Raw genomic sequence first — 85,402 nt, forward strand, 5'->3', positions numbered from 1 at the left:
CGGTACATTAACATCCGCTGGTACAGTGACTAACCTGTTAGACGGTACGATTACTAGCGTGCTTGGTGCGACTATCACTGCCGGTACATTAACATCCGCTGGTACAGTGACTAACCTGTTAGACGGTACGATTACTAGCGTGCTTGGTGCAACGATCACTGCCGGTACATTAACTTCGGCTGGTACAGTGACTAACCTGCTAGACGGTACGATTACTAGCGTGCTTGGTGCAACGATCACTGCCGGTACATTAACTTCGGCTGGTACAGTGACTAACATCCTCGGCGGTACGATTACTAGCGTGCTTGGCGCGACGATCACTGCTGGTACACTGAGCAGCGTAACCTCCATTTCCCAGCGCAGCTTCGTTGAACTGCCTACAACGGCAATTGCCACTTCGGATACCTATACGCCGCTGCCTGCCAACAACACCAGTATCCTTGGCACCTATTCCTACTTCATTGTGAATACCGGAGCCAATCCGGTGAATACTCGGGTCGAGATCAGTGCAGACGGAACCAACTATTTCGTCGATACGACCGGAGACAACCCGCTGGCAGCAGGTTCTGTAGACGTAATTGTGCCTGCCCGCTTCCTGAAATACACCCGCCTCTCTTATCAATCCGCCACGTCGGGTGCAGCTTCTACGCTTAATGTTATTTTTGATGCACAAGGAACGTAAGCCTAGTTTCCGTCATACGATGCAGAAGAGAGGAGTGCATGGGTACCCATGTACTCTTTCCTGTGCGGTATTCCGCATCTACATAAGACGGCAGCGCTTATACATGCTTATTTTTGCAGAATACCCGGAGGAACTAAGGCCCGCGAAGGAGGAACAATCTTGAATCTATCTGCCAAACCTACACTCGGAGTGCAGCTCATTGTCAACAATGAAGCCGAGCTGCTCCCCCGTTGTCTAGCCAGCCTGCAGGGCGCCGATGAAATCATCGTTGTCGATACCGGCTCAACCGACTCGTCCGTGGAGATCGCCCGCAAGTACGGGGCAACGGTTGTTGAAACCAAGTGGAACCACCATTTCTCAGAGGCACGCAATACCGGTCTCTACCATGCGGCCAGCAGCTGGATACTGGTCCTGGATGCGGATGAAATCCTTCAGACTTCTATAGCGTCAATTAAGGAGATTCTCAGGGGCAGCACAGCCGAAGCCTATACGGTACGCATAGAGAACCTGCTGGGAAGCAGGCCCGAGGAGCGTCTGTATCACCATCCGGTGCGGCTGTTCCGGGGTGGGCAGGGCTATCTTTTCAGCGGAAGAATTCATGAAAGTGTTGAGTCCTCTATTCTCACACAACATGGGTCCGCCGCCATCGGGGCCAGTCCAATAGAGATTCTTCACTTCGGCTACCTGCCCCCGGTCATGAGCGCCAAGCATAAAATCATCCGCAATGGGCACCTGCTGCGTCTTGCGCTTGCGGAAGAGCCTGACGATGTGTTCACCCGTTATAATCTGGCGGTCAACTGCTGTCAGGACGGACGGCTGGAGGAAGCCGGAGAACTGCTGCGCCAGAGTCTTACCCTTGCTCCGCTTCAGGCCTCTTACCGTCCCTCGATCGTTCGCGATCTGTGTACAATTGATCTGAACAACGGTCATGTAAAAGCGGTCGACAGCCTGCTAACCCGCGAGCTGACACGTTATGGAGATTATCCCGACCTGCATTACATGCAGGGCCAGTCCTGGGAGAGCCAAGGATTCTATGAACGCGCCGTCCAGTCTTACCAGCATGCCATAGATACCTCGTCTGCCCCGGCTCCGCACAGAGCATACGTCACTGAACAGGGCATAGACAGCTTCCGCCCGCTGCACCGGATGGGGGCCATTTTCCAGCAGCTCGGGAAGCAGAAGGAAGCCGCGCAGCTGTACCATCGTGCGCTACAGCAGCACTCCCTGTATCTTCCCGCGCTGGAGGGGATCGCGTCTGCTTTTCAGGAGCTGGAGGTGACGGATGGAGAGATTGCCGCACTCTTGATACAGCTAACCGGTACAGCGCAGCGTGCTGCTAGAACCGCAATTATCGGAACATTGTACCGGCTGGATGCTTATACGGCGATTGCAGAGCTGCCGCCCGCCGTCTGTCCGCTGGAAGAGGACACCTTGCTGTTCGTGCTGTCTTCCTGGATCATTACCGGAAAATATCATGCGTTCAGAAAAACTGCCGCCAAGCTGCGGGCTAACCCCACCCAGCTGTCACCCGAAGGCCTAAATGCGGAAACTGTACGGCAGCTATGCCTGCTTGAGGCTGTCTTAACCTGGGAGCTGAGAGGGAAGCTGCAGGAGGAGCTGTGGCTGCAATCACCTGCGGAATTGCGTTCCGCGATGCTTGAGATCGACACGGAATTGTCTCTTGATTCCGCTGAGCCGCAGGCAAAATCCGCTCCCTCCGGGGACTCCCCGCTGCTTGCCGTGGTGATAAGGCTCGCTGTGAAGCACCAGTTCATCACGCTGGGCAAGCGGCTGGTTGAACGGTTCCCGGCATATACAAGCACTTTGGCAGAGGCGCTGTATGAGGAAGGCTGGCGGGCAGAGGCGGGGGAACTATTCATCAGCCTTGCAGACAGTAAGGACGCTTCAGGCGCAACCCTGCGGTATCTCGGAGAACTGCTCATAGATAAAGGGCATTATGCGGAGGCTGCCGGCTGGTACCGCCTTGCCCTGGGGGAATCGCCTGCAGACGATGCGGTCAGCACCGGACTGGCGCTCTGTTATCTGTATCTGGCGGAGCAGCGGCTCGCAGAAGCTGTTGAACGTCTTCAGGGGGTGGGACAGCCGGCTCAGGGTCCGCTTCAGGAGGATAGAGCAGCGGTTGCCCAATCCATCGCGGTGCTGCGCTGCACCCCCTGGCATACGAAGTGGAATTACACCCAGCGGCAGAGAGGAGCGGATCTGGGCTTATGACCACGAAACCACAACAACCGCTGATTTCCTTGTGCATGATCGTCAAAAATGAAGCCGACAACCTGGCCCGCTGTCTCCGGAGTGTGCGCGGGACTGTGGATGAAATCATCATTGTGGACACCGGCTCCACCGACGCAACCCGCTCCATTGCCCGCAGCTTCGGTGCCCGGATTATCGGGTTCCCGTGGAACGGGGATTTTGCCGCCGCACGCAATGCCGGTCTGGCCCTGGCGCGCGGCACCTGGATTCTGGTGCTGGATGCAGACGAGGAGCTGGAGCAGGGGAGCCGGGAGGAGCTGCTGGTGTGCGCGAAGCATACGGAGTATGAGGCTTTTTTTGTGCGGATTCATAATCATCAGGGGACGGAGCGTGCTTCGCAGACGCTTACGGTCAACCCGATCCTCCGGATGTTCAGGAACCGTCCTGGCTATCGCTTCAGCGGCATTATTCATGAGCAGATTGCGGCTGTCATTGTGCAGGAGACCCCGGCTGCCGCGATGCATATGAGCACCGTCGTTGTCCATCACTACGGCTATGCCGCCGGGGTCGTGGAGCGGAAAGACAAAATCAGCCGTAATCTCGGATTGCTGAAGCAGCAGCTGGAGGAGAGTCCCGGAGATGCTTTTCAGCATTTCAATCTGGCGGTTGAATATATGCGGCTTGGCGATTACAGGCAGGCGCTGAAACATATCGGCACCTCGCTGAACCTGGCCGAGCCGGGTACCAGCTATATTCACCTGCTCTATAAATACAAGGTCCGCTGCCTGGCAGTAACCGGTGATTACCCGGGTGCATTGGAGGCCTGCGGGCAAGGAAGCTTGCTCTTCCCGGACTATCCCGATCTTCACCATCTCAAGGGTGCGCTATTGTTACAGGTATCAGCCTTAGCCGAAGCTAAGACCGCACTGTGCCGGGCACTGGAGATTGGAGCCTCCCCTCCCCTCTACCATACGGAATCAGGGTTAGGCACATTTCTCACCCACACACTACTGGGGCAGGTCTGCCAGCAGATCGGCGAAGCGCAAGAGGCGGCAGCCTGCTTCACCAGGGCAGCCCAGCTCCAGCCGGACCCCTGGCCGCTGATCCCCCGGCTCACGCGCCTGTTCAAATGCACGGGCCGCGAGCCCGAGCTTCACGGCTGGCTGGCCGGGCAGCTGCCCGGCATCCTGGCGGAGCAGCGCCAGAAGCTACTGCGCCTGCTGGTACGGGATGGTTGTTACACAGCGGCGGTTGATATGCTTGGGGACGGTGCAGGGGCTGGTGTGGCGGCGGGTAAGATGGGCGGTACGGCGCAGAGTGCGGGAGTGATGGAAGCGGCGGTGCGGGATGCGGGTGAGATGGACGGTATGGCGCAGAGTGCGGGAGTGATGGAAGCGGCGGCGCGGGATGCGGGCGAGATAGATGGTAAGGCGCAGAGTGCGGGAGTGATGGAAGCGGTGGTGCGGGATGCGGGTGAGATAGATGGTAAGGCGCGAGATGCGGGAGCCGTAGATGATGTAGGGCCGGAGGTGCCGCCTACTGCTGATTTGTTAGAGCTGTTGCAGCGGGCGAAAGCAGCTTCCGCAGCGGAGCTGAGCTACGATGATATTACTGAGATGCTTAGTCATCCTGCAGTTGTCCCGGCAGACCGGAACACCTCACTCCCCATACCTGCTATTGTTGCGGCTGTGCAGCCCTGGATTCTTTTGGCTGACAAGGTTCTGGCTGCGCTCGTAACTTCGGCCATGTATTCACCGGCGGCTGCGGCAGCCCGTCTCACTCTTCCGCTTCCCAGATCAGCTGATTAGTATGTCATCAGAGACCGTAGCTGCGATAGGCCTAATTGTATTTGGTACAATTAAAACGCCAGATTGCTCGCCAATATCCCATTTAGTTGTACTTCGTACATTTAAACATCAGCCGATTCTTCCTTCTCCCCTTTTTAGGCAGGATTTAGTTGTACAGACTACAGCTATCCAATGAAAGTATGCTTTATCGCTCGTTTTAGGTGTACGTTCTGCAACTATCCTGCATAGCCGGCTTTTTATCTGGAGAGTGCCGGTGTGACTGGTCGCCCGCGGACTGAGGATCGTTTATTTTGGAGAAAACGCATGATTGGGAAGAGTTACGGACTCCAGTGCGCTTAAAGGCGGAGATGCTGCCCAAAATCATCGGTTAGAGAGACAATAGGGTCCTCTCCGTCCGCCACTCGGTAAAAAGTGCTGTTTTGAGGGAAATAACGGCTCTCCAGTCCGTCAGGAATATATCCGCTCCGCTTGCTTTGCACTCCCGCTTTTTCAATCAGATACTGTCAGAAAGGAGCTTACAGACCATGGATACTCCCGGGATCTCGCTCTGCATGATCGTCAGGAATGAGGCGCAGCATCTGGAGCAATGCCTGCTGTCTGTTCAGGGTATGGTCTCGGAGATCATCATCGCAGATACCGGATCAGAGGATAACAGTATGGCTATCGCCCGCAGGTTCGGTGCCCGGGTGATCCGGCTGCCCTGGGAGCATGATTTCTCCAAAGCCCGTAATCATACCCTACAGCTGGCCTCCTATGGCTGGATTCTGGTGCTGGATGCAGATGAAGCCCTTGCGGACTGGAAGCGGGAGGAGTTAGAGTATCTGCTAGAATCGGAGTGTGCGGACGGGTATTTCCTGCCTTTTATTCATTATGTGGGTGAGGCCTCAGGGCGGGAATACGTGACAGACAATGTGTGCCGGCTGTTTCGTAATGATTCACGTATCTGTTTTCGCGGGAGCATTCATGAGGAGGTGGCCTCCAGCATCTGGAGACTCCCCGGAGGACATATCGCTTATGCCCGTCTGCCTGTCCATCACTACGGATATCTGGATGATGAGCTTCAGCGCAAAAACAAAGCCAGCCGCAATCTGCAGCTGATTCTCGCTGCTCTGCGGCTTGAACCAGACAGCGTTCCTCTGCGGTACGCACTGGGCACGGAATATTACCAGCAGGGACAATATCAGGCGGCGGCAGATCTTCTCTTGCCTCTGCTAGAGGAAGCTCCACCAGACTCCGGGTATACCGCTGACCTGTATCTCAAGACAGCCTTTGCCCTCCAAGGGGGCGGGCGGCCTGCGGACGCGAAGTCTGTCTATCAGGCCGGGATTGGGCTGTATGCAGATTTCACCGATCTGCTGGAGAGCTATGCCGGGCTGCTGCTGGAGCAAGGGCAGGTATGGCGGGCGTACCCTCTACTTCAGCGGGCACTGGACAGCGGGGATACCGCACATAAATACCCTTCCTCCTCCGGCAGCGGAACCTGCCGCACCCGCCTATTCGCCGGACGGGTCTGCGAGCGGCTGTTCCTCTACGAGGAAGCCATGGAGCATTACAGGCAGGCGATACTCTACTCGCCTGACGATCTTGCCGCTTGGGAGCAGCTGGCCACGCTGTGCCTGCTGTCCGGGCAAGCGGAGCAGCTGGCGGTGTTCACCCGTCAGCTGCTCCCTGCCCTGCCCCGGCGAGTGCTGAGCAGGCTGGTGCCTGCCGCACTCAATGCCCGCGCCGCCCCGTGGCTGGCGGCGCTTCTCGCAGCACCGCATCTGCCGGAGGATATCCGGCAGGTGCTTCAGGTGCTGCTAGGGACGCTGTTCCGGGACCCGGAACAGCCCGGGGCCGCATCCGCCGGGCTTGCGCGGATGCGGGAGGATGCGCCGGATAACCCGTGGATATCCGGCTATCTGTGGGCCTTGTCCTGCCGCAGCAGCGGAATCGCCGCGGCAGGACAAGGCCTGAGGCGGCTGGCGGAGCTGCCGCCCGGACTTGCAGCCGCGCATCGCCGGCTCGCGGGGCTGCAGGCAGGCCCGGCGGAGCATGGGGCCGATGAGCATTCAATAATTTTGTTTCCGGCAGAAGGTACCTTCCCGGCTCCTGACACGGACAGCGCTGCCCGTTCGGAGCACCATACCGACACACCGCTAACCTTCGCAGATTATTCTTACGCAGCACAACTGCTCCTTCAGGCAGGCGCTTGGGATACATTACTCCTGCTGGGCAGGCCCACTAGCGCTGCACGCTTTCTCTGGAGCAGACTTCCCCTGCCGCTGCTGCGAGGACTACTGGATGCACCTGTTTCATTTAAAATGCAATGGTGTGCAGATTACACCCGGCAATCACAACACTATAGCCTTCCTGGTGATGCTGCGGAATGGCTGCTCTATGCAGCCATTGCCCAGTCATGCGGGCAGGTCCCGCAGCTTACGCCCGCCGATGAACAGACGCTTCGCCAATCCGGCAGCACTGCCGCAATCACTGGCCTCAGCTACCACATGCTGCTTCTTGCGGCGGAGGTTCGCCCACAGGGCAACATCTCCGCTACAGGCAGCATTCCGTGGCTGCTGCTTGTGAAGTCTGCGCTTCAGAGCGGGGATGACAGAGATAACAATATCTAAGGTTACGCTTGGCTTTCCCCCCTCACTCAATCTTTGAAATATTAGCTTTACAAATCCTCTTGAAACACTCATATGGAAAACGAAAGACCCTGAGGGATAGCTCCCTCAGGGTCCACTTTTAAACTTTCTGCTTAGTTACAAATACTGTATTCCTTAGCAATTACCCATCCATTAAGACCATATGAAGCTGAAATGACATAACAGTTATACTGTTCATTTATTAGATATTCAAGCAAGTCCTCTATCTTTTCATAATACATCGGCCAGGCGGAATCCTTTTGTTCTTCTAACAATTCCTTATTACTTTTGACAAACCGACTGATTTCAAATTTGCTAATATCAAGGATAATGCTCCCCCGCAACTGCGTTTCAAACCTATGCATCAGAACATTAACAAACTCAATAGTGACAGGAACCAGATTTCCTTTGCCGCCCAGTGTGTGCAATGTAATTTTGGCATTTTGTAAATCAATGTTATAGGAGACAATTTCATTATCATGAATACTTTGCACCGAATCCAGCCTCCATACAATCCATATTATGCTCATTTTGGGGAGCCGCTGCTCCAATCCCAAGTATGAATATACATGAAAATAAGGCTATTATCTACGTCAATCCCCCCACTCCACCAACCGGGGGTGCTCATCCAGAATGGAGCGGTAGTGCTCCAGGCTTCCCCATTTGCCCTCAGGGTCGAGCTCCATATAGCGGTCGTACTTGCGGCGCAGCGCGTCAGGCTCCAAGGCCCAGCCGTAGTGCTTCACCCGCAGCTCGGCCAGGAAGCCTGGCAGCACCGCATACGATAGCGGCAGCCGGGGAACGTGATGATCCATCTGCGGGGTGAAATAATAGAAGCCGGGCAGATAACGCACCAGTGTGCGCGTATGCCTCGTATGGAGATTCCAGAGCTCATCTTCCCGGTAATGGGTCGTGCCGCCCCAGAAGTCATACATCCGAAAGGCCACCCAATCGTAGACATCCTGGTTGATCAGATGCCGCATTTCCTGCTTGGCCCGCTCTTCGTAGAACTCATCAGCATCTACCGACACAAGCCAGTCCGGCCGCGTGGATACGGCCAGATCCCAGAGCGTCTGGCGCAGCTCCCATTCCCGCCTGAAGAGGGAGTGCTCCAGCGTCACCACCTTGCTCACCTTGGCAAAAGAGCGGCACACACGCACCGTATCATCCGTGCTGCCGTCATCCACAATGACGATCTCATCGACGAATTCGCTCAGCTCCCGCAGAACCTGCTCCAGATACCGGCCGCTTTCATTGCGCACCTGCATCATCGCCGTCAGGCGGTTGCCGGAAGCCTTGCGCAGCGGTTCATTCCTGTGGTCACCCACCCGTAGCCCCTCCTCTTAACTTCTGCACCGCTTCTTCCAGATCTGCCATTTCAGCAAAAAGCTGCCGCGCCCCCTGATCCGCACCCGCGCAGCGCAGGAAGCTGCGGATAGCCTCATGGCGCCTGCCGTACAAGAGATGCAGGGTCCCTTCAATCACAGACAGTTGCCCGGCATTCCGTTCTGCCAGCTCATCCGCAGGAGAAATCTCTTTTACCGGGCTTGCTCCCTGCCTGCTTCCCTCATCCCCATCCGTGCCTGCCCCCTGGATACTCCCCGTCTTCCCTTCCGTACTTTCCGCGCTGCTGCTTCCCGCATTCCCTACCTTCCCCGCATCCTGCAGGCTCCCCGCCAGCCCCAGCAGTCCCGCACTTCCCGCTTCCGCCACCGTTCCTTCGGCCGCCAGCTCCTGATGAAGCTGCAGCGCCTTCTCCCACTGGAAGGTCGCGATATAATTGTGCAGTAGCCGCTGCTGGGCCTCCGGCTCAGGCAACTGGCCCAGCAATTCAATGGCTGCCGCGTAGTCTTCATTCACCGTCATAAGCTCTGCACAGAGCAGCCCCTGCTGGGCCTCACCCCCGTGCAGCCATTGCTTCATCTGCATACCCCTTGCCCGCTCCTCGTCTGTAAACGCCGTAATCTCATACTGCCGGACTGCAAGCGCAAGATTCCCTTGCTTCGCTTCAATCGCTGAGAAGAACCGGTAATGTGAATGCAGACAATCCGTATAATTATGCAGCAGCATCAGCTCAAAGGATTGGGCCAGAAGCTGCGCAGCTGTCTCATCTCCTTGCAGATATAAGTAAGAAGCCGCTAAATAATGCACCGAAGGCTCACCGGGCAACTTGGCGCACATCGAGAGATAGAAACGGGTACGGAGCCTGCGCTGGATATCCAGATACGTCTCCCCGCTGTTCACCGCATCAGGCGGATGCCATAGTTCCGTCAATGCCCTGTTCCAGACCGCCTCAGCATCCGTGAGAAAATACAGCCGCTCCCCCCGGCGGAGAAGTCCGTAGGACACCGGCTCATCTCCATTCAGATAGACCACTTGGCCCCGGCGCAGATTCTGCTCCAGATAGATCCGTTCCGAGGAGGTTCCGGCAAGATCAGAGAGCGCTCCAAGAGACGAACTGTATTTATCCCACAGCACAGCATCTTCCCCATCCGGGCAAGGCTCCAGCAGAGCCACAGTATAAGCAGGCTGTAGAGCCAGCACATCTGGCAGCCAGTAGGGCGATGAGACCAGCAGCGTATACTCTCCGGTATCCAGTTTGTACACTTCCGGCAGAGTTACAGACCTGACCTGGCTGCTCCGCTGCTGGACCGGGGTCATCGCTCCGGCGAAGCAGACCTCCCCGCGCTCCGGAAGGAGCTCCAGCATTCTTTTATACTCATAATCCTCCCAAGCCGTGCGGCTGAGCACAATATAGTTCATAAGCGGCCCTCCCCCGGCAAGGCTTCATCAAGGCTGCCCGGTCCCGCACCCGTTGCTGCTGTCTCTCCTGCATAATCTATAGACAACTCCGGGTCCGGCACAAGCTCCAGACTGCGGAGATGGCCCTCCCGCTTCACAATCCTCCCCGGTGTTCTTCCGCTTCGGTGTGCAATGCGTTCAAGCGGAAGAACCTGCGGAATCCCTTCGCTTGTGCATGGTAGCCCGGATTCTGCGGCATGATCGTCTGAACTGACAATCAGATCCGCCCGGCTATACCGGAGAACCCGGACCATTCTCTCCACATAGCGGTTATCATACGACGCACAAGCCGACAAGTAGACTATGATCTCACTGCCGTAGAGTGCCGAGATATTCTCCAGCGCATGGAGCCATGCCTTCTCGCCGTGAACGGTAATCACAGCGTCCCGCTCATGCACCGGAAATTCCGGAAAAGACTGGCTCCAGCTGTCCCTCACCCACACCCAGCGGATATTCCCGTAGCTCTGGCTCTCCTGAAGCATCTGCTGCCGTTCGCGGGAATCCGCCGCCGTCCAGTTCTCTTCGAAATACACGACCGTTGTAACCAGCAGAGCGGCAACCGTATCCCGGCTAAGCGGAATGACCGGCTGCGGAGGGCAGGCTGTGAGATCACGGGGAATCTGGAGCGTACCCGCAGGGGAGAGGGTGCTGTTCAGATTCCATTTTTGCAGATAAGCCTGTTCGCCCTTCCCCCGGACTTCAATGCCGCCCGCCTTCACACTCTCCGCTTCCAGCCTATGCAGCACATGAACATAGCCCGAGTCACTGCGCGCAAGCTCCGCTCCCAGCATCCGGGCCCGCAGACACCAGTCCGCGATGATCAGGCGGCGTTCGCCCAGAGAAGCATCGAACCCGCCTACCCTCAGCAGCAATTCTGTGGCTATGAGCAGGCAGGAACCGGTTAGTACCTCCGTATAATTCCATTCCCCTTGCTGTTTCTCCAGCGTATGGGCGGTGTACGCAGCCAGCTCAGCATATCCGGCAAAATGCAGCTGCCGCTGCCCGTCTCCCCACTCCGTGGAGGAGCAAGGAGCGACAACTAACACCGCAGGATCATCAATCGGCGGCCATAGCAGATTCCCGAGCCAGCCCGGAGCCACCATGACACAGTCCTCCAGCAGCACGGCAAAAGAGGTCTCGGCATAAGCCAAGGCCTCATTCACCCTATACTCACCCTCGCTATAAGGAAGGAACCGCATTCCTGCTTCCCCGGAGAACTGCTCCGACAACGCTTGCAGCGGAAAATCAGTGGTCATGGCAACCGCAGTCACCCGCACCGCTGGCCCGGAATGCTGAAGCAGCAGCCTCAGACACTCCGCTGACCACGGCGCATGACGCAGTTCCACCACCAGCGTAATCCCTCCCTGCACCGGCAGGGGCAGCAGGCCCTCCCGTTCCAGATAGCTGTACCTTGCAGCCAGCCGCTCCGTACGGTCCGCTTTTGCAGCATCCCAACCCTTCCCCGCACTCCTATCCTCCATCGCTCCATAAGACACCCAACATCACGCTCCATTAGTCAAACTATGCTGTCTATAATGTATGAGTGTGTCGGGGTATATATCCCTATAATTACCATTGCTATTCGCTGCCACCGCCCTCATTCCCACCCCCGGCATTCACACCGGGCACAGAGCTGCCGCTTCCGGCGGGCGCCTCAGTCTCTCCGCTGCCCGCATGTCCGCCTGATCCGCTGGAGCCTGAGCTGCTGTTATCGCTGCCTGCTGGTGTGCTGTCCTCGCCGGCGCTGCTCTTCCCGGTACTCAGCGAAGGGGCCGGAATAGCGATGCCCGGGGCGCTGCTGCCGTTCTCGCCGACAGGCTTGCCCTGATTATCATAGTAGTACATCGGAACGTCACCGACTACCATCAGGTAGGAGACGGGGATCTCTGTATCCACCACCTGCGGCTCCATATCAAATGGAATGACGACGGCTACCTCGGTAACAATATGAATAAAGACTTCAACGAGAATCATATTGATTCCGGCATTCTGCTGCCGTGTGTTCAGCTCCACCTTCACTGCCCCCTGAGGCTCTACCTTAATCGGAATATCCGGACCATAGGAGGCAATCAGCGGGCTGCCGAGCGCCTGCCCGAGCGGAATATATTCCGTACGGTTATGCAGCTCCTGTAGTGTGGACTGGATGACTTCAGCGGCCTGCGAGGTAATCCGCATATGCTCCTTGTAGTTGAGCATGAAGCCGGAGATTTTGCCGTTCTTGTCGGTCTTCCAGTCAATCAGCGCCTCGGCATTCCCCCCGTCTGCTACCTGGGACGTAATCGCCTTGTTAATCGATTCCGTGGCGATCTGCTTCACCCGGATCTGGGCCAGATGGAGAATCGGCGGCTTCAGATGCTGCTCCACATAACGCAGCCCCTGCAGCACTGCCAGAAGCAGCAGCAGGCTCAGAACGATCCAGAATCTGCCCTGTCTGCGCGGCTTCTGCCCCTTGCCCCCGGCAGCTTCCTGCCACTTCCCTTCCCTCCTGCGGAACAGACGGAAGCCGCCGCGCCCGGCTTTGCGCCAGACCCGCTGGTCCGGAGCGCCTGCTGCTCCCCCGGAAGGCTTGGCTGACCCGTAGCCTGCTTCGCTCCCGTCCAGCCGGACGCCGGATCTGGAGGGCTTCGCCACGAAGCCCCCGCTCCGTCCCCAGCTCCGGCCAGGCAGACCCGCGCCGGGTCTTGACGGCTTCGCTTCGAACCTTGCTCCCGAACCCGAGTGCGGCGGCTGGATTCCCGCTCTGGACGGTTTGGCCTTGAAGGCCTGGCGGCGCCCGACCGTCCCCCTCAGTCCGCTTCCGTTGAAGTCCGGCAGCCGCAGACGCCCGAAGAGCGGTACGCCTGCGCTCCGTTTCCCCCATTTTCTGATTCTGCCCATGCCCTGCAGTCCCTCCCGACATTCCTGCGGTCAAGCCGCTCCCTGTACTAATAGGCTATTCAGCACACACGCAAAATAACCCCACAATGTGGGGTTAGCCTTGAAGTGGAGTGTCTTTTATCCAGCATATCGAGCATCTTCCTGAACCTAATGCCCCGTCCGCTTGCGCTTATCCTCCTGGAGATGCCCCCAATGCAGCCGGACAAAGATAGCGAGCAGAATCAGCATAAACACGCCGTACCACAACAGAAAACCGTTCCAGTCCTCACGCGGGACAATTAACGAGGAGCTGAGCGTACCGAACAGCCAGATGAAAGACAGATTGCCGAGCACCGTCCCCCAGACAAAAGCTGCCGGCTTCATCGGCGACACGGCCGACATCAGGTTGATGATATTACTGGGCACAATCGGAATCGTACGCAGCAGCACCAGGGTCCAGATGCCGTAACGGTCCAGATAGGTCTGCCATTTCTCATACTTCTTGAGCTTGTAGCCCCATTTGCGGTCGAACCAGTCGAAGAGATACCGCCGGAAGAGAAAATAGACGAATACCGCGCCCAGGTTGCAGGCCAGCCAGCTGACAGCCATCCCGCCGATCACTTCGAATACAGAGACATGGAGCACAATCAGAATCGCCAGGGGGAAAAATCCGAACAAGCTTTGCAGCACGGCGAGCGGAAAGGTAGCGAATACAATATACGGGCCGCTAAGTCCAAGACTCTGCAGCAGCCAGTCAATCCAGGCATTGATCATCTCGGTCATGGAGCGCTCTTCCTTTCCTGACTCCTTGCAGCATGTAAAGGAACCGCTCATTAATGAAAGATTAATTGTTGAAGAAAAACACCCCTTGCGGGGTGTTTATTGACCATAAATTGATATATTCTACTTGATGAGCCGCTAAATCAGGACTAGTAAAAGGACAAAGGTTAGCGGTACAAGTTACAGAATTGTTGCTTATTTTCTCTCATCATAGCACACATCGGTCATCGCCGCCAGATCACTGAACCCTCCAGTTTTCACCTATGCAGAGATGCCAGCCGTCCACTCATTCACCTTGGCTTCATTGCTCTCTACCCATTCCTTGGCTGCTTCTTCAGGCGACTGTCCGCCTTGAATCTTGACCATAACCTGCTCCATATCCTCTGCGGTCCACTTGAATTGGCTCAGGAACTTGTGCACATCCGGCATATCCTCATTCAGGCCTTTACGGACCATAGTGTGAATCTGCTCGGCTCCGCCGTAGACATTCTTCGGATCGTCCAGGTACTTGAGGTCCATGTTGGCGAACATCCAGTGCGGAGTCCAGCCGGTGACTACAATCGGTTCATTCTTGTCAAAAGCCTTCTGCAGCTCCTGCGCCATCGCCGCCGATGAGCTCTCCAGCAGCGTATAATCGCTCAAGCCGTAGGCTTCGAGCGCTTTTTCCGTAGCCGTCATAATTCCGGCTCCCGGCTCAATCCCGATAATCCGCTTATCCAGCGTTGCCGCTATTTCCGCATTGTTCAGATCCTCAATAGAGTTGATCTCCATATAGGCGGGAACGGCAAGCCCGGTCTTCGTTCCATCCAGATTCACACCGGCATCCTCAATGTCCTTGCCGTATTTCTCCAGATAAGAGGCATGCGTGCTTGGCAGCCAGGCGGCTACCATGGCGTCTGCGCTTCCGTCAGCAATCCCTGCCCACATCGGTCCGGCATCGACCTGCAGCATCTCCACCTTCATGCCGAGCTTCGTCTCCAGCACTTCCTTGACTACGTTTGTACTGGCGATCTCGGAATCCCAGGCCACATAGGCCAGCTTCACCGTACTGTTATTATTAGACGAACAACCAGCTACCAGAATTACTGCCATCAGCAGCATGATCATCATTAACGGTCTGCGTTTCATCGAATGAGTTCTCTTCATATTAATTATACACTCCTATCCTTGTTGTTTGGGTTTGAACAGCTTCTGGGTCAGACGATCCAGCAGTATCGCGATAATGACAATGGCAATCCCCGCCTCGAAGCCCGCACCAGTCTTGGCCTGTGATACCGCACGGTATACATAAGCCCCGACCCCCTGGGCGCCGATCATGGACGAGATGACCACCATGGACAGCGACAGCATAATCGTCTGGTTAATACCGGCCATAATGGTCGGCATGGCGATCGGCAGCTGAAGCTTGAACAGCTTCTGCCCTGCCGTAGAACCGAAGGCATCCGCCGCCTCCACTAGCTCGGGCGAGACCTGACGGATACCCAGGTTAGTGAGCCGGATGGTTGGCGGAATCGCGAATATAATAGAAGCAATGACACCGGGAACGACCCCCAGCGAGAAGAATGACACGGCCGGAAGCAAGTACACGAACGCCGGCATCGTCTGCATGAAGTCGAGAATAGGAGTAGCAATGTTCTGGAAGGTCTTGCTCTGCGCACAGAATACCCCCAGTGGAACCCCGATAACTACAGCCAAGATGGAAGCGGTCAGCACAAGGGCCAGCGACTGCATCGAGGGACCCCATAATCCAAGATTATCGATCAGCAAGAGTCCGACCACTGCGAACAGCGCCATCCGCCATTTGCCGATCCAGTAGGCCAGAGCGGCAATCAGAAGGGTCAGTACGATTGCGGGCAGGAAATTCAGCGCCGCATCAATCCCGCTCACCATTCCGCCGATCACAGCATGAATGAAGTCAAATATCGGTCCGAAGTAGGTGGTGAGCCAATCTTCGATCCATTCTACGCCCTTTCCGAGCGGTATTTTGGGTAAATTCATCAGACTAATCCTCCTTCCGGAACCGCGTTACCGGCCAGGGCAGACAACACAGCCCCTTTGATTACAATGCCTTTCAGTTTCTCGCCTTCCCCTACTACAGCAACGGGCAGATGCGTCTCCGACATCAGCTCGAACAGATCATTCAGCAGGGTATCTGGCTGAACACGGGGAATATCACGCAGCATCACATCGAGTATGCTGCGGTTCTCCTTCAAGGCCTGTGAGGCATTATCCGCAGTCAGCAGACCTTGCAGCCGCATCTCGTTATCCGCCACATAGAGGCTTGATACGCCGCTGTCCCGCATGAGCTGCAGAGCGACCCGGGGTCCGCGTTCCGGGCGGATCATCTCCGGCTGACGCATCACGTGGGAAGCTGTCAGCACCTTGGACAGATCCACATCCTCGACGAAGCGCTCCACATATTTGTTCGCAGGCTGAATCAGAATTTCTTCCGGCGATCCGATCTGGACAATGACCCCGTCCTTCATCAGGGCAATACGGTCCCCGATCCGCAGCGCTTCATCCAGATCATGCGTGATGAAGACAATCGTCTTCTTCACTCTGGATTGCAGCTCCAGTAGTTCCTGCTGCATATCCTTGCGGATCAGCGGATCAAGCGCACTGAAGGCTTCATCCATCAGCAGAATGTCAGGATCATTGGCCAGACCGCGCGCCAGGCCGACACGCTGCTGCATGCCTCCGCTGAGCTGATCCGGACGGTGATTCTCCCAGCCCTTCAGCCCTACAAGCTCAAGAGCCTCCATGGCCAGCCGTGTTCGTTTGCTTTTCTCCACACCCTGGACTTCCAGTCCGTATTCTGCGTTAGCCAGCACACTGCGGTGCGGGAACAGCGCGAACTTTTGAAAGACCATGCCGATATTCTTCCGCCGGAATTCCCGAAGCTGCTCCGGATTCATCTTGACAACATCCTTACCCTTGAACAGCACCTGTCCTCCGGTCGGCTCAATCAGCCGGTTCAATAGACGGACGAGCGTGGACTTCCCACTGCCCGACAATCCCATAATGACGAATATTTCTCCCTCTTCAATGCTGAATTCGGCTTTATTCACACCGACTGTCAGCTTGGCTTCCTTGGCGATTCTTTCTTTGGACCAGCCTTGTTCTAATAATGGAAGCGCCCGTGCTGCATCATGACCGAATACTTTGGTTAACTGTTTCACCTCTATAATTGCCATGTTGACCTCCTTCTCTATCTCTGTTTATCGCGCCTGCTGCTACTGACCTAGTGTAACGGACTTACGAAAAGAGAAGCAAAGCTCATATTCGCTAAAAATTTAGTGTACAGTTTTAACTTTACGTACTTTACGTATAGAATACTCTGTTTAACGCCAAATTCCGTTCCGCATGAATTCTTTACTTCTGGATGGGGATTTGATTACAATACAGTAGGAGAGGCATGTAGCCTGTCAGCCTAATCCTCAGGAGGGACATCATGAACGATTTAGAGGGGCTTCTGCCCGAGCAAATAGAGAAAATCAGCAAGGCCCGTGAACGGGTAATCGATTCTATCGGTAAAAATATGGATTTATACGGCATCACCTTGTCCATCGGGCATTTATACGGTTATATGTACTTTAATGAGGGCCCGGTTACACTGGATGAGCTAAGCCGCACCATGGGCATGAGCAAGACCTCCATGAGTACTGGAGTCCGTACACTGCTTGATTTGAAGATGATCGATAAAGTCTGGGGCAAAGGTACCCGCAAGGATCTGTTCGAGGTGGTTCCCGACTGGCATCAGAACTTCAGCGATTACTTCTCTATTAAATGGAGAAAAGCAGTGGAAGGGAATATGACCGCCCTGAACAAATCGCTCGCCGAAATCCGGCAGATGCAAACCGATTATGCGGACGAGCCGGACCTCTCTCGCCTGCTCCACACCGACGAGATCAAGATTGAGGAAGCCATTAAATATTACCGCTGGCTGCTGAAGCTGATCGAGTCGCTTGAAACCGGCAAGATCTTTGAATTAATCCCTAAAGAATAATATCAGCTATAGGCGTTCAAACTATTCTGCTCAAGCTGAAAAGGCTGTCACCAAAAGCCATGAAGTGGCGCTTGGGACAGCTTTTTATTTGGTGCGGGATCAACGTGGACACTTGGGTGGACGCTGCGTGAACGGACCGTTGTTCCGATCGCTGTTTAAGCGGGAAATGGAACCTACCTATTCTGGACACCTGTACGCTGCCAATGTATGCTGTTTTCCACATACATTGGGGCCATCGCCTGCGTTTGAGCACAATGTATGCTGTTTTCCGCATACATTCGGGCCATCGCCTACGTTTGAGCACAATGTATGCTGTTTTCCGTATACATTCGGGCCATCACCTTCGTGCCAGCCCAATGTATACTGTTTTTCACATACATTGGGCCCATATGATGCTCTACTAGGAAACTATATTTTCCATACAAGTATCAAAACGGCCGCGATCCTTGAATTCAAGGATTACGGCCGTTTACGCATGCTGACGTGCTGTCACCGGCTCTTATACCACCGCTAAGTCACGCCATATCTCGTTACCTTACGGGTTCTCCACCAGACTCACATCATCAATATAGATATGATTGCCTGCCTCGATAGCGGCATTCGTCTCTGCACTGTTGCCGGGATTCAGCCCCAGCAAAAAGACCAGATGAACACCTGCATCCGTTCCGCCGTTCATGGTAAAGGTGTAGCTGAAGCGCTGTATTTCGCCAGTCAAGGCGGCAGCGGTTATCTGCAAATATTTCGTGTAATCCCCTCCGAAATGCTCGACTGCTACTTCAATCTGCCGGTTGATATCCGAACGTGCGCTGAAGTTCAAGGTATAACTTTTACCCTGAGTAAGCTTCAGATCCCTGTAGTCTACCTGGGCGGCGTAGTTAGCAGATCCAGTGAAGGCCAGTGACACCTCAAGCTCCCCATTCTGGACTGCGGTATTTCCGGCACCTTCGAAGTACTGGGTCCAGCCCTTAAGAGCCGGCTGCGCATCGAATGTGCCGTTATCCAGTGTGCCGCTGGCAGGCTCTGTGTCCGGTCCGCCCGTTACCTTCCTAAGCACGATATCATCAAAAGAAATCGTATGCGCCGTATGGTTCGCCGTCTTATCCTCACCCTGCGTCGCGCCGATCAGATAATTCAGCTTCAGCGGATTGTCGTTCGTCACACTGAACTGTGTGCTGTAAGTCGCCCATGTGGCTGTAATGTCGAACTTCGCCTGAGCCGCCTGGGCAGAGGTTCCGCTGTACTCTACGACAATCTGCCGCGGAACCGTAGATTTCGCCTTGAAGCTCAGCTCATAAGTCTTGCCTGCCTCAAGCGGAATCTTCTCCTGATAGAGCTGGGTATGCCAGGCTTGTGACCCGGCCGCTGTAATCTGCACCTCGGCTATCCCGTCTGCCACCTGAAAGGACGAAGCTCCGCCCTCACCGGACCACGTGGACCAGCCTGAGCTGCCGCTGGTGAATGATCCGTTGACAACCAGATTGTTATCATTCGCCAGTATCGTCTGAACCACACTAGCGTTGACATACCCTTCGGCTTCCACGGTAATGATATAGCTTCCCTCTGCCGGGAAAGCAGCAGACTGAATTATGATTGCTCCCGGTTGTACATGATACAGCTCTGCTGGAATCGTGACGCCGTTCACTTTAACGGACTTAATGCTGCCGGACCACTCTGCTTTCTGGATGAAGGTCAGCTCAATCGGCTGTGATACCCGGTTGGCCGTGGAATCTGCGAGCAGCTCCTGCGGCTTCGCCGGGGCGTCCTTGATCTCAAATTTCACATTATCGATCACAATATCATGACTCTGTGGAACGCTCACACCGCCTACCTTGCCAAGCAGGAATTTTAATGACAGCGTATCATTCGTACCCTGCCGGAATTCGAACCGGTAATGCTTCATCTCTGGTGTCAGCTCCACCGGCTTATCAATGGAAGGGGAATAACTCGCATTCTCTGCCTTCACATTGATCTGCCGCGCCACGCTGGCGCTGGCATCGAATTCAACCACATAATCCAAGCCCGCCGCAGCCTTGAGGTTATTCTGGAAAAGCATCACCGAATACGCCTGGTTGCCGGTGTTCGTAATGCTGAATTTCGCTGCCCCGTCCACCGCTGCCGCAGTGCTCTGGCCGCCGTCTTCTGTCAGCAGCCGCTCCCAGCTCGTAAGCCCGAAGCTGAAATCCCCGTTCATGAGCGGGTAATAGGTCAGATCAGGGTCATAATAGGAGCTGGTGCGTACCAGTACGAACTGGTCCAGCAGCACCGTTCCGGTACCACCGCTGAGGCTTAGGACGAATTGTCCAAGGCGGTCGCTGGCTCCAGGGAAGTTCTTGAAGACCGCCTCTGCCTGCTGATGGCCTGCCTTAAGCTCGACCGGTTGCGAAGCATGTAAGGTTCCGTCATGACCTAGTAGTTCAATGGTGGCCGTCCTTGCAGAGGAGCTATCCGCCTCGAAGGCCAGCTTGTAATCCTGGCCCTGCACCAGGAAGATCCCCTTCTGTTGCAGCGTAACCCCGCTGCCGTCAGTGTCCGCGCCTGTAATGTCCAGCTTCAGGCGGCCGTCAGCATCAACCCGCGGAGTAACCTCCGCACCTACTGAAGCATCGATATGCCAATAGCTCATCCGGTCCGGTTCGCCCAGATCGAAGCTGCCGTTGTAGAGGTGGTTGCCGCTGCCGAGCGGCGCCTTGGCGCTGTCATGATCAAAGGGAATGCTATCGATTTCTTCAAGCCGTGCATTGCCAAGCCAGACCGGGGAAGCATTGGTCCCCAGATTGAACTCAATCCGCGCGGCATTGTCCGAGCTCTCCTTCATCTGGAACATCGTCTCGTAATGCTGAAGCTGCGGGGTCAGCACCGCCTTGAATGCCGGGGAATAGGACGGAAAGCCCAGCGGTGCGCCACCGGTCAGCCGGGCTGTGAACTCCCTCGCCGTATCCGTTCTGGCGTCGAAGCTTAGCTTGTAATATCTGCCCTTTGCCAGCGAAACAAAGGCTTGCGGCTGAATCGAATAGGCGTTGCTGCCTGGCTTCAAGATGTTTACCTTGAGCAGATTCACGCCGCCTGTCTGCTCCAGGGACAGCGCTGCATCCGCGCCTTCATCTTTGTAGAGTACCCAGTGGGCTGTATTCGGGATGCCCATCCCGGGATCTCCCTCCACCTGCTGCGTGAATCCGCTGTTATAAATGAAGTTCCCATCTGCCAGGGGCGGCTTCGCTCTTTCCAGATAAGGCTCCTTCACCAGCTCCACCGGTACCGGCTGCCGGTATTCGCGTCCGGTCAGCTCATAGATTCTGACATAGTCAATCTCCATGGAACTCGGGAATACGGTCTCCTCTGTAGGGTTGCCGTCGAAGTTGCCGCCGACCGCCAGATTCATCAGCAGGTGGAACTTCTGGTTGAAAGGTGCCGGATAAGCATTCATCGCGGGCTGTCCGCTGCTCTTGCTGTACCAGTCATTTTTGGTGGAGTACAGCACCCCGTCCACATACCAGCGGATCTCTCCCGGCTCCCATTCTATGGAGTAGGTATGGAACTCTTCAATGGTGGAATCGCCCGGCAGCACATATTCCTTGCCAGAATAGACATTATCCGGCCACTGGGAACCATAGTGGATGGTTCCGGCGACCACATTCGGACGGCTGCCCCAGCCTTCCATAATATCCAGCTCCCCGGAGGCCGCCCAATTGCCGTACACATAATTCTCCGGCAGCATCCAGATCGCCGGCCACAGCCCCTTACCTGCCGGTGCTTTCGCCCGGATCTCGAATTTGCCGTACATTTTGCTGTACAAGCCATTGGTCTTAATTCTGCTGGAAGTGTAAGGCTTGCCGCCCATTGCCTCCTTGCGAGCGGTAATGATGAGCTTGCCGTCCTGTTCCTTCACATTCCTCGGATCATTGGTGTAATACTCCAGCTCATTATTGCCCCAGCCCGGATTCCCGACAACGGTGCCATCGCCGAGATCATAGGTCCACTTCGCAGGATCAATGATATTGTCATCGAATTCATCATTCCACACCAGACTCCACGGATCACTGGTCGGCGCTGGGGTCGGCGTTGGCTCCGGCGTAACCACCGGTGTTGGCGTTGGCGTTGACTCCGGTGTAACCACTGGTGTTGGCGTTGCTGTCGGCTCCGGCGTAACTACTGGTGTTGGCGTTGCCGTTGACTCCGGTGTAACCACTGGTGTTGGCGTCGCTGTCGGCTCCGGTGTAACCACCGTTGTTGGCGTCGCTGTCGGCTCCGGCGTAACCACTGGTGTTGGCGTTGCCGTCGGCTCCGGTGTAGCCGTCGCAATCTCTCCGCCCCCCGCAGCAACAGGCGGCGGGCTGGCCTGCGGCGAGGCCAGATTCAGATTGCTGCGGCTGCCCGGCTTGAGAACGATGCCCCCGGCCGTCACAGCCTCGGCCTGATTCAGCACGGTGCCGAAGCTGCCACTGCCCATAATCGTAGTGCCCCGGGCACCGGCTGTAAGTAGCAGCTCAGCCACCTGCGCTTGATTCATCAGCACCAGCTTGCCGGGAGTGCTCCAGATTAGCTTGGATAGCTTGCCTGACAAGCTCAGCGTGAGGTTGCCTCCGGCCGCATCAGCGGTGGATACCACCCCATAATTGCCAATAAGAGTGACCGTCTGCTCCCCTGGCGGGAGTACAACACTAGCGAACCCCTCGCCCGTAAGCGCAGCTTCTTCAAGGATAGCACCGGAATCAAGGTGTACTTTTCCAACGGTTGTCGTCCCGCTGGCAACGATGCGGACGCTGCCCTTCGGCTTCGCCACCTGAACAGGCCCAAGAGTACTGTTCACCAGGCTCACGCTATGCTCACCGCCGCCGCGGATATAGGTGGTGCCCTTCACCTGCACTCCCTCCAGCCGGAGATCTCCTTCCCCGATTCCCTCAGTAAGATAGAGATTTCCTTCAATGATACTGTCCTTCATTGTGATATCCTCATGGCTCAGCACCACATTGCCCTTCACCTTGCCCAGCTTCACTTCCCCGGCTGCGGAGCGCAGCTCCGCCACCAGTGTATCCGCCAGCTTTGCCAGCTCGGCACGGGTGATCCTCCCGTCCGGCTTGAAGAAGCCTCCGGGATAACCCTGCATATAACCGGCTGCCGTAAAAGCATCTGCCGCAGCGCTTACTGCACTGTCGGCTCCCGCCAGGTCGCTATACATGCCCTTCGCTTGACGCTCTGTCTCCAGCCTCAGTATCCGCTGAAGCGCAAGGACCGCCTCCCCGCGCTTCAGCGGAGCCGCAGGTCCGATACTCTGATCTGCGTCTGCAATCAGATACCCAGCTGCTACAGCTTTGGCGATATCATCCTTATACCAGGCCGCCGCCGGGACATCTGCCGGAAGCACAGCCGCCAAGTCCTTATAGCCGAAAATACGGTTGACGATTGCCGAGAATTCTGCCCGGGTCACCTGCTGCTCCGGCCGGAAGCTGCCGTCCCCGTAGCCGGAGATCACCCCGCTGCGGCTCCAGCGCATCACAGCATGAGCCGCCCAATTGCCCTCTCCCACATCGGTAAACGCTTTCAAATCATTAACAACCAAGCTTCCATTCTGCAAGGCGGCCGTTGTCTCCGCAGGCGCTGTCAGCCTGCTCTGAGCAGACTTCGCCATAGCCCCGCCGCTGCCCAGCGGCGATAGAAGTCCGGTAATGATTACAGCGGCTGCTAACAACGAAGGTATATTCTTTTTCATTCAGTGTATGCCTCCTCTGAATTAGAGTCTCAACTTAGCGCAATGACATCGTCCCGTTACTCTTCAGGTATCTTAAAGCTCCGGACCGAAATCGGTTTCGATTATCTCCATGCCATTCCTCTGAATGCAATTAACCTTTGACTTGTTTCGGCAAGTTGAATAGACTCTAGAAAGGACTGCTGTTTGACAGCAGAGAGTGTCCAAGTGAACGGTCAGTAGCCTTGAGAAACCCTGGCATACCCGTCTTTTGGCCCTGTTATAACTATGAAGCGGGGGTGAGCATAGCCATGCAAATGAATATCAAAAAAATTGCCGAAATGGCCGGGGTCTCTGTATCGACTGTGTCCAAAATCATGAACAATTACAGCGATGTTTCCGAAAAAACGAAACGAAGAGTGCTCGAAATCATCGAACAAACCGGATATACCCCCTCAAGCTCCGCTAAAACGCTGGCTACCAAGAAGTCGAATCTGATCGGGGTTATTTTTGCCGGTGAGCTGAATGTGGAATTTACCCATCCTTTTTTTGTTGAGGTGCTGAATTCGTTCAAAAAGCAGATGGGGGTGCTGGGGTATGACCTGATTTTCTTCTCGAATGAGAAGTTCATTAACAGCGGCGATTACTACTCACGTTGCCTGCATTTCCATGTGGATGGCTGTGTTATTATCTCTGGAGAAAAGATGGAGCCAGCCATACAGGAGCTGGACCGGAGCCATATTCCCTGCATCGGCGTTGACCTGGAGCTGACCGGCAAGAAATCCGGCTATGTCATGTCAGACAATTACCAGATTGCTTCCAAGGTAGTGGAGCACTTCTATCTGCTCGGGCACCGGGAGCTTGGCTTCATAGGCAGTACAGCGGATTCGGATATCTCCAACCGGCGCGAAGCAGGGTATGTCAGAGCCATTGCCGGCTTCGGCCTGGCCATGAATCCGGGGTGGTTCGTACATGGTGATGATTTCTTCGAGCCCAGCGGTTATGCGGCAATGAATTCGTTAATTGCATCGGGAAATTTGCCGCAAGCGGTCTTCGCCGCCTCCGATCTCCTCGCCCTCGGTGCAGTCCGCGCCTTGAAGGAGAAGGGGCTGCGTGTTCCCGAGGATGTGGCCATCATCGGCTGTGACGATATCGAGGCCTGCCAGTATACCAGTCCTACGCTGACTACCATCCGCCAGAACAAAGAACGCCTCGGTGTGCTCGCCGCCCATATGTTGTTCGATCTCATCAATAACCAGTCTGAAGGCGGCTCGTTTGTCGTTGAACCGGCGCTGATCGTCCGTGAATCCTGCGGCAGCGGGCTGAAACATTTGAACCGCTGAACGCCTGAACCACCGGATCGCCGTAACGCTGAACTTCTGCCTCTCCGGACCTGCCCTGCGATCCCTCCCCTCCAGCTCAGAACTTCGCTTGGATGCACTATGCACCCACCCGAAAACGCTTCCGATACTATAATCGCTCATTTAACGGGCTGCTTCAAGGCACCGTTTTTCTGATTTTGGGGACCATTTTTCGGCTTGGCCCCCACATCGGCCTGTCCTTGCTTCATTAGTCTCAATCCATCACAGCGAGGTAGGCTCAGCTACCTGAGGGTCCAGCGACAGCCTAACCAGTTGACCTGCATGACTAAGACCCGCACCGAATCCGTACAGCAACACCTGCTGGCCGCTGCGCACCTTCCCTTCGCGGATACCCAGATCAAGCGCAAGCGGAATACTGGCAGCCGAGGTATTACCGAAGGCTTCAAGACTGTATAGTGCCTGCTCCAGCGGATAATTCAGCCGTTCACAGATGGGTTCAATCATCCGCAGATTGGCGCTGTGCGGGATGAACCAGTCTACTTCCGCAAGACCTGCTCCGGCGTTCTTCAGCACCTGCTGTACTCCCTGCGGAACCGTACGGACCGCCCACTTGAACACTTCCCGGCCATTCTGCACCAGCAGCCCTGTCGCGGAGAGTTCCACTCCGTTCACCTTCTCAGCCAGCCCTGTGCGGTAGACATGCTGCGCTCCGCTTCCGTCACTGCCGAGATGGTATCCCATGAAGTCATCCTTCGCCCCGCCGCTCTCCACCAGCACAGCCCCTGCTCCATCCCCGAACAGAATACAGGTACTACGGTCCGTATAATCCGTTATTCTGGACAGCGTATCAGCACCAATGACCAGCACCTTATGATGCAGTCCCGAGGATACCAGCGCATGAGCCGTATGCAGAGCATACACGAATCCGGCACAGGCGGCGCTCAGATCTATCGCTCCCGCCGTCAGCGGAATGCCAAGGGTATTCTGCACAATCGAGGCCACAGATGGGAAAGAAAAGTCAGGCGTGCTGGTCGCCACAAGCACCATATCGACATCCTGTACGCTTTTGCCATAACGCTTCATCATGTCCCGGACGGCGGCTGCACACAGATCACTGGTATATTCATCCTCGCGGCTGATTCTGCGCTCCCGGATACCCGTCCGCTGCACAATCCACTCATCATTGGTATCCACCATCTGCTCCAGGTCCTGATTCGTAAGTCTGCGGGCTGGCACGTAAGATCCGATCGCTGTAATTTTTGCACCTGTCATGTGATCCCACCTCACCTTTTTAGTTTATAGTATCTGATATTAGCACTTGGTACTAATTATAACCTGCTCCTGACTATTTTGCAAAATGTATACCCGGAAGCGCCCAGCAGCAATCATATCTTAGCATTGTAAAGATCGAAAACACATGCTACAATCTTTACAATGTTAAGATAATAGGCAAGAAGGAAAGGAAGAACACAACTCTTGAAGGATAAACCCTACCACCACGGAAATTTACGCAACCAGCTCATTGAAGCAGGCATCAAGCTTATTAACACCGACGGCATTAGCAGCTTCTCCCTGCGCAAGGTCGCAGCCGAATGTGAAGTCAGCCACACCGCGCCCTACAGCCATTTCAAAAATATAGATGAACTAATAGCCGCCATGGGAGAGCATGTCACCGGGCAATTTATGGATTCGCTGCGTGTCTCCGTTCAAGGCCAGGAAGGTAAGTTTGAAGCGATCTCCCGGCTTGGGCAGGCCTATATTGATTTTTTCGTAGAGCATCCACAGTATTTCCAGTTTCTGTTCTACCATTCCGGCATAATCATTAATCTGGACAATTATGATGCTGACAGTTATCCGCCATTCGTCCTGTTCAGGACTACAGCCTTTGAAGTGTTCCGCAGCAACGGTCTGCCAGAGACCGAGTTCACCCCTCAGCTAATCACACTCTGGTCCATGGTGCATGGAATTACGGCATTGCTTACCAATAACGGGGTTAAGTATTCGGGCAACTGGCGCGATCTGCTGGAGCTTAAATCTATCTTTTAAGGAGATGAAGTCTTGAGAACGATCATACACGATCTGCAGGAGCAAGAATTCAAGGGCTGGCTGGGGGATATGGCACAAGAGGAAGTAACGGTCATCTCGGATAGCGGTGCAATTCATTCATGCATGGGCTGCTTCGGCTGCTGGACCCGGACTCCCGGGACATGCGTTATTAAGAGAGATGGCTACGACAATCTGGGCGAGCTGTTCTCGCGCAGCGATGAACTCACGATCATCAGTAAATGTATGTACGGCAGCTATAGCCCCTTTGTGGTGAATGTGCTGAACCGGAGTATCTCCTACGTCCTTCCCTATTTTGTAACCAAAGATGGAGCGACCCGTCACCGCAGCCGCTATGATCACCAGTTCACACTCTCGGTGCATTTCTACGGCGACGACATTACGGAGGCTGAGCAGGATACAGCGAGAAGGCTCGTTGCAGCTAATAGCATGAATCTGTATTCGGCAGGCAATAACGTATTTTTCCATACCAGTCCGCAGAGCATTAGGGAGGTCCTGCAATGAACATTGCCATGATTAACGGCAGCCCCAAGCCTACCGGCAGTAACTCAGGCCTTCTGCTGGGGATGCTGGAGCCGCTGATTGCAGACGGGAACGAGCTGCACGCCTATACGCCGAATAAAAGACCGCTCACTCCAGAAGAGTACAGCGAGCTATGCCGCATGGATGTGCTGGTCCTGGCTTTCCCGCTCTATAATGACGGTATCCCCTCGCATCTGTTCCAGCTCCTGGTTACCCTCGAAGGATACCTAAAGACAGAGCGCGAACGGGAGATATACGTCTATGCACTAATTAACAACGGCTTCTATGAAGGTGAGCAAAACCAGATTGCGCTTGATATCCTCAGACACTGGTGCGAGCGCGCCGGGGTTCACTTCGGGCAAGGCATCGGCCACGGCGCCGGCGAAATGCTGGGCTCTCTGGGGAAGGTACCGCTCGGCCGGGGCCCGCTGAAGAATCTGGGCCGCGCCATGCACAGCCTGGCCGGGAACATCCAGTCCCGGAATTCCGGGGAATCTCTGTTGATCAACCCCAACTTCCCGCGCTTCGCCTGGAAATTCAATGCCACGCACTTCTTCTGGCACGGGACGGCCCGGAAGAACGGGCTGAAGCCGAAGGACCTGCGGCGGCGGATGTAGGCCGGCGATGATTTCCGGTGGCAGGTGGGAATCTCCATTCCCGGACGAAGCTACTGAACTTGATGACGCTTAAAAGCGCGTCCGATAAATGGAAGACATATTATAGTGACCATCACATATAACCCAACCCTCATGGTGATTACACTTATTGTTAGACCTGGTAAAGGGTACGAAAAATATGAAGAATACTCTGCTGGGAATACTGGTTGCACTGCCATGTAGGGAAGCAGCATAAGCATATGATTCAATACGCCGTTCGATCCGCTAAGTCCTAAGAAGACAGGCAGCAAAACAATTAACACATCAATGACAAGGACTACAAATGCTGTTTTCATCTTGGCGGACAACAAGAGGGTTACTGAAATCATTCCGAACAGTACCGAATAAAGTATACCCGTCCATATCAATGCTGCTTCAAGCATGGTGAACGAGTAGGGAATAGTAACATTCAGAATTTGCAATGGCAAGTCCCAGCCATCCATTCCAAACGCCACAAGCTGAATACCGGCAGCCAATCCCAGATGAATGCTAAAAATCAGTAAGCCATAGAGGAAAGCTGCCGCAATCTTTGCTTTTATCAGCATGGATTTTCCATATCGGGTAGATAGAATGACGCTGTCTGCGCCTGTTTGATACTCTCCTGCAAATACAGGAGCAACACAAATGCAAATGGCTATAATAGATACAATCAGCAGTTCGAAGCACTGAAATAGGCTTTTCCAGCCGGCATGGTAACCATATACGTAAGGAGCGTCTACCTGGCTGTTCTTGGCATTCCAGAAGGCCTTCTCTTGAGTTGAATATGTCCAGTCGGAAAAATCCATATTCAAATAACTGGTCACCTTATCTTCGCGGGCCTTATAGAATTCACCAGCTTCTTCGGACTTCAGGTCCCGGAGGACTGTAAGACCGTTATCTGTAACCTGAGGCTCCAAAAAAGCATCATCAATCATCTTGTAGTAGGAGTAATATGGCAATACGTAACGGGTAAACATATCTTCCTTCAATTTCAACTGACTTCCATCTTTGACCACATTCTCAGATTTAGAGAATAATGCCTGGTAGGAGGCAATATCCTTTGCCACCCGCTCTTCGGTTAACATGCCTGCAAGCTCTCGGGCATACTCCTTCTCAAGCTGGATAGCGGCAATGCCAGTGACCTGGTGACCGTCCCGCTCCAGTGAAATATAGCTTTTGACGGGTAGAATAAATAAGAGCAAGGTTAGTGATAAGCTGACCAGAACTACGACTAAATTCATTCGCTTCTTGGCAATTTTCATGAATTCGTATTTGAATAAGCTATTCATTAGAGCCCCCTGTATTCCTTCATATTGTTATGAAAATGGTACAAATACAGATCCTCAAGTGTAGGTGCCTCATTCAAGGCTCCCTCCATAGGAATCGTATCACTGAGTACACGGAGGACAACCCTGTCATCCTCTCCATGATGCAGGTTGGCTACACAGAATGAACGACTGGCCGCTTCCGCCTCCTTCTTCTGCAATACGCACCTCCATACCTTGCCATCCATTTCATGTGCGATGCGGTCAGCCGGACGATTAATAAGCAGCTTGCCATCCTTAATCATTAAAATGGTATCGGAGATGTATTCGAGATCGGATACAATATGCGTAGACAATATAACGATTTTATCTTTGGCGAAGTTTGCAATTAAATTTCGGAAATGTACCCGCTCTTTCGGATCAAGTCCGGCAGTAGGTTCGTCCAACACCAATATGCGCGGGTCGTTAAGAACGGCTTGAGCAATTCCCAACCGCTGCTTCATACCACCCGAGAATGTACGTATTTTCTTAGCGGAAACTTCAGTTAGCCCAACCATCGCCAGTAATTCCGAACTACGGATTCTGGCATCCTGCGGGGATATTCCCTTCAGTGCGGCAACATAGAGCATGAAATCCTTGGCGGTGAAATCCGGATAATAACCGAAATCCTGCGGAAGATATCCAAGGGCGCTACGGTAATTCTCACCTAAATCCTCAAGCGTTCTTCCATCCAAATAAACAGAGCCCTGTGTAGGCTTAAGTACACCACAGATCATACGCATCAGAGTTGTCTTTCCAGCCCCATTCGCTCCCAGCATGCCGTATACTCCAGCCTGCATTTGAATTGACATTTGATCGACTGCAGTTTTACGGCCAAATTGCTTTGTGAGTTTATCCAATACTAATTCCATACTCCATCCTCCCCAGAAGCTTGTAAATTCCGAATACATACAAAAATCTGCTTACCCAAGATTAATTTTATCTCGGATAAGCAGATTGAACTTTAATATTGCATCGTTATTTTATTTAGAAAATCCTAAGAAAGTATTAAGATTTATTTCTACTTGGTCCGGGAGTACGCTTAGAGCGCTGAAGGTAGCTGAAGCTAACCTTAAACAAGCAATAGCCCAGCATTCCTCCTATCAGGTTCAGGAGAATATCATCAATATCTGCAGACGCCCCCAGAAAATATTGCACAAACTCAATCATGAAGCTTACAGTAAAGACTATCATTGCGCTTCGCCCGAAAGACCTCAGCCTTGAAAATAACAAGGGTAGAGAGCAGCCGAATGGAATAAACATAATGATATTGGCAACAGCCTGCACAAGCATCTTCTCCTCAGACATGCCTTCTGAAGCCCTGAGCCAGCTTAAGGGAATAAGATTCAAATGATAGACCTTCGGATGGAAAGCGTCTTCCCCCCATGCGGAGAAAATTGTAGCATACAGCACAATAAGACAAGCTCCGGCAAATAATAATATGCTCAGTTGCCGGACTACACTCACTCTCTCCTTCAATAAGAAAAACACCGGCAGATAGAGCACTGCAACTGCGGCAATCAATATTCCTCCGATGATGAAATAGCCTATTAAATCAGCCATATTAACCTCCTTGTGAGAAAAGCGGCAGCCGGACACAGAATACTGTTGTCCCTTGGCCGCTCTGCAGGTCAATCTCTCCCCCGTGCCGGGTAATAATTTCTCTGGTAATAGCAAGCCCAAGACCTGACCCTCCAGTCTTCGTAGAACGCGCATCATTCAAACGGTAGAACTTTTCAAATATTTTATCCTGTTTATCATCCGGAATCATCGCTCCGATGTTCATGAAGGTAATAATTGCCCTACCCTCAAGAGTCTTCGCGGATACCTCAATCGTGCTGTTATCATCACTGTAGGCGATGGCATTCTTGAGAATATTATTGAATGCCCGCGCCAATTTATCAGAATCACCATGAACCGTTATCGTATCCTCCACCTCAACAATCATCTTCTTCCCGGCGGGTGATAGTATAGGATAGAATTCATCCGGCATTTGGACCAGCATATAAGAGATATCGACAAGCTGCTGATTCAATTGGAAGGTCTGCTGATTATACCGTTCAACTTCAAAAAAATCATTGATTAAACGCTCCAGGTGATACGCCTTATCCAACGCTATTTTCATATAATGCTGCTGCTGCTCATACGGCAAATTGGGAGTTTCATTCAATAAGCTTAAATATCCAAGGACAGAAGTGAGCGGTGTTTTTATATCATGCGCCAGATACATCACAAGATCTCTTTTGTTCTGCTCAGTCACCTGTACCTCCAGAGCACGGTTTTGCAGAGTTTGCTTAACAAATATCAGCCTCTGCTCCATTGAAGACATCTCCGGCGACAGCTTGATCTCCGCATCATCTTGGATTAAAGCATCGACTCCTGTATCGACCTCATTAAAGTACTTAGTAAACCAAGATAGTGAAAAATAAAAAAACAGTAAAAAAAATGCTGATATGACAGTCAGCATAATGATCTCCCAATGTTCACGAAGAGCACTATTGTAAATTGAAAGCGCCTGTTCATACTCATATCCTGTAAAGAATTGCAACAGCCGGACACCCTCCTCGCCCAGCCTTCCCCGCACTAATAGATACAGCCCATCCACTGCCACAAGAGCAAGAGCAATCAATACAAGCATCCTAATAAATACTTTCGCTCTCAGCTTTGAGTATTTCAGGGTCAATGGCTTTTTACGCTTCAATTTTATATCCAACTCCCCAGATTGTCCGAATCCATTTCGGATGGTCTACGGAATCCTTCATTTTTTCACGCAGATGCCGGATATGCACAGTGATCGTATTGTTGTTTTTATTGTAATATTCATTTCCCCATATCGCATGAAATAACTGCTCGGAGCTAACCACTCTTCCCCTATGCTCACACAGCATTCTGAGAATCGAAAATTCAGTGGGTGTAAGAGACAAGGCCTCTTCGTTCAGCCAGCACTCGTGCGTGTCCACATTCATACGTAAGCCCGAATAGGATATGATGCCTTCGTCCGACTTAGATATGGACCGGTACTTTGTATACCTGCGCAACTGCGCTTTCACACGTGCAACCATTTCAAGCGGACGGAACGGCTTGGTTATATAATCATCCGCTCCCAGAGTAAGACCAGTAATTTTGTCCGTCTCTTCATCCTTGGCCGTTAGCATAATGACAGGAAAATGGTGATTCTCCCGAATACGCTGGCATACCATAAACCCGTTAAGATCCGGGAGCATAATATCCAGAATAGCGAGATCAACTTGTTCGCGCTCAATATAGTCTAGAGCATCTTGCCCATTATCAAATTTTGCAACATTGTAATTTTCATTTTTCAAATAAATTTCAATAAGATCGGTGATGGCTTGCTCATCATCCACCACTACAATATTTTCAATCATTTGGTTATCACCTGCCTTCATTGCATGAATACAGCCATTGTAGCAGAAAATCCCAGGAGAGAATGTAGTATTTTTCTTATTAAATTCTTAAGATTATCCTAAAATAGCGTACATGCTTCCATTCAGCCATGCTTCATCAACTACTACCGCAATCTCTTCTCCCTGGTTAAGCCAAGCTGATATTTGCTCTAAAACCAGTTCACAAGATACCTCATTAAGAATCGAACAATATTCTTTCATTGCATATATGGGTTCATGATAAAGAGCCGAAGATATTAATTCTTTCATAATCAGCTCTCGCGTTAGTTCGTTTTCCATAATTTGATTTCTGTAGGCTTTAATAATCTCCGGCAGCAAGTCATTGGCGGCTAACAAACTAATCGTTTCACGATAAATAAATCGGAAAATCTGATTGGTATATAACCCACTCTCAAGATTGATTGACATGGGAAAATAAATACAGAGAAATGTATAGAATTCATTGTAACGAAGCTTAGCGACATAGATAGCATCCGTTGAAAAGATTATCCGCAGACAATAATCCAAAACTACAAGGCCGATATCCTTAACGACTTTTCCACGAGAACGATCTTCAGAGCCTGTCTGTGCTTCGTACACAAATAAGCTACACTTGGTAGCTTCTACTGTTCTGAATACATATTTATTAGCTACAGCACTGTACATAGGGGCTTGGCGCTCTTCATTTAATGGCTGAAATCGCTTGACAGTCCTGATAGTTTCCATATTATCACGGCAGCATTGTCTCAGCTTCTCGTCATTGCTCCAGCTTACCACTAAGATATGGGCTAACGCTCTACAGTATGTCCTTTGGTGGAACGCTTGCATTTCCTCATAAGTAATATCATCCAGACAATCTCTGGTTCCCAGAGGTAACGAGTCAATCAGTTCAGAGTTATCCATCAGGATCTTGAAAAGGTTGTGTGGATTATTCTCATTTAACCGCTCATATTCTTCATTGATATCTCTATAAGCCTCCTCCATATCGCTCTTTTTTAACAACCGCCCCGAGTAAATTTCTAGTAACAGTTTAATAGCCTGGCAGATATCATCCGTATTATCAGAACAAGTTATTTCATAGAGTGTTTTATCAAAATCCGTTGTTCCTTTAATCCTGAACGGACCGGGAGCAATCTGCGAAGCATTCGCTAGAGAGAGAATGAGCATATGCTCCAGATAATGCGCTATCCCTTTGCATTCCCTATCATCAACAGAACCTACTTTGACAGCTAGTGTAATGATGGCATCTTGGGCCTTAGCTTCTTTCCTGAAGTGTACATAATCCAAATTCAAATAATTATCCAAGTACAGACAGCCTTCCTTCATTGACACCGTCTCCTAAATTATATTTCTCGGCCTGAAGTGTGAATAATTCTTTGAATTTGCCGTCTTTGCACATAAGCTCTTCAAATGAACCGCATTCGCTGATTCGATGATCGTCAATCACGATAATCTGATCCACCAGTTTGGCTGTAGTAAATCTGTGTGAAATTAAAATGCAGGTTCTGCTTCTGATCATCTCTTTGATTCCCATGTAAAACTCATGTTCAGCAACAGGGTCAAGGGATGCCGTAGGCTCATCCATAATGGTTATTGGTGCATCCGCGAAAAAAGCCCGGGTAATTGCAAGCTTTTGCCACTGACCGACAGAAATTTCAGTTCCTTCGGACCATTCATTTTGCAATTGAGTTTGATAGCTATGGGGTAGCTTATTAATAAATTCCGCAGCTCCCGTACGCTGTGCGGAATCATACATTCTCAATGTATGCTCTTTATCTTCAAATTTGCCGAACCTGATATTATCCTCCACACTCATTGGATAGTGAATGAAATCCTGGAATACCACCGAAAAGTTGTTCCTGTAAGAATTTTTGCTGAAGGATCGGATATTAACGCCATCAACAGTTATATCGCCACAGCTAGGCTCATACAATCCGCTTAGTATTTTGATAAGGGTGGTTTTACCGGAGCCGTTCAAACCCACAATAAGATAGGATTGTCCAGCCCTTAGCTCAAAATTAATATCTTCAAGAACATACGTATCCAGTTTCGGATACTTAAAATACACATGATGCAGGATAATGCTTCGGAAATTCTTGAGCGATACCTCACTCCCTAATGACGAGGAGGTGGTTTCTTTATCCAACAAATCGAATAGAGTATTCATATATAAGTTATCATTGTAAGTATTAGCAAAGGTCACAATCATATTTCCAATGGCTTGCATAAGATTCTCAATGGAATTGATATACATTACAATAAGGCCTACACCGAGTTTTCGTTTTATACCATCAATAATGATGTACAGGGTAAAACAGAACTTAGTGAGCAATTCGAGGGAATCTCCAAATGCCTGAATAGCTGTATTCCGTTTTCGGATACCTCTGTCTTCAGTTAAATATTTTTTATACGTAGTTGAAACCCTTTGAATCAACTCTTCCCCCGCACGGGCAATTTTAAGCTCTTTAATATTTTCGTATCTAATCATTAATGACTTGATCGCCGTGACCAAGCGCAGATTCTCCAGTCTGCTGTTATAAATGGTATGCAATCTTGAGGATATCTTAATATTGATAACCAGCACAGGAATGAAGGTCAACAAAAGTAGTCCAATGATAGCTGGCTTATATAAAACAATGATTCCGATTACTCCTAATAGAACTACACCATTTTGAAGAATAGACACTAAATTATTAAGTACACTGATAGATCGGCCTAATGCCTCACTGTTCACCTTATTAAGTTGGTCATACAAAATGGGATCATCAAAATGTATGATTTCCAAACCGTTAATTTTATCAAGAATTATATTTGTTATGTACAAATTCAGATAATCACTTTGCATATCCTTATAAAACTTGCTTATTTTTTGGAGGATGCCATTCAGCACCCAAATCCCACAATTTAAAGCAAGCCACAATATCACATCGCTTAATCCATAATCACTGTTTATGTAAGCTAGTGTATTCAGAAACCGCCCCCATATAATGGTATTCACCGGGACGATAATTCCAAGAAGAAGCGTGATAATTAAGATTGCAGTCATTGTTTTCTTCGATGCCTTCCAGACAAAACCCAAAGTTCTACTAGCAACGCCAATGTTATTCCAAAAATCAGTAAGTAGTGATTTCATCTTTTCACCTACCACAAATCAACAAGAAGAAGCCCTTAACAGCAGAACTTCTTCCCGTTAATTTAGATTGTGTTAGCTTCTGTGAATCGTAGTAGTAGCGTTTCTATCATTGCCGGAACCATAGCTCGAGCTGGTACAATCACAGCCGCAGTGGAAGCAACTATCACTATTGCCGCGTGCACCGGTAAACTGGCCACCGCCGGAACCACACATACATGCCATAGGCTCAAAGTGCGCTTCCAGACCCGAACTCATGTCCCGTCCGACAGGATTAATCAGTTTCATACTTCTTCCTCCTCTTTAGTCACATTTATAAAAATATACAGTTGTATATTTTTACCTCACTTTGCAATAATCTCATTAAGCTCCATTAGAGATTCTGGATCATGTTCCAGAATTTCATGATACAAACTTAGACTCTGATCAAGAAGATACCTGATATATCTGCAACCACTATGGCGGTATGATAAATCGACTTTTTCCTCGTCAAAACAATCAATGTAGCAGCTTGTGCACAAATGCACTGCCCAGCATTTGTTGCAGTATTCAACAGATTTCTCCATGAAGTTATGGACGTAATGTTTCTGGATGGATTGGATATCAAATCCGCTATCCACATTGCCTAAAAACGGAACGCTGCCTACTCGCTCACATGGCAAAAAATTACCATCCACATTAACATGAAGCCGTCTTGAGCCAGGCACACAACAACCATTAAAATAATAATTATCCATTGGAACCGGCCTGATATCTCGTCTATGAATCATATGAAGAAATTTCCTCATTTGACCGTTGGAAAATAGCTTATTTCGAGCAGTTGCATCTCTCTTATTCTCCACACTCCACGAAAACAGCGGGTCAATAGATTTATCTTCCCTATAGGATTTATCCTCAAGACTTGTCGGTTCCAGATACTCTTCTCCAGTACGACCATAAGACACGTAGGAGGCATTTACAGTCACTGGTTTGGGCAGCCATTCTGTATTATCAAAAAAATCTTGAATCTTATTATATTTCTCCACCAGATTAGAACCGCTTGCAACCAGGCTGAAGTATAAAGTATCACCACTTTCATCCTTAGAACGGTTCTTTTCTTTAGCCTCTACAAGATATTTTATGCCACGCATGACATGCTTGAAGCTTCCGCTTCCATCCTGAAAGATGCGATTCTCATCATGAATCTCCTCTGGTCCGTCTAGACTAACCAGCACAACAAAATTATGTTCAACCAGATATTGAGCAATTTCTTTCGTAACTAGAACTGCGTTTGTAGTCATTGAAAAACCCAATTTTTTATCAACGACAAGCTTCTCAGCATATTCTACACATTGCTTAATTAATTTAAAGTTCAGCAGAGGTTCTCCGCCATAAAATGCAAGGAAAAATTCCTCTTCTACTCTCGGATAGGTATAGTCGATAGCTTTTTTAGCAGTCTCAAAGGTCATATCGCGCTCATTATATCCGTGAAAATCATTATGAGACTCTTGATAAATACAGTATTTACACCTTAAATTGCATCGCTCAGTGACCTCTAAAGTGAGTTGGTTCATATTGTATTCCAGATAATTCTCCAGAGCGCTGACATGAGGACCGGAGAAGCATGTAACTGGCGGCGCTGATAAAATATGTTCCTCAGCTATGCATTCTTTAATTTCCAGCAGAGCTGCTATAAGTACTTTATTTTCCATTTTAAGCTCTAAAAGTGAATCAAACTGATCCGAGTCAAAAAGACATGATAAAACTGCGTAAACATTCTCGTTAATCTGAAAAATTTTCCCTGTTCCCGTATCATAAAAGTATTTCCGTTCCGATGTCTCAAAGGGTTTACCCAATCGGTAGAATTGATTATCCTTTTTTAAATCTTGAAAAAACGGCTTGAATTCCATAATTTTAGAGTCTAGTGTTTCATTAACCATAACGTTATCATCCACCTTTACTCGTTTATGGTACTCATTTGTAATATGTAATTAAATTCACAAAGTTAATGTCTGATTGAAATCTATCATTTAAATACAACAATGTATATAATTCCAAGCTGAGTGGTAACTATATTTGACTGTGCGGTATTCTTAGGGGAATCTCTTAAGTATCCTGGATAGGAGATATGGGAACAACTATAGTAGTTCTGAATACTGTACTGTTATATGAATACTTGAAAGTTCCACCACATCTACTTGCCGCAGCCTTTATGGATCTTAACCCATACCCATGATGCAACTTGTTTGGTTTGCTCGTTTTCAATAGGCCAGTACCATGAATAAGCTTATGATGATATGGATTTGTAACCACAATAGATAAATAATTTTTGTAACAAAAAATCTTCACATTAAGATACCTTTCCTTCTCCATAACCCCCAAGTTTGCCTCAATTGCATTATTAAGAACATTAGTTAATATAGCGGATAAATAGGTAGGTGCAATGCTTAATTCTGGTAGACTATCAATCTCAAATTCCACAGCAATATTCTTTTTTTTGCATACAGCGATTTCATAGTTCAATATAGAATCAATATATTTACTACCACACTGTATTACAGGCTTAGAGCGCTCCAGAGTGGCTGAAATCGCCTGAATATATTCTATAGATTCCTCTATGCAATTCTCTTTCAATAAGTAGGCTATGTTGGCAAGGTTATTTCCAATATCATGCCTAATTTGCTTCAAGTCATAAGCCGAGATTTCATCAGTTGCCAATTGCTGCTCCAGTAGCTTATTTTGTAGTTCAAGACTTCTCCTTTGCTGCTCTTTTTGATAGAACAATTCCCCGAATAGATAAATAATTAATAATGACATTAGTAAGAAATAAATAGATACTCTAAAGGACAGCCATAATAATTCTGGGTTCGTGCTTGAGAATTTACTATTTATTACTCTATGAGAATTGACAATGACCACCAAGGCTCCAAGCATCACGTCTATGCAAACCCACGACTTAATCGTTAGATTAAAGTTTATTTTTTTGATAAATATCAAATTTAATACTATGACTGCTAATCTAATACAAAAAAATACTATTAGTTGTAAAATATTAAATAAATAATTATCCTGATTTGCCCAGCCTGCTAAAGAGAATATGCCAATTGTCAAAATATCGCTAATTACTAAAAAGTATTCAGTAAATAAAATAAGAAATAATTTAAATAAAATCATATCTTTATATAATACATGTATAGTTATTAGTGTTATCACCATTACTATAAGCGCTTTCATTATAATGGGCGCCACAGGATAAAACTGTGTAATAAGAGATTTAACTATTACAGCTAGGAGAAACACAACAATTTTCCAATAACCCTTTGTTCTACACTTTAGGAACTTATTAATGAACCAATACCCGAGAGCACTTTCTACAAGTAAAAAAGAATATCCATTGGTCATTCCTGACATCGGTTGACCTCACTGATCACATCAACGAATTTTTCGAGAACCTGATGTCTTTTCCTTCTGCTTAATGGCAATGTAATTCCGTTATCCAAACGAATCTCCGCATCATCTATAGAAAATATGTACTTAAGATTTACGATACATGCCCTATATATTTCAACAAACCCCAAGGAATTGTAATGTTCTATTAGGTCTATGAATTTGCAGCAATGTAACACATATGTTTTGGTTCGAGTATGTAAGTAAGTAATCCTATTAAGAGTTTCAAAATAGATGATGTCATCCAAGGGTACTTTAATGGTCATTTCCCTATCCCCGGCAAGATTAACTCTGAAAATTTGATTCTGCGGGTGTTCTTCCGTAATGACCTTTCCCAATCGTTTGATAACTGCCGGTAATCTATCTTCCAGTAGCTGCTTAGGCAAAAAATCACTTACATTGAATTGAAAGGTGCTTAATATCTCCTGTTCAAATGAAGTCATAAACACCAGCTTAAAATGGCTATCCAAAATGCGAAGTCTTCTTGCCGCTTCTTTTCCATTCATGAAGGGCATGTCAATATCCAAGAATATGAGATCAAAATATGGATTATACTCTTCAAATCTCTTAATCAATATCTCCGCTTTTGTAAAGCAATATATGGAGACCGGAATCTTCAAAGCTTGGAATGTCTTTTGAACTACAGGAAGAATTCCATCTAAAAAGTCTCTATCATCATCACACAACGCCACATTTAACATACTTTCCCTCCTATGATCCTCTTTGTTTTTATTTTAAAAACATAAAAGAATGCAAGAAACCAATTAAATAGGAATCATTAGTATTAACAATATCATAGAAGTGCAATACTTTCCCATAATTTATAATTATCCATCTCATTATTCCATAAAAAATACAAATAAATCCAGTCATCACTTACCCAGTAAAACCTTAAAAGCCCGGTCCCCAAAAGGACCAGGCTCTTTCACTTTCAGCTTCCACGCACACGGTCAGAGGAATGACTCCCTTGGTCTCGCCTGATCTCACCGAATCTCGCCTGATTTCACCAGGTCTCACAGAACCCCCAGGCGTTACCGTTCCGCCAGCGCCACCGTAACCTGCTCCACCAGCTTCTCCGGCTTCGCCGTGTTCCTGGAGCGGCAGTTCAGGAATTCCACTTCTTCCCCATTCTCAACATAAAAAGCCGGGCCGTCGTGGTTCTCAATAGTGACCTGCTGGAACTGCACCTGACGGACATTGCCGAGGAAGAAGCCCCGGCGCTGCATGTCCTGAAGCCCTGCCATCATATCGGGCTGGCCGGGCACAGCGTGCTCCGCCATCGAGATATCGATGTTGGTGAAGGTGATTTCCGAGACGGCCTGCTCGGCAAGCCCATACAGGAAGCCGGCAGCGGCATGAACATTGCGGGCCGTAATGTTGGCATAATGAATCCGCCGGAACTGCGGCGTCTCCGCTGTCACCGGATACGGATTCTTGTCCCAGACGTATTTCTCCTTCCCCCTGGGTCCGCAGAAGTAATAAAGGTTCAGCGTGAAGGGACAAATCACATCCTCCATCACTATATTGCTGATTCGGATATCCTCAATAATCCCGCCCCGTCCCCGCCGGGACTTCATGCGGATGCCGCGGTCCGTCTGCTTGAACACACAATTGCTGATCGTTACATTGCGGATATCGCCGCTCATCTCACTGCCCAGCACCACCGCGCCATGGCCGTGAACCATCACGCAGCCCGTAATCGTGATATTCTCGCAGGGAATCCGCTCCTGGGTATCCTCGGTACCTGCCTTTATGGCAATGCAGTCATCGCCGACATCAATATGGCAGTTGCTGATGCGCACATCCTGGCAGGATTCGGGATTAATTCCGTCGGTATTCGGCGAATCGGCCGGATTCAGGATCGACAGATTATCGATCATCACATTGCTGCAATGGATCGGATTCACCGTCCAGCTTGGAGAATTCATCAGCGTCAGATCGCGGAGCGTCACCCGGCTGCAATCGTCGAAGCCAATCAGCCTCGGGCGGGGATACTCCAGCTCTTCCGGGCGGTTCCGGTGCTTCTCCCACCAGGGTTCCCCATTCCCGTCAATGGTTCCGCTCCCGGTAATCGAGACATTAGTCAGGCCCGCTCCGTAGATGCAGGCGGCATGAACCTCCCGCTTCACCCCTTCCCACCGTGATTCCACGACAGGATAATCCGCCGGATCGGCACTGAAGAACAATACCGCACCGGGACTTAAGTGCAGCTCCAGGTTGCTGCGCATACGCACTGCACCTGTCACATAAGTCCCCGCTGGAATATACACCATCCCGCCACCCGCACGGGTCGCCGCCGCAATAGCATCCGCAATCGCCTGCGTTGCTGATACCCCGCTGTCCCGTTGCGCTCCGTAATCTACTATATTAAACACCCTGCACCTCCATTCTTTACTCTAGCTGCCGGTTCACGTAACCTCAGCTCTGTTACGCCTGTATCAGGAGCATCTGCTTCCGGCTCTATCATGCATATGCCTAACCAGCAGCCTCTACCCTATCACCCTTATGCCTTATACAAATCCTGCATCTCCACACAAGCCATCACCAGTGCGCCTACCCCGTGCAGATCATTACTGACCTTCGGGCGGGTAACATAGTTCCGGTAATCTCCCGCCGAGGTCCCGATACAGATATCCGGCAGCAGCAGCCGGCCCTGCTCATCCCACTGGAGCACCTGAATTAAGCCTTCGTAGCCCTTACGCGCTGCTTCCGCCGCTTCATCCGTAACTTCAGCCGGAAGGATACCCAGCTTCACTGCTCTGGCAATCGTGTAGACGAACAGACAGGAGCCTGAGGTCTCCAGCCAGTTGTCCGGCTCCTGTCCCTTATCCACCACCTGATACCACAGGCCGCTCTGCGGGTCCTGATAACGGATCAGCGCCTGCACGAACCCGCACAGCTCGGCAGCCAGCTCCGCCCGCCCCGGATCAGTCTCCGGCAGCTCATCCATGAACTGCGAGACGGCAAGCCCGTACCAGCCAAGCGAACGGCTCCAGAACTCCGGCGAGCAACCAGTGGCAGGATTGGCCCACGGCATGCGGCGGCTCTCATCCCAGGCATGGTAGAGCAGGCCGGTCGCCTCGTCCTTCATATATTTGCGCATCAGACGCTCCTGGTGCAGGACCTCGGCCCGCAAGGCATCGTCTCTATAAGTATTCGCGTACTTCAGCGAGAACACCCCGGCCATGTACAGTCCATCCAGCCACATCTGGTTCGGATATTTGTCCTTATGCCAGTACCCGCCTTCGGAGGTCCGGTTCAGCGTCAGCAGCAGATGGCGGAGTTTGACTGCAGCTTCCCGGTATTTCCGCTTGCTGGTCCGTTCATACAGCGTGAAGAGCAGCAGCCCCGCCTGAACGGCATCCAGCTCATCCCGGGCAAAGTCGAAGTTCCCCTGCTCATCCACCAGATCATCCACATACTGCTTAATATAATCGATATAGCGGTCCTCCCGGAGCGTCTTCCACAGCAGCTCCATCCCGCACAGGAACACGCCCTGGTGATAATGCCAGCGGTGCGCAGGCGGGAGCTCTCCCGCCTCATACGTATCCATTAATGAATCACAGGCCTTTTGCGCCCATTCAATCGGTGTTTGCGGCAGACTGCCTATCATCGTAATACCCCTTTCATCTTGTCAGAATAGCCCGCCCGTCCCCAGGAACTAGCCCTTCATCGAGCCCAGCATCGCACCCTTGGCAAAATGCTTCTGCAGGAACGGATACACCATCAGGATCGGCAGCGTAGCGACCACGATAACTGCCATCTTGATCGTCTGATCCGGCGGCGGAACCGTGCCGTCCAGCGTCGCACTGTGATCCATCCCGCTGGCCAGCACGACGATCTGCCGCAGCAGGACCTGAATCGGCCATTTAGCGCTGTTATCCAGATAGAGAATGGCGCTCATATACGTGTTCCAGTACGTCACGGCGTAGAATAGAGAGATCGTGGCAATCGCGGGCAGCGAGAGCGGCAGGACGATTTTGAACAGAATCCCGAAGTCATTGCAGCCGTCGATCTTGGCCGATTCCTCCAGCCCCTCCGGAATGTTCTGGAAAAAGTTCTTGAGGATAATCATATTGAATGCACTGATCGCGGAAGGAAGAATTAGCGCCGCATACGAATCGATCAGCCCCAGCTCCTTCACCACGAGGAACGTAGGAATCATTCCCCCGTGGAACAGCATCGTGAACACCACCAGGAAGTTGAACACCCGGCGGCCGTCCAGATCCTTGCGGGAGAGACCGTAGGCCATCAGCGCCGTAACGAACATACTGAACAGCGTGCCTATGAGCGTAACCCCGATCGACACACCCAGAGCTCTGAAGATGGTATTCGTGGAGAAAATAAATTTGTACGCCTCGAAGCTCCATACCTTCGGAATCAGCACGAACTTGTTGGCAGCCAGCTCAGCACTTGTAGTGAAGGAGCCTGCTACCACGTGGACGAACGGCAGCACCGTTACCAGCGCGATCAGGGCGAGCAGTATAAAGTTGACGGCAGAGAATAGTCTGCCGCTGAATGTACGGTCTTCTACCATTTGAATTCCTCCTGCGGCATTTTAATAAACGCCTTCTTCTCCTATTTTCTTGGACACCTTGTTGACGGTCATAACCATAATCAGGCCCACAATCGACTTGAAGAAGCCGATGGCTGTACTGTAGCTGAACTGCCCTTGCCGCAGACCGGCGGTATAGACATACGTATCAATAATTTCCGCAACCTCGCGGTTCATGGAGTTGAGCAGCAGGTAGACATGCTCGAAGCCCAGGTCGAGAACGGAACCGATTTTCAGAATAAACAGGGTGATGATCACTCCCCGGATGGCTGGAAGCGTAATATGCCAGACCTGTCTGAGCCGTCCGGCTCCGTCCATACGCGAAGCTTCATAGAGCCCCGGATCAATAGCCGCAATAGAAGCCAGATAGATAATCGTGCCCCAGCCTGCTTCCCGCCAGATGACCTGAAGGATATACATCGGCCGGAACCAGCCCGGACTCAGCAGGAAATTGATCTTGGCGAAGCCGAAGTAAGCCAGCAGCTCGTTGATAATCCCCCCGTCCATCGTCACCATGACGAAGGAGATCGAGACGACGATAACCCAAGACATGAAGTGCGGCAGATACACTAGGGTCTGGAAGAATCTTTTGAAGAAGGTGCCTCTGAGTTCATTAAGCATCAGGGCCAGAATAATCGGAATCGGAAAATAAATCAGAATGTTCATCCCGAACAGAATCAGCGTATTCGCCAAAATGTTCAGGAAATCCGGCTCGGTGAACAGCCGGCTGAAATGCTTCATGCCCACCCATTCGCTACCGGTAATCCCTTGGTAAGGCTTGTAATCCTGGAAGGAAATAATCAGTCCGTACATCGGCAAATATTTGAAGATAATGAAATACAGCACGCCGGGGATCAGCATGACATAGAGCAATTTGTTGCGCCACAGCCGCTTTTTCAGCTCACTGCTGCTCTTATATTTCTTCGGCATGGGTTCGGGAACTACGCGGGGCGGGGCGGATACTTCCTGCATGATTCTCTTCCTTTCTCTGTAAATTATTCGGGTAGTAGAAAAAGGCTGCCGGAGCGCTAACCCGGGGCAGCCCTCTTCCTGTTCAGTCCGCTGCTATAGCAGCTGCGCTCTGCTTATTTGGTGTACGCGGCATTGTATTCTTCGATAATCTTCGCCCCGCCCCGGCTCTTCCAGTTCTCCACTTCTTTCTCGAATCCGGCCTTATCCAGCTGACCGTACATATATTTGTAAGTGGCATCCGCAATAATCTGCTGAAGCTCTACGCCCTTGGACGTATAGGTAGCCGAGTCGAGCGCCGCCGTAGGATCTGCGACCCCGTATTTCACGTTCTCCAGCACCAGCTCCTCCGCATGAATCCGGCCCGGCAGCACGTTCAGACTCTGATACATGCCGTTCGTTTCGTATTCGCCAATGACGCTGTCCTTGAAGCCTTTGACCTCACGTTCGATCAGCTCTTTATTGTCGGTCGCTTTGGCCTTGCCGTCCACGACGGTGTAGTGTGTGCCTTCAATGCCCCAGTACATCAGATTGGCTACCTCAGGGGTCATCATCGCGTCGAAGAACTTCAGAATCTTCTTCAGTTCCGCCTCATCCTTGACTGCCGATTTCGGGAACAGCACTACGTTGTTGTAGCCGGGAATCATCCACTGGGCGAATTTGCCGTCAGGTCCAGCCACCATGCTATGCGTATCCAGTACGGCATCCGGCACGTTCTTGATCAAGTCCTTGTTCAGGGAATCGATGTCCTGCATCGAGCCGCCGATATACAGCCCGGCCTTGCCGCTGGTGAACATATTGACCGCATCCGTCTTACTGGTTGCCGCGAAGTCCTGGTTCATATAACCGCCTTCACGCAGCTTGCGGAAGAAATCCATCGTGTCGATGTATTGCGGAAAAGTGAACTCCGGTGCCAGCTGTCCATCCTTCTCCGCCCAGTTGTTCGGCGTGCCGAACCAGGAGGAGACCGTCTTGAAGGCACCGTACACCAGCTCATTGCGGTCCACAACACCGATAGTATCCTTCTTCCCGTTGCCGTCCGGGTCCTTCTCGGTGAAGGCTTGGGCCATGGCGAACAGCTCCTCGGTATTGGCCGGTGCTTTCAGACCCAGCTTATCCGCCCAGTCCTTGCGGTAGATGATGCCCTGGCGGGCCAGCGGACGGCCGATGTATAGGGTATACAGCTTGCCGTCGACCTTGGTGTTGTTCAGGATCTCCGGCTTCAGCTTGTTCAGGTTCGGGAATTCGCTGAGCAGCGGCCCGATCTCCCAGAACTGTCCGTCCTTGATCGCTTCCTTCATCTGCAGGAAGGTGGTCTGGTTCTTCAGGTACGTCACCTGCGGCAGGGAACCGGTGGCGAACGAGGAGTTCAGCTTCTCTTCATACGTGTCAGCCGGAAAGAACTGATAAGTCAGCTTTGTATTCGTCAATTTCTCCACTTCATTCTTGATCGTATCCGGTGGAGTATCTGTCGTATTCAGCGGTAGCATAATCTTGATCTCTGTCGGCTTCTCCGGCTCTGCGGTGGCAGGGTCCGTGGTTGCGGTTGTGTTGGTCCCGGTGCTGGCGCCCGGGTCTTTCGTAGCTGCCGCCTCTTTGTTGTTGTTACCGCCGCAAGCGGACAACATGCTGAGTGTCAGCAGCGAGCTTAGGAGCAGGGTGAAGGATTTTTTCGTCATTCCTTTTTGACCTCCGTTTAACTTGTATTGGTTACAAGCCTCACATTACGCTCTGCGCTGGATTACGAAAACAATCATTTGCTCATAAAGGCAGGCGGGGCGCGGGGGTGTGGGTTAATGATTATCGTGTGATGGGGGGATAGGCATTGAAAGCTTAGTGTGTCGGAACGGTGGTCGGGCAGCAATAGGCGGGATTGCGTTGCAGCGGCGGGGGGCGGGGGGCTGAGGTGGAGCGGGACTGCGCTGGCAGGATGGGAGCTACGGCGGGCGGGACTGCGTAAGCTTTGGACTTCCGGCCGCTGTTGTCTCCAGATGTTCTTGATTATATGCCTGCAGCAGATAACATCCGGAGACAAAGGCGGACGCTAACGCTCCTCCAGTTCCAAACCTCCCTCCGTCCCTTTCTGCCGCTCCAGGCTGGGGGCTTTCAAGGCCTATCCTTGAAAGGGAGGGCAAAGGGAATAGCCCCGCCGCTTCGCGCGGCGGGGCCTTGAAGTATGCTGTGTAGCGGGCGAGGAAGAAAAGGATAGAGTGAAGGTGCTGTAGGAGGCCGGATTGGGTCAGCTTTTGCTGCCTTAGGTGGGCTGAATAGGATTATAGGTGAACAGTCCCTCTATTACTCAAAATCCTGCACAAAATGCAACACTCCGCTCATGAAACTAACCATTATCAAAAAATGTTGCAGAAAAAGCAGCATTCCTTCTCTTCTAAGCCGCCCAAAGAGAAAATTCCTGCATTTCGTGCAACATTCCTTTGTAGTGTCCTGATATAGGCGATCCAGAGATGCATTATCTGCAACATTTTAATGAAATAGCTTAATGGGCATCGCTTTACAGATCATTTTGGTGCGTATTCCGTGTTCACTTAATTAGATTCCTCTTACGGCTTCCTTTATATAACTCTTCGCTTCAACCAAGGTTAACTGTGTAGATATAACGGATACGTTTAGTTCTTCTTGAGTTGTTTCATTGTATAGTGATTTTTCACCCAATGAATCAAGATCTCCAATTAATTTGTTTCCTAAGGAAGGGAGTTTACTTTGAACCTTAATGATGGAGAAATAATTGGCTTCAGTTTGTACAGCAAAAAAACCTAACCGTCTATACTCCACATAGACTTGACCTCTCATTAACCCACTCCTCCCCCTTTACCATTATTCTTATCTTGTTCTGCACTTTTATTATTGTTAGCTTCATTTTTCGGCTGAAAAATAGATCAATCATGAAGGAGATCATTGACTTTTTGTTGCCACATAAATATATTTATCATGGACACAAAAAGTGGGGTGAAGCGATGTCGTCCAAAAAGATGGGGCGTCCACTATCTGACAATCCCAAAAGTGAATTGATTCGGGTCCGTGTCGATCAAGAGATTTTGAGCAAGCTTGATGCTTGCACCGAGAAGCTCCAAACGACCCGTTCCGATGTGATCCGCAAGGGAATTGAAAAGGTGTTTGATGAGCTCCAAAAATAAAGAAGGAAGCAGCGTAAGTCCCACGAAGAACACCGCTACTTCCTATCCTGCAACCGCTTGAATAAGCAGACTGCATAAATATCCTACCATGTGCAGGAAGTTCATTCAAGCGGGTGCGATGAACAATTTATCCAAAGTGAGAAGCAGACAGACTGACTGATGTTACTGAAAAATCCCACCACAAGAATCTGTAGCAGGACTTTAGGCTTAGCTTATAGGATGATGTTGATCTGAGAATTGAAGGAATTAATCAGCCTTCCCCGTGATTGAATAATGAAAATCCAGGAGAGCTAGGTACGCCTGGCCCAACCACAATTGGCACTAAAATAATGCTAAGAACCGTAAGAAGTATAACGATCTTTTTCTTCATGAGAAGCTCCTCCTAAAAGTAAAGTATGATACTGGTCCTGAATTTCTTGACTGGCAACACTTCTATATCTTTCGAACAGAGTTACACTTTCCAGTATATACTTTTCATTGTTTATGCGTTGGAAATTTATTATAGTTTTTAACAATAAGTCAAAACCTTTAAGGAACTCTTCCTTGTACAAATAATAATAAGCAAGTTCATATATTAAATTAGCTTGCCGATCCATCGCAAGGTTTCTGGAATAGCTGCCTTTAACAAGATTATTTAATATCTCTTCTATCTCTTGCTGATATAACTCAAGTGTTCTATCAACATTAAGTTTATTTTTATTAGCTGCTCTCAAGATATGTAATAGACCCATGACTAGTTCATTTCTGTGCTTATCGATATATCCGACATATGATTCCAATACTGTGATGTCTCCACTTAACAGCTTTGTTATATAAATATTAGCTATGGACCATTCATGAAATAGATTTCTCCAATGCTCGACCTCATCGCCCTGCTCCCTTACCCAACTTAGATCAGAATAAGAATATTTATAACCCAGTGCCTCCTCATAATCCCCAAGCTCATCACAAACATTGCCCCGTAGCAAGTCACTGTAAGCGATATAGAAGAACAGGGGTCTGCCGGGGAGCTTGGTAGATTCGGACATTCGCCGTTCAGGACGGACCTTCAGCTCATATTGAATTCTGGCTTTGTGACCCATCTTGGCGGCACATTCATCGACCTTGTCCCAGCGCTGTAAGGAACGGTATGTATTGGCAAGCTCTTTGAGTGCGTCGAGCTGATCTATTTCGTCCAAGCGCTCAACGAAAGGTTCAAACCTGTTCGCTACCCACAGATTTCTGTCCTGATCATCGCTAAGCGAAATGGTAAACAACCGGTAATGGCAGAGCGCCAGCCGCTCTGAATGCTGGAATCGTTCAGTCTCGGCGACAATCTCATAGATTGCGGCAGCAGCCTCCATTTTCCCGGCGTTAAAAAGCTCTTCAGCCGTATCGAACAACAGGGGAGCGTACATCAAATTATCCATCACATGACGGGCTAATCTCCGAATACTATCCAGTTTGTCCAGCTCAGCACAACGGAGCAACAACGGGCCAACCCTGCGCCAGTCTGTAGAACCTTCAATAATGTAATTAGTGATGTACAGATCGTAGAAGAATCCCTCCTCCAGTCCCATGGCCCGGGTGATCCGGTCCAACTGCTGCATCGCAATAGGCCGGTGCCCGTTAATGATATTACTGAGTGTCCCGGAATGAAGCTGAGAACGCTTGGCGAATTGGGTAATCGTCAAATCCGTCTGTTTCAGATACTCCTCCAATTCCGATAAAATTGTGCTTGTTGCCTCCAAGTCACAACCACCTTTCTTATTATTTATGGCAATAAATTGAATAAAATTCCTTTTCACTATACAAAATATACCAGTGGTCGATTCAATTTTCAAGCTCTATTCATGTATTTTTCCTAAACTTTAAAATTTTGGCATTGCGATTGCCATTATAGGCATCCTGGTCATACACTATAGCGTAATGCATAGTTTAGAGTACAAAAAAAGACCCTGAGAATCCGCTCAAGGTCTAAGAAAAAGATTTAAATTTCTTTCGTATATTTTATGGATGGATCAGAATTTAAATGCTTAGTTATGGCTTCCTCCTGATGCAAAATACTCGTTAGTTCATTAATTTCAAAGTAATTTCTGAAAGCCCATTGCTTCTGCCTTGACTCTTTGCTTTGAACTTCTTTAGAATTTCCATACAATTTAATCACTACTGTTTTGTTACTGAGTGTCCGGATGTTAAAAGCCTGATCAAACTCCAGCAAACGCTCATAAGGGATAAACTGAAAATAGTCTGGTCCGAACCACATCATCCAGGTGGAACCAAACCAAATGTCTTTGACATAGGAGGAGCGTCCGGGAAGAGAGGTGGGATCGATTGCTACTGTAACACTATCCATCTTCTTAAGTTTTAATTCATCAGTCGACTTGCCATACTTCTCATATTGCCCTAGATCAACATTCTGCTGCCAAAAATAATCATCTTCAGGATATATGCAAGCTACAATTCCAATATTCTCTTCAAAAAAGGTATCTGCATAGGCTACCCACTCTTCCAATTTCATTCCACTGCTGGTATTAAGGCCAATAATCAGGGAGGCAGCATCCCTTCCTTTGTTGATCATGATCTGATTACCATTGGAATCCAGAACAGTTATAAAGACAGGAGCTTTCTTGCGTATTTCTTTTGTAAAACAACCAGAAAAATCCTTTTCGTTATAATTTAAAGCCTCACCTTTTGTTACTACAACAGACTTGAATTTTACTGGAATAAATCGTGGAGCCCTTTTGATCCAATCCAGTACATTTCCGAATTCCAGATATTTGTTTTGAAAAATAATTCTTAATTGGGTCTCGGGCATATGCAGCACCTGCTTCAGCAAAGAATATAACTAATAAAACCTCACATCATATAAGCCAAAATAATATCCCCGTTGTCTTCAAACTCCCCAGTCTCGGTAAATCCCACATCCTTATAGAGCTTGTTGGCCGTTAGATTATGCGGAATATGCGATACCCTGATCTGTGTGCAATCCTCGCGGTTGCTCAGCATCTTAATAACCTCTTTAATTGCTGCTTTCCCATACCCTTTGCCCTGAAATCTTCCGTCAATCATAAATCTCAGAATCCAATAGTAGCCGTCTGTATATCTCTCATTATCAAACAGAATAAATCCGACCATCTCTTCTTCATTGAAAATACCGTAGGGTACAGAGGTAGGTTCGTTAACTGCATGTACAAGAGAGTCAGCATTACTTGCCACCAAGTTCAGTTGCTCTGTACTCACACTCAATTGGATGCACTCGTGCTCCAGTTCAGGGGTTATCTTATGTAATTGAATATTCACGGTGTGATCTACCTCCATTATGAAATAAACTTTTATTGAATCGTATTTCTGTTGATCGTATACGATCTTCCTCCTGCTTACTTATCGTCAAAATTTTCGAGCCAATATACCGACTTTTCTGTAGTAGGTAGGGATTTAAGCAAATTTAATGTTTCTTGCTTTTTCAGCGTAAGTGTATCTTGCAGCTTTTCAGGAACTATATCTCGTATATCCTCCAACATACAGCATTCTTCAAACAATTCAACTATTTCCTTATTGGCATTATTTTGTTCTAGTAGTTGTGCTACGTATGGACGGTAGAAATAAGCATATGCATCTTCAAGTGTTAATGCCCCGTTAAGCAAAGCATCAAGCATTCCAACATTTAATATACATAAAAACTTTTGAATTTCATCTGAATGCTCCAATTCAATTTGTAAATTCAATATACCACTCCTTATTTAGGGTGTTGGCTGAGGAATATTATACGGGGCAGAGTATAATTCCATAACTTTTCCACTCCACAGACCCTCCAATATTTATCCCAAAGAATTGAGGGTCTAGAAATAGTTCTTGTATATTAGTACTGTTTGTTATGGTTAACTTTAAAGTGTCGCAGATAATTTCTTGGCTGTTAGCCTGCATATTGAACATCTCAATTCTGCTGACTTTGTTATCAACTAAACTATTGTCAAAAATAATATCACTAATACGTCAGAAATCACGGAAGAACGAGTATCTAAGGGTAGATTACTTGAATTTCATCATATACGTTCTTTACAACTGAGGAATCAGAAGAATTCTCTTTTGACTCCAATTGTATCATTGCTTGTACATCTTCCCAGCTAAGCCGCTTGTCCTGCTTCAACTTTAGAATGTCCAAAGCTGTCCACTGCGTTTGCCCGATAACCAGGAAATTGATCCAATACACATCCACCATAGATGCACCTGAATCAACAAGAACTCGAATATCCTCTACGCTCAAATCGGTGACATCCTGCAATGCTTTCCGGGATGCAATTGGATTAGAATTTTGCTTAATTGCTCTGGTTTGCAGCAGATTTTTTTCTGGAGGGTTTTATTCCTTAATGTCTGAAGAGCCTCTTGATTCGTGTCGTCATACACTTCATTCGATACAGTTACTTCTTCGTTAGTAACAGGTTGCTCAGAATTTATTAATTTGATTTCTCCACTTGGTGCAGGAGTTGAACTGGGCATAGGAACAAGTGAATCAGAAAAGAGCTTGTCCGGTGATTCAGGTGTAGGGGATGCGGACGGGGTTGGTACAGTATTAGCCAAGCGTTCCTGACTGCTTTCTGGAGCAGCCGCTACTTGCTTCATTGGCGGGAAACAGGATAACAACAAGACAATTGATAAAAGGATCGATAGAGGCTGTTTTGCTTTCTTAAAGAATTTCAACATAGACTCTCCTGTCTTAATGAAGTTGTATAATGAATAGCTTTAATTCCTTACATCAACTGAAAGCATTCCAATAATTCGGCTATTACCATATGCGTCATAGGAATAAACATGGGTTGAATAGGCACCTATTTCATTGTTATGTTTGTAATAAGGAATTCGAATTCTCCAGCTTGTACTGCTTAAACGTTCTCCCTCTATCCATGGTTCTTCAATATCGTCATGGCCATTTTTTTCAGTCCAGGTTGGAAAACGTACTGTTGCTACATTGGAAGGAATCCCATTAACGGTGATATCATAAAAACCACTACTAAGATACGCTATGTTTGAATACGTATATTTAATTGTATCAACTACATTAAACTCCCAAGCTCCACTATACTTTCCGTCTGCATAAACATGGGTTATATATCTGCCGAGCTCTGAGTTATGCTTGGAGTAAATAACGGTTCCTTTCCAAACACCATTAGCTACTTTAACCCCTTCAATCCATTCAAGATCATCCTGATCTTTATTTGCAGTCCATGTCGGAAATTGAACTTTCTGTGTTTGGGGATCTAGGCCATATATGTATACATCATAGGAAACTCCTGTAATATCGGTCTCACTGGATCCTCCTGTTCCACCTTGAACAATAACAGTTGGACCATTTAAACCACTTGAATTGTTATACTTATCATAGAAATAAATATCAGTGAAGTAATTTCCTGTTTCAAAGTTATGCTTGCTGAATGGTACACGTATTTTCCAGGTAGTATCATTTAACTTTTCGCCTAAAATCCATGGATTCTCTAAGTCATCTTGCCCCTTATTTTCAGTCCAGGTAGGGAATCTGACTTCACTAATGTTTCTTGCTACTCCTTCTACACTAATTTCGTAACTTCCATCTGCTAATGATGTAGACTTGGGAAAAGTAACTTTTGCCGTATTTTGGACTTGTACAGTTAACATTTTCAACAATGTTCCGTCAGCATAAATATGGGTATTGTAAATCCCGGTTAATCCTCCGTGTCTGGAGAGTACTACTGTAGCTTTCCAGACCCCAGGCGCAATCTTCTCTCCGTTAATCCATTCGATATCGTCCTGTCCGTATAATTCAGTCCAGGAAGGAAAGATTACTTGTTCTAGGTTTTCCGGGACTCCCTTTAAATAGATATCATAAGAGGCCGCAGAACTGCTAATAGTATAGGGTTCAGTTGAATGTGTAGTATATTTCTTTAAAACGTTCCCATTACTATCATAACTATATGAAACAAGAGAATTATTCGGAAGAATCTCTGTTTCCAATCTTCCTTTATTGTAAATATTTATTTGTTGCTTCTGAATCACTTCTCCTCTATCAACCAAGATATATTCAGACACTGCTTCATCAGCAGCCATAACATATTCGCCCTGAACGATTGATAAGAAACAGAGTGAAAAACAAATATAAATTTTTCTTATTAATTTTAATTCTCCCAAATAAAATACACTCCCCTTTTAACTTTTTCAGCATTCGATATAAGAGGTATAATGCTATCTTCCTTACAAAAGAACACAAAAAAAGCCCATACTTCAATTTCACAATGGGCAATCGTCGTAAGATAGACTTAAGAACTAATGAACAGTTCCTTCTTATGCACCCCTAATCACAATCATATGATAACAATATAAATTTGGAAATGGTGGAATATTGTCGAATCGTAGGAATTTTTGTATTATATAGTCGAATCCTTCACTCCTCCGCCCCCCGCCCCTTCGCCTCCGCCTCCGCATACTCCTGAATAATCAGGCTGCCGCCGCTGGTATGCCATTTCTCGACCTCGCCGGCGAAGCCGGTGGCGTCGATGTTGCCGAGAATGTAATTGTAAGTGGCATCTACGATGATAGCGGAGAGCTCGGCGTTCTTCTCGTCATAGGTTGGCGAGGTTAGCGATACGGTGGGATCATCGACCAGAAACTGCTCGTTATCCCGGCTGAGCTGGTCGGCCAGGGCGGTGAGCTGCTCTTTTTGTGCGACCTCCTTGATATGCGTATTGCCCACATCGGCGATCATCAGGGAATTGAGCGGATTGACCTCATACACCCGCAGCTGGGATGTCTCTTCAGGAAGAATCACTTTTCCCTCCCCGTCCAGCTTATAGTGGCGGCCCTCGAAGCCGTAAGCCATCAGGTTGGCTACATCCTCATCCATCGTGCGGTCGAAGAATCTAAGCATCTGCTTCAGCTCCTGCTCGGTAGCAATGGCTTTACGTGAAAAGAGGTACAAGCCATTGTACTTGGGTATGGACCATACCTTATATCCGTCCGGCCCCTTAATCCGGTTAATCAGCGTCAGCTCCGCCTTGGGGTTGATCGCCTTGGCCTCAATGGAGAGCCGCTGCACATCCGTCATGCTCCCGATGAAGATCCCCGCTGTTCCCCGGATGAACTTGTCCCGCTGTACCTCTTTGCTGGTCAGGGCGAAATCCTGGTTAATGATCTGCTCCTTGTATAACTTACGCATGAAGTTCATCGTGTTCATATATTCAGGCGTGGCGAATTCCGGGACGAACTGTCCATCTTCGATTGTCCAGTTATTCGGCGTGCCGAAATAGGAGCTTAACGTCTTGAATACCCCGTACACCAGATCGTTGCGGTCCACCAGCCCGAGGGTGTCTGGCTTGCCGTTGCCGTCCGGGTCATTCATGGTGAACTGCTTCATCACCTCATACAGCTCCTCCAGCGTTCCGGGCGGACGGAGATGCAGCTTCTCCAGCCAGTCCTTACGGATAATAATACCCTGCCGGGAGGCCGGTCTTTCCGTATAAAGGCCATAGATTCCTCCGTCCACTGAAGTCTGCTTAAGAATCGCCGCATTCAGCTGACCGAGATTCGGAAATTCCGCCAGATAGGGACCAATCTCCCAAAAAGCGCCGGAGCGGATCATATTCTTGACCGGATTATAATCGGTGAATTTCACGAACGTCACTTTGCCGAGAGAGCCGGTGGTCAGTGCGGTATTCATTTTGTCCGTGTAGACGCCCTCCGGTACCCAGGTAATATTGAGCTGTGTCCCGGTCAGTCGCTCAATCTCGGCGATCAGCTCCGCTGAAGGCGTCTGCGGAAAATGCAGCGGTGCCAGAATCGAGATCGGCGCCGGGGCGCCCGCTGAATCGGAACGCTCAGACTCCCCCCCGCTGCAAGCGCTTAACATCATGAACGATAAGAACAGGATGAAGCACACTGCAAGAGCTTTCTTCCTGCCCGTTAACCGGTTGAACATTCCATAACCCCCTGAAGCGTAATATTTATCTGCCTTAGAAGCCTATCTATTGATTAATGTAGCTTATGTATGAATGATTAGAGAAAATGATTATTGCGGCACCAGATGATTATTGTTATTATCCTTCGTGATGCATACACTTAAGACAGTGATTTCTCTATTTCATGCAAAGGTGCTGAACGCTGTTGAAACATCTTAGCTTTCTCAGTAAATTAACTATGTTCGCGTTCGCCATCAGCATCCTGCCGGTGTTGTTCATTGGATCGTTCTCCTATTTCACATCCTCCAGCGAAATTCAAAAAAATGTTAACGAAAGCAAAAAGGAACTCATTTTACAAATTACCTCAAATGTAGAGCATAAGCTGAATACTGTCAACCAGACCTTGAACCAGGTCGTGAACTCTTCGGTGCTGAAGAAGGCGATGAACAACCCGCTGAATGAGAACGATTTCATTTTATATAACGACATCCGCAATGAGATCCGCAATATGCAGTCCTTCGATACCCGGCTGGAGGATGTCATCCTGCTTAATCAGCGCCAGAACTGGATGATTAAGAATTCCGGGCTCTACCGGCTGAATGAATACCGCAATTACGAGCAGCTGACGAATCTGTTGAATGTGGAAGGCAGCTCCTCCTGGGTGCTGAACCCCTCCTCCCTGTTCTACAGTGAAGAGAGCATTAACGTGACCGGCTGCAAGTACAGCATCAGTCTGATTAAGAAGCTGCCGACGACCAAGCTGCAGAAATACGGACTGGCTCTGGCCAATATTCCGGCCTGCAGTCTTCAGGACTTCATTAATCCCGATATGCAGCCGCTGGACAGTATTATGGTGCTGGATAAAAGCGGACGGATTCTGCTGCATCCGGACCGTAAGCTGATCGGAGAGCCTGCGACCGCAGCCGGATTCACAGGCTTCGGGCAGATCGCCGCTGCCGCTGAGCCGTCGGGACAATTCAAGACGAAGCTTAATGAAGCCGATTATTCAATCACCTATATGCGTTCCCAGTTGAACGGCTGGATCTATCTGTCGGCCACCTCCATCAAGAGTCTGACCCGCGAATCCGGCAAAATCGGCACCTACACGGTATTCGTCTGCACGTTCATGCTGCTGTTATCTGTGCTGCTGGCGTGGCTGGGCTCCCGGCGCATGTATACACCCATCGAACGGCTGCTCACCCAGATTGGACTGCGCCGTCCCGGTCTGCGGGCAGGGCGTACGGATGAATTCCAGCTCATCGGCGAGCAGGTGCACTCCCTGTTCCAATCGAAGTCACAGCTGGAGAAGGAGGTCAGCCAGCATCTCGGACAGGTACGGACCTTCTTTCTGATTCAGGCATTCGGAGGCAATCTTAGAAGACGCGAGCTGATGGAGGAGCTGGAGCAATACGGATACGGCAAGCAAGTCGAGGAATGGAAGACGATGGCTGTCATTACGCTGAGCATCGACTTCTCCGAGGAGAACAGCTATGAGAAAAAGGATCTCAATCTGCTGTTATTCGCTGCGCACAATATGACTCAGGAGCTGGTCTCTGCGCAGCACAGGCTAACCCCTGTGATGATGGGTCATGCGCTGGCAGTCGTTATCGGCAGTGAGGATGAGAGCACGGAAGCTTTTCACCGGATGCTCTATGCGCTTACGGAGAAGCTCCAGCAGGAGATTAACGGGGTCCTGAAGCTGCAGGTCAGCATTGGGCTTAGTCTGCCGTTTCATTCGTTTGACAAAATGTCCATTGCCTATAGGGAAAGCCTTGAAGCTCTGAAGCACCGGATTACCCTGGGCAAAGGCATCATCATCCAGTACGAGAATATCAATTCCGGCAAGCATTATCTCAATCTGAACTACCCGACCCACACGGAAAATGACCTGATGGATGCCATCAGGCTGGCCGACAGCGATAAAGCGAAGGAGCTGCTGCATAAGCTGTTCAAGTGTATTTTTGCGCTGGGACTGTCGCCGCAGGAATATCAGATTCCGCTGACCCGGCTGCTGAACAATACGCTCATTATGATGCAGGAATCGGGAATTACGCTGAATCAGATCTACCATGCGAGCGGTTCCCTGTTCGAGGAGCTAACCGATCTGCATATTGTGGCCGAGATTGAAGACTGGTTCTGGACCATCGTGATCCAGCCGGTTATCGTCATCTTCCACAGCAGGCAGAACGCCCAGTACCATAATATCTCCGAGAAGCTGATCGACATCGTCCAGCATGAGTATGATCAGGATCTGACGCTGGAGGAGTGTGCTTCGCGGCTGCACTATAACGCCAACTACATCAGCAGTGTGTTCCGCAAGGAGACGCAGTATTATTTCAGTGATTATCTGAGCATGTACCGGTTCAAAATGGCCAAAAAATGGCTGGAGGAGACCGATATGCCCGTGAAGGATATCGCCTCCCGCCTGAGATACAACAATTCACAGAATTTCATCCGTTCCTTCCGCAAGCAGGAGGGGATGACCCCCGGCCAGTACCGTGACAGCTTCCACACGAAGCTCAGAGCGGTCCCGGGCGATGAGTAGGCGCTGTGCCTTCAGGGGGGGCCTTGAGCCTCTGCAGCTTTCTGCGTCTGATAAACCATGTAAGAAGTAAGGCCAGAATAAGCAAGATGCCGCCTACAGTAATCGCAATATTTCTGATATCCGGTACATAGACTACCAGCTGAATAGGCTCGGAATCCGCAAGGGATACATGCCAGGTTAAGGTATTGCCGTCTTGCTCAGCCGCATTATTAGCCCCGTATAGATCATAGGGAATCGTTAATTTGAAATCGACGGAGAAGCTGCCCATCAGCAGGCGCACCAGGGACTTAGGGACATTCAAGCTGCCGATGCCGTCGATAATCTCATCGGAGTAGGCGTTCAGCTTAGGCTGGGCCACCACATCGTATTTGGTATACAGCCACCTGTCCGTCTGTCCCACCTTGGCCTCTACAATATCGAAGCCGCTGCTGCTGTTCTTCAATTCCTCCATGGAGGCGTAGGATTTCTGAAATTGGTATTCGGTGGATTTGCCGCTTGCTGTCTTCTTCAGCTCTATACCTGCGGCCGCCAGCCGGGTGGTTAGAAGCTCTTCCGCTTTGCCGCTGACCAGCTTCTCTGCCCGGGCATCCAACATAAGGCTGAAGGCCAGATCCAGGGAGCCGTCCTTCTTCACGGTTACATGGGCCGTGCCTTGCGCGCAGCCTGTGAGCAGCAGGACAAGCATGAGCATAATCAGTATTGCCTTGATTCTAATCGCGTTCAACCTGCGTTTCTTCAACCTCTGTCCCTCCATCCGCTGACTGTTGCTACTAGCTTAACCGAACCTTGAAGAAGCGAATCTGCGCTTATGGAGTCAAGCTTATCACATGCCGGGAGGTACAGAAAGCCCCCAGCCTGCGGATATCCGTAAGCTGGAGGCTTCCCTGCGCGTAATCTTGTTATTTTTTCAAATGATAAGGGACGGTAGTGATAATTACATTGCGCCGGTACAGCAGATGCGCGCGGATCAGCAGACTGGACTGGTTATGCAGAATATTATGCCAGCCCTTCTTCGGTATGAATTGAGGAACGATGACGGTCACCTGATAATTCGACTCGCTCGCCTTGCGCTGAACCGTATCAATGAACTTGCTCAATGGATGAATGATACTGCGGTAAGGCGAATACAGCGTCACCAGCCGCACCTCCGGATGGAATTTCTTCCATTTCTCTTCGAAAATAGCGTCATCCTCGCGCTCGAACGGGATGTGGACGGCAATAATCTGTTCTGCGCCCAGCGACTTGGCATACCGCAAGGAATTCTCTACCACATGGGTAATACCGGCCACCGGCAGAATGATGATATTCCCCTCAATCGCCAGTGGCGGCTCACCGCAGGTGGCTACCCGCAACTGATCGGCAACCGATTCATAATGCTTGTAGATACGGTAGAAGAACAGGATAATTAGCGGCAGGAAGACCAGCACCGGCCAGACCTGCGTGAATTTGGTCAGGAAGAACATCATCGTAACAATGAAGCTGATCAGTGCTCCAATTGCATTAATGATCAGCTTGGGCAGCCAGCCTTCCGGCTTGTGCCGGAGCCATTTGACGATCATGCCCGTCTGCGACAGGGTGAACGGGATGAAGACCCCGACTGCATACAGCGGAATAAGATGCTCCGTCCGTCCCTCAAAGGCAATGATCAGGATAATCGACAAGATACCCAAGCTGAGAATTCCGTTCGAGTACCCCAGCCGGTCTCCGCGTACGGTGAACATCCGGGGAATGAATTTATCCTTCGCCAGATTCACAGCCAGCAGCGGGAACGCGGAATATCCGGTGTTCGCCGCCAGAACCAGAATTAAGGCTGTTGTTCCCTGCACGACATAATACATGAAGTTGCGGCCAAAGACATGCTCGGCAATATCGGACACCACCGTGACTTGTTCACGCGGAGCAATGCCGTAATAATACGCCAGGAAGACGATGCCTGAGAATAACAGCGCGAGCAGAATCCCCATTGCCGCCAAGGTTTTGGCTGCATTATTCGGTGCCGGTGCCTTGAAATTGGGGATCGCATTCGATATCGCCTCCACCCCCGTCAGCGCCGAGCTGCCCGAGGAGAACGCCCGCAGCAGCAGGAACAGGCTGATTCCGGCCACCGGTGTTCCCAGTGAGGTATGAAGCTCCGCCGGTACTCTTCCAGTCAGCACGTTGAACAGACCCAGACCAATCATAATGAACATCGCCAGGACGAACAGATAGACCGGATACGCCAGGAAAGAGGCCGACTCGGTGACCCCGCGCAGATTTAGCGTCGTGATCAGCAGTACGAAGATGATGGCAATGATTACATTATAAGGATGCAGACTCGGAAAAGCTGAAGTGATCGCGTCTGTTCCCGCAGAGACACTGACCGCTACGGTTAGTATATAATCGACGAGCAAGGAGCCCCCGGCAATCAGACCCGGATATTTGCCCAGATTCTCCTTGGATACGACATAAGCCCCGCCGCCCTGGGGATAGGCGAAGATGATCTGCCTATAGGAGAGTATCAGGGCCAACAGCAGCACCAGTACCCCGCCTGCAATAGGAATGGAATACCAGAACGCGGCTGTACTAACCGTGATCAGCACCAGCAGAATCTGCTCCGGGCCATAAGCCACAGAGGACAAGGCATCCGAGGACAGAATGGCCAAGGCCTTAGTTTTGTTTAGCTTCTGTTCTCCCAGCTGATCGGACTTCAGCGGCCGTCCGATCAGGAACCTTTTTACCGAAGACATCATCATCACTCACCGACTTTTTTAAAGTTATATTACCCCTGGTGCACGATTAAAATCTGAACCTTTAACTGGATACAGACACTATTTTTGCTGCCCGTTCGATACTACATTAATTCTTTTATCACCATCTGTATATATGCAGATATCCTAGACAAACTCCAAACCATGAATAATAAATGTAATTCGCCGAAAGACACAGCAAACGGGACCAAGCAGGCTGTCCGCTCCGTCCCGTTTGCTTATTTCAGCTTTTTTTGCTATATTCAGCCATTTTCAGGCTGTCTCAGAGCCAGTCCTGTGTAAGCAGCGTCCGCAGCAGCTCCGCCTGCTCCCTGCCGATCCGGGCCGTGATTTCGGCCTCAATATTCTGCTTGATCTCCAGCATACTCCGACAAGCCGCTGTTCCCTTCGCAGTGAGCACGATAGGCTTGTCCCGGCTGTTGCCTTCCTTAGCAGCAGTATCTACGTAACCTTCAGCCAGCAGATTGTTGATCGTCTTTTGCGTGCCCTGGCGGGAAATGCCGATCAGCCTGCTGATCTCCGAAATGGACAGAACGCCGTGCTGCTCCAGCATCGCCAGAATATGCGTCTCCGTCTTATTCAGCGGCTCGCCGCTCATCTGGTTCACCTTGTCGCGCAGCACCTTATGCTTCTCGCTGATCATATCGACCAGATTCAACCCGCTCATATATTCCTCCATTTACAAGACCTCCATGATAGAAATAAAGTTCCGTCAGCGCACGAGCCCACCTTAAGATACCCGCTGAAATCCTGCACACAATACAACAATCCCCTCATACTATCGGGCTTATTCCATAATATGTTGTAAGAAAGGCATGATTCCTCCCTACATATGCAGCTTGTCAGCACAATTCTTGTATTTCATACAACAACCCTTCTGAATGGACTATTAGATATGAATCAAATTGTACTTTTTACAACAATGACCCATCACGGACGGGCAATCCATATCATACTTATTGTCAACTAGGTTGACAATAAGTCTTCGCACTGTTACTATAAGTGAAGTTTGACAAACTTACATTTAAGGGAGTTCGGAAACATGGGCAGCAACAAAAAAGAAGCTTTAATTTTCACCAGTATGATGTGTTTTTGCATGGTCATCTTTATGTCTTTTTACAATGTGATTATAGCGAACGGATTCAACAGCAGGCTGTTCACGGATGTGGCTGTGGGCTTACTCCCGGCACTTGCCGTTGCCCTGTTCTGCGATATTGTGGTGGTTAGCAGAATTGCCAAAGGACTGGCCTTCAAAATAGTGAAGCCTTCTGCGCCCCAGATCCGCAAAATACTGACGATCTCATGCTTCATGGTCTGCGGCATGGTCATCCTCATGTCTCTATACGGCACACTAGCACACTTTGGATTCGGGGACAACTTCTTCCGTCATTACTTCTCCATCCTGGGGCTTAATTTCATCTGTGCCCTGCCACTCCAGCTGCTGGTTGCCGGTCCGCTGACCCGCTTCCTGTTCAGCCGGATATTTCCGGTCCGTACGGCAGCACCGGGCGTCTAAGGCTGGCTGAAACCACTAGGCCGCTTATCCGAATACGGGCATGGCCACCAGCCAAGGACTGAGCGGTGTTCCCGCCACACCAAAAAGGGTGTTCAGCCAGCCATGATCTCATGGCTGTGCGGAACACCCTTGTCCGGGCTTCATCCTATTGACTATTTATTCCATGAAAGACAAGCGCCCATCCCGCAGCCGTACACTGCCGCCCTTAGCATAGAAGCTTAGTCCAGAGCAGATACCTCCGGGGAAGACCAGGCTGGTGATGGCGGTGAGGCCGTCATTGGCGAATACCTCCACCGAACAGGCATCCAGCAGGATACGCAGGTTCTTCAAGATGCCCATTTCCCCGGTGCTCTGGGGATCGGGGAATATGTCTGAGAAGCTGGTCTCGCCGGACTGATCTCTGCGCAGGGTTAGAGTGCCATCGACAACAGAGTAGACGAGTTCGGTATACTCGGTAGCGGTATGATGAATAATAAGACCGAATTCTTCCGCTTCATTATCCGCAAGCGCAATCCGCAGCTCCAAGGCGGAATCCTTGCACTTGATATCCTGGCGCTCGCCCGGTATCAGCAGCATCTCCGGCAATGTCCCAGACTCTGCCGCAAAGTAACGGTCTAGCTCCGCTACCGGCTGCTGGAGGATCAAGGTGCGGCCTTCTGCCTCATGCAACGTCAGTACCCGCGGAATCGTCATCGCTCCGCGCCAGCCCTGGCTTGGAACATGGTTGGCATAACGCCAGTTGCTCATCCAGCCGACGAAGATCCGCCGCCCGTCCGCCGCCGGAATGTCGGAGAAGCTGACCCCCGCGTAGTTATCCTTACCATAATCCAGCCAGCGGATGTCGCTGTGCTCCGGCGTGAACACGGAGCCGTCAAACTCACCGACGAAATATTGCGTCCGCGAGCCGTATCGCTGCCCGCTGTTATCACCGATGCTGACCAGCAGCACCCACTTGCTGTCTCCTGTCCCTTCAACCGGGAGCTGGAACAGGTCCGGGCATTCCCATACCGCATCATGAGAGCCTGCGCCTTCGCCGAATTCACTCTCCAGGCTCCACTCCCGAAGATTCGGGGAGGAGTAGAACGTAATCGTCTGATCGGTCGCCAGCACCATAATCCATTTCCCGTGAGAACCGGACCAGAACACCTTCGGATCACGGAAATCCGCCTTGGAAGAATGGGTCAGCACCGGGTTGCCTGCATACTTAATCCAGGTCCGGCCATTGTCATGGCTGTAGGCCAGGCTTTGTCTCTGTACGGCAGGCGACGATGCCGTCGGCTCCAGATGACTGGTGTAGACTGCGACGATACCCGGCTTCTCCGGGAACAGTCCGCTCGTATTGTTCCAGTCTACGATGGCACTGCCGGAGAACGCATAGCCGTGATCGTCCGGATACAGTGCAATGTCCAGCTCCTCCCAGACAATCAGGTCTTTACTGACTGCATGGCCCCAGTGCATTGGCCCCCAGATGGAGGAATGCGGATGATACTGATAGAACAAATGATATTCCCCTTCGAAATAAACCAGTCCATTCGGATCATTCAGCCAATGCTGCGCCGGCGTAAAATGCAGCGCCGGCCTGTGTTTGGTTCTCCCGATAATCTCCACTCCATTACCACCTTTATCTGTTTATAGGTTATACGTTCTTCATGTGCCGCAGCTAGTGCAGCCTCAGCCTTTGTTCTTGAGATAACTGTCATATCCTCTTTGCTTGATCTCCAGCCATTTGTCCAGCCCGAGTCTGGACAGCTCTGCCTGATAATCCTTCCATTCCTCTTCCACTTTGCCGGTCTTGGTCCATTCCGCGCGCTTGCGGTTGACGTAAGCGAACAGGTCGGTCTCAATAGCGGTCAATTCCTTCTGATCCTCCAGAGAGTAGAAGACACGCGGGAAGTTATTGTCTGCCTTCATATAAGGCACCAGCTTCTCCTTCATGAGGTCCAGCCGCCAAGCAGCATCATCCGGCTTCGTGGTCACCTTACCGTAGTATTCATCCAGGATCGCCAGCGGTCCGCCGATGCTGGTCTTTTGGCGCAATTCAACCGGGGCCGCGCCTTCCAGCGGCAGATGCTTCAGCATTTTGGCCGATTCATCGTATTCAAAAATATTCTGCTGCGTCTCATCCCCATACGTTCCCCAGTTATCCTCAACCGACTGCTGCGGATCATAGAGTTGGTCAATCCACTTGGCGGTAAGCTCCAGATTCTTGTTGGAACCGGTAATAACCATCCGGCCGCGGTCAAATCCGAAGTTGTTCGTGCGGGCTACATTGACCTGTCCGTCCGGTCCGGCAAGCGGCTGCATCAGATCATATTTATCGTTGAAGCCGGTGATATTGGATTTATCCCATTGGAAGTAGAGGCCATAGCGTTCACTCTGCCCTTTGGCCAGATAGGTGTTGTAATCCTGTTCAAACGCCTCTTCATCGATTAGATCCAGCACATACAGCTCGTTCAGATACTTAATGCCCTCTTTATATCCGTCCTGGCCCGCAGTGAAGACCACTTTGCCGTCATTGGTAACCACCGTGTGATCGCCGTTATCACCGAGACCGAACGAACCGAACAGGAAGTTCATATCCTCATTGCCGTTATTCAGCACAAAAGACAGCGGAATCTCATCCTTCTGGCCGTTCCCGTTCGGGTCATCATTCTTGAAGGCGACCAACACCTTCTTCAGCTCCTCCGTTGTGGTTGGCATAGCGAGTCCCAGCTTTTTCAGCCACTCCACATTGATCCACGGCATCCCGTTGACCGAATGAATGCTTTCCTTGCCGGACCCGAGCTCTTCTATCCACGGAAAAGCATAGATATGGCCGTCCTGCGCCGTCATCATTGATTTGTACTCCGGCGCGGCTGCCAGCACCTTTTGCAGATTCGGCATGTACTTCTCGATCAGCTCCTCCAGCGGAACAATCGTTCCATCCTTGCCCAGGGTCAGCAGATCGTAGTCCGAGTAGGCGGCATCAATGATCGCATCCGGCAGATCTCCGCTGGCTATCGCCAGATTTCTTTTCTCAATAAAAGCGTCGTTGGTGTAATTGGTGAAATCGATGTGGACCCCGGACTTCTCCTCCAGCCGCTTGTAGATCAGCTTCTCATTCGGATCGGCAGGCGCCAGTGCGGAGCTCTGAGACATGAAGTGCAGCGATACCTTCTCTTTAAGCGGCAGCGTCACGTTCTCCAGCTTGTAATCCTTAGAGGCCGAGGAATTACCGCCCCCGCTGCCGCAGCCCGCAAGTACGGAAGCCGAGAGTGCCAGCACAGACAGGGTTTGCAATGATTTTTTCATATGAGATTCCCCCTATTATTATTTAATGGAGCCGACCATGGCACCCTTCTCGAAGTACTTCTGGAAGAACGGGTACATCACGATCAGCGGCAGGCTGGAGATGACGATCGAAGAATACTTGATCATTTCAGACAGCTTCTTCAGCTCCGCCTGGGCCAGTGCATCGGCAATCATGCCGGGCTGCACCTGATTCTGAATCAGGATCGAACGCAGCACCAGCTGCAGCGGGAACAGCCGCGAATCGTCCAGATAAATCATGGCATCGAAGTAAGAGTTCCACTGCCCCACGAAGGCATACAAGGCGAGCACGAAGATAATGGGCTTCGACAACGGCAGTACGATCCGGAAAAAAATGCCCAGATCCGACGCCCCGTCGATACTCGCCGCCTGAAACAGCTCCTTGGGCAGACCCTGGAAATAGGTCTTCGCCAGAATAATATTGAACACGCTGATCGCCCCCGGCAGGATCACCGCCCACACCGTATTCAGCATCCCCAGATCCTTCACAACCAGATAAGTCGGAATCAGACCGCCGCCGAAGAACATCGTAATCAGGAAGAAGATCATCACCGGCCGCTTCCCGGCCAGTCCCTCGATAGACAGCGGATACGCCGCGAAGACGGAGAAGAATACCGTAGCCAGCGCGAAGGCGGCAGAGTAGAACAAGGCGTTGAAGAAGCCGCGGATCATCGCGTCGTTGCTGAGAATTTTGACGTAGCCAGTAATTGTCCAGTCCGACGGCGCAATAGCCAGCCCCTTGGTAATGAGCACATTCGGTGTTAAGAAGGAGGCCAGCACGACATACACCAGCGGAAACAGAATGACCAGGATGAACAAACCTAGCAATATATAAGTAACAACAAGCAGAATCCGGTCCTTCCCGGAATATTGAATATCCATACTTACCTCCTTTTAATACAGTCCTTCCCCTTCGTTCAGCCGCTTGACGACCGTATTGACGAAGACCAGCAGGATTACGTTAATGACGGAATTGAATAATCCGATAGCGGTGGAATAGGCATAATCGCCAGCCTGCAGACCCACCTTGTAGACATAGGTCGCAATAATCTCCGAGGTCGGGGTATTAAGCGCCGTCTGCATCAGGAAGGCCTTCTCATAGCCGATGGACATGATGCCGCCTGCGGCAAGGATGAACAGCACGGCCATCACCGGCCTCAGCGCGGGCAGATCGATATGGCGGATGCGCTTCAGCAGCGAGGCACCGTCAATCGTTGCCGCATCATGAAGCTGCGGATCTACACCCGCCAGCGTAGCTACATAGATAATTGAGGACCAGCCTGCCGTCTGCCAGATGCCTGACAGAATATACACGGTACGGAAGTAAGCTGGATCACTCATGAAGGACACCGGCTTACCTGTAAAAGTAGTAATGAGCGCATTCACCACACCTGTCGGCGACAGGAAGACAAACAACATCCCTGCCACAACCACCACCGAGATAAAGTTAGGCGCATACACAATCAGCTGGATGTTCTTCTTCAACTTCGCGCTGCGGATCAGGTTCAGCATAAGCGCCAGCACAATCGGCACCGGAAAACCCAGAATCAGCCCGTAGGCGCTTAATTTAAGCGTGTTCATAAGAATATCGTAGAAATTCGGCGAGGTGAGGAACCGCTCGAAATGTTCAAAGCCCACCCATGCGCTGCCCATGATGCCCTTGCGCGGGCTGAAATCCTTGAAGGCAATCATCGCGCCGTACATCGGAACGTATTTGAATATAACCGTGAGAATTACAGCTGGAGCCAAGAATAAATACAGGATATAATTCCGGCGTACATAGCTTAGCCACGACCTGTGCTTGATGAGCCTTGTTCTCCCGGGTTGAGCCATCGGATTTGCCAATCTTCTTCCCCCTTCTTATTTTTGCATTCGCCCCTAATGAATAGGTTTACATTTTTACATTTGACCATGTTTTGCATTTACAATTTATCAGAGAATCTGACAAGAAGTCAATGCATTTTGTGCAAAAAATAAATTATTTATTGCATTATACAGTGCAAATGTAACATATTCATATAAATTAGGCTCCGAACTGTTATTTCACACCCATGTATGTGAAACGAATTTGTGCATTTGTAAAATTCCGTTGTCAATCTTGCTGATATGCTATATATTAGGTAACAGAGACTACAAATATGGGGAAACAAAGGTGGAACACAGTGATGAAGAAAGCCAAGGTCACCATTCAAGACATTGCCGATGCCCTGGGAATCTCCAGAAACACGGCCTCCAAGGCATTGAACGGCGCAGAGAGCGTTCCTCCCGAGACCCGGGAGAAGGTACTCAGCAAAGCTGCCGAGCTTAAATATAAACAATTCTCTTATATGGAGACCGCAAGCAGCCCCTCCGAGCAGCAGGGCAATATCGCCCTCCTGACCAGTAACCTCCCCAACAGCTCCCACTTCGGCTCCCAGCTGCTCAGCGGACTGGAGAAGCGTATTAGCACAGAGGGCTACACCCTGTCCATTTATTTTGTCCGGGAGAACGATATTAACGCCATGACTCTGCCCGGTAATTTCGAGCCTTCTAATGTTGACGGGATTATCTGTATTGAAATGTTCAATAAGGAGTACAGCGGGCTGATTACCGATCTCGGTATCCCCACGATCTTCATTGACTGCGCGGCGGACATTGTCTACCCTGAGCTGAAGGCGGATCTGCTGCTCATGGAGAACGAACACAGCATGTATGCGATGACCCGTAAGCTGATGGACCTCGGTGTGCGGAGCTTCGGATTCGTCGGCGATTACAACCACTGCCGCAGCTTCCATGAACGGTGGACCGGCTTCAACCGAGCCCTCTCTGCAGCCGGAATCCCGCTGAATCCCGAATCCTGCATTGCCGGCCAGGACAAGGATTACCTGCTGGAGGCGAACTGGATGGACCAGCAGATGGAGGCGCTCGGCCAGTGGCCCTCCGCCTTCATCTGTGCGAATGACTTCATTGCCATCAGCGTGATGAAATCGCTTAAGAACAGAGGGGTCAAGGTACCGGAGCAGGTGGCGGTCTGCGGCTTCGATGACGCTTCGGAATCACGGGTCATCGAGCCTCATCTCTCGACCGTACATATCTACAGCAGCCATATGGGGATTGTCTCCGCAGAGATGCTGCTCTCCAGAATCAAGGACCCGGCCCGGCCTTATCAGGTCACGCATGTCGCCACTGACGTCCTATTCAGAGACTCTACTCCCGTACCGAACTAATTTCGCCAGGAGGTTACTATCGTGCAATCCAAGAATACAGTCCTTTGCGTGGGCGAGCTGCTCATCGATTTCTTCTGCACTGAGGCGGACGTCAGCCTGACCGAAGGCCGGCATTTCGCCAAGCAGGCCGGCGGGGCACCGGCGAACGTAAGTGCAGCCATCGCCCGGCTCGGCGGTCACTCCGCCTTCCTCGGCAAGGTCGGGGCTGATCCCTTCGGCCTCTTCCTGAAGCAGACGCTGGAGGAACAGAACGTGGATACCGCGATGCTGCTGCTTGATCCCGCAAGCCCGACCACACTGGCTTTCGTCTCGCGCTCAGCGAACGGGGAACGCGATTTCGTGTTCCACCGCGGGGCAGACCGGCTGCTCAGGCTGGAAGAGCTGGACCGGGCAGCCGTCCGTAAGGCGGCCATGCTTCATTTCGGCTCGGCGACAGCGCTGCTGGCTGATCCCTTCCGCGAGGTCTATATGACGCTCATGGACGAAGCGAAGACGAACGGACAGTTCATCTCCTTTGACCCCAACTACCGGGATGACCTGTGGACCGGACGTCAGGAGGAATTCATCGCGCTGTCCAGAGCAGGCATCGCCAAGGCCGATCTGGTGAAGGTCAGCGACGAGGAGCTTCAGCTGATTACGCGCGAAGCGGACCGTGATGCCGCCCTTGATATGCTGCATGAATGGGGAGCCGGAGCAGTAGCCGTTACTCTGGGCAAAGACGGCACCCTCATCTCCTCCCCGGACTCCCGGTTGCTGATTCCCAGCATCACCGTGAAGTCCATCGATTCCACCGGCGCCGGCGATGCATTCATTGGAGCCCTGCTCTGCCGGATCAGCCAGTTGGCGCATCCGGCAGACTTCACCCGCAGCGCGGAGCTGCAGCGGGACTTCGTCACCTTCGCCAACCATGTGGGGGCAATTGTCTGCACCAAGATCGGGGCGATTGCTGCGCTGCCGACACTGGACGAGGTCCAGAAGTATGCCGGGTAAGCTGCAGAGCGTGATATGTATAGGCATCAAGTCCTGATGCCTGAGTAGTACAAAAGGTGTTCCTTAGCCGTCTGATTGCAGACGGCCAGGGAACACCTTTTTGTATAGGGAACTTTATTGCTGCCAGGACCGATGCCGGAGAACCGCTGTGGAGCCGCTGCTGAACCAATCTTTACCTGCTGTTTTCATCACAGACACAGGAGCTTGGCACGTAATATGATAAGCACAATATCATACGACTGAAGGAGCAGCTTGTGCATGAAAATGAAACAAGAATTCGACCATCTCATGGCGTTTGCCAAGGATTTAATCAATGAGAATCTCGGCTTTTATTACGATATTAATTATGGTTACTTCCAGCCGGAGACCCACCCGATTGTGGACTTCATCCGGCTGATCGGCAGACGTATCCAGAGCCAGCTCATGCTGATGCCCGCGCTCTACGGGGAGGTCGATCAGATGGAGCGGATGTTCTCGGACAACCTCTTCTTTGATGAATGGGCCGAGGTTACGCTCGACGGACGGAGCTTCCACTTCCTGATGCGGCAGATCGACAATAGCAGCAGAATCATCAACCTGGCACGTGACCTCGTCTTCCCCTCCCCCTGGATTCCCCGCAAGCTGCGCGACAGTCTGATCCGCATCGGTGAAGGTACTCTGAACGGAAGCTGGCGGCAGGATAAGGATCATCAGGTTACCCTGTGGCTTCCAATGGGCATCTCCTTCGTTGAAGGCTCAGGACATCATTCCATCACAGCGGGGATCGCCAAGGGCGAAGGGGAGCTCTACCCTACCTCGGTGTATGACATCAGTCTCATCTACGATCACGTATATACCGACGGCAAGTACTACTACAGAACGCATGACCGTTCGATCATCTCCGAGGTTCATTTCGTGGAATGCGCCGCCATCTTTGAAATCGGCCGGATTATGGCGGAGCAGAAGATTATTTTCTGAGGCCGGATGTGATATTCACCGCTCCCTCCAGCTAACTTCCAGACGCTTCACGGCTTATTCAAGTAGTCTCCCTCGGCACCAGCTGGAACCCCAGCGGCTCCTGCTCCGCCTCTCCCCCCTTCAGCTTGCCGAGAATCAGATGCAGCGCATTCTGTGCCTGTGCGGCGATCGGATTATCAATCGAAGTGATCCCCAGCGTATGGGCCAGCTCCGTATTGTCGAAGCCGACCACCGCCAGCTCCTCCGGCACCTTCACCTTCAGTCTGCGGGCTTCGCTCAGCACCCCTGCCGCGACCATATCATTGGCGCAGAGAATGGCATTCGGAGGCCCGCCTGGAATCATCAGCAGCCTGCGGATCAACTCCTCGCCCTGCCGGATGGAGTGGATGCCCGTCTGCGACCATTCCGGGTTCACCTCCAGATGATAGTTGCGGGCAGCATCCCGGTACGCCTGTATCCGCCCGGAGGTATTCAAGCTGGCCGGCCGGCCCCAGGCATTAGCAATCCGCGTGTACCCCTTTTCAATCAGATGTTCAAGCCCGAGCGTATATCCGTCATATTGATTCATGGCCACACTCTGAATCTCAGGAAGCTCCATCCGCTGCCAGGAGACAATCGGCCCGTATTTGCAATAGGAGCCCAGGAGCGCCTGATCGTTAACGCAGGTACTGATGACCAGCGCATCGACTCTTTTACGCCGCATATCCTCGAAGGCTTGCAGCTCTTTGGCCGGATCGCCCCCGGAGGTATAGATAATCGTCTGATATCCGTGCCGGCTCGCAGTCTCCACGAAGCTGTTCAGAAAAGGCAGCATCACCTCGTTGATCCCCTCTGTCACCATCCCGATCTGCATGGTCTCCCCTCTGGACAAGGAGATGGCATTGCCGTTCGGCACATAGTCCAGCTCTTCCATGATCTTCAGGATGATCTCCCGCGTCGCCTGGCTCACATGGGGAGAACGATTCAGTACTCTCGATACCGTAGCTTTGGAGAATCCCGACAGTTTAGCGATTTGATCCAGATTCGACATGATGGCTCTCCTTACATATTTTTTCATCTTTATAATAATACTTGACATGTAACGCGTTACAACATTTAGCATGGAATTATAGGACCTATGAACAGCTTACCATATCTGAATCCATAACTAATAGAAGGCGGGATTATCGATGAATACACCATTTCCTGAAGGCTTCCTGTGGGGCGGCGCAGTCGCTGCGAACCAATTGGAAGGCGCATACAACGAGGACGGCAAAGGCCTGTCCACCCAGGACGTAGCTCCGCAAGGAATCAAGGGACCCATCACCGAGGTGCCTACCGAGGATAATATGAAGCTGGTCGGCATCGACTTTTACCACCGGTACAAAGAAGATATCAAGCTTTTTGCCGAAATGGGCTTCAAGGTCTTCCGCACCTCGATCGCCTGGTCCCGGATCTTCCCGAACGGCGACGAGCTGGAGCCTAATGAGCAAGGCCTGCAATTCTACGACGACCTGTTCGATGAATGTCACAAATACGGTATTGAGCCGCTGGTGACTCTCTCCCACTACGAAACTCCGCTGCACTTGTCCAAGCAGTATGACGGCTGGGTGAACCGGCAATTAGTCGGCTTCTATGAACGGTATGCCAGAACGGTATTCACCCGCTATAAGGATAAAGTAAAGTATTGGCTGACCTTCAACGAGATCAACTCCATCCTGCACGAGCCATTCATGAGCGGCGGGATCTATACACCGAAGGAGCAGCTGAGCAAGCAGGATCTGTATCAGGCCATCCATCACGAGCTGGTAGCAAGCGCCACTGCGGTCAAAATCGGACATGAGATCAACCCGCAGGCCAAGATCGGCTGTATGATTCTAAGCATGCCAACCTATCCGCTCACGCCTAACCCGGACGATGTCATTGCTGCGATGAAGTCAGAGCATATGAACTACTTCTTCGGGGATGTGCATGCGAGAGGCGTATACCCTGGATATATGAAACGTTACTTCAGAGAGAACGGCATTGAGATTCACATGGAGCCTGGAGATGCGGACATCCTCAAGCATACCGTTGACTTTATCTCGTTCAGCTACTATGTGAGCATCTGTGAGACTGGAGACCCCGGCAAACGCACCCAGGAAGGCAACCTGTTCAGCGGTGCAGCCAATCCATACCTGAAGGCCTCCGAATGGGGCTGGCAGATTGACCCGCAGGGTCTGCGCTATGTGCTCAATATGTTCTATGACCGTTACCAGAAGCCGCTATTTATTGTGGAGAATGGACTCGGGGCCAAGGATGAGCTGATTACCGGCGAAGACGGCGTGCCGACCGTTAATGACGACTACCGGATTGAGTACCTGAATGACCATCTGGTGCAGGTTGGCGAAGCCATCGAGGACGGCGTTGAACTCATGGGCTACACTTCATGGGGCTGCATTGACCTGGTCAGTGCGTCAACCGCGCAGCTCAGTAAGCGCTACGGCTTCATCTACGTAGACCGTCACGACGACAATACCGGAACCCTGGAGCGCTACCGTAAGAAATCCTTCCACTGGTACAAGGATGTTATCGCTACCAATGGACAGAGCCTGCGGCGCTCAGGCGAATAGAATAGCCCTACAATACAGGTTGTCCCGAAAAGTCTTAAAAAGGCTGATTGGGGCAGCCTTTTTAAATTGTAGTAATGGTAGCGACAGCGCCCCATTCCGCCGGTCTCTGCCTGCCCCTCCCCCGATAACTGAAGATATCAATTTCAGTTGAATACGCCATTAACAAAAAGCGGGAAGGAGCGGAGGGGAAGTTTGGAACTGTAGGAGCGGTAGTGTCCGCCTAAAAGCTTCCCGAAGGAAAGCTCGCATCGTAAGCATAGGCTTGTATACGGATTTCAACCGCAAACAGCGGCTTGAATCAAGAAATCTGTATACAACAGCGGCCGAAAGTCCAAATGTTCACCGTAGTCGACGAGTTTAAGCTTTGCGTTTCTGTCATTTCATCTCATATCCCATCTCATATTTATATCTTCACTTATCCCCCTTTACCATTTTGAAACTAATTCCCCGAAAGGTTAGGATATACTAGCCACAGATGAATCCTAAGGAGCGTAACTTGTAATGAACAAATATACCTTCGGCCTCAGCAGCCTCTTATTCTTAAGCCTGATCGCTTCCGGCTGTGGCACCATGAAGACGCCGAGCGATCTGCTGCAAGCCCCGTCACAGGGGAATAGCGACGGCAATCTTACCGGAATCGTCCGATCCTTTCTGCCGGCCAACGCGCATTTAACAGTACCGATCCACTCGGAATCCGGCAGCGCGATTCAATTACAGGATCTCGACAAGGACGGGCAGGAGGAACTCCTGGCCTTCTACAAGACAGACAAAACCGATTACGAGATCAACACCCTCCTCCTCTCACAGCAGAACGGCAAGTGGACCAAGCTGGCTAACCTTACCGGGGTGGGCAGCGAATTGAATGAAGTGTCCTTCACAGATGTTACCGGTGACGGAGCGGAGGAGCTGCTGCTCGGATACGGCGGCGGGGAGGGATTAAGCAAAGAGCTGGCAGTCTACAGCCTAAGCAGCGGCAAGCTGACCGAGCTGCTTAAGCAGCCATACGACCAGCTGGTCCTTGGCGACCTGACCGGGAGCGGGCATACGGACATTGCCTTGCTTCAGAGCACCTACACCACGGATAACATACGTGAGACCCATCTTCTATTACTCCGGCTCAAGGACGGTACGCTGCAGACCTTATCCGACCAGAAGCTGGACGGTAATGTGATCGAAGCCCAGTTCGGCAAGGCGTCCCCTACACAGGACGCAATCGTCATCGATGCCGCCATTGGCGCACATGCTTCCTATACTTCATTGCTAACTTGGGAAAAAGACAGATTTACTGATATACTGGCAACAGATGATTATCAGCGTACCGCGCTCGCTGCCAGCAAGGATCTGGTGCTGTCTCCGCCGGCTGTCTCTCCTGACCTGCTTGGCAGCAGCAGTATTGCAGTTAAGGACTACCCGCAGTCCAGCCTGGATGTGAACAATGACGGGATCTTGGAGTTCAGCTTCCTGGTACCGCCTGCCGGTACGGAGGGCATGGCTCCCTTGGCGACCCCATTCATCACCAAATATTATCAGTGGGACGGACAGTCCGTTCTGACCTTCGTGCAGGAGCAGTTCGACCGCTGGGGCTTCAACTTCCGTATTCCCAAGTCTTGGGCGGGCCAGACCCTGCTGGAAGTTCCGGGAGAATCACCGCAGCCCTGGGAGAAGCTCCAGTTCAGCTACAAGAATGCCGGATCTGCGGTGAAGGCTCCGCTGCTGGAGCTCCGCCTGCTGACGAAGAAGGCCTGGGCTGCCGCAGAGGTCCAGCTGAAGGCTGAGAATAGAAAGTATAAGCTGCTGTATGAGCAAGGGAACTCTAACAATGACACGGAGCCTACCCTGTTCGTTGCCGTAATGCCCGCAGCGGATGCCGCCGGCAAGCTGCAGGGGGCCGATCTGCAGAATTATAATCAGCTGAAGCTGACACTGGATGAAGTCGTTCAGCTGGCCGGCACACCCCAGAAGCCCCGGCAATAAGAAGGAGAGCTGTTCATGAAAGTGCTGATACTGGAAGATGAGAAGCCGATCCGTGATCTGCTGTGCATCAACCTTAAGCGGGCAGGCTTCGAGATCGCGGAGGCTTCTACCGGTGAAGAGGCGCTGAGCATTGCCCGGGAGCAGAGAGATTTCGACATCGCAATTCTCGACCTGATGCTGCCCGGACTCAGCGGGTTCGAGGTGTGTACCCTTCTGCGGACACAGTTCCCCCGGCTGGGAATCATTATGCTCACTGCCAAAAGCCAGGAAATCGACAAGGTCATGGGCCTGGAATCCGGCGCAGACGACTACGTGGTTAAGCCCTTCAGTCCAGTGGAGCTGGTCGCCCGGGTGCGCTCGCTTTACCGCCGGATGTATCCGGGAGAGGCGCTGCCGCAGGAGAACCTTATTGAGCTTCCGCCTTTTACTCTGATGCTGGATGAACGGAAATTATTGAAGGACGGGCAGGATATCCCGCTGACCCCAACCGAGTTTATGATCGTGAAGCTGCTGATGGAGCAGCCGAACAAGGCCATGAACCGGGACGATATTTTGACAAACGTATGGGGGCAGTACTTCATGGGTGATCTTAAAATTGTAGATGTGAATATCAGCCGAATCCGCCAGAAGATCGGACAGGAGTCCTCCGGGCCGCAGTTCCTCGAGACGGTATGGGGATTCGGATATATTTGGAGGGGCTAAGAGTGCTGAAGGGAATCAGGTCCAGACTTATCGTCTATATTACCCTTATGCTGCTCCTAATCGTGCTGCTGCTGGAGGGGGTGTTCATTGCCGCTGTCCACTATTATTATCTGGGCAGTGCAATGGAGACATTGAATACAAGGGCCACGACTTCAGCGACCTTTTTCAATAAGTATCTGGAGAGCTATAGCTTGAATGAGCGGGCGCGTTATATTCTGGAGAATATTTCCTCTGAAGAAAGCAGCAAGGTGGAAGTGCTGAGTCCGGCCGGGCAGGTGGTCATTAATTCCTTCGGCTTCTCCAGTACAGAGCAGGTGAATACCCCTGATGTGAGAGCAGCTCTGACCAGCGGCAAAGGAAGCTTTCAGAGCATCAAGCCGGTGAACGGGGAACGAATTATGGCAGTTTCTATTGCGCTGAAGGAGTCGGGGAGTACGATTGGCTTGCTGCGTTACTCGGTCTCGGCAGAGCCTTTATATAACGTTATTCTCAAAATTGCGCTGAATGCAGCCATCGTCGGGCTGCTCGTCATTGGATTCGGCTTCATCCTCAGCCTTATCATCGCCAAACGAATTGTAGGACCGATTCAGCAGCTGACCGGGGTCGCCAAGGAAATGGCCACCGGTAATTTTGCCGTCCGGGCAGAGAGGCGCTTTGACGATGAGGTCGGCACCCTTGCGGTAACACTGAATTATATGTCTGAAGAAATTCTGAAGAGCGAGAAGCTCAAATATGATTTCATCTCCTCTGTCACCCATGAGCTGCGGACCCCGCTGACCTCCATCAAAGGCTGGGGCGAGACGCTGCTGGTCGGTGATTTGTCGGACAGGCAGGAGACGCTCCAGGGTCTTGAGGTCATGACCGGGGAGACAGACCGGCTGATCGGCCTGGTGGAGGATCTGCTCGACTTCTCCAAGTTCCAGGCCGGAGAGATCCGCATTGTACGCCAGCCATATGATCTCAGAGGCCTGCTGGAGGATCTGCTGCTGCAGTTCAGATACCGGGGGCAGACGAAGCAGATCCGCCTCTACGCCGACCTTCCCGATCAGCCGCTGCCGGTGGACGGTGATTTTAACCGGTTGAAGCAGGTGTTTGTCAATTTGCTGGATAATGCGTTCAAGTTCACCCCTGCGGAGGGTGAGATCCGTCTTACCGCAGTGCTGGAAGGCGAGCGGATAACCGTCACCGTTGCTGACAACGGCGAGGGCATCGAGGCTGCGGATCTGGCGCAGCTTGGCACCAAATTCTTCAAAGGCCGCTCCCGTCAATCCGGCAGCGGCCTGGGCCTCGCAATCTGCAAAGAAATTATTGAGCTGCATGACGGGCAGCTGCGGATCGAGAGTGAATTCACCAAGGGAACCTCGGTAACTGTAGAGCTGCCGCGCTACGAGGTGGAGCAGCATTTTACACCACCAGTGTAGCTCTAGCTCTTTATTCCGCTGTGCTTCTATGACTCTATCCGGGCTTGTCCGTTCCCGTGCGCGATTTCTACTACTGGCTGAGTCTCAATAGAGACGTTCCCGGCCACAGCTCTGGAGATCATACAGGAGGCTTCAGCCTTATGTGCCAGCCGCTCTGCCAGCTTGAGCTGGGCCGGTGTCGCATCAGCCTGAAGCACAATGCTAGGCTTATGTACGATCTGCTCGTACGTGAACACATTATTCGTGACATCTACTGTTGCCTCAGACGCCAGGGTCAGCCCCTCTGGAACAATCTCCGAACGCTCCAGCATCGCAGCCAGGGTAATCAGGTAACAGGTCGCTGCTGCGCCCAGCAGCATCTCATCGGGATTCGTGCCTGTTCCCGGTCCGCCCATCTCCTGCGGAATCGATATAACCGTCCGCAGTCCGCCTGCATCAATATGCCCTTCGCTGTTCCGCCCTCCATTCCATACCGCCTTCAGGTGAAAAGGATGCTTCATCTCACTCCGTCCTTTCTTTTCTCCATAACAAATAAGTGCTATTGTCTTTGTGTCACTCCCGAAGCTAGATACGTCCGATCCGTCTGGTCTCCAGCCGCTGGTCTGCCTGTCTATACACATGGCAGGTCATCTCCGTCAGATTCACCAGTCCCAGCGACCTTTCTTCAAGTATCGGGTAGGTATTAGATCCCAGATCGCAGTTCATCCTGGCGCCGTCACCATAGATCCGTTCAACCGGCGTATGCCCATGAATCACCGGCCTGCCCCTCGTTAAGGCAAGCAGCGCTTCACGCGGCTGGCGGTAGAACTCATATTCTGTCATCCATAGAATCTCCCGGCTCTGCTCCTCCAGAGGCTGCCCTGTATACAGTCCGGCATGTGTATACACATATTCATCATCCTCGAAGTACAACGGCAAAGAATAGGCCCACTCCATCAGCTTCTGCCGTTGATCCGCATCGGGATAAGCCTGTTTCAGACCAGCCAACGTCTCGCGTCCGCCGTGACTCAGCCAGAGCTTGTCACCGCTGATTATATAGTCCCCCATCATTTCTTCATGATTGCCAATCAGTGCATGGACCTGGCCCGGATACCGCTCTGTAAGCTGCTTAAGGTAACCAAGTACTCCAGCCGAGTCCTTCCCCCGGTTGATCATATCTCCGCCGATGACCAGCTGGTCTTTTCCCCAGTCCAATCCAGACTGCCGGAGCAGCAGCTCCAGCCCCTTTTGATCCCCATGGATGTCCGTTATGAAGAATTTGCGCATGATCTCCCTCCTTCTACAGCATCCGGTCTACCTCTACTGCAATTTAATCTCCTCAAAAAGCCCCGTCTGCGGATCAGGCTGATCCAGGTATGCAGCCTTATTCGCTGAACCGCTTCCGCACAGATATTTAGCAAAGAGCGCCTCTACCTGATCCATAGTGACCGGCTTTGCGGAATCCTGCAGTTCATATCCGAGCTGGCCGTTAGGCTCAATCGTTGCCGTTTTGACATCGCTGAGCCTGGAGATGCCCTGTCCCCGCAGACTCATCTCCAGCTCATCGACAGTTAATCTCAGCTTTCTCAGATTCTTAGGCTGAAGCTGTCCCTCCGCAATAACAATAACCGCAGGCCCCTTAATCAGCCGCTCAACAACATTCCACCGTACCTGCAGCCATTCCACCACGATTAATACAGTAATGAAGACTGCTGCTGCCACCATCGTGATCAAGATACTGTGATTCGCTATCGGCTGCACAATAATGGTTCCTATTGAGATCATCGCGATCGTCGTTGGAATGGTCATTTGCGAGATAGATTTCCGTCCGGCAAGCCGAAGCACCAGCATTCCAACTACAATCAGAACCAGCGCCTTCCATATTTCACTCCAAATTTCATGCATAGCCAGGTCTCCTTTGATAGGGTTGATTCCAGCTATTTTTTGTCATTTAGGAGATTAATATTCATTGTAGGATTAGAGAAGAGGCGCCCGGCAGATCCCCGCTTGAATACCTAAGCTGTTGTAATGCTGTTTGATGTTAATTAGGGCCTGGCCGCTGAACACCCGGGAGACCCTCTCTTCGATCGGACCAGCCTCCACCTGTTCCTGCCGCAGCAGTCGCTCCACCGCGGCCTTGATCTCCATGGGATATATATTTCCGGCCACACTGGAGAGACCTTTGCAAGGACCTGAGGCGAAATTCTCCACAAGCTTCATATCCCCTGCGGCGAAAAGAATGAATTCCTCCGGGTACTCCACCCCCACATGCCGCTGCAGATCGCCTGTTTCCTTGTAGCCGACAATGTGCGGATAACGGCGGATTAACCAATTCAGCGATTCAGGAGCCAGATCGAATCCGGTCCGGCCGGGGTTATTATACAACGCCACCGGCTTAGCCGTATGACTAAGCAGCTCCTCCACATAAGCGATTGCTTGCTGCTGCGTAGGCCGGATGTATGGCGGAAAGCCAATCATAATGGCATCCATCACCGATGTCTCCAGCGCCTGAACCAGCGTTACCGCATCACGGGTTCTGATAGCAGAAGCCCCGAAGACCAGCTCTATCCCTTGGAAGCGCTGCTGATTGAAGTATTCAATGATCTCCAGTCTCTCTCCGATACTCATCGAATGCTGCTCACCCGTGCTTCCTGAGATAAGCAGCGATTCAATGCCGTTCTGCTTCTGGTAGGCGACAATGGCTTCGAACCCTTCCACATTCAGACCTTCATCACAGTGAAAAGGCGTAGGGATCGCTACATTTAATCTTTTCATATTACACTCCTTACTGTTAGTAGGCGTTACTTAAGAAGTTCTGGACAGATGCTTCTCTTCCATCGCATCCAGGAGTATGAACAGCAGGGTATTAGACGCTATTATTCGCTCCGCCTGATCTGTCATGTCGGACGGTGCTTGAATACACTCTCCGGGCTCCAGCTCTCCGGCACAGTTGGTAATGATTTTGCGGATGCTGGATTCATTAACCTCCAGATGGAACTGCAGGCCTACTACATAATCCTCATATTCAAAACACTGCTGGGCACAGCCCAGGCTGGAAGCAAGCCTTCTCGCTCCGGCAGGCAGACTGAAGGTGTCTCCATGCCAGTGAAACGGCACCCATTGCTCCGGGAATCCTTGGAAAAAGGCAGAGGTCTGCGCATCTCCGGTCAGCCTGACAGGGAACCAGCCAATTTCCTTCCACTTGTTAGGGTAGACCTCGCCGCCGATTTGTTCAGCAATAAGCTGGGCCCCCAGACAGATACCCAGCATCAGCTTGTGCGATTGGATCGCTTCTTTAATGAAAGCTTTCTCTGCCGTCATCCAAGAGTATAGTGCCTCATCATATACACCCATCGGGCCGCCCATCACCACGAGCATATCAAAATCCCGGATGGCAGGCAGAGCCTGACTCTCATACAGCCGTGTTGTGGTTAGCGCATGCCCCTTGACCTCAGCCCAACCTGCAATTTCCTCCGCCGCTTCGAACGGAACATGCTGCAAGCAATGAATTCTCATGCACTCCACCCGCTTTACATTTTTTTACGATCATCTTCTATCTCCAATGTAACAAAAAATCCTGATGAATCAAGAAATACTTGATCATCAGGACAAATTCAGTTCTATAGCAACATGACTTCCCGCTTATTTAGCCTTGCCGGCAGGCTCATAGATCAGACAACGCAGCTGCTTACCCGGATAGCGTAATTCCGCATTATATTTGCTGCCGTCTTCCAGTAACACATCCACGGCCACCATCCCGCGTTTATTGTTAACCTCAGTGCCCGTCAAATACGCCTTCACTATTTTTCTTTTTTCTCCCTGCTTGTCCTTTACAATCCGGGTAGCTTCCTTTATCCAGCTGTCATCCTTCTTCATGGCAGCCGCTGCCGCTGCATCGATAGGAGTTTTTTTCATCACAGAGTTAAAAGCTGTCGTATCTACCACCACCCCGGTGTCAGGATCGATCTGCACACTATATTGCCAGTACTCCTGACCTTGTCCAAGCAGAGTAAGCGACTTATAGGGTGCAAAGTGAACCGACCAAAATGAGGGTATGCCATAACCCGGTTCCACCAGCATAACATTTGTTTTCAGCTTGGAGACATCGGCATCGAATAGCTTACGTACACTTTCAGCCGCCCGTGCCAGTGCTTCATCCTTGCTGAATTTCTCCGGTACGGCAACGGCCGGAGGAGTTATATTATGTTTGGATGCCACAAGATTAAGCCGGTAGTACCAGTCAATCATTTGCAGCAGCTCTTCATCTGTCCAGGTGCGCTCCGGTTGATAATACGTATTGGTCTTTATATCGAAATACACTTCCCCCTGCCCCGCCTGTAGCGGCAATGGCTTCTGTGGCCGCACACCATCATAGACATACTGATCTTCCAGTACCAGGCGACGGTTGATTTCCACATCGGTCATTTCCCGGCCTGAAGTGTTCGGATCGCCAGGTAGCTCCATATAGTCGTAGATTTGCTGGATCTGCTCCTCTGTCATCTGCTTCAGCAGCAGATCATCATTCACGGTAGATACCGGCACGGGCGCCTCCACCTTCAGTACCGGAACAGCGCTTTCTGCCGGACTTTCCTTAGCATTGACCTCAGTTGCCGTACTGTACTTCGCAATGACTGCTGAGTTCGCCAGACTGGGGACAAGGAGTCCGCTGAATGCAAACATACCGCCTGAGCATAGGACAACAGCCATAGTAACAGACCACTTTTTCTTGTTCAATTGTATTACCTCCATCGGGATTCAGAATATGAACTCTTTCCATAGCTTAATCCCGGGATATTATAGAGTAGAGGAGCAGTTGTTATGGAGTTGTAAAATAGCTTCACACAGTGGAGCTTAAAAAAAGGCGGATGCGCGTTCCCTCACCGGGAGCAGATAGCAGCTCAATTCTGGCCTGATGCGCTTCAGCAATCTGGCGGCATAGAGAGAGACCCAGACCTGCATGGCCATAGGCCCGAGAACGTGAAGGATCTGCACGGTAGAACGGCTCAAATGCCCGCCTGCTCTGCTCTTCTGTCATTCCACTCCCGCTGTCCTGTACTTCAAGCACCCCTTCTCCGTCCTGCGGATAGGCCAGCACACGGATCGTCTGCCCTGGCCGGGACACCGGAATCGCATTCTCGATCAGATTCACCAGCAAAGCTGCCAGAAGATCAGCATCTCCCCATACGGCAGGAATGGAGCTATTCATCTCCAGCAGTAATCCGTTATCTATCACCCTCTGCTGCTCGGTCTGGGCCACAGTGTCGAATAGCGAAGCTACGTCTACCTTTGCCAACACCAGCGGCTGATGCCGCAGAACGGACAGATCCAGCAGTTTGAAAGCCAGATTCTTCAGCCTCACCGTCTCACTGAGAATATAGCGGCCCGCCTTGACCTGATCCTCCTGATCTATGTTAGCCGTGGTCAGCAGCTCCGCGAATCCCTGCATACTGGTCAGCGGTGTCCGCAGCTCATGAGCCAGATTATCGACCATCCGCTGCTTATCCTCAGCCATGCCTGCGAGATCGCTCATCCGCTGCTCTATCACAGCAGCCATCTTGTTAAAGTTTACGGCTAGCTCCCCGAATTCATCCCTGCTGTTCAGCTCCACACGGTTCGAATAATTGCCCTCGGCAATCGTTTTGGTCGTCTCGGACAACAGCTTCAGCGGCTTTGTCAGATGCCGGATCAGAAGGTAGAGCAGTACCATGAGGAGCGGACCGACAATCCAGTTAATCATCACGAAAAAACGGATAAGCTCCTCCTGCTGGGCGTACAGCCCGCTGATATCGCGCTTGTACGCCAGCTCCAGATGCTGATAAGGAGCAGGGAGCGGCATCGCTAACGTCATGATATGTTCTTCCTGCGCCGCATGCACCTCTTCCTGACCGGAACTCCCCCCGTTCTCAACGGGATAGAGCAGCAGTCCATTATCCCGCAGTTCCAGCTCTATTCCCTGCTTAAGATAGTGTTCTCCATAGGACTTGGCTACACTGACCAGCAGTGCCGGGGTAAGAGAGACGCCTCTTGCCCGAATGGAATCCAGGTTCTCATAGATATTATTCGTAATTAGCAGCTGTTCGCTGGCCGCGCGTTTGCTCTCACTGGCCATGTTCAGCTGCCAGCTTTTTTTCATCACCATCACGACACTTACATCAAGTGCCCCTATAAATAGCACCAGCACAGCAAGGAGAATCTTATGCCAGAATCGCATGGCTAGACCTGAACTTCCAGCCGGTAGCCCAGCTTGAACACGGTTTTGATCCGTTCTTCCCAGCCCAGCTTTTTGCGCAGCTGCCGGATATGTACATCCACGGTACGGGTATCACCCGCATAATCATAGCCCCAAGCCATCTCCAGCAGCTTCTCCCTGGAAAGAGCAATATTCCGGTTACGGATCAGCACTTCAAGCAGCTCGAATTCTCTGGCCGTCAGATCCACCAGCAGCTGCTCCACCCACACCTGACGCTCCGTGAACCGGACTTCAACCCCATCGCATACAAAAGCAGAGGCGGCCTGTTCATTCCTCCGCAGCACGACATTAATCCGGGCCAGTAGTTCCAATATCTCAAAAGGCTTAATAATATAATCATCCGCACCCAGCTCGAATCCCCTGATCCGGTCAGAGAGTGCACCCCTGGCCGTAATCAGAATCACCGGAATCCGCAGTGGCGCAATCTGCTCCATCACCCCGAAACCGTCCAGACCGGGAAGCATGACATCCAGCAAGACCAGATCCGCACGTTCCTTCTCCAGTATATCCGCTACTTCCGAACCGCTATAAGCTTTGGCATACGTATGTCCCACCAGCTTAAGGTTCATCGTTATTAAATCATTAATCGCCTGTTCATCCTCAACAACAAGTATATGAGCCATCTATCGAATATCCTCCTAACTCTGTAGCCACAGGGTGCCCTTTCATAGGTAACCTAATCTTAATCATACCAGATTCCAGAGCATTCATAACCTATAAGCCGAACCTGACACTACACACCCGCCCGCCAAAAAATCCTGACAATCAAGAGCTGCTTGATCGTCAGGACTAGTTTGTTCATTGAACATAAGCTTCCCGCTTATCATTTATTTCTCCTTATCAGCAGGCCCCTGGGACTCAATTCCTCTGAAGCAGACCACTTCTTCTTATACAACGGGATAACCTCCACAGGAATATAATAATTTCTCTACCACTACCCTACTCTCAAGATGTTATAAAGTAGAGTGACAGTTGTTATGGAGTTGTAAAATGAGACCTTACCTCCTGGTTTGGTTGGCCTGCCTTCAGTCAGCGCCGAAAATACAAAAAGACCACTGTCAGGAAATCAACAGTGGTCTTGCGTGCTTGGCAACGTCCTACTCTCCCAGGACCCTTCGGTCCAAGTACCATCGGCGCTGGAGGGCTTAACGGTCGTGTTCGGGATGGGTACGTGTGGAACCCCTCCGCTATCGCCACCAAACATGCGTCTGTGAAACAGACGCTGCCGCTAGAAATTCGGTTCATCACGAATGTGTGAATGAATTTCCTTGCGTTCAGGAATTTGATTCCTGAAAACTGAATCCGAAACAAATCTGCGTGATAGAAATTTGGATAAGCCCTCGACCGATTAGTATTGGTCAGCTCCATGC

The 85,402-nt window shown here is 50.8% G+C and carries 71 protein-coding genes and 1 rRNA gene; 19 read left to right on the forward strand and 53 right to left on the reverse strand.

The window, feature by feature from the left end:
• The 4 genes from C162_RS36470 to C162_RS34855 form a co-directional block, all read left to right on the forward strand.
• A partial coding sequence (locus C162_RS36470; protein WP_036701779.1) for a DUF6385 domain-containing protein occupies nt 1-682 on the forward strand: 682 nt, incomplete at its 5' end.
• A 159-nt stretch (nt 683-841) separates the two neighbouring features.
• Complete coding sequence (locus C162_RS34845) at nt 842-2,914, forward strand: glycosyltransferase (protein ID WP_051494084.1); 2,073 nt, start codon at nt 842-844, stop codon at nt 2,912-2,914.
• Nucleotides 2,911-4,701 (forward strand): tetratricopeptide repeat-containing glycosyltransferase family 2 protein, encoded by a 1,791-nt coding sequence (locus tag C162_RS34850; protein ID WP_051494085.1) that lies wholly within the window; start codon nt 2,911-2,913, stop codon nt 4,699-4,701. The genes C162_RS34845 and C162_RS34850 overlap by 4 nt, the downstream gene beginning before the upstream one ends.
• Nucleotides 4,702-5,225: 524 nt before the next feature.
• Nucleotides 5,226-7,313 (forward strand): glycosyltransferase, encoded by a 2,088-nt coding sequence (locus C162_RS34855; RefSeq protein ID WP_051494086.1) that lies wholly within the window; start codon nt 5,226-5,228, stop codon nt 7,311-7,313.
• Nucleotides 7,314-7,444: 131 nt separating this feature from the next.
• Here C162_RS34855 and C162_RS31810 read toward each other — a convergent pair whose 3' ends face one another.
• The 9 genes from C162_RS31810 to C162_RS31850 all read right to left on the reverse strand — a co-directional run bounded on the left by C162_RS31810 (nt 7,445) and on the right by C162_RS31850 (nt 16,963).
• The gene (locus tag C162_RS31810; protein ID WP_036701781.1) at nt 7,445-7,825 is read right to left on the reverse strand and encodes a hypothetical protein; all 381 of its coding nucleotides are present in this window, start codon (nt 7,823-7,825) and stop codon (nt 7,445-7,447) included.
• Nucleotides 7,826-7,924: 99 nt separating this feature from the next.
• Nucleotides 7,925-8,659: a glycosyltransferase gene (locus C162_RS31815; RefSeq protein WP_036701782.1), complete on the reverse strand. Its 735-nt coding sequence runs from the start codon at nt 8,657-8,659 to the stop codon at nt 7,925-7,927.
• Complete coding sequence (locus C162_RS31820) at nt 8,652-10,094, reverse strand: hypothetical protein (RefSeq protein WP_036701783.1); 1,443 nt, start codon at nt 10,092-10,094, stop codon at nt 8,652-8,654. Before C162_RS31820 ends, C162_RS31815 begins: the two co-directional genes overlap by 8 nt.
• The gene (locus tag C162_RS31825) at nt 10,091-11,629 is read right to left on the reverse strand and encodes a glycosyltransferase family 2 protein (protein ID WP_036701784.1); all 1,539 of its coding nucleotides are present in this window, start codon (nt 11,627-11,629) and stop codon (nt 10,091-10,093) included. The genes C162_RS31820 and C162_RS31825 overlap by 4 nt, the downstream gene beginning before the upstream one ends.
• Nucleotides 11,630-11,711: 82 nt before the next feature.
• On the reverse strand, nt 11,712-12,542 hold the full coding sequence (gene yunB / locus C162_RS37220; protein ID WP_156949760.1) for a sporulation protein YunB: 831 nt from the start codon (nt 12,540-12,542) through the stop codon (nt 11,712-11,714).
• Nucleotides 12,543-13,157: 615 nt separating this feature from the next.
• Nucleotides 13,158-13,772 (reverse strand): TVP38/TMEM64 family protein, encoded by a 615-nt coding sequence (locus tag C162_RS31835; RefSeq protein WP_036701786.1) that lies wholly within the window; start codon nt 13,770-13,772, stop codon nt 13,158-13,160.
• Nucleotides 13,773-14,030: 258 nt separating this feature from the next.
• Nucleotides 14,031-14,915 carry a glycine betaine ABC transporter substrate-binding protein gene (locus C162_RS31840; protein WP_235218591.1) on the reverse strand — a complete coding sequence of 295 codons (885 nt, stop codon included), beginning with the start codon at nt 14,913-14,915 and terminating at the stop codon, nt 14,031-14,033.
• Nucleotides 14,916-14,930: 15 nt separating this feature from the next.
• Nucleotides 14,931-15,767 carry an ABC transporter permease gene (locus C162_RS31845; protein WP_036701789.1) on the reverse strand — a complete coding sequence of 279 codons (837 nt, stop codon included), beginning with the start codon at nt 15,765-15,767 and terminating at the stop codon, nt 14,931-14,933.
• Nucleotides 15,767-16,963: a quaternary amine ABC transporter ATP-binding protein gene (locus tag C162_RS31850; protein ID WP_036701791.1), complete on the reverse strand. Its 1,197-nt coding sequence runs from the start codon at nt 16,961-16,963 to the stop codon at nt 15,767-15,769. Before C162_RS31850 ends, C162_RS31845 begins: the two co-directional genes overlap by 1 nt.
• 257 nt (nt 16,964-17,220) lie before the next feature.
• Here C162_RS31850 and C162_RS31855 point away from each other — a divergent pair, with 257 nt between their 5' ends.
• Entirely contained in the window at nt 17,221-17,775 is a 555-nt protein-coding gene (locus C162_RS31855; protein ID WP_036701793.1) for a GbsR/MarR family transcriptional regulator, read from the forward strand.
• A gap of 535 nt (nt 17,776-18,310) precedes the next feature.
• Here the strand turns inward: C162_RS31855 and C162_RS36290 are convergent.
• On the reverse strand, nt 18,311-23,482 hold the full coding sequence (locus C162_RS36290) for a carbohydrate binding domain-containing protein (RefSeq protein WP_051494087.1): 5,172 nt from the start codon (nt 23,480-23,482) through the stop codon (nt 18,311-18,313).
• A gap of 293 nt (nt 23,483-23,775) precedes the next feature.
• Between C162_RS36290 and C162_RS31865 the strand changes: the two genes are divergently transcribed.
• Nucleotides 23,776-24,801 carry a LacI family DNA-binding transcriptional regulator gene (locus tag C162_RS31865; RefSeq protein ID WP_036701881.1) on the forward strand — a complete coding sequence of 342 codons (1,026 nt, stop codon included), beginning with the start codon at nt 23,776-23,778 and terminating at the stop codon, nt 24,799-24,801.
• A gap of 240 nt (nt 24,802-25,041) precedes the next feature.
• On the opposite strand, the gene C162_RS31870 is transcribed toward C162_RS31865, so the two are convergent.
• Nucleotides 25,042-26,052: a ketoacyl-ACP synthase III gene (locus C162_RS31870; protein ID WP_036701795.1), complete on the reverse strand. Its 1,011-nt coding sequence runs from the start codon at nt 26,050-26,052 to the stop codon at nt 25,042-25,044.
• Between the two features lie 204 nt (nt 26,053-26,256).
• Here C162_RS31870 and C162_RS31875 point away from each other — a divergent pair, with 204 nt between their 5' ends.
• The 3 genes from C162_RS31875 to C162_RS31885 are packed head-to-tail and all read left to right on the forward strand — an operon-like array spanning nt 26,257 to nt 27,983.
• Complete coding sequence (locus C162_RS31875; RefSeq protein WP_036701796.1) at nt 26,257-26,826, forward strand: TetR/AcrR family transcriptional regulator; 570 nt, start codon at nt 26,257-26,259, stop codon at nt 26,824-26,826.
• 12 nt (nt 26,827-26,838) lie between these two features.
• Nucleotides 26,839-27,348 carry a flavoprotein gene (locus C162_RS31880; protein ID WP_036701798.1) on the forward strand — a complete coding sequence of 170 codons (510 nt, stop codon included), beginning with the start codon at nt 26,839-26,841 and terminating at the stop codon, nt 27,346-27,348.
• Entirely contained in the window at nt 27,345-27,983 is a 639-nt protein-coding gene (locus C162_RS31885) for a hypothetical protein (RefSeq protein ID WP_036701800.1), read from the forward strand. Before C162_RS31880 ends, C162_RS31885 begins: the two co-directional genes overlap by 4 nt.
• A 50-nt stretch (nt 27,984-28,033) precedes the next feature.
• Here the strand turns inward: C162_RS31885 and C162_RS31890 are convergent, their stop codons facing one another.
• The 17 genes from C162_RS31890 to C162_RS31965 all read right to left on the reverse strand — a co-directional run bounded on the left by C162_RS31890 (nt 28,034) and on the right by C162_RS31965 (nt 47,597).
• Nucleotides 28,034-29,290, reverse strand: coding sequence for an ABC transporter permease (locus C162_RS31890; protein WP_036701801.1), 1,257 nt, complete (start codon nt 29,288-29,290; stop codon nt 28,034-28,036).
• On the reverse strand, nt 29,290-30,177 hold the full coding sequence (locus C162_RS31895; protein WP_036701803.1) for an ABC transporter ATP-binding protein: 888 nt from the start codon (nt 30,175-30,177) through the stop codon (nt 29,290-29,292). The genes C162_RS31890 and C162_RS31895 overlap by 1 nt, the downstream gene beginning before the upstream one ends.
• A 136-nt stretch (nt 30,178-30,313) precedes the next feature.
• Nucleotides 30,314-30,868, reverse strand: a complete 555-nt coding sequence (locus C162_RS31900; protein WP_051494088.1) for a VanZ family protein — start codon at nt 30,866-30,868, stop codon at nt 30,314-30,316.
• Between the two features lies 1 nt (nt 30,869).
• On the reverse strand, nt 30,870-32,006 hold the full coding sequence (locus C162_RS31905; protein WP_235218592.1) for a sensor histidine kinase: 1,137 nt from the start codon (nt 32,004-32,006) through the stop codon (nt 30,870-30,872).
• Nucleotides 31,996-32,691, reverse strand: coding sequence for a VanR-ABDEGLN family response regulator transcription factor (gene vanR / locus C162_RS31910; RefSeq protein WP_036701805.1), 696 nt, complete (start codon nt 32,689-32,691; stop codon nt 31,996-31,998). The genes C162_RS31905 and vanR overlap by 11 nt, the downstream gene beginning before the upstream one ends.
• Nucleotides 32,692-32,784: 93 nt before the next feature.
• Nucleotides 32,785-34,035, reverse strand: a complete 1,251-nt coding sequence (locus C162_RS31915; RefSeq protein WP_036701807.1) for an insulinase family protein — start codon at nt 34,033-34,035, stop codon at nt 32,785-32,787.
• Nucleotides 34,007-35,842, reverse strand: a complete 1,836-nt coding sequence (locus C162_RS31920) for an ABC transporter ATP-binding protein (protein WP_036701809.1) — start codon at nt 35,840-35,842, stop codon at nt 34,007-34,009. The genes C162_RS31915 and C162_RS31920 overlap by 29 nt, the downstream gene beginning before the upstream one ends.
• Nucleotides 35,843-35,914: 72 nt before the next feature.
• Nucleotides 35,915-36,127 (reverse strand): Apre_1838 family putative sactipeptide bacteriocin, encoded by a 213-nt coding sequence (locus C162_RS37735; RefSeq protein ID WP_076161002.1) that lies wholly within the window; start codon nt 36,125-36,127, stop codon nt 35,915-35,917.
• A 56-nt stretch (nt 36,128-36,183) separates the two neighbouring features.
• Nucleotides 36,184-37,758, reverse strand: a complete 1,575-nt coding sequence (locus tag C162_RS31925) for a radical SAM protein (RefSeq protein ID WP_036701810.1) — start codon at nt 37,756-37,758, stop codon at nt 36,184-36,186.
• 166 nt (nt 37,759-37,924) lie between these two features.
• Entirely contained in the window at nt 37,925-39,229 is a 1,305-nt protein-coding gene (locus C162_RS31930) for a sensor histidine kinase (protein ID WP_036701812.1), read from the reverse strand.
• Nucleotides 39,217-39,966: a LytR/AlgR family response regulator transcription factor gene (locus C162_RS31935; RefSeq protein ID WP_036701814.1), complete on the reverse strand. Its 750-nt coding sequence runs from the start codon at nt 39,964-39,966 to the stop codon at nt 39,217-39,219. The genes C162_RS31930 and C162_RS31935 overlap by 13 nt, the downstream gene beginning before the upstream one ends.
• A 330-nt stretch (nt 39,967-40,296) precedes the next feature.
• A complete protein-coding gene (locus C162_RS31940) occupies nt 40,297-41,640 on the reverse strand; it encodes a glycoside hydrolase family 28 protein (RefSeq protein WP_036701816.1) in 1,344 nt (447 codons plus the stop codon).
• A gap of 128 nt (nt 41,641-41,768) precedes the next feature.
• Nucleotides 41,769-42,878, reverse strand: coding sequence for a glycoside hydrolase family 88/105 protein (locus tag C162_RS31945; protein WP_036701818.1), 1,110 nt, complete (start codon nt 42,876-42,878; stop codon nt 41,769-41,771).
• 48 nt (nt 42,879-42,926) lie between these two features.
• The gene (locus C162_RS31950; protein ID WP_036701820.1) at nt 42,927-43,802 is read right to left on the reverse strand and encodes a carbohydrate ABC transporter permease; all 876 of its coding nucleotides are present in this window, start codon (nt 43,800-43,802) and stop codon (nt 42,927-42,929) included.
• 21 nt (nt 43,803-43,823) lie between these two features.
• Nucleotides 43,824-44,792, reverse strand: coding sequence for an ABC transporter permease (locus C162_RS31955; protein ID WP_036701822.1), 969 nt, complete (start codon nt 44,790-44,792; stop codon nt 43,824-43,826).
• Between the two features lie 113 nt (nt 44,793-44,905).
• Nucleotides 44,906-46,468, reverse strand: a complete 1,563-nt coding sequence (locus C162_RS31960) for an extracellular solute-binding protein (protein ID WP_036701824.1) — start codon at nt 46,466-46,468, stop codon at nt 44,906-44,908.
• Nucleotides 46,469-47,336: 868 nt separating this feature from the next.
• Entirely contained in the window at nt 47,337-47,597 is a 261-nt protein-coding gene (locus C162_RS31965; protein ID WP_036701826.1) for a hypothetical protein, read from the reverse strand.
• A 92-nt stretch (nt 47,598-47,689) separates the two neighbouring features.
• Here C162_RS31965 and C162_RS31970 point away from each other — a divergent pair, with 92 nt between their 5' ends.
• Nucleotides 47,690-47,941, forward strand: coding sequence for a CopG family transcriptional regulator (locus C162_RS31970; RefSeq protein WP_235218593.1), 252 nt, complete (start codon nt 47,690-47,692; stop codon nt 47,939-47,941).
• Nucleotides 47,942-48,273: 332 nt separating this feature from the next.
• Here the strand turns inward: C162_RS31970 and C162_RS31975 are convergent, their stop codons facing one another.
• The 8 genes from C162_RS31975 to C162_RS32010 all read right to left on the reverse strand — a co-directional run bounded on the left by C162_RS31975 (nt 48,274) and on the right by C162_RS32010 (nt 55,865).
• Entirely contained in the window at nt 48,274-49,671 is a 1,398-nt protein-coding gene (locus C162_RS31975; protein ID WP_036701828.1) for a helix-turn-helix transcriptional regulator, read from the reverse strand.
• 239 nt (nt 49,672-49,910) lie between these two features.
• Entirely contained in the window at nt 49,911-50,738 is an 828-nt protein-coding gene (locus C162_RS31980; RefSeq protein WP_036701829.1) for a hypothetical protein, read from the reverse strand.
• Nucleotides 50,739-50,779: 41 nt separating this feature from the next.
• The gene (locus C162_RS31985; protein WP_051494089.1) at nt 50,780-51,223 is read right to left on the reverse strand and encodes a GNAT family N-acetyltransferase; all 444 of its coding nucleotides are present in this window, start codon (nt 51,221-51,223) and stop codon (nt 50,780-50,782) included.
• Between the two features lie 77 nt (nt 51,224-51,300).
• Entirely contained in the window at nt 51,301-51,648 is a 348-nt protein-coding gene (locus tag C162_RS31990) for a DUF3969 family protein (RefSeq protein ID WP_036701833.1), read from the reverse strand.
• 293 nt (nt 51,649-51,941) lie between these two features.
• Nucleotides 51,942-52,187: a hypothetical protein gene (locus C162_RS31995; RefSeq protein WP_036701835.1), complete on the reverse strand. Its 246-nt coding sequence runs from the start codon at nt 52,185-52,187 to the stop codon at nt 51,942-51,944.
• Nucleotides 52,184-52,624: a hypothetical protein gene (locus C162_RS32000; protein ID WP_036701837.1), complete on the reverse strand. Its 441-nt coding sequence runs from the start codon at nt 52,622-52,624 to the stop codon at nt 52,184-52,186. The genes C162_RS31995 and C162_RS32000 overlap by 4 nt, the downstream gene beginning before the upstream one ends.
• Nucleotides 52,625-52,663: 39 nt before the next feature.
• A complete protein-coding gene (locus C162_RS32005) occupies nt 52,664-54,082 on the reverse strand; it encodes a GBS Bsp-like repeat-containing protein (RefSeq protein ID WP_235218594.1) in 1,419 nt (472 codons plus the stop codon).
• 253 nt (nt 54,083-54,335) lie between these two features.
• Nucleotides 54,336-55,865, reverse strand: a complete 1,530-nt coding sequence (locus C162_RS32010; RefSeq protein ID WP_036701839.1) for an extracellular solute-binding protein — start codon at nt 55,863-55,865, stop codon at nt 54,336-54,338.
• Between the two features lie 185 nt (nt 55,866-56,050).
• Between C162_RS32010 and C162_RS32015 the strand changes: the two genes are divergently transcribed.
• On the forward strand, nt 56,051-58,390 hold the full coding sequence (locus tag C162_RS32015) for an AraC family transcriptional regulator (RefSeq protein ID WP_036701841.1): 2,340 nt from the start codon (nt 56,051-56,053) through the stop codon (nt 58,388-58,390).
• Here C162_RS32015 and C162_RS32020 read toward each other — a convergent pair.
• From C162_RS32020 to C162_RS32030, 3 genes are all read right to left on the reverse strand, one after another.
• Nucleotides 58,365-59,129 carry a DUF3153 domain-containing protein gene (locus tag C162_RS32020; protein ID WP_036701843.1) on the reverse strand — a complete coding sequence of 255 codons (765 nt, stop codon included), beginning with the start codon at nt 59,127-59,129 and terminating at the stop codon, nt 58,365-58,367. The genes C162_RS32015 and C162_RS32020 overlap by 26 nt on opposite strands.
• 160 nt (nt 59,130-59,289) lie before the next feature.
• Nucleotides 59,290-61,119 carry an APC family permease gene (locus C162_RS32025; RefSeq protein WP_036701889.1) on the reverse strand — a complete coding sequence of 610 codons (1,830 nt, stop codon included), beginning with the start codon at nt 61,117-61,119 and terminating at the stop codon, nt 59,290-59,292.
• 280 nt (nt 61,120-61,399) lie between these two features.
• Entirely contained in the window at nt 61,400-61,816 is a 417-nt protein-coding gene (locus C162_RS32030; RefSeq protein WP_036701844.1) for a MarR family winged helix-turn-helix transcriptional regulator, read from the reverse strand.
• Between the two features lie 363 nt (nt 61,817-62,179).
• On the opposite strand from C162_RS32030, the gene C162_RS32035 reads away from it, so the two are divergent.
• Nucleotides 62,180-62,653 carry a DUF2798 domain-containing protein gene (locus C162_RS32035; protein WP_036701845.1) on the forward strand — a complete coding sequence of 158 codons (474 nt, stop codon included), beginning with the start codon at nt 62,180-62,182 and terminating at the stop codon, nt 62,651-62,653.
• A 156-nt stretch (nt 62,654-62,809) separates the two neighbouring features.
• Here C162_RS32035 and C162_RS32040 read toward each other — a convergent pair whose 3' ends face one another.
• From C162_RS32040 to C162_RS32055, 4 genes are all read right to left on the reverse strand, one after another.
• On the reverse strand, nt 62,810-64,261 hold the full coding sequence (locus C162_RS32040) for a glycoside hydrolase family 32 protein (protein WP_036701846.1): 1,452 nt from the start codon (nt 64,259-64,261) through the stop codon (nt 62,810-62,812).
• A 63-nt stretch (nt 64,262-64,324) separates the two neighbouring features.
• Complete coding sequence (locus tag C162_RS32045; protein WP_036701847.1) at nt 64,325-65,944, reverse strand: extracellular solute-binding protein; 1,620 nt, start codon at nt 65,942-65,944, stop codon at nt 64,325-64,327.
• An 18-nt stretch (nt 65,945-65,962) separates the two neighbouring features.
• Nucleotides 65,963-66,844 carry a carbohydrate ABC transporter permease gene (locus C162_RS32050; protein WP_036701848.1) on the reverse strand — a complete coding sequence of 294 codons (882 nt, stop codon included), beginning with the start codon at nt 66,842-66,844 and terminating at the stop codon, nt 65,963-65,965.
• A 12-nt stretch (nt 66,845-66,856) separates the two neighbouring features.
• Complete coding sequence (locus C162_RS32055) at nt 66,857-67,795, reverse strand: ABC transporter permease (RefSeq protein WP_036701890.1); 939 nt, start codon at nt 67,793-67,795, stop codon at nt 66,857-66,859.
• Between the two features lie 332 nt (nt 67,796-68,127).
• Here C162_RS32055 and C162_RS32060 point away from each other — a divergent pair, with 332 nt between their 5' ends.
• The 3 genes from C162_RS32060 to C162_RS34865 all read left to right on the forward strand — a co-directional run bounded on the left by C162_RS32060 (nt 68,128) and on the right by C162_RS34865 (nt 71,115).
• Entirely contained in the window at nt 68,128-69,168 is a 1,041-nt protein-coding gene (locus C162_RS32060; protein WP_036701850.1) for a LacI family DNA-binding transcriptional regulator, read from the forward strand.
• Between the two features lie 21 nt (nt 69,169-69,189).
• A complete protein-coding gene (locus C162_RS32065; protein WP_036701852.1) occupies nt 69,190-70,158 on the forward strand; it encodes a carbohydrate kinase family protein in 969 nt (322 codons plus the stop codon).
• A gap of 258 nt (nt 70,159-70,416) precedes the next feature.
• A complete protein-coding gene (locus C162_RS34865) occupies nt 70,417-71,115 on the forward strand; it encodes a DUF6710 family protein (protein WP_051494090.1) in 699 nt (232 codons plus the stop codon).
• Between the two features lie 58 nt (nt 71,116-71,173).
• Here the strand turns inward: C162_RS34865 and C162_RS32075 are convergent, their stop codons facing one another.
• A complete protein-coding gene (locus C162_RS32075) occupies nt 71,174-72,145 on the reverse strand; it encodes a LacI family DNA-binding transcriptional regulator (protein WP_036701853.1) in 972 nt (323 codons plus the stop codon).
• A gap of 139 nt (nt 72,146-72,284) precedes the next feature.
• Here C162_RS32075 and C162_RS32080 point away from each other — a divergent pair, with 139 nt between their 5' ends.
• The 4 genes from C162_RS32080 to C162_RS32095 all read left to right on the forward strand — a co-directional run bounded on the left by C162_RS32080 (nt 72,285) and on the right by C162_RS32095 (nt 77,803).
• Nucleotides 72,285-73,706, forward strand: a complete 1,422-nt coding sequence (locus tag C162_RS32080; RefSeq protein ID WP_036701855.1) for a glycoside hydrolase family 1 protein — start codon at nt 72,285-72,287, stop codon at nt 73,704-73,706.
• A gap of 501 nt (nt 73,707-74,207) precedes the next feature.
• Complete coding sequence (locus tag C162_RS32085; protein ID WP_036701857.1) at nt 74,208-75,680, forward strand: hypothetical protein; 1,473 nt, start codon at nt 74,208-74,210, stop codon at nt 75,678-75,680.
• A 15-nt stretch (nt 75,681-75,695) separates the two neighbouring features.
• Nucleotides 75,696-76,382: a response regulator transcription factor gene (locus C162_RS32090; protein WP_036701859.1), complete on the forward strand. Its 687-nt coding sequence runs from the start codon at nt 75,696-75,698 to the stop codon at nt 76,380-76,382.
• 2 nt (nt 76,383-76,384) lie between these two features.
• Nucleotides 76,385-77,803: a sensor histidine kinase gene (locus C162_RS32095; protein ID WP_341026906.1), complete on the forward strand. Its 1,419-nt coding sequence runs from the start codon at nt 76,385-76,387 to the stop codon at nt 77,801-77,803.
• Nucleotides 77,804-77,829: 26 nt separating this feature from the next.
• On the opposite strand, the gene C162_RS32100 is transcribed toward C162_RS32095, so the two are convergent.
• From C162_RS32100 to rrf, 9 genes are all read right to left on the reverse strand, one after another.
• Nucleotides 77,830-78,303, reverse strand: a complete 474-nt coding sequence (locus tag C162_RS32100; protein WP_036701860.1) for an OsmC family protein — start codon at nt 78,301-78,303, stop codon at nt 77,830-77,832.
• Between the two features lie 64 nt (nt 78,304-78,367).
• Nucleotides 78,368-79,069 carry a metallophosphoesterase gene (locus C162_RS32105; RefSeq protein WP_036701862.1) on the reverse strand — a complete coding sequence of 234 codons (702 nt, stop codon included), beginning with the start codon at nt 79,067-79,069 and terminating at the stop codon, nt 78,368-78,370.
• Between the two features lie 33 nt (nt 79,070-79,102).
• Nucleotides 79,103-79,687 (reverse strand): DUF421 domain-containing protein, encoded by a 585-nt coding sequence (locus tag C162_RS32110; RefSeq protein WP_036701864.1) that lies wholly within the window; start codon nt 79,685-79,687, stop codon nt 79,103-79,105.
• Between the two features lie 72 nt (nt 79,688-79,759).
• A complete protein-coding gene (locus C162_RS32115) occupies nt 79,760-80,557 on the reverse strand; it encodes a dihydrodipicolinate synthase family protein (RefSeq protein WP_036701866.1) in 798 nt (265 codons plus the stop codon).
• Between the two features lie 30 nt (nt 80,558-80,587).
• Nucleotides 80,588-81,298 carry a type 1 glutamine amidotransferase gene (locus C162_RS32120; protein ID WP_036701867.1) on the reverse strand — a complete coding sequence of 237 codons (711 nt, stop codon included), beginning with the start codon at nt 81,296-81,298 and terminating at the stop codon, nt 80,588-80,590.
• A 126-nt stretch (nt 81,299-81,424) separates the two neighbouring features.
• A complete protein-coding gene (locus C162_RS32125) occupies nt 81,425-82,516 on the reverse strand; it encodes a hypothetical protein (protein ID WP_051494091.1) in 1,092 nt (363 codons plus the stop codon).
• A 103-nt stretch (nt 82,517-82,619) separates the two neighbouring features.
• On the reverse strand, nt 82,620-83,993 hold the full coding sequence (locus C162_RS32130) for a sensor histidine kinase (RefSeq protein ID WP_036701869.1): 1,374 nt from the start codon (nt 83,991-83,993) through the stop codon (nt 82,620-82,622).
• 2 nt (nt 83,994-83,995) lie between these two features.
• Complete coding sequence (locus C162_RS32135) at nt 83,996-84,655, reverse strand: response regulator transcription factor (protein WP_036701871.1); 660 nt, start codon at nt 84,653-84,655, stop codon at nt 83,996-83,998.
• A gap of 461 nt (nt 84,656-85,116) precedes the next feature.
• Nucleotides 85,117-85,233, reverse strand: a 5S ribosomal RNA gene (gene rrf / locus C162_RS32140).
• Between the last annotated feature and the right edge of the window lie 169 nt (nt 85,234-85,402).

The sequence above is a fragment of the Paenibacillus sp. FSL R7-269 genome (genome assembly GCF_000517865.1).
GTDB lineage: Bacteria > Bacillota > Bacilli > Paenibacillales > Paenibacillaceae > Paenibacillus_AQ.

Coding starts and splice junctions, on each gene's coding strand:
- C162_RS34850 (WP_051494085.1), top strand. CDS start 2,911: ATGACCACGAAACCACAACAACCGCTGATTTCCTTGTGCATGATCGTC.
- C162_RS34855 (WP_051494086.1), top strand. CDS start 5,226: ATGGATACTCCCGGGATCTCGCTCTGCATGATCGTCAGGAATGAGGCG.
- C162_RS31820 (WP_036701783.1), bottom strand. CDS start 10,094: ATGAACTATATTGTGCTCAGCCGCACGGCTTGGGAGGATTATGAGTAT.
- C162_RS31835 (WP_036701786.1), bottom strand. CDS start 13,772: ATGACCGAGATGATCAATGCCTGGATTGACTGGCTGCTGCAGAGTCTT.
- C162_RS31840 (WP_235218591.1), bottom strand. CDS start 14,915: ATGAAGAGAACTCATTCGATGAAACGCAGACCGTTAATGATGATCATG.
- C162_RS31845 (WP_036701789.1), bottom strand. CDS start 15,767: ATGAATTTACCCAAAATACCGCTCGGAAAGGGCGTAGAATGGATCGAA.
- C162_RS31850 (WP_036701791.1), bottom strand. CDS start 16,963: ATGGCAATTATAGAGGTGAAACAGTTAACCAAAGTATTCGGTCATGAT.
- C162_RS31855 (WP_036701793.1), top strand. CDS start 17,221: ATGAACGATTTAGAGGGGCTTCTGCCCGAGCAAATAGAGAAAATCAGC.
- C162_RS36290 (WP_051494087.1), bottom strand. CDS start 23,482: ATGAAAAAGAATATACCTTCGTTGTTAGCAGCCGCTGTAATCATTACC.
- C162_RS31865 (WP_036701881.1), top strand. CDS start 23,776: ATGAATATCAAAAAAATTGCCGAAATGGCCGGGGTCTCTGTATCGACT.
- C162_RS31870 (WP_036701795.1), bottom strand. CDS start 26,052: ATGACAGGTGCAAAAATTACAGCGATCGGATCTTACGTGCCAGCCCGC.
- C162_RS31885 (WP_036701800.1), top strand. CDS start 27,345: ATGAACATTGCCATGATTAACGGCAGCCCCAAGCCTACCGGCAGTAAC.
- C162_RS31890 (WP_036701801.1), bottom strand. CDS start 29,290: ATGAATAGCTTATTCAAATACGAATTCATGAAAATTGCCAAGAAGCGA.
- C162_RS31895 (WP_036701803.1), bottom strand. CDS start 30,177: ATGGAATTAGTATTGGATAAACTCACAAAGCAATTTGGCCGTAAAACT.
- C162_RS31900 (WP_051494088.1), bottom strand. CDS start 30,868: ATGGCTGATTTAATAGGCTATTTCATCATCGGAGGAATATTGATTGCC.
- vanR (WP_036701805.1), bottom strand. CDS start 32,691: ATGATTGAAAATATTGTAGTGGTGGATGATGAGCAAGCCATCACCGAT.
- C162_RS31915 (WP_036701807.1), bottom strand. CDS start 34,035: ATGAAGGAAGGCTGTCTGTACTTGGATAATTATTTGAATTTGGATTAT.
- C162_RS31920 (WP_036701809.1), bottom strand. CDS start 35,842: ATGAAATCACTACTTACTGATTTTTGGAATAACATTGGCGTTGCTAGT.
- C162_RS37735 (WP_076161002.1), bottom strand. CDS start 36,127: ATGAAACTGATTAATCCTGTCGGACGGGACATGAGTTCGGGTCTGGAA.
- C162_RS31925 (WP_036701810.1), bottom strand. CDS start 37,758: ATGGTTAATGAAACACTAGACTCTAAAATTATGGAATTCAAGCCGTTT.
- C162_RS31930 (WP_036701812.1), bottom strand. CDS start 39,229: ATGTCAGGAATGACCAATGGATATTCTTTTTTACTTGTAGAAAGTGCT.
- C162_RS31935 (WP_036701814.1), bottom strand. CDS start 39,966: ATGTTAAATGTGGCGTTGTGTGATGATGATAGAGACTTTTTAGATGGA.
- C162_RS31945 (WP_036701818.1), bottom strand. CDS start 42,878: ATGATAGGCAGTCTGCCGCAAACACCGATTGAATGGGCGCAAAAGGCC.
- C162_RS31950 (WP_036701820.1), bottom strand. CDS start 43,802: ATGGTAGAAGACCGTACATTCAGCGGCAGACTATTCTCTGCCGTCAAC.
- C162_RS31955 (WP_036701822.1), bottom strand. CDS start 44,792: ATGCAGGAAGTATCCGCCCCGCCCCGCGTAGTTCCCGAACCCATGCCG.
- C162_RS31960 (WP_036701824.1), bottom strand. CDS start 46,468: ATGACGAAAAAATCCTTCACCCTGCTCCTAAGCTCGCTGCTGACACTC.
- C162_RS31965 (WP_036701826.1), bottom strand. CDS start 47,597: ATGAGAGGTCAAGTCTATGTGGAGTATAGACGGTTAGGTTTTTTTGCT.
- C162_RS31970 (WP_235218593.1), top strand. CDS start 47,690: ATGAAGGAGATCATTGACTTTTTGTTGCCACATAAATATATTTATCAT.
- C162_RS31980 (WP_036701829.1), bottom strand. CDS start 50,738: ATGCCCGAGACCCAATTAAGAATTATTTTTCAAAACAAATATCTGGAA.
- C162_RS32000 (WP_036701837.1), bottom strand. CDS start 52,624: ATGTTGAAATTCTTTAAGAAAGCAAAACAGCCTCTATCGATCCTTTTA.
- C162_RS32010 (WP_036701839.1), bottom strand. CDS start 55,865: ATGTTCAACCGGTTAACGGGCAGGAAGAAAGCTCTTGCAGTGTGCTTC.
- C162_RS32025 (WP_036701889.1), bottom strand. CDS start 61,119: ATGATGTCTTCGGTAAAAAGGTTCCTGATCGGACGGCCGCTGAAGTCC.
- C162_RS32030 (WP_036701844.1), bottom strand. CDS start 61,816: ATGGAGGAATATATGAGCGGGTTGAATCTGGTCGATATGATCAGCGAG.
- C162_RS32035 (WP_036701845.1), top strand. CDS start 62,180: ATGGGCAGCAACAAAAAAGAAGCTTTAATTTTCACCAGTATGATGTGT.
- C162_RS32045 (WP_036701847.1), bottom strand. CDS start 65,944: ATGAAAAAATCATTGCAAACCCTGTCTGTGCTGGCACTCTCGGCTTCC.
- C162_RS32050 (WP_036701848.1), bottom strand. CDS start 66,844: ATGGATATTCAATATTCCGGGAAGGACCGGATTCTGCTTGTTGTTACT.
- C162_RS32055 (WP_036701890.1), bottom strand. CDS start 67,795: ATGGCTCAACCCGGGAGAACAAGGCTCATCAAGCACAGGTCGTGGCTA.
- C162_RS32060 (WP_036701850.1), top strand. CDS start 68,128: ATGAAGAAAGCCAAGGTCACCATTCAAGACATTGCCGATGCCCTGGGA.
- C162_RS34865 (WP_051494090.1), top strand. CDS start 70,417: ATGAAAATGAAACAAGAATTCGACCATCTCATGGCGTTTGCCAAGGAT.
- C162_RS32075 (WP_036701853.1), bottom strand. CDS start 72,145: ATGTCGAATCTGGATCAAATCGCTAAACTGTCGGGATTCTCCAAAGCT.
- C162_RS32080 (WP_036701855.1), top strand. CDS start 72,285: ATGAATACACCATTTCCTGAAGGCTTCCTGTGGGGCGGCGCAGTCGCT.
- C162_RS32085 (WP_036701857.1), top strand. CDS start 74,208: ATGAACAAATATACCTTCGGCCTCAGCAGCCTCTTATTCTTAAGCCTG.
- C162_RS32090 (WP_036701859.1), top strand. CDS start 75,696: ATGAAAGTGCTGATACTGGAAGATGAGAAGCCGATCCGTGATCTGCTG.
- C162_RS32100 (WP_036701860.1), bottom strand. CDS start 78,303: ATGAAGCATCCTTTTCACCTGAAGGCGGTATGGAATGGAGGGCGGAAC.
- C162_RS32105 (WP_036701862.1), bottom strand. CDS start 79,069: ATGCGCAAATTCTTCATAACGGACATCCATGGGGATCAAAAGGGGCTG.
- C162_RS32110 (WP_036701864.1), bottom strand. CDS start 79,687: ATGCATGAAATTTGGAGTGAAATATGGAAGGCGCTGGTTCTGATTGTA.
- C162_RS32115 (WP_036701866.1), bottom strand. CDS start 80,557: ATGAAAAGATTAAATGTAGCGATCCCTACGCCTTTTCACTGTGATGAA.
- C162_RS32120 (WP_036701867.1), bottom strand. CDS start 81,298: ATGAGAATTCATTGCTTGCAGCATGTTCCGTTCGAAGCGGCGGAGGAA.
- C162_RS32130 (WP_036701869.1), bottom strand. CDS start 83,993: ATGCGATTCTGGCATAAGATTCTCCTTGCTGTGCTGGTGCTATTTATA.
- C162_RS32135 (WP_036701871.1), bottom strand. CDS start 84,655: ATGGCTCATATACTTGTTGTTGAGGATGAACAGGCGATTAATGATTTA.